108 protein-coding genes, 2 tRNA genes and 1 riboswitch (2 of these 111 running past the window's edge) are annotated in these 111,619 nt (G+C 70.6%); of the genes, 34 read left to right on the forward strand and 76 right to left on the reverse strand.

Translation table 11 applies throughout. From position 1 onward, the window contains the following. Positions 1–1,333 carry the 3' portion of a kelch motif-containing protein gene (locus AB0G20_RS03875; protein WP_361295301.1) on the forward strand. It extends 608 nt beyond the left edge of the window, so the window shows 1,333 of its 1,941 coding nt (coding positions 609–1,941); its start codon lies beyond the left edge, outside the window; the stop codon is at positions 1,331–1,333. Positions 1,334–1,393: 60 nt separating this feature from the next. On the opposite strand, the gene AB0G20_RS03880 is transcribed toward AB0G20_RS03875, so the two are convergent. From AB0G20_RS03880 to AB0G20_RS03905, 6 genes are all read right to left on the reverse strand, one after another. Continuing rightward, positions 1,394–2,428, reverse strand: a complete 1,035-nt coding sequence (locus AB0G20_RS03880) for a glycoside hydrolase family 6 protein (protein WP_361295304.1) — start codon at positions 2,426–2,428, stop codon at positions 1,394–1,396. A 248-nt stretch (positions 2,429–2,676) separates the two neighbouring features. Then, the gene (locus tag AB0G20_RS03885) at positions 2,677–3,354 is read right to left on the reverse strand and encodes a class F sortase (protein ID WP_361295307.1); all 678 of its coding nucleotides are present in this window, start codon (positions 3,352–3,354) and stop codon (positions 2,677–2,679) included. Between the two features lie 2 nt (positions 3,355–3,356). After that, positions 3,357–4,043, reverse strand: a complete 687-nt coding sequence (locus AB0G20_RS03890; RefSeq protein ID WP_361295310.1) for a hypothetical protein — start codon at positions 4,041–4,043, stop codon at positions 3,357–3,359. Positions 4,044–4,163: 120 nt separating this feature from the next. After that, entirely contained in the window at positions 4,164–4,943 is a 780-nt protein-coding gene (locus AB0G20_RS03895; RefSeq protein ID WP_107455180.1) for an HAD-IIA family hydrolase, read from the reverse strand. 109 nt (positions 4,944–5,052) lie between these two features. Continuing rightward, a complete protein-coding gene (locus AB0G20_RS03900) occupies positions 5,053–5,847 on the reverse strand; it encodes an LPXTG cell wall anchor domain-containing protein (protein ID WP_361295313.1) in 795 nt (264 codons plus the stop codon). Between the two features lie 118 nt (positions 5,848–5,965). After that, complete coding sequence (locus AB0G20_RS03905) at positions 5,966–6,181, reverse strand: hypothetical protein (protein WP_361295316.1); 216 nt, start codon at positions 6,179–6,181, stop codon at positions 5,966–5,968. 120 nt (positions 6,182–6,301) lie between these two features. Between AB0G20_RS03905 and AB0G20_RS03910 the strand changes: the two genes are divergently transcribed. Beyond that, positions 6,302–7,144, forward strand: a complete 843-nt coding sequence (locus AB0G20_RS03910; protein ID WP_361295319.1) for a TetR/AcrR family transcriptional regulator — start codon at positions 6,302–6,304, stop codon at positions 7,142–7,144. 35 nt (positions 7,145–7,179) lie between these two features. Here AB0G20_RS03910 and AB0G20_RS03915 read toward each other — a convergent pair whose 3' ends face one another. Further along, positions 7,180–8,367, reverse strand: a complete 1,188-nt coding sequence (locus AB0G20_RS03915) for an ROK family transcriptional regulator (RefSeq protein WP_361295821.1) — start codon at positions 8,365–8,367, stop codon at positions 7,180–7,182. Between the two features lie 96 nt (positions 8,368–8,463). On the opposite strand from AB0G20_RS03915, the gene AB0G20_RS03920 reads away from it, so the two are divergent. The 3 genes from AB0G20_RS03920 (at position 8,464) to AB0G20_RS03930 (ending at position 11,042) form a co-directional block, all read left to right on the forward strand. Continuing rightward, positions 8,464–9,555: a Gfo/Idh/MocA family oxidoreductase gene (locus tag AB0G20_RS03920; RefSeq protein ID WP_361295321.1), complete on the forward strand. Its 1,092-nt coding sequence runs from the start codon at positions 8,464–8,466 to the stop codon at positions 9,553–9,555. Then, positions 9,552–10,073, forward strand: a complete 522-nt coding sequence (locus tag AB0G20_RS03925; RefSeq protein WP_361295324.1) for a heme-degrading domain-containing protein — start codon at positions 9,552–9,554, stop codon at positions 10,071–10,073. The genes AB0G20_RS03920 and AB0G20_RS03925 overlap by 4 nt, the downstream gene beginning before the upstream one ends. A gap of 102 nt (positions 10,074–10,175) precedes the next feature. After that, a complete protein-coding gene (locus AB0G20_RS03930; protein ID WP_361295327.1) occupies positions 10,176–11,042 on the forward strand; it encodes an LLM class F420-dependent oxidoreductase in 867 nt (288 codons plus the stop codon). 98 nt (positions 11,043–11,140) lie between these two features. On the opposite strand, the gene AB0G20_RS03935 is transcribed toward AB0G20_RS03930, so the two are convergent. From AB0G20_RS03935 to AB0G20_RS03945, 3 genes are all read right to left on the reverse strand, one after another. Then, positions 11,141–11,998, reverse strand: coding sequence for a fumarylacetoacetate hydrolase family protein (locus AB0G20_RS03935; RefSeq protein WP_361295330.1), 858 nt, complete (start codon positions 11,996–11,998; stop codon positions 11,141–11,143). Positions 11,999–12,141: 143 nt separating this feature from the next. Next, a complete protein-coding gene (locus AB0G20_RS03940) occupies positions 12,142–12,852 on the reverse strand; it encodes a YidC/Oxa1 family membrane protein insertase (RefSeq protein WP_361295333.1) in 711 nt (236 codons plus the stop codon). Between the two features lie 88 nt (positions 12,853–12,940). After that, positions 12,941–13,252 (reverse strand): DUF6412 domain-containing protein, encoded by a 312-nt coding sequence (locus AB0G20_RS03945; protein ID WP_361295336.1) that lies wholly within the window; start codon positions 13,250–13,252, stop codon positions 12,941–12,943. 223 nt (positions 13,253–13,475) lie between these two features. On the opposite strand from AB0G20_RS03945, the gene AB0G20_RS03950 reads away from it, so the two are divergent. Beyond that, entirely contained in the window at positions 13,476–14,951 is a 1,476-nt protein-coding gene (locus AB0G20_RS03950; protein WP_361295338.1) for a beta-1,6-galactanase, read from the forward strand. Between the two features lie 124 nt (positions 14,952–15,075). After that, positions 15,076–16,092 carry an SEC-C metal-binding domain-containing protein gene (locus AB0G20_RS03955; protein WP_361295341.1) on the forward strand — a complete coding sequence of 339 codons (1,017 nt, stop codon included), beginning with the start codon at positions 15,076–15,078 and terminating at the stop codon, positions 16,090–16,092. 326 nt (positions 16,093–16,418) lie between these two features. On the opposite strand, the gene AB0G20_RS03960 is transcribed toward AB0G20_RS03955, so the two are convergent. After that, the gene (locus AB0G20_RS03960) at positions 16,419–17,531 is read right to left on the reverse strand and encodes a DUF3578 domain-containing protein (protein WP_361295344.1); all 1,113 of its coding nucleotides are present in this window, start codon (positions 17,529–17,531) and stop codon (positions 16,419–16,421) included. Positions 17,532–17,708: 177 nt separating this feature from the next. On the opposite strand from AB0G20_RS03960, the gene AB0G20_RS03965 reads away from it, so the two are divergent. Beyond that, the gene (locus AB0G20_RS03965; protein ID WP_361295347.1) at positions 17,709–20,873 is read left to right on the forward strand and encodes a DUF3427 domain-containing protein; all 3,165 of its coding nucleotides are present in this window, start codon (positions 17,709–17,711) and stop codon (positions 20,871–20,873) included. Between the two features lie 4 nt (positions 20,874–20,877). Here AB0G20_RS03965 and AB0G20_RS03970 read toward each other — a convergent pair whose 3' ends face one another. Continuing rightward, on the reverse strand, positions 20,878–21,525 hold the full coding sequence (locus AB0G20_RS03970; protein ID WP_361295350.1) for an ATP-binding protein: 648 nt from the start codon (positions 21,523–21,525) through the stop codon (positions 20,878–20,880). A 216-nt stretch (positions 21,526–21,741) separates the two neighbouring features. Here AB0G20_RS03970 and AB0G20_RS03975 point away from each other — a divergent pair, with 216 nt between their 5' ends. Further along, on the forward strand, positions 21,742–22,587 hold the full coding sequence (locus AB0G20_RS03975; protein WP_361295353.1) for a helix-turn-helix transcriptional regulator: 846 nt from the start codon (positions 21,742–21,744) through the stop codon (positions 22,585–22,587). Positions 22,588–22,622: 35 nt separating this feature from the next. Then, positions 22,623–22,802 (forward strand): DUF397 domain-containing protein, encoded by a 180-nt coding sequence (locus AB0G20_RS03980; RefSeq protein ID WP_361295824.1) that lies wholly within the window; start codon positions 22,623–22,625, stop codon positions 22,800–22,802. An 11-nt stretch (positions 22,803–22,813) separates the two neighbouring features. Here the strand turns inward: AB0G20_RS03980 and AB0G20_RS03985 are convergent, their stop codons facing one another. The 5 genes from AB0G20_RS03985 to AB0G20_RS04005 all read right to left on the reverse strand — a co-directional run bounded on the left by AB0G20_RS03985 (position 22,814) and on the right by AB0G20_RS04005 (position 25,238). Then, positions 22,814–23,164 (reverse strand): hypothetical protein, encoded by a 351-nt coding sequence (locus tag AB0G20_RS03985; RefSeq protein ID WP_361295356.1) that lies wholly within the window; start codon positions 23,162–23,164, stop codon positions 22,814–22,816. 14 nt (positions 23,165–23,178) lie between these two features. Next, a complete protein-coding gene (locus tag AB0G20_RS03990) occupies positions 23,179–23,583 on the reverse strand; it encodes a VOC family protein (protein ID WP_361295359.1) in 405 nt (134 codons plus the stop codon). A 72-nt stretch (positions 23,584–23,655) separates the two neighbouring features. Continuing rightward, positions 23,656–24,141 (reverse strand): MarR family transcriptional regulator, encoded by a 486-nt coding sequence (locus AB0G20_RS03995; RefSeq protein ID WP_361295362.1) that lies wholly within the window; start codon positions 24,139–24,141, stop codon positions 23,656–23,658. Positions 24,142–24,236: 95 nt separating this feature from the next. Beyond that, positions 24,237–24,695 (reverse strand): DUF2267 domain-containing protein, encoded by a 459-nt coding sequence (locus AB0G20_RS04000; protein ID WP_361295365.1) that lies wholly within the window; start codon positions 24,693–24,695, stop codon positions 24,237–24,239. A gap of 117 nt (positions 24,696–24,812) precedes the next feature. Further along, positions 24,813–25,238 carry an Hsp20/alpha crystallin family protein gene (locus tag AB0G20_RS04005; RefSeq protein WP_361295368.1) on the reverse strand — a complete coding sequence of 142 codons (426 nt, stop codon included), beginning with the start codon at positions 25,236–25,238 and terminating at the stop codon, positions 24,813–24,815. A 169-nt stretch (positions 25,239–25,407) separates the two neighbouring features. Between AB0G20_RS04005 and AB0G20_RS04010 the strand changes: the two genes are divergently transcribed. Together AB0G20_RS04010 and AB0G20_RS04015 are read left to right on the forward strand one after the other, a co-directional pair. Beyond that, positions 25,408–25,710, forward strand: coding sequence for a hypothetical protein (locus tag AB0G20_RS04010; RefSeq protein WP_104779710.1), 303 nt, complete (start codon positions 25,408–25,410; stop codon positions 25,708–25,710). 328 nt (positions 25,711–26,038) lie between these two features. Then, positions 26,039–27,475 (forward strand): alginate lyase family protein, encoded by a 1,437-nt coding sequence (locus AB0G20_RS04015; RefSeq protein ID WP_361295827.1) that lies wholly within the window; start codon positions 26,039–26,041, stop codon positions 27,473–27,475. Positions 27,476–28,133: 658 nt separating this feature from the next. On the opposite strand, the gene AB0G20_RS04020 is transcribed toward AB0G20_RS04015, so the two are convergent. Both AB0G20_RS04020 and AB0G20_RS04025 read right to left on the reverse strand, forming a co-directional pair. Beyond that, a complete protein-coding gene (locus tag AB0G20_RS04020) occupies positions 28,134–29,654 on the reverse strand; it encodes an MFS transporter (protein WP_361295371.1) in 1,521 nt (506 codons plus the stop codon). A 73-nt stretch (positions 29,655–29,727) separates the two neighbouring features. Continuing rightward, positions 29,728–31,101 (reverse strand): DUF445 domain-containing protein, encoded by a 1,374-nt coding sequence (locus AB0G20_RS04025; RefSeq protein ID WP_361295374.1) that lies wholly within the window; start codon positions 31,099–31,101, stop codon positions 29,728–29,730. A gap of 164 nt (positions 31,102–31,265) precedes the next feature. Between AB0G20_RS04025 and AB0G20_RS04030 the strand changes: the two genes are divergently transcribed. Further along, complete coding sequence (locus tag AB0G20_RS04030; protein WP_361295377.1) at positions 31,266–32,600, forward strand: SGNH/GDSL hydrolase family protein; 1,335 nt, start codon at positions 31,266–31,268, stop codon at positions 32,598–32,600. Between the two features lie 85 nt (positions 32,601–32,685). Here the strand turns inward: AB0G20_RS04030 and AB0G20_RS04035 are convergent, their stop codons facing one another. From AB0G20_RS04035 to AB0G20_RS04050, 4 genes are read right to left on the reverse strand one after another with little or no spacing between them, the layout of a single operon-like run. After that, positions 32,686–33,411: a DUF1707 domain-containing protein gene (locus AB0G20_RS04035; RefSeq protein WP_361295379.1), complete on the reverse strand. Its 726-nt coding sequence runs from the start codon at positions 33,409–33,411 to the stop codon at positions 32,686–32,688. 33 nt (positions 33,412–33,444) lie between these two features. After that, positions 33,445–34,431: an ATP-binding cassette domain-containing protein gene (locus AB0G20_RS04040; RefSeq protein WP_361295382.1), complete on the reverse strand. Its 987-nt coding sequence runs from the start codon at positions 34,429–34,431 to the stop codon at positions 33,445–33,447. Position 34,432: 1 nt separating this feature from the next. After that, positions 34,433–35,254: an ABC transporter permease gene (locus AB0G20_RS04045; RefSeq protein ID WP_361295385.1), complete on the reverse strand. Its 822-nt coding sequence runs from the start codon at positions 35,252–35,254 to the stop codon at positions 34,433–34,435. After that, positions 35,247–36,047, reverse strand: a complete 801-nt coding sequence (locus AB0G20_RS04050) for an ABC-2 family transporter protein (protein WP_361295388.1) — start codon at positions 36,045–36,047, stop codon at positions 35,247–35,249. Before AB0G20_RS04050 ends, AB0G20_RS04045 begins: the two co-directional genes overlap by 8 nt. Positions 36,048–36,530: 483 nt before the next feature. Between AB0G20_RS04050 and AB0G20_RS04055 the strand changes: the two genes are divergently transcribed. Next, entirely contained in the window at positions 36,531–38,945 is a 2,415-nt protein-coding gene (locus AB0G20_RS04055; protein ID WP_361295391.1) for a transglycosylase domain-containing protein, read from the forward strand. A gap of 1 nt (position 38,946) precedes the next feature. On the opposite strand, the gene AB0G20_RS04060 is transcribed toward AB0G20_RS04055, so the two are convergent. The 3 genes from AB0G20_RS04060 to AB0G20_RS04070 all read right to left on the reverse strand — a co-directional run bounded on the left by AB0G20_RS04060 (position 38,947) and on the right by AB0G20_RS04070 (position 40,156). Continuing rightward, the gene (locus AB0G20_RS04060) at positions 38,947–39,267 is read right to left on the reverse strand and encodes a multidrug efflux SMR transporter (protein ID WP_361295394.1); all 321 of its coding nucleotides are present in this window, start codon (positions 39,265–39,267) and stop codon (positions 38,947–38,949) included. Positions 39,268–39,301: 34 nt separating this feature from the next. Further along, a riboswitch (guanidine-III (ykkC-III) riboswitch) is annotated at positions 39,302–39,369 on the reverse strand. A gap of 56 nt (positions 39,370–39,425) precedes the next feature. Continuing rightward, complete coding sequence (locus AB0G20_RS04065) at positions 39,426–39,782, reverse strand: co-chaperone GroES (RefSeq protein ID WP_030837851.1); 357 nt, start codon at positions 39,780–39,782, stop codon at positions 39,426–39,428. Positions 39,783–39,826: 44 nt separating this feature from the next. Then, positions 39,827–40,156: a DUF3618 domain-containing protein gene (locus AB0G20_RS04070; RefSeq protein WP_306925833.1), complete on the reverse strand. Its 330-nt coding sequence runs from the start codon at positions 40,154–40,156 to the stop codon at positions 39,827–39,829. A gap of 96 nt (positions 40,157–40,252) precedes the next feature. On the opposite strand from AB0G20_RS04070, the gene bcp reads away from it, so the two are divergent. Beyond that, the gene (bcp, locus tag AB0G20_RS04075) at positions 40,253–40,720 is read left to right on the forward strand and encodes a thioredoxin-dependent thiol peroxidase (RefSeq protein WP_361295399.1); all 468 of its coding nucleotides are present in this window, start codon (positions 40,253–40,255) and stop codon (positions 40,718–40,720) included. Between the two features lie 68 nt (positions 40,721–40,788). Here bcp and AB0G20_RS04080 read toward each other — a convergent pair whose 3' ends face one another. The 4 genes from AB0G20_RS04080 to AB0G20_RS04095 form a co-directional block, all read right to left on the reverse strand. Next, positions 40,789–41,520: an ATP-binding cassette domain-containing protein gene (locus tag AB0G20_RS04080; protein WP_361295402.1), complete on the reverse strand. Its 732-nt coding sequence runs from the start codon at positions 41,518–41,520 to the stop codon at positions 40,789–40,791. Next, a complete protein-coding gene (locus tag AB0G20_RS04085; RefSeq protein WP_361295405.1) occupies positions 41,517–42,059 on the reverse strand; it encodes a hypothetical protein in 543 nt (180 codons plus the stop codon). The genes AB0G20_RS04080 and AB0G20_RS04085 overlap by 4 nt, the downstream gene beginning before the upstream one ends. A 53-nt stretch (positions 42,060–42,112) precedes the next feature. Further along, positions 42,113–43,396 carry a hypothetical protein gene (locus AB0G20_RS04090; protein ID WP_361295408.1) on the reverse strand — a complete coding sequence of 428 codons (1,284 nt, stop codon included), beginning with the start codon at positions 43,394–43,396 and terminating at the stop codon, positions 42,113–42,115. Between the two features lie 78 nt (positions 43,397–43,474). Further along, on the reverse strand, positions 43,475–43,924 hold the full coding sequence (locus tag AB0G20_RS04095) for a hypothetical protein (RefSeq protein ID WP_361295411.1): 450 nt from the start codon (positions 43,922–43,924) through the stop codon (positions 43,475–43,477). A gap of 632 nt (positions 43,925–44,556) precedes the next feature. Here AB0G20_RS04095 and AB0G20_RS04100 point away from each other — a divergent pair. Beyond that, a tRNA-Leu gene (locus AB0G20_RS04100) sits at positions 44,557–44,631 on the forward strand. Between the two features lie 44 nt (positions 44,632–44,675). On the opposite strand, the gene rdgB is transcribed toward AB0G20_RS04100, so the two are convergent. The 4 genes from rdgB to AB0G20_RS04120 all read right to left on the reverse strand — a co-directional run bounded on the left by rdgB (position 44,676) and on the right by AB0G20_RS04120 (position 46,992). Beyond that, entirely contained in the window at positions 44,676–45,278 is a 603-nt protein-coding gene (rdgB, locus tag AB0G20_RS04105; RefSeq protein WP_361295414.1) for an RdgB/HAM1 family non-canonical purine NTP pyrophosphatase, read from the reverse strand. A 90-nt stretch (positions 45,279–45,368) separates the two neighbouring features. Beyond that, positions 45,369–45,767, reverse strand: a complete 399-nt coding sequence (locus AB0G20_RS04110) for a hypothetical protein (protein WP_361295417.1) — start codon at positions 45,765–45,767, stop codon at positions 45,369–45,371. Positions 45,768–45,911: 144 nt separating this feature from the next. Next, positions 45,912–46,649, reverse strand: coding sequence for a ribonuclease PH (gene rph / locus AB0G20_RS04115; RefSeq protein ID WP_361295420.1), 738 nt, complete (start codon positions 46,647–46,649; stop codon positions 45,912–45,914). Between the two features lie 109 nt (positions 46,650–46,758). Continuing rightward, positions 46,759–46,992, reverse strand: a complete 234-nt coding sequence (locus AB0G20_RS04120; RefSeq protein ID WP_361295423.1) for a PTS glucose/sucrose transporter subunit IIB — start codon at positions 46,990–46,992, stop codon at positions 46,759–46,761. Between the two features lie 162 nt (positions 46,993–47,154). On the opposite strand from AB0G20_RS04120, the gene AB0G20_RS04125 reads away from it, so the two are divergent. Together AB0G20_RS04125 and AB0G20_RS04130 are read left to right on the forward strand one after the other, a co-directional pair. Then, the gene (locus AB0G20_RS04125) at positions 47,155–48,468 is read left to right on the forward strand and encodes a PTS transporter subunit EIIC (RefSeq protein WP_361295426.1); all 1,314 of its coding nucleotides are present in this window, start codon (positions 47,155–47,157) and stop codon (positions 48,466–48,468) included. A 177-nt stretch (positions 48,469–48,645) separates the two neighbouring features. Then, the gene (locus AB0G20_RS04130; protein ID WP_361295429.1) at positions 48,646–49,908 is read left to right on the forward strand and encodes a PTS transporter subunit EIIC; all 1,263 of its coding nucleotides are present in this window, start codon (positions 48,646–48,648) and stop codon (positions 49,906–49,908) included. Positions 49,909–49,968: 60 nt separating this feature from the next. On the opposite strand, the gene AB0G20_RS04135 is transcribed toward AB0G20_RS04130, so the two are convergent. Next, a complete protein-coding gene (locus AB0G20_RS04135; RefSeq protein ID WP_361295432.1) occupies positions 49,969–50,721 on the reverse strand; it encodes an MBL fold metallo-hydrolase in 753 nt (250 codons plus the stop codon). A 213-nt stretch (positions 50,722–50,934) separates the two neighbouring features. Between AB0G20_RS04135 and AB0G20_RS04140 the strand changes: the two genes are divergently transcribed. Then, positions 50,935–51,384 (forward strand): type II toxin-antitoxin system PemK/MazF family toxin, encoded by a 450-nt coding sequence (locus tag AB0G20_RS04140; RefSeq protein ID WP_361295435.1) that lies wholly within the window; start codon positions 50,935–50,937, stop codon positions 51,382–51,384. Positions 51,385–51,445: 61 nt separating this feature from the next. Here the strand turns inward: AB0G20_RS04140 and AB0G20_RS04145 are convergent, their stop codons facing one another. The 7 genes from AB0G20_RS04145 to clpS all read right to left on the reverse strand — a co-directional run bounded on the left by AB0G20_RS04145 (position 51,446) and on the right by clpS (position 56,297). Then, a complete protein-coding gene (locus AB0G20_RS04145; RefSeq protein ID WP_361295438.1) occupies positions 51,446–52,396 on the reverse strand; it encodes a cysteine synthase in 951 nt (316 codons plus the stop codon). Between the two features lie 6 nt (positions 52,397–52,402). After that, entirely contained in the window at positions 52,403–52,681 is a 279-nt protein-coding gene (locus tag AB0G20_RS04150) for a MoaD/ThiS family protein (RefSeq protein ID WP_030241696.1), read from the reverse strand. A 116-nt stretch (positions 52,682–52,797) separates the two neighbouring features. After that, entirely contained in the window at positions 52,798–52,893 is a 96-nt protein-coding gene (locus tag AB0G20_RS04155) for a putative leader peptide (RefSeq protein ID WP_020270288.1), read from the reverse strand. Positions 52,894–52,991: 98 nt separating this feature from the next. Next, positions 52,992–53,414, reverse strand: coding sequence for a M67 family metallopeptidase (locus AB0G20_RS04160; protein ID WP_361295442.1), 423 nt, complete (start codon positions 53,412–53,414; stop codon positions 52,992–52,994). Positions 53,415–53,546: 132 nt separating this feature from the next. After that, entirely contained in the window at positions 53,547–54,974 is a 1,428-nt protein-coding gene (locus AB0G20_RS04165) for an amino acid permease (RefSeq protein WP_361295445.1), read from the reverse strand. A gap of 364 nt (positions 54,975–55,338) precedes the next feature. Next, positions 55,339–55,947 (reverse strand): DUF2017 domain-containing protein, encoded by a 609-nt coding sequence (locus AB0G20_RS04170; RefSeq protein ID WP_361295448.1) that lies wholly within the window; start codon positions 55,945–55,947, stop codon positions 55,339–55,341. A gap of 32 nt (positions 55,948–55,979) precedes the next feature. Beyond that, a complete protein-coding gene (clpS, locus tag AB0G20_RS04175; RefSeq protein WP_031102986.1) occupies positions 55,980–56,297 on the reverse strand; it encodes an ATP-dependent Clp protease adapter ClpS in 318 nt (105 codons plus the stop codon). A 107-nt stretch (positions 56,298–56,404) separates the two neighbouring features. Between clpS and AB0G20_RS04180 the strand changes: the two genes are divergently transcribed. Beyond that, the gene (locus AB0G20_RS04180) at positions 56,405–57,751 is read left to right on the forward strand and encodes a nicotinate phosphoribosyltransferase (protein WP_361295451.1); all 1,347 of its coding nucleotides are present in this window, start codon (positions 56,405–56,407) and stop codon (positions 57,749–57,751) included. 272 nt (positions 57,752–58,023) lie between these two features. Continuing rightward, positions 58,024–58,614, forward strand: a complete 591-nt coding sequence (locus AB0G20_RS04185) for an isochorismatase family protein (protein ID WP_361295454.1) — start codon at positions 58,024–58,026, stop codon at positions 58,612–58,614. A gap of 28 nt (positions 58,615–58,642) precedes the next feature. Here the strand turns inward: AB0G20_RS04185 and AB0G20_RS04190 are convergent, their stop codons facing one another. After that, on the reverse strand, positions 58,643–58,987 hold the full coding sequence (locus AB0G20_RS04190) for a hypothetical protein (protein ID WP_361295457.1): 345 nt from the start codon (positions 58,985–58,987) through the stop codon (positions 58,643–58,645). 122 nt (positions 58,988–59,109) lie between these two features. Next, the gene (locus tag AB0G20_RS04195) at positions 59,110–61,458 is read right to left on the reverse strand and encodes an immune inhibitor A domain-containing protein (RefSeq protein WP_361295459.1); all 2,349 of its coding nucleotides are present in this window, start codon (positions 61,456–61,458) and stop codon (positions 59,110–59,112) included. Between the two features lie 422 nt (positions 61,459–61,880). Between AB0G20_RS04195 and AB0G20_RS04200 the strand changes: the two genes are divergently transcribed. Continuing rightward, a complete protein-coding gene (locus AB0G20_RS04200) occupies positions 61,881–62,153 on the forward strand; it encodes a hypothetical protein (RefSeq protein ID WP_361295461.1) in 273 nt (90 codons plus the stop codon). A gap of 47 nt (positions 62,154–62,200) precedes the next feature. On the opposite strand, the gene AB0G20_RS04205 is transcribed toward AB0G20_RS04200, so the two are convergent. Continuing rightward, positions 62,201–62,911 carry an RDD family protein gene (locus AB0G20_RS04205; RefSeq protein ID WP_361295464.1) on the reverse strand — a complete coding sequence of 237 codons (711 nt, stop codon included), beginning with the start codon at positions 62,909–62,911 and terminating at the stop codon, positions 62,201–62,203. 60 nt (positions 62,912–62,971) lie between these two features. Further along, a complete protein-coding gene (locus tag AB0G20_RS04210; protein WP_361295467.1) occupies positions 62,972–64,705 on the reverse strand; it encodes an RDD family protein in 1,734 nt (577 codons plus the stop codon). A 244-nt stretch (positions 64,706–64,949) separates the two neighbouring features. Between AB0G20_RS04210 and AB0G20_RS04215 the strand changes: the two genes are divergently transcribed. Beyond that, positions 64,950–65,360, forward strand: a complete 411-nt coding sequence (locus tag AB0G20_RS04215) for an SsgA family sporulation/cell division regulator (protein ID WP_361295469.1) — start codon at positions 64,950–64,952, stop codon at positions 65,358–65,360. A 28-nt stretch (positions 65,361–65,388) separates the two neighbouring features. Here the strand turns inward: AB0G20_RS04215 and AB0G20_RS04220 are convergent, their stop codons facing one another. Continuing rightward, entirely contained in the window at positions 65,389–66,804 is a 1,416-nt protein-coding gene (locus tag AB0G20_RS04220; RefSeq protein WP_361295472.1) for an FAD-linked oxidase C-terminal domain-containing protein, read from the reverse strand. Between the two features lie 92 nt (positions 66,805–66,896). Here AB0G20_RS04220 and AB0G20_RS04225 point away from each other — a divergent pair, with 92 nt between their 5' ends. Continuing rightward, on the forward strand, positions 66,897–68,333 hold the full coding sequence (locus AB0G20_RS04225) for a tetratricopeptide repeat protein (protein WP_361295475.1): 1,437 nt from the start codon (positions 66,897–66,899) through the stop codon (positions 68,331–68,333). A 611-nt stretch (positions 68,334–68,944) separates the two neighbouring features. Here AB0G20_RS04225 and hppD read toward each other — a convergent pair. Next, positions 68,945–70,090 (reverse strand): 4-hydroxyphenylpyruvate dioxygenase, encoded by a 1,146-nt coding sequence (hppD, locus tag AB0G20_RS04230; RefSeq protein ID WP_361295478.1) that lies wholly within the window; start codon positions 70,088–70,090, stop codon positions 68,945–68,947. 123 nt (positions 70,091–70,213) lie between these two features. On the opposite strand from hppD, the gene AB0G20_RS04235 reads away from it, so the two are divergent. Genes AB0G20_RS04235 through AB0G20_RS04260 form a run of 6 tightly spaced genes read left to right on the forward strand, consistent with a single transcriptional unit; the run spans position 70,214 to position 75,001 of the window. Continuing rightward, complete coding sequence (locus tag AB0G20_RS04235; RefSeq protein ID WP_248507875.1) at positions 70,214–70,684, forward strand: Lrp/AsnC family transcriptional regulator; 471 nt, start codon at positions 70,214–70,216, stop codon at positions 70,682–70,684. Between the two features lie 19 nt (positions 70,685–70,703). Next, positions 70,704–71,351, forward strand: coding sequence for an ABC transporter permease (locus tag AB0G20_RS04240; protein ID WP_361295482.1), 648 nt, complete (start codon positions 70,704–70,706; stop codon positions 71,349–71,351). Beyond that, entirely contained in the window at positions 71,344–72,603 is a 1,260-nt protein-coding gene (locus AB0G20_RS04245; RefSeq protein ID WP_361295485.1) for a betaine/proline/choline family ABC transporter ATP-binding protein, read from the forward strand. The genes AB0G20_RS04240 and AB0G20_RS04245 overlap by 8 nt, the downstream gene beginning before the upstream one ends. Next, positions 72,600–73,406: an ABC transporter permease gene (locus AB0G20_RS04250; RefSeq protein WP_361295488.1), complete on the forward strand. Its 807-nt coding sequence runs from the start codon at positions 72,600–72,602 to the stop codon at positions 73,404–73,406. The genes AB0G20_RS04245 and AB0G20_RS04250 overlap by 4 nt, the downstream gene beginning before the upstream one ends. Continuing rightward, positions 73,403–74,365: a glycine betaine ABC transporter substrate-binding protein gene (locus AB0G20_RS04255; protein WP_361295491.1), complete on the forward strand. Its 963-nt coding sequence runs from the start codon at positions 73,403–73,405 to the stop codon at positions 74,363–74,365. Before AB0G20_RS04250 ends, AB0G20_RS04255 begins: the two co-directional genes overlap by 4 nt. Positions 74,366–74,416: 51 nt before the next feature. Further along, positions 74,417–75,001 (forward strand): helix-turn-helix domain-containing protein, encoded by a 585-nt coding sequence (locus tag AB0G20_RS04260; RefSeq protein ID WP_361295494.1) that lies wholly within the window; start codon positions 74,417–74,419, stop codon positions 74,999–75,001. A gap of 178 nt (positions 75,002–75,179) precedes the next feature. Here AB0G20_RS04260 and AB0G20_RS04265 read toward each other — a convergent pair whose 3' ends face one another. The 6 genes from AB0G20_RS04265 to AB0G20_RS04290 form a co-directional block, all read right to left on the reverse strand. After that, a complete protein-coding gene (locus tag AB0G20_RS04265) occupies positions 75,180–75,971 on the reverse strand; it encodes a S16 family serine protease (RefSeq protein ID WP_361295497.1) in 792 nt (263 codons plus the stop codon). A gap of 90 nt (positions 75,972–76,061) precedes the next feature. After that, complete coding sequence (locus AB0G20_RS04270; protein ID WP_361295500.1) at positions 76,062–76,703, reverse strand: helix-turn-helix domain-containing protein; 642 nt, start codon at positions 76,701–76,703, stop codon at positions 76,062–76,064. A 365-nt stretch (positions 76,704–77,068) separates the two neighbouring features. Then, on the reverse strand, positions 77,069–78,868 hold the full coding sequence (locus tag AB0G20_RS04275; protein WP_361295503.1) for a DEAD/DEAH box helicase: 1,800 nt from the start codon (positions 78,866–78,868) through the stop codon (positions 77,069–77,071). A gap of 138 nt (positions 78,869–79,006) precedes the next feature. After that, a complete protein-coding gene (locus tag AB0G20_RS04280) occupies positions 79,007–79,390 on the reverse strand; it encodes a type II toxin-antitoxin system death-on-curing family toxin (protein ID WP_361295506.1) in 384 nt (127 codons plus the stop codon). Beyond that, a complete protein-coding gene (locus AB0G20_RS04285; RefSeq protein WP_361295509.1) occupies positions 79,387–79,587 on the reverse strand; it encodes a hypothetical protein in 201 nt (66 codons plus the stop codon). The genes AB0G20_RS04280 and AB0G20_RS04285 overlap by 4 nt, the downstream gene beginning before the upstream one ends. A 40-nt stretch (positions 79,588–79,627) precedes the next feature. Beyond that, entirely contained in the window at positions 79,628–81,205 is a 1,578-nt protein-coding gene (locus AB0G20_RS04290; RefSeq protein ID WP_361295512.1) for an MFS transporter, read from the reverse strand. A 193-nt stretch (positions 81,206–81,398) separates the two neighbouring features. Here AB0G20_RS04290 and AB0G20_RS04295 point away from each other — a divergent pair. After that, a tRNA-Cys gene (locus tag AB0G20_RS04295) sits at positions 81,399–81,473 on the forward strand. Positions 81,474–81,492: 19 nt separating this feature from the next. Here the strand turns inward: AB0G20_RS04295 and AB0G20_RS04300 are convergent. Then, complete coding sequence (locus AB0G20_RS04300) at positions 81,493–81,981, reverse strand: DUF6083 domain-containing protein (RefSeq protein WP_361295515.1); 489 nt, start codon at positions 81,979–81,981, stop codon at positions 81,493–81,495. 254 nt (positions 81,982–82,235) lie between these two features. Here AB0G20_RS04300 and AB0G20_RS04305 point away from each other — a divergent pair, with 254 nt between their 5' ends. Further along, complete coding sequence (locus tag AB0G20_RS04305) at positions 82,236–83,456, forward strand: LAETG motif-containing sortase-dependent surface protein (protein WP_361295518.1); 1,221 nt, start codon at positions 82,236–82,238, stop codon at positions 83,454–83,456. Between the two features lie 11 nt (positions 83,457–83,467). On the opposite strand, the gene AB0G20_RS04310 is transcribed toward AB0G20_RS04305, so the two are convergent. The 10 genes from AB0G20_RS04310 to AB0G20_RS04355 form a co-directional block, all read right to left on the reverse strand. After that, positions 83,468–84,634, reverse strand: coding sequence for an SUKH-4 family immunity protein (locus AB0G20_RS04310; protein ID WP_361295521.1), 1,167 nt, complete (start codon positions 84,632–84,634; stop codon positions 83,468–83,470). A 304-nt stretch (positions 84,635–84,938) separates the two neighbouring features. Next, positions 84,939–87,254 (reverse strand): molybdopterin cofactor-binding domain-containing protein, encoded by a 2,316-nt coding sequence (locus AB0G20_RS04315; RefSeq protein ID WP_361295524.1) that lies wholly within the window; start codon positions 87,252–87,254, stop codon positions 84,939–84,941. Beyond that, positions 87,251–89,425: a 2Fe-2S iron-sulfur cluster-binding protein gene (locus AB0G20_RS04320; protein ID WP_361295527.1), complete on the reverse strand. Its 2,175-nt coding sequence runs from the start codon at positions 89,423–89,425 to the stop codon at positions 87,251–87,253. The genes AB0G20_RS04315 and AB0G20_RS04320 overlap by 4 nt, the downstream gene beginning before the upstream one ends. After that, complete coding sequence (locus tag AB0G20_RS04325; protein ID WP_361295530.1) at positions 89,422–90,315, reverse strand: FAD binding domain-containing protein; 894 nt, start codon at positions 90,313–90,315, stop codon at positions 89,422–89,424. The genes AB0G20_RS04320 and AB0G20_RS04325 overlap by 4 nt, the downstream gene beginning before the upstream one ends. A gap of 257 nt (positions 90,316–90,572) precedes the next feature. Further along, the gene (locus AB0G20_RS04330; protein WP_361295533.1) at positions 90,573–92,195 is read right to left on the reverse strand and encodes a beta-N-acetylhexosaminidase; all 1,623 of its coding nucleotides are present in this window, start codon (positions 92,193–92,195) and stop codon (positions 90,573–90,575) included. 1 nt (position 92,196) lies between these two features. After that, complete coding sequence (locus tag AB0G20_RS04335) at positions 92,197–93,042, reverse strand: carbohydrate ABC transporter permease (RefSeq protein WP_361295536.1); 846 nt, start codon at positions 93,040–93,042, stop codon at positions 92,197–92,199. Continuing rightward, entirely contained in the window at positions 93,039–93,890 is an 852-nt protein-coding gene (locus AB0G20_RS04340) for a sugar ABC transporter permease (RefSeq protein WP_361295830.1), read from the reverse strand. The genes AB0G20_RS04335 and AB0G20_RS04340 overlap by 4 nt, the downstream gene beginning before the upstream one ends. A 278-nt stretch (positions 93,891–94,168) precedes the next feature. Next, entirely contained in the window at positions 94,169–95,467 is a 1,299-nt protein-coding gene (locus AB0G20_RS04345) for an extracellular solute-binding protein (protein WP_361295539.1), read from the reverse strand. Positions 95,468–95,678: 211 nt separating this feature from the next. Then, entirely contained in the window at positions 95,679–95,960 is a 282-nt protein-coding gene (locus tag AB0G20_RS04350) for a DUF3039 domain-containing protein (RefSeq protein WP_104788937.1), read from the reverse strand. 29 nt (positions 95,961–95,989) lie between these two features. Then, entirely contained in the window at positions 95,990–96,562 is a 573-nt protein-coding gene (locus tag AB0G20_RS04355) for a YqgE/AlgH family protein (RefSeq protein WP_361295833.1), read from the reverse strand. 308 nt (positions 96,563–96,870) lie between these two features. On the opposite strand from AB0G20_RS04355, the gene murA reads away from it, so the two are divergent. Continuing rightward, the gene (gene murA, locus AB0G20_RS04360; protein WP_361295543.1) at positions 96,871–98,211 is read left to right on the forward strand and encodes a UDP-N-acetylglucosamine 1-carboxyvinyltransferase; all 1,341 of its coding nucleotides are present in this window, start codon (positions 96,871–96,873) and stop codon (positions 98,209–98,211) included. A gap of 104 nt (positions 98,212–98,315) precedes the next feature. On the opposite strand, the gene AB0G20_RS04365 is transcribed toward murA, so the two are convergent. From AB0G20_RS04365 to AB0G20_RS04405, 9 genes are all read right to left on the reverse strand, one after another. Next, complete coding sequence (locus AB0G20_RS04365; protein WP_003990598.1) at positions 98,316–98,597, reverse strand: HU family DNA-binding protein; 282 nt, start codon at positions 98,595–98,597, stop codon at positions 98,316–98,318. 340 nt (positions 98,598–98,937) lie between these two features. Further along, entirely contained in the window at positions 98,938–100,371 is a 1,434-nt protein-coding gene (locus tag AB0G20_RS04370; RefSeq protein WP_361295546.1) for an NAD-dependent malic enzyme, read from the reverse strand. A gap of 333 nt (positions 100,372–100,704) precedes the next feature. Further along, entirely contained in the window at positions 100,705–103,002 is a 2,298-nt protein-coding gene (locus AB0G20_RS04375; RefSeq protein WP_361295549.1) for a UvrD-helicase domain-containing protein, read from the reverse strand. 126 nt (positions 103,003–103,128) lie between these two features. Continuing rightward, entirely contained in the window at positions 103,129–103,959 is an 831-nt protein-coding gene (locus AB0G20_RS04380; RefSeq protein ID WP_361295552.1) for a zf-HC2 domain-containing protein, read from the reverse strand. Then, positions 103,959–104,480, reverse strand: a complete 522-nt coding sequence (locus AB0G20_RS04385; protein WP_010039908.1) for a sigma-70 family RNA polymerase sigma factor — start codon at positions 104,478–104,480, stop codon at positions 103,959–103,961. Before AB0G20_RS04385 ends, AB0G20_RS04380 begins: the two co-directional genes overlap by 1 nt. 352 nt (positions 104,481–104,832) lie before the next feature. Next, positions 104,833–105,426: an ABATE domain-containing protein gene (locus AB0G20_RS04390; protein WP_361295555.1), complete on the reverse strand. Its 594-nt coding sequence runs from the start codon at positions 105,424–105,426 to the stop codon at positions 104,833–104,835. Positions 105,427–105,663: 237 nt separating this feature from the next. Beyond that, positions 105,664–106,815: a uroporphyrinogen-III synthase gene (locus tag AB0G20_RS04395; protein WP_361295558.1), complete on the reverse strand. Its 1,152-nt coding sequence runs from the start codon at positions 106,813–106,815 to the stop codon at positions 105,664–105,666. Between the two features lie 117 nt (positions 106,816–106,932). Beyond that, positions 106,933–108,318 carry a nitrate/nitrite transporter gene (locus AB0G20_RS04400; protein ID WP_361295561.1) on the reverse strand — a complete coding sequence of 462 codons (1,386 nt, stop codon included), beginning with the start codon at positions 108,316–108,318 and terminating at the stop codon, positions 106,933–106,935. Positions 108,319–108,476: 158 nt separating this feature from the next. Continuing rightward, a complete protein-coding gene (locus tag AB0G20_RS04405; protein ID WP_361295564.1) occupies positions 108,477–109,472 on the reverse strand; it encodes a hypothetical protein in 996 nt (331 codons plus the stop codon). A 124-nt stretch (positions 109,473–109,596) separates the two neighbouring features. Here AB0G20_RS04405 and AB0G20_RS04410 point away from each other — a divergent pair, with 124 nt between their 5' ends. Then, a complete protein-coding gene (locus tag AB0G20_RS04410; protein WP_361295567.1) occupies positions 109,597–110,139 on the forward strand; it encodes a hypothetical protein in 543 nt (180 codons plus the stop codon). Here AB0G20_RS04410 and AB0G20_RS04415 read toward each other — a convergent pair. Further along, complete coding sequence (locus AB0G20_RS04415) at positions 110,122–110,712, reverse strand: hypothetical protein (RefSeq protein WP_361295570.1); 591 nt, start codon at positions 110,710–110,712, stop codon at positions 110,122–110,124. The genes AB0G20_RS04410 and AB0G20_RS04415 overlap by 18 nt on opposite strands. Positions 110,713–110,720: 8 nt before the next feature. Then, positions 110,721–111,619: the 3' portion of a hypothetical protein gene (locus AB0G20_RS04420; RefSeq protein WP_361295573.1), read on the reverse strand. It continues 493 nt past the right edge of the window; 899 of the gene's 1,392 nt are visible here — the last part of the coding sequence; the start codon falls outside the window, past its right edge — the gene reads right to left on this strand; it ends in the stop codon at positions 110,721–110,723.

Below are 111,619 nucleotides of genomic sequence, written 5' to 3' on the forward strand. Positions count from 1 at the left end.
CAAGTTCCTGCGCAACGACCCCGGCCTCGGCCGGATCTACGTCGAGGCGCAGCAGCGGGGCAAGAAGTACGAGACGGGCACGCAGGACAACTACCGCGTGCACGGCCTGAAGGGCGCCGACGCCAAGAACACCTACGGCATCGCGCAGAAGCTCGCGCTCGACAAGAAGGACTTCCAGGGGATCCGGGACGCCTTCGAGTTCGACCCCGTGGCCGAGAAGTACATCAAGGTCGACCCGATGAAGGAGGCCCGCTGGTACCCGACGCTCACCACCCTGAGCGACGGGAAGATCCTCAGCGTCTCCGGCCTCGACGACATAGGCCAGCTGGTCCCGGGCAAGAACGAGATCTTCGACCCGAAGACCAAGAAGTGGACCTACACGGACAAGGTCCGGCAGTTCCCGACCTACCCGGCGCTGTTCCTCATGCAGAACGGCAAGGTCTTCTACTCGGGTTCCAACGCGGGCTACGGGCCGGACAACGTGGGCCGTGAGCCGGGCGTGTGGGACGTGGACACCAACAAGTTCTCGAAGGTCCCGGGCCTGAGCGACCCCACGCTGATGGAGACGTCCGGCACGGTGCTGCTGCCTCCGGCGCAGGACGAGAAGTACATGGTGGTCGGCGGTGGCGGCGTCGGCGAGTCCGAGAAGTCCAGCGAGAAGACCCGGATCGTCGACCTGAAGAAGGCGAACCCGAGGTTCGTGGACGGCCCGTCCCTGGACAAGGGCACGCGTTACCCGAACGCCTCGATCCTTCCCGACGACAGTGTGCTGATCTCGGGCGGCTCGGAGGACTACCGGGGCCGCGGCGACTCCAACATCTTCGAGGCGCGGCTCTACGACACGGAGAAGAACGAGCTCAAGCGCGTCGCCGATCCGCTCGTGGGCCGCAACTACCACTCCGGGTCGATCCTGCTGCCCGACGGACGTTTGATGTTCTTCGGCTCCGACTCGCTCTACGCCGACGCGGCCAACACCAAGCCGGGCGAGTTCGAGCAGCGCATCGAGATCTACACGCCGCCCTACCTGTACGGCGACGGGGACCGGCCCTCGCTCTCGGGCGGCCCGCAGACCATCGAACGCGGCGGCACGGGGACGTTCACCTCGTCGGACGCGGCGAAGGTCAAGAAGGTCCGGCTGATCCGGCCGAGCGCCGCCACACACGTCACCGACGTCGACCAGCGGTCGATCGCCCTGGACTTCAAGGCGTCCGGCGACCAGCTGACGGTGACCGTGCCGGAGAACCGGAACCTGGTCCAGGCGGGCTGGTACATGATGTTCGTGACCGACGCCCAGGGCACGCCGAGCAAGGCGCAGTGGGTCAAGGTGCCGTAGGAATCGGCTTGCAGGGGCGCTCTCCCGCGGGGAGGGCGCCCCTTTCGTTTGGCCGGTGCGTCAGCCGGTGGCCTTCGCCAGCTTCAGGGCGTAGTCCGCCCACCACTGGCCCGCCTTCGGCCCGCCCTTGCACTCGCCGTCCGACTCGCCCGGCCGCTTCACCCACAGGTAGGCGTCGACCAGCGGGTCCGCCGTCTTCGTCGTCGGGGTCTCGCCCAGGGAGCGGCCCGGCGGGTTGCACCAGCGCTCGTCGGGGTTGCCGGCGCCGTAGGGGCCCTTGCCGTTGCGGCTGGTGTCGATGACGAAGTGCTTGCCTCCGACCTTGGCGGAGAGCTGCTTGCCGTAGGCGATGGAGTCCTCGGTGGAGTAGAAGTTGGAGACGTTGACCGAGAAGCCGTCGGCCTGTGCGATGCCCGCGCGGTTCAGGGACTCGAAGATCTGGTCGGGGTTCTGCCAGCCGGCGTTGCCCGCGTCCAGGTAGACCTTCGTGTTCTTCAGGGACTTCAGCTTGGTGATCGCGCCCTTGAGGAGGTCGTAGCGCTCCTCGTGGAACTGCTCCGGGGTGCAGCCGTCGACCAGGTGCAGCAGGGCGTCCGGTTCCAGGACGACCGTGGCGGGCCGGTCGCCGATGCCCGCGGCGACGCCGTCGAGCCAGTCCCGGTAGGCGTTGCCGTCGGCGGCGCCGCCCTGCGAGTACTGGCCGCAGTCGCGGTGCGGGATGTTGTAGAGGACGAGCAGGGCCGTACGGCCGGCCTTGTCGGCGGCCTCGGTGAAGCCCTTGGTCTGCTCCTGCGGATCGTCCGGGCCGACCCACTCGGCGACCGGTTGCTCGGCGATCTTGCGGATCTGCTCGGCGTCCTGCTTCTTGCCGGCCTTCTCCAGGGCGGCGACCTCCCGGGCCGCGGTCCCGTCCGGATTGACCCAGAAAGGGGCCTTTTCCTTGGGCTGTTGGGTGATTCCGGCGCCCGCGTCGGGCTCGTCCGATCCGTCTCCTCCATCGGAGGAGGAACACCCCGTGATCAGCAGTGCCGCCCCCAGCACCACTGCGGACATCCGCCTTCCGGCGGACGCCCCTGCCCCCCTACTGCCGTACATCCAACTCCCCCTTGATGCACCGTTCCAAGTCTCAATCCTGACATACGTCCCGCGACACCCACGAGGCGAACCCCACCTGCGTGGATGACGCTGCGCCACCGTGTCGGGACTTGGCGTTATCCAACCTCTAGGCCAGGGCGGCCCTTTGGTTCTGGAGTCTTCCCCAGCGGTGCCCGGCCTTCGGCCAAAGATTCACCCGCCGTGTCGTCGGGTGGCCGCACCGGGCCGCACCTCACCGCGCCGGACCTCTAGAGCCCGGTTCCCGTCAGGTACGCCGAGACGACCACGTTCGCCGTGTAGCTGCGGGTCGTACGGTCGAAGCTGCCGCCGCAGGTGACCAGCCGCAGTTCGGCCCGCCCCGACTCGCGGGGTCCGTAGGCCTGGTGGGCGTCGAAGCGGTCTCGGGTGAGGACCTGGACGGACTCGACGGTGAACTCGGCGACCTTGGCGTCGGCCCGGATCACCCGGATCGTCTGACCCGGCCGCATGGCACTGACCTTGTAGAAGACGGCGGGCCGGGTGTCGGTGTCGACATGACCGACCATCAGCGCGGTGCCCGGCGCCCCGGGCGCGACCCCGCCGGCGTACCAGCCGACCACACCCGGCTGGTCGTACGGCGGCGGATCGAGCGCCCCGCGGGCGTCGAGGCCGCGCGCCACCACCGGGGCCTGGACGTCGAGCCCGGGGATGTCGAGGCGCTGCGGCAGAGCGTCGCCCAGCGGGCGGTGCTCGGGCGGCAGCTTGATGTCCGGGGGGCGTCCGGCCGCCGCCATGTCGCCCGTGGTGGGGGCGGATATGCCGTGCCGCATCTCGGTGACCTCGCGGCCCCACAGCCACAGTCCGAGCAGCAGCACGACCCAGGCCATGCCGGTCAGCAGGCGGCCGGTGCCCGAGAAGCGTCCCTGAACGTGATCGCGATCCTGCATGGTCAGTCCGTTCCGCGGCCCCGGCGGACACCGCGCACCGCGACGACCACCGCGGCCACTCCCGCGAGCACCAGGCCGGTCACGCCCTGCGCCGTACCGGGAGCGGCGCCGCGCTCCTCGGCGGCGACGAGATCGGCGGCACCGCCACCGCCCGCCTGGACGGGGGCGACGGGTGAGGCGGGTGCGCTGGGCAGGTGCGCTTCCCCGTCGACGCCGGGAGCGGACGGCTGTCCGCCCTTTTCGGGGGCGGGCGGCCGGCCACCGGCCCCGGGCACGGGAACGGGCGCGGCCCCGGGCACGGGATCGGACGCGGCCTCGGGCACGGGATCGGACGCGGCCCCGGACCGCCCCGCCGCGCCGTCCCGGACGGTGAGCGTGCCGGTCCGTAGCGTGGCACCGCAGGTGACCCGCACGGCGTACGAACCCGCCTCGAGTGTGGAGCGGACGCGGCTCTCGCCGGAGAGCTCGCGTGCGCCGGTGACGGTGAGCCGTGCGTCCGCGACGAACGCCGCCGAGGCGGCGAGTGCCGTTCGCTGCGCGCAGCCGGTCACGCGGAGCGTGACGTCACTGCCGGGGGCGGGGGTCGCCGGGGTCACCGAGACGCTCCCCGCGTCCGCCGCGTACGCCGCCGGGGCGAGGGCGGCGACGGCCAGGGCGCTCGTACAGACAGTGACTCTCAGGGAACCCATCGTGAACCTCCAGATGCCTGGAGCCTCCCCCGCACAGCGGGCCGCCGCATCCTCGGGGACACGGCGGCTGCTCCGTACGGGTGACGACGGGTTTGAGCCCCGTCTTCCGCCGCCCGGGGGTCAGACCCGGTCGACGAGGTCCGCGATCGAGTCCACGACCTGCGACGGCCGGTACGGGAAGTCCTCGACCTGTTCGGGCCGGGTCAGGCCGGTGAGCACCAGGAACGTCTGCATCCCGGCCTCCATGCCGGCCAGCACGTCGGTGTCCATCCGGTCGCCGATCATCGCGCTGCTCTCGGAGTGCGCCCCGATGGCGTTCAGCCCGGTCCGCATCATCAGCGGGTTCGGCTTGCCCGCGAAGTACGGCTTCTTGCCGGTCGCCTGGGTGATCAGCGCGGCCACCGCGCCGGTCGCCGGCAGCGGGCCCTCGGTGGAGGGGCCCGTCTCGTCGGGGTTGGTGCAGATGAACCGAGCGCCGCCGAGGATCAGCCGCACCGCCTTCGTCATGGCCTCGAAGGAGTACGTGCGGGTCTCGCCGAGGACGACGTAGTCCGGCTCGTGGTCGGTCAGGATGTAGCCGATGTCGTGCAGCGCGGTGGTCAGCCCGGCCTCGCCGATGACGTACGCCGAGCCGCCCGGCCGCTGGTCGTCCAGGAACTGGGCGGTGGCCAGGGCCGAGGTCCAGATGGACTCGATCGGCACCTCCAGGCCCATGCGGCGCAGCCGGGCGTGCAGGTCGCGCGGGGTGTACATCGAGTTGTTGGTGAGGACCAGGAAGGGCTTCCCGGACTCGCGCAGCTTCTTCAGGAAGGCGTCGGCGCCGGGGATCGGCACGCCCTCGTGGATGAGCACACCGTCCATGTCGGTGAGCCACGACTCGATGGGCTTGCGGTCTGCCATGTGCGGGATCTCCTGCCGTACGCGGTCCAGCGTGCGACCCAGCCTAGACAGTGGCGGGATCTTTGCGGAATGGCCCGTGTGCGGCGTCCCGACTGGCGGGACGGCCTGCTCAGCGGCGGCGGCGTGCGACGAGCAGCGCCCCACCGCCGGCGAGCAGCAGGACCGCGGCGGCCGCGGCGACCTGAGTGCCGGTACCGGTGCGGGCCAGTTCCTCCGCGAAGGGGAACCGGTCCTCGCGGGGCGGCACGGAGGCGTCGGAGTCGGGGCGGGGTTCCGTGCCCGTGTCGGGGTCGGCGTCGGTGCCGGTGCCGGAGTCGGTGTCGGTCCCCGCCCCGCCGTCGATGCCGAACCGGTAGTCGTTGGACTGCCCGACCCAGTCGCCGTCGTCGTCGTGCCGCTGCACCACGGCGGCGTTGACCGTGACGTCGTTGGGCACGGCGTCCGAGGTGAGCGTGAGCCGCACCTTCACGGTGACGGTCCTGCCCGGCCCGACGGTGAACCCGGCGAACCGGTCCTCCTCGTCGGTGAACGCCCCGACGAGTTCGTCCTCGCCGGTCTTCTCGAACCGCACGGGGTGGGCCTGTGCCCCCTCGAAGAACTCGAGGTGCGGCTGGGACGGCTCCAGGGCCCGCTTGTCGTCGACGAGCACGACGACGGGGTGGATCCCGGTGCAGGTCCGGTCGGTCGTGTTGGTCAGGTCGACGTACCAGGTCCCGAACCCGCCCCCGGCCGTGTAGGAGTCCGGCCCGCCGTGGATGCGGGTGGTGAGCGGGAAGGTGTGGTCGTCGGGCGCGGCACAGGCGGGCGCCGGGGCGTCCGCGTACGCCGGATGAGCGCCGGGAAGCAGGACGGCAGCCGCCGCTGCCGCCGCCAGGCAGAGATGAGCGGGCGTACAAGGTCGCATGATGATGTGACATTCCGAGCGGCGAGGAGCGCGAGACGTCGGCGAGGCGAGTCGGCCCCGAACGGCGGCGCGGATCCGCCCGGTCGGCGGACAGACCCCAGGGTCTGCCGGACAGGCCCTAGCGGCGCCCCAGGGCCTTCGCGCGCGTGTGGGCCCAGGCCGCCAAGGGGACGCCGACCGCGGTGAGAACCGCGTAGGTCAGCAGCAGCGGGACGAAGCCGCCGGGCAGTCCGCCCAGCAGACCCCGCTCGCCGTCGACGAGCAGCCGGACGAGCCCCTGGATGCACACCGCCAGCAGCAGCATGGCGAGAACCTGCAGGACGTCGTACTTCATGGTCTTCCTTTCCGCGAAGAGTGACGTTACGAACGTATCAATCAGTGGAAGCGTGTCGGCCGTACAGCGGAAGGAATTTCCGACTTACGTCACACTTTCTCAACGCGCTATCGTGAAGAGATGCGTGACGAAAAGATGCGGGCGTGCCCGGTGTGCGGCAGGTCCCTGGCCCGTCCGAGCCGTGGCCGTCCGCCCGTCTACTGCTCCCGGAGCTGTCAGGGCCGGGCCTACCGCCGGCGTCGGCAGCCGCTGCCCGGGCCGGGCACGCCGCCCGCGTCCCGGCCGACGGACGTCCGGGCGCGGCAGCGGCGCCGGATCGCCGAGGCGGTGTGGCGGATCGCGGCCGGGCAGGGCCTGGACGCCGCGAGCATGCGCAGGATCGCGGCGGAGGCCGGGGTGTCACTGCGGGTCGTGCAGTACCACTTCGATTCCAAGCACGCCCTCCTGGTCGACGCGCTGCGCCTGCTGCACGAGGAGAACGAGCGGCTGGCCCGGGCGCGCATCCCGTACGACATGACGGACCCGTGCGCGCTGCTGCGGGCGGTGCTGGACGAGTTCCTGCCGCTGGACGAGCAACGCGCCTTCGCGCTGCGCGTGTTCACGGCGTACTACGCGCGCAGCCTGACCGATCCCGTGCTCGCGGCGGTCTTCCTGACGGCCGAGCAGCCGCTGGAGGGGCTCGTCGCGGACATCATCGGGGCCGGCGAGGCGGCAGGGAGCACGGCTGCGGGCATCGACCGGGCGCACGAGGCCGACCTGCTGGTGTCGGGGGCCTTCGGGCTGGGCCTGGACGTCCTGCACGAACGCCGTTCCCTCGCGGGAGTACGGGCGGTGCTGGACTACCACCTGGCCAGGATCTTCCCCGCCGCGACCGCCGAGACCACCAAGGCTTCCAGGGCCGCCAGGGCCACTGCGCCCGGACCTCGACCCTCGCCGTCCGAGCACCCGCCGAGCGGCGACTGAGCCGCCCCCGCCCCCCCGACACCAGCAGGTCGGCCTCATCCACCCCCGCGCCCGAACACCGGCCCCAGCACCAGCTGCGCCGCCCCCACCGCCACGGCCCCGTCTCCCCCGGCCGCGACGCGCACCGGTACGGCGTCCTGGCCCGTTCGCCGGGCCCGGGCCTTCAGCACCGCGCCGACCCCGCCCGTGAAGGCCTCCGGCGCCGCCGCCACCGTGCGGCCGCCCAGCAGGACGATGTCGATGTCGAGCAGCCCCACGAGGTTCGCCGCCCCGGCCCCGAGCACCCGCGCCGCCTCCTCCAGATCGCCGCGCGCCACCGCTTCGAGGCACAGGGCCTCGATACAGCCGCGGTTCCCGCAGGTGCAGGGCGGGCCGTCGAGCTGGATCACCTGGTGGCCGAACTCCCCGGCCCCGGTCCTGGCCCCCCGGTGCACGCTGCCGCCGATGACCAGCCCGGCCCCGAGCCCCGTGCCGAGGTGCAGGTAGGCGAAGGAGCCGCCCTCACCCCCGGCGGCGAGGCCCAGCGCCGCCGCGTTGGTGTCCTTGTCGACCACGACCGCAACCCCGAGCCGCTCCGCCAGCGCCTCCCGCAGCGGGAAGCCGTCCCACTCGGGGAATCCGGTCACCCGGTGCAGCACACCCCGGGCATGATCGAGCGGCCCGGGCAGCGCGACGCCCGCCCCCAGCAGGGCCGGGCTCGCGGCCGGTCCCTGCCGGGAGGCCCGGTCCAGCCCGGCCGGTCCCTGCCGGGAGGCCCCCTCCAGCCCGGCCGGCAGTACCCCGGCCACGGCCTCCCGTACCGCTCCCAGGACGGCCTCCGCCCCGGCCCCGAGGTCCAGCGCGGCCCGCCGCTCCCCCACCACGGTTCCCCGCAGATCCACGAGCACGACCCGCACCTCGTCCCGGTCCAGATGGACCCCGACCGCGTGCCCGGCCTCCGGCACCAGCCGCAGCACCGTGCGCGGTTTGCCCCCGGTCGACGCCCGGCGTCCCGCCTCCGCCGCGAGCCCGTCCTCCCGCAGCCGGGCCGTGATCTTGCTGACGGCCTGCGGGGTGAGCCCGGTCCGCTCGGCGAGTTCGAGCCGGCTGATGCCCTCGTCCCCGGCCGTCCGCAGCAGGTCGAGGACCAGCGCGGCGTTGTGGCTGCGCAGGGCGAGCAGATTCGCCCCGCCGCCCCCTGCCCCGGCTGCCCCGGCTGTCCCCGCGCCGCCCGCCCCGCGCATGCCGCCCACTCCGCCCGTACGGTCGTCCGCCCTGTTCACGTCACCCATTGTCCCCGGCGCTTGCACTTTGGCAACAGCGTTGCGAAAGTGGGTGGCATGACTGGCACACCCCTCGGCACAGCCCCCGGCTCGCCCCTCCGCGTCGGCCTCGTCGGCTACGGCCTCGCCGGCTCCGTCTTCCACGCCCCGCTGATCGCCGCCACGGAGGGCCTCGCCCTCGACACGGTGGTCACCTCGAACCCGGAACGGCAGCAGCAGGCCCGTGCCGAGTTCCCGGACGTACGCCTCGCCGCCACGCCGGACGAGCTGTTCGAGCGGGCCGCCGAGCTGGACCTGATCGTCGTGGCGTCCCCGAACAAGACGCACGTGCCGCTCGCGACGGCCGCGCTGCGGGCCGGCCTGCCGGTCGTGGTCGACAAGCCCGTCGCGGGCACGGCCGCCGAGGCCCGCGAGCTGGCCGCCCTCGCCGAGGAGCGCGAACTGCTCCTCTCCGTCTTCCAGAACCGCCGCTGGGACAACGACTTCCTCACCCTGCGCAAGCTGCTGAACGAGGGCGAGTTGGGCGACGTGTGGCGGTTCGAGTCCCGCTTCGAGCGGTGGCGCCCGAAGCCGAAGGGCGGCTGGCGGGAGTCCGGCGACCCCGCAGAGATCGGAGGTCTGCTCTACGACCTCGGCAGTCATGTCGTGGACCAGGCCCTGGTCCTGTTCGGCCCGGCGGCCTCCGTGTACGCGGAGACGGACATCCGCCGCCCGGGCGCCGAGACGGACGACGACACGTTCATCGCCATCACGCACACCAACGGCGTCCGCTCCCACCTCTACGTCTCGGCGACCACCGCCCAACTCGGCCCCCGCTTCCGCGTCCTGGGCTCCACCGCCGGCTACGTCAAGTACGGCCTCGACCCGCAGGAGGCGGCGCTCCGGGAGGGCCTGCGCCCCGGCCCCGACTGGGGTGCGGAGCCCGAGTCGCTGTGGGGCCGTGTCGGCTCCGGCGAGTCCCCGGTGACCGGCGGCGGCCGACCCGAACCCACCCTCCCGGGCGACTACCCCGCTTACTATGCGGCCGTGGCGAAGGCGCTGCTGGAGGGCGCCCCGAACCCGGTGACCGCGCGGGAGGCGGCCGCCGCCCTGGACGTACTGGAGGCCGCTCGTCGTTCGGCCCTCGAGAAGGTGACGGTGACCCTGTGACCCACAAGAGCAACCCCTCGCACAGCCAGGGGCTCACCCCGAAGTTCCACCCGGAGCTCACCCCGAGCCTGGAGGAGCTGGAGAAGCAGGAACGCCAGCTGGTGTTCCGCCAGTTCACGTACGACGACGCCTGGGCGCTCGGCTCGCTCCTCGTCGAGCTGGCCCGGGAGCGGCAGGCCCCGGTCGCCATCGACATCCACCGCGCCGGCCAGCAGCTCTTCCACGCGGCGCTGCCCGGCTCCACCCCGGACAACGACGCCTGGATCGCCCGCAAGCGCCGAGTGGTCGAGCGCTACGGCTCCGCCTCCTACCTGGTCGGCGCCCGCTTCCGCGCCAAGGGCAGCACCTTCGAGGAGTCCTCGCGCCTCGACCCCGACACCTACGCGGCCCACGGCGGCTCCTTCCCGATCACCGTCGAGGGCGTGGGCGTGGTCGGCGCGGTGACTGTGTCCGGACTGCCGCAACTCCAGGACCACCGGCTCGTGGTCGAGGCGCTGGAGCGGTTCCTGGAGCGCTAGGTCCAGTGCCGGTCCGCGCCCGGAATTAGCGGGGACTCCCTCCGGTTGGCACCTGCGTACGCGTGATCAAGCACGGCGCCCCAACCGGAGGGAACCCCACCGATGAGCACCCCCCTGAAGGAGACCGTCGGCCGGTACGGCATCTGGAGCGTAGGTCTGCGCTCGGAGGACCGGGACCGGCGCGGCGAACTCGCCGAGGCCGCCGCCGAACTGGAGGAACTCGGCTTCGGCGCCGTCTGGCTGGGCGGCAACAGCTCCGCCGCCAACGCCGCCCCGCTGATCGAGGCGACCTCGGAGCTCACGGTCGGCACCAGCATCCAGAGCATCTGGCAGCACGAGCCGGACGCCGCCGCCACTGCGTTCGCGGAACTGGAGTCGGCCCATCCCGGGCGGTTCCTGCTGGGCCTCGGGGTGAGCCACGCCAAGCGGGTGGAGCAGTACGCCCGCCCGTACTCGGCCCTGGTCGAGCATCTCGACGGCTTGGACGCCGCCGGAGTGCCGTCGGACCGGCGCCTCCTGGCCGCCCTGGGGCCGAAGTCGCTGCGGCTGGCCCGCGACCGGGCGGCGGGCTCGATCCCGTACCTGGTCACCCCGGAGCACACGGCGCACGCCCGCGAGATCCTGGGCGAGGCCCCGCTGCTGGCCCCGGAGTTGGGCGTCGTCCCGGAGACGGACCCGGCCCGCGCCCGCGCCCTGGCCCGCGAGTTCCTGGAGATCTACCTCCCCCTGCCGAACTACACCAACAACTTCCTCCGGCACGGCTTCACCGAGGACGACCTGTTGGACGGCGGCAGCGACCGCCTGGTCGACGCCCTGTTCGCCTGGGGCGACGACACGGCGATCCGCACCAAGATCGACGCCTTCTTCGAGGCGGGCGCGGACCACGTCGCCCTCCAGGTCCTGACCGGCGAGCCCCGCGACGCCCTCCCGAGGAAGGCGTGGCGCGACCTGGCTTCCGCACTGGCGTGAGGTGAGCGCCCCAAGGGGCGCGGGGAACTGCGCGACCGGCCACGGACTGCCCGCAGCCGCAAACGGACCGCAGTTCCCCGGCCCTCCCAGCGGAGCGCCTACGCGTCCTTGAACTCCTGCCGCTGCCGTCCGAGCCCCTCGATCTCGAGCTCCACGACATCACCGGCCCGCAGGAACGGCTTCGGCTCGGGAGCTCCCAGGGCAACCCCCGCCGGTGTCCCCGTGTTGATGACGTCGCCGGGGTACAGCGTCATGAACTGACTGAGGTACCGCACGACCTCCCCCACCGGGAAGATCTGCTCGGCCGTGGTCCCGTCCTGTTTCATTTCCCCGTTGACCCAGAGCTTCAGGGACAGGGCCTGCGGATCGGGCACCTCGTCCGCCGTCACGAGCCACGGCCCCAGCGGGTTGAACGTCTCGCAGTTCTTCCCCTTGTCCCAGGTCCCGCCCCGCTCGATCTGGAACTCCCGCTCGGACACGTCATGCGCCACGGCGTACCCGGCGACATGCGCGAGCCCTTCCTCCGCGGACTCCAGATACCTGGCCGTACGCCCGATGACGACGGCCAGCTCGACCTCCCAGTCGGTCTTGAGGGACCGCCGCGGCACGAGGACCGTGTCGTCCGGCCCGACCACCGTGTCCGGCGCCTTCATGAAGACGACCGGCTCGGCGGGCGGCTCGGCGCCGGTCTCGCGCGCGTGGTCGTGGTAGTTCAGCCCGATGCAGACGATCTTGCCGATCCGCCCCAGCGGCGGGCCGACCCGCAGCCCGGTGGCGTCCAGTACGGGCAGATCACCGGCGTCGGCGGCGGCCCGGACCCGGCCGAGCGCCTCCTCGTCGGCGAGCAGCGCGCCGTCGATGTCAGCGACGACGCCCGACAGGTCCCGCAGGGTCCCTTCGGCGTCGAGCAGCGCGGGCCGCTCCGCCCCCGCCGTACCGACTCGCAGCAGCTTCATGATCAATCTCCCTCGATCGCGGGCGCCCGGCCGATGAGCGCGACCCGGATGCGGCGGGGCAGCCATCGGAGGACTGGTCGATCCTCCAAGCTGGGAGTGCACACCGCAATACCCCGTTCACGTACTGGACCCCGCCCGCCTGGTCACCGGTACAGCACGGCCCGCTCGACGGCACTCCACGTCGTACTGGTCACGACGTACAGCGCGGCGGCCAGCGGCACCACGGCCACGGTGACGAGCGTGAAGAACGACATGAACGGCATCACCTTGGTGACCGCCCCCAGCCCGGGCACCTGCTCCCCGGCACCGGCCAGGGCGGCCGGGTTCGCGGCCATCATGCGCTTGCTGAGCCGGTAGCTGAACGCGGCGACGCAGGCCACGACGACGAACAGCCCGGCGTACACGAGCCCCGCGCCACCGAGGAGACCGCCGTCGAGCGCGTCCGTCCACCGCTCCCCCAGCGGCGCCGCGAACAACTGGTGGCCGAGCAGCACGTTGGCCTCTCCGCCGATCGTGTCGCTGGAGAACAGGTGGTAGAGCAGGAAGAACGCGGGAATCTGCAGCATCCCCGGCAGGCAGCCGGCCAGCGGCGACACCTTCTCCTCGGCGTGCAGCTCCAGCACGGCCTTCTGGAGCTTCTCGGGGTTCTTCCCGTGCTTCTTCCGCAGCTCGGCGATCTTCGGCTGGAGCGCGGTCCGGGCCTTCTGTCCGCGCGCGGCGGCCCGGGACAAGGGGTGGACGAGGAGTCGTACGAGCGCGGTGAACAGGACGATCGCCGCGGCGGCCGCCGAGGCGCCGAACAACGGCTGGAGCAGGTCGGCAAGGTGCTCGACCAGGCTGGCGAAGACGGACATGGGTGAGCCCTCCGGGGGTCTCGTCGTGCCGGAACAGGTCATGGCGGCATGACGACCCGCGCGGGGTCACCTCTGTGTGGATGTGCCCCTACGCGACGGTCGCCCGGAGGGCGTGACCGGGTGCCCGGGGCCGGGTACGGCCCCGGGCGTCGGGGTCGCGTTGCGGCAGGAAGGCCGTACGGAGATCACGGTCGCGGATGGCCGTACGCACCCGCGTACGCGGCACGGCGGGCGCGCAGCGCGAGGCGACGAGGGCGCACAGCGCGAGGGCGGACGAGGCGGCGGCGGTCGCGGCGAGCGCGACGGTGGCGGAGAGGCTGCCGGTGTCGAGCAGCGCCACCTCGACGAGCAGGAAGAGCAGCGCGAGGGCGGGACGCAGAGTCGCCCACTTCCGGTTCATCGGCTGCCCCTCCTCTCGTACGTGTGTATGTCCTGTTGTTCGTTATACAGGATCACCCCCGCGAGCGTGTCCGCGACTTCGTACACGGGTTTGAGGAAGGTTCGTCAGAACTCTCGACAACCCACCCGCCACACCCGATGCTTCTCGTCACCGACAACGGGACACCCCCTGCGACGCCGGGCCGGGGACCGGCGTCTGCCCTCAACTCCCTTACGGAGGAGCCGTGATCCGACGCAGAAGCCTGCTGGCCGCAGCAGGCGGTACGTTCCTCGGCAGCGCCCTGGCGACGGGCACCGCGCACGCGGACGCCACGATCGCCGTCAACCCGTCGACGACGTACGGCACCTGGGAGGGCTGGGGCACCTCCCTCGCCTGGTGGGCCAACGTCTTCGGCGCCCGGGACGACTTCGCCGACCTGTTCTTCACCACCAAGTCCGTGACGTACAACGGCCGCTCCCTTCCCGGCCTGGGCCTCAACATCGCCCGCTACAACCTCGGCGCGTGCAGCTGGAACAGCGTCGGCGGCGAGACGATGGTCAAGTCGCCCAACATCCCCGCCTTCAAGCAGATCGAGGGCTTCTGGCAGGACTGGAACAACGAGGACCCCACCTCCTCGGCATGGAAGTGGTCGGCGGACGCCAACCAGCGCGCGATGCTGGTGAAGGCGACGCAGCGGGGCGCGATCACCGAGTTGTTCGCCAACTCCCCGATGTGGTGGATGTGCGCCAACCACAACCCCTCCGGCGCGGCGGGCGGCGGCAACAACCTGCAGACCTGGAACTACCGCCAGCACGCCTCCCACCTGGCGGCGACGGCCCTGTACGCGAAGAACAACTGGGGCGTGAACTTCGCGACGGTCGACCCCTTCAACGAGCCGGCCTCCACCTGGTGGACCGCGACCGGCACCCAGGAGGGCTGCCACATGGACCCGGCGGTCCAGGCGGCCGTACTCCCCTACATGCGCAGCGAGTTGGACAAACGCGGCCTCACGGGCCTGCGCATCGCCGCCTCGGACGAGACGAACTACGACACCGCCCGCTCGACGTGGGCGTCCTTCAACTCCTCCACCAAGGCCCTGGTCTCCCAGGTCAACGTGCACGGCTACCAGGGCTCGGGCGGCCGCCGCGACCTCCTCTACACGGACGTGGTGACCACCTCCCGCAAGAAGCTGTGGAACTCCGAGACGGGCGACAGTGACGGCACGGGCCTGACCATGGCGTCGAACCTCTGCTACGACTTCCGCTGGCTGCACCCCACGGCCTGGTGCTACTGGCAGGTCATGGACCCGTCGACGGGCTGGGCGATGATCGCCTACGACGCGAACACCCTCCAGCCGACCACCGTCCAGACCAAGCACTACGTGATGGCCCAGTTCAGCCGCCACATCCGCCCCGGCATGACGATCATGGACACGGGCGTGAGCTACGCGGTGGCGGCGTACGACGCGACGAACCGCCGCCTGGTGATCGTCGCCGTGAACACCGCCACCTCCGCCCAGACCCTGACCTTCGACCTCTCCCGCTTCTCGACGGTGACGGGCGGCTCCGGCGGCCTGGTCCCCCGCTGGAACACGGTCACGACGGGCGGCAGCGACCTCTATACGGCACGCTCCGACATCCGCCTGTCCGGCAAGTCGGTAAGCATCCCATTCGCGGCGAAGTCGGTCCAAACCCTGCACATCGACGGCGTGACGCTGTAGGTCTGCGGCGGCGGTTCGGGGCGAACCGTGAAATCTGGGTGGCGAGCATGGGAAGTCGGGAGGCCGGGTGGTCTGGCCTGCGCATCTCTCACGCTCGTCACCTGCCGGCAGTACGGTGTCCCCCATGCGCCCCGACACGCCTGCCGAAAACGTCGACCACACCGCCGAGGCGGCACGCCTGGAGCGGACCGCCGGCCTGTATCCCGAGGACGCCGAGGCCCTGCTGCTGCGGGCAGCGGCCCACCTGGAGCTCTCCGGCGACCGCCCCACCGCCTCGACTCTCTACGACCGCCTCCTCGCCTCCCCCGACGGCCTGGAGAACCCCCACCTGGTACGGGCGCTCAAGGCCTCGAACCTCTGGGAGTACGGCCACGAGGCCGAGGCCCGCGCGATCATCGAGGGCGTCCGGGTGGCGTCCCCCAAGGACCCGGCCCCCTGGGTGATCGTCGCGGAGTCCCTGGAAGCCCACGACGAACTGGAAGCGGCCCACGAGACGTTCACGGAGGCCGTGCACCGCCTCCTGACGGACGTCGCGGAGCCCCCCTACGCCACCCACCCCCTCCTCTTCGGCCGCCACCGCGTACGGCGCATGCTGGGCAGGTCCCACGACGAGTGGGACGCCCTGGCGGACACCGTCCACTCCCTCCCGATCACCCTGGACGAACTCCACGACCCCAAGCGCGTGTGGTCCCTGGGCTCGGAGAACCCTGCGGAACTGGAGGCGGAGATCCTCCGCCTCCGAGCAGAACTGGGCGCGTACCGGGAGGCCCTGTCCCGCCCGTTCCCGGTGGCGATCCTGCACTGGCCGGCGGGCGAGCTCACGGAACTCCTGGAGGCGTATCCGTCGCTGTCGACGGAGTACCCGACCCACGAGGAACACCTCGCGACCATAGAGACGGCCCTCCGCGAACTGTCCTCCTCCGGCACCCCGAACCTGGGCATCGTCACGGGCACGGTCCCGTCCTACGAGGCCTTCGCCGCCTCGGAACTCTCCTCCCCGGGCGACGCGACGCTCCTCCCTCAGTACGCGACGACACTTGCGGCACGAGGGCGGGCGGTGGCGTGGCCGCCGCAGCAGGGGGCGGCTTGCTGGTGCGGCTCGGGCGCGACGTACGGCCAGTGCCATGGCAGCGCTGCCTGATTTCCGACTCCACGTCCCCCTGCGGGTCGCCGCTGAGCCAACCCGGCGTGCGCGGAACCGCTGACGCGCCCGTCACGCCGGGCACCTGCACACCGCACTGGAGCGCCACCGACCCTGGACCCCGCTTCCCCGGGCCGCCCGCTCGCTTCTCTCCCGTGCTGGAGCGGCCCGGGTCAAGGGTGGCCCGCAGGGCCATCGGCGCAGCCGACGCGGAACGCAGCGCAGCGGAGTGAAGCGCCCTTGGGGCGGGGCGCGGAGGGACGACACTGGCCGAGAAGCGGGTGGCCACTACGGCAACTGAATGTCGCCGGGGTTCGTACGCCTGGTCAGGCTCCTACGGCCAGATCCCATGAGACGGCCGTGGGAGAACCCACCCAAGCCCCGCCTTCAGCGCGCCAGATGGACGCGATGCCGTGTTCCTCTAGGTACTCGGCATAGTGCCCTATTCCTTCCGTGAAGAGGGCCACAAGGTGCGGCTTCGGCTCGCCGCGCTTCTGGTGCCAGTAGAAGCTGTACTCATAAAGCTGCCCCACGGCCTCACGAACGGCCTGGGTCGCGTTGCCCCGCTTTATGGCCTTGCCCTCCACAAGCCAGGAGCGTTGCTGATCCACGATGGGGCGACGCAGGACCAGGTCCCGCGGATACATACCCTGTGTGATCGGTTGATACCCACGCGTGACGACGTGAAGGCCGAAGTCCTTGATGAGCTCTTCGTGGTGACGTTCCCTGCGTCGACGGCCGCCCTTGATGTGGACGTAGTAGTCGCTGCTGTCATTCGGACGGAAACCGTCGAGGGGGTCATCGCCTAAGCGGTGACTTTCACCCTCGTAGACGATGGGCTCGTTCTCCCTCGGCTGTTGGAGCCAGACCCGATGGCTCGCGGCAGCGTCGCGGAGAAGCAGAGATGCCATATGGAGCTCCTCTGCGAGGACTTCCTCCGCTGGCATGCTCGCAATCTCGTACCGGCGGGCTGCCACGCTCGCTGCCTCGTACGCCCGGGGGCGTTCGAGCTTGGAGCGGAAGGCCGGCGTGTGGGCCCAATGCATGGCCAGCTCGGGTTCTATACCTGCCCTGAGGTGCCTTGCTCGCCGCCGCAGTTCCCTGAGCCGGTCGCCCAGCTTGGGGTACTCATCCGAGAGCTTCGTTACGCCCTGCTGCAACGTGAGAGTCACGGAGGCCAGAGTCGAGTCGAAGATGTAGGCGAGGTACAGACCCTCTTGGGCCTGCATATTGATCGACTTGCCAAACACGCCGATCCACGGAGTGCTGCTCGCAGATCCCTTCCCTCCGTACCCCGAGGCGACGAAGCCATGGGGCAACGGCAAATCGGACATCCCCTCGACCTCCCGAAGGAGGTCTTGGGCTGACACGCCGTTAGCCGAACCAGCCTTCGGGTCGTAGGTCTCCGCTATGCGTATGAGCAGGTCACGTAAGTGCACACCCAAAACGTAACTCGAAACGATCAGTTATGTCGCTAAAAAGATCTACGTCGCGCATCCTGACGACCGACCCTGCCCAGCCCTGGACACTGTTTGCCCACCCCGGGGCCCCTTGTCAGTGCCTCTTGGTAGAACAGCCTCATTGTCGATCGTCGCGATCAATCGGGGGAGCCTGCTGTGTCTGAGAGCCGCACCGACATCTCTGCCCCAGCGGATGGACTGTACGAGCAGCTGATCACGCTCCGCTTTGAGCAGCAGTTGAAAGAGCTGGTCAGTCTCGGATGGCATCCGGTCAGCGAGGCCGTAGGGCCCGAGTCTGTGCCACACGTCCTAGCGCGGCACGTTGGGGGGACGGTTCGGCGTGTGTTGCAGAACCTTCCGGCAGAGGAGCGGGTCCACGCGGCGAACCACATCTTGGAGTCCCTCAGCACACTGCACGGCGCCAAGGAGTGGGTGGACCTGATCGCAGACGGACCACGCCAACTCCTCGCGATCACCCGGCAAGAGGCACCCGGCGTCTTTGCCGTACGCCCAGGTATCCCGCTCTCCGATGCTGCTCTGATCACCAACTCGCCGGAAGACCCGAGCCTCGGCTTCGAACTGCGCGCGGAACTCACCACCGCTGACCGGGTGGACCTGCTGTGTGCCTTCGTGAAGTGGCATGGACTGCGGATCCTTGAGCAGTCGTTGAAGGCAGCCCATGCACGAGGGGTACCGATACGGGTCATCACGACGACCTACATCGGCGCAACCGAGCGGCGTGCGTTGGATCGGCTAGTGGAAGAGTTCAACGCTCAGGTCAAGGTCAACTACGAGACCCGCTCGACGCGGCTGCACGCCAAGGCGTGGCTGTTCCGCCGTGAGAGCGGATACGACACGGCATACGTAGGGAGCTCCAACCTGTCCAAGGCTGCGCTTCTCGATGGTCTGGAGTGGAACGTCCGACTCTCCTCTGTCGCCACACCCGACGTGATGCGCAAGTTCGAGGCCACCTTCGACGCCTACTGGAGCGACCCGTCCTTCGAGACGTACGACCCGAGGGCCGATGGCGAACGCCTACAGGAGGCCCTAGCGATTGCGGACGGTACCTCGGCGACGTCCGTGGCCCAGCGCAGGATCACCTTGTCAGGGCTGGAGGTACGACCGTATCCCCATCAGCGCGACATGCTGGAGCGGCTCGAAGTCGAACGAGAAGTGCACGACAGACACCGGAACCTGCTGGTGGCGGCAACAGGCACAGGCAAGACCGTGATGGCAGCGCTCGATTACAAGCAACTGCGCAAGAAGCACGGCCGTGACCTGCGGATACTCTTCGTCGCCCACCGTAAAGAGATCCTCGATCAGTCAATGAGGACCTACCAAGACGTCTTGGTGGACGCGAACTTCGGCGAATCGCTACACAGCGGTGAAATCCCAGAGCGTTGGTCGCATGTCTTCGCTAGCGTGCAGTCGCTGAGCTCAAAGGGCTTGGATCGCCTCGCCCCGGATCACTTCGACGTGATCGTCATCGACGAGTTCCACCACGGCACGTCACCGACCTACCGTAAGATCCTCGATCACTTCCAGCCGTTGGAGCTCCTAGGGCTCACGGCCACACCTGAGCGTATGGACGGCAAGAACGTTCAGGACGAGTTCTTCGACGGCCGGATCGCAGCCGAAATGCGCCTGTGGGAGGCGCTCGAAAACGATCTACTCAGCCCTTTCCACTACTTCGGAATCAGCGACTCCACAGATCTCAGCACGGTGGAGTGGAAGCGCGGGACGTACGACCCAGCAGCGCTGAGCAATGTGCTGTCGAGCAACGTCAGACGTGCCAGGCTAGTTGTGAAGGCCGTGCGCGAGAAGCTGTCCGATCCCAGCACCATGCGAGCGTTGGGGTTCTGCGTGTCAGTAGCCCATGCTCACTTCATGGCTGAGGTCTTCAGAACGGCCGGCCTCGCGGCCATCGCTCTGTCTGGGGAGACGCCGGCCGAGCAGCGCAAGCAGGCGTTGAAGGACCTGGCATCGGGCACGCTCCAGGTGATCTTCTCGGTCGACCTCTTCAACGAAGGCCTCGACATCCCGGACGTGGACACGCTGCTGCTTCTGCGTCCCACCTCCAGCGCCACGGTGTTCTTGCAGCAGCTAGGGCGCGGACTCCGCCGGTCCGAAGGCAAGGCAGTGCTCACGGTACTGGACTTCATCGGACAGCATCGCAAGGAATTCCGTTTCGAGACCCAGTTTCGCGCCCTCACCAACCTGACTCGTAAACGGCTGCTCGACCACATCGAGCATGACTTCCCCCAGCTCCCCTCCGGCTGCCAGATCATCCTTGAAGAGAAGGCGAAGAAGGCAATCATCGCCAACATCAAGGATCAGATTGGCGTCAACGTCACGGCACTAGCACACGAAGTTGCGGACTATGCCGAACCGAGGCTCAGTCGCTACCTGGAAGAGAGCGGCCGTGAGCTCAAAGAGCTCTACCGAGGGAACGGCAACTCATGGACCGGTTTGTTGCGCCGTGCGGGGCTCCTGCAAATCGAGGCACCCGAAGGTGAAGCAGCACTCCTCAAGCGCGTCCCTGCGTTTCTGCACGTGGACGATCCACTGCGTGTTGCGGCGTACACCCGACTGTTGGAAGATGACGCGCCTGCCTATAGCGAGCTCGATGAGCAAGGACAGGCGTATGCCCGCATGCTCTTCTTCCAGCTCTGGCCCCTCGGCGGTGTGACCCGCAAGGGCTTCGCGAGCTACGACTCTGGTTTCGCTGCACTGCGCAAGCAGCAGGCCGTGCGGAGCGAACTCCGCCAGGTGTTGGCGTATAACCTCGCCCACACAGAGCACATCCCGATTCCGCTCCTCGGAATCGGTGGCGACACGGGAATCCCGCTGACCATCCACGCCTCGTACAGCCGCGAGGAGATCTTGCCTGCTCTGGGCCAGTCGACCATCGGCGGCTTCATGCCTGGCGATTTCCGCGAGGGCGTGAAGTGGTGCGAGTCCATCAAGACCGACGCCCTACTCATCACCCTGGAGAAGGATGAGAAGGACTTCTCCCCACAGACCCGCTACCACGACTATGCCCTCAGCGAGACCCGCTTCCACTGGGAGTCCCAAAACCAGACCTCGGAGACCTCTCCCACGGGCTTGCGGTACCAGCGCCACGCCACAGATGGCAGCCACGTGCTGCTCTTCGTGCGTCGTTACAAAGCCACGGACATCGGCGGCGCCCAGCCGTGGATGTTGCTCGGACCTGCCGACTATGTGGAGCACACGGGCAGCAAGCCGATGGCTATCACCTGGCAGTTGAAGCACCCGATCCCGGCCGACGTCTGGACGTACTCAGCAATCGCTGCCGGGTGAAGCCTCACAACTGCTGACGCGGAGCGGCGTACTCGGCCTCGAAGCGCATCTGTGCTCGGTCGAGCATGTCGTCCGCGTCTCGGCCGTGGGCTCGGAACCAGTGGAGAAAGTCGGTGATCGCCGCGATCACCGTCTCCTCCGCCACGGTCGAGGTCAGTCTGCTCGCACCAGCTCTGCGCCGTGGCTGCGCAGCGGCGGCGTAGTGGCGCAGAAGGGCCTCGGCCCGAATCACGCTGGAGGCTTCCACGTGGCCGTGGGCCGTGGCTAGTTGCGTCGTCAGCTCGCACCACGTGACCTTGTGATCGGGGCGTAGCAGCACGCCCCAGCGGTCGGCGACGGCGTCCACGAGAGCCAACCCTCGCCCCGCCTCGGAGTCCGTGCTCGCGTCGCGGAGGGTGGGCAGCGCACGCGTGTCAGGGTCGCGCACCTCGATGCGCAGGTGCGTGCCCGTCATGAAGACGGCCAGGGTCGCGGGGGTACCGGGCCCGACATGCGTGATGACGTTGGACACCAGCTCGCTGACGCACAGTTGGGCTTCGTCGACGAGGTCGTGCAATCCCCACACGCCCAAGCGCAGCCGCATGATCCGGCGCAGGGCCGCCACTTCCGCGGGTTCGGCCGTGAAGGCGATGTCCCATGGCTTGCGTGGCATGCAGGCTTCCTGACTCACGCGGACCCCTTTCGTCGCGGTTGGCACCGCATCGGCAGCGCAACGTCACGGATGCTCACGGTGAGTTGCGTCGGTGACCAGAGTGCTGGGAACGCATCCCGTTCTGCAATGTGCAGGAAGGGATTCCCACTTCTGAGTGATTGGCAAGCACATCCCTTGGCGCGAGACTGAACGCTCGCTATTGGAAAGAGGGTTGAGATGGCCGGATCACCCACGGCACGCCGTCGGCGCCTCTCGATCGAGCTGAAGAAGCTCCGCGAGAAGAGCGCCCTCACCTGCGCCCAGGTCGGCGAAGCCCTGGATTGGAGCGGCTCCAAGGTCAACCGGATGGAGACGGGCAGCGGACGCGTCCAGCCCTCGGACATCGATGCCCTGTGCCGCTTCTACGGCACGAGCGACGAACTGCGCGAGTTCCTCAAGTCACTGGCCCGGCAGGCGAAAGTACGCGGTTGGTGGCAGGTCCACGGCGCCGGCGTGCCCGAGTGGTTCAACATCTACATCGGCCTTGAGCAGGACGCCTCAACCTTCCGCCAGTACCAGTGCGAGGTGGTACCCGGCCTGATGCAGACCGAGGTGTACGCGTCCGAGCTGCACAAGGCCGGGGCACATATGTCCGTGGAGGACATCGCGAAGGCGGTACGGGTGCGCATGGAACGCCAAGCCATGCTGCGGCAGGCGGATGCTCCGGATGCCTGGTTCATCGTGAACGAGGGCGCGCTGCGCCACGTCATCGGTGATCGCGCCTTGATGCGGGAGCAGTTGGAACGAGTCCTTGAGACGGCCGAGCTGCCGACGGTGACCTTGCAGGTCCTCCCGTTCGACTCAGGGACCTGTCCCACCACTGGTTCGTTCACCCTGCTGGGTTTCCCCGCCCCGGAGGATCCGGACATCGTGTATCGGGACGGCATTACTGATGCCGTGTATCTGGAGGGCGAGCATCATGTACGTGAGTACACGAGGGCGTTCGACGGCCTGCGAGCGGCGGCCCTGAGTCCTCAGCGCTCGGCCCTGTTGATTGAGTCGATCTTGAAGGATTACGCGTAGTGATATTGCCCGAGTCCGGCGGCGGCAGCCGTCTGGTGTGGTTCACGTCGTCGTACAGCAACGGCGCCGGAGGCGAGTGCGTCGAGTGTGCGCTCACCGGTGATGGCGCTCTTGTTCGCGACTCGAAGAGGGCAGAGGCGCACGTGATCGCGGTGAGCAGCGATGCGTGGCGTTCTTTCATCCAGACCGTGAGGCGCGTCAGTACGAGGCCCTGACCCGGCGAGACCTAGCTCAGCCCCTTCTCGAACCGGTACTGCGCGACCAGTTCCTCCCACTCTTCTTCGTCGCCCTCGCTCACAGTGATGGTCCGCGGCTCTCCCACGAGGGCGCGTACCCGGTCTGCCACCTGTGTGGCCTGGCCGCTGGACGTATACACGCCCAGGACGAGAGTGGTGGAGTCGTCGGCGTCCTCGCCGGCGAGGGTGAAGCTCCAGGGGACCTCGCACGGCGGTGCATGGTCGGGGTCCGGGCAGAGGAGGCCTTCGATCGGGTCTTGGAGAGCGAGGGCCTCCTCCGAGCTCGGGCATCCGTGGATCCTGATCTCGTACACCCGTGGTTGGGCTTCGGCCGGTGACACGCGCTCCTCCTGGTTCAGCTCAGCGGGTTCTCATCCGTATGGGTCGCATCCAGTTCTCCCCGTTCGATGCAGAACTCGTTGCCCTCCGGGTCCGCCATCACGACCCAGCCTCGGCCGTTCGGGAGGGTGCGGTCCGTCAGGATGTGGGCGCCCAGGGATACGGCGCGTTCGACCTCCTCGGAGCGGGTGCGGCCGGTGGGGCCCATGTCGAAGTGGATCCGGTTCTTCGTCGTCTTGGCTTCGTCGACTCTGACGAAGAGGAGGCCGGGCGCGCCGTCCGGAAGTTCGACCAGGACCTCGTCATCCCCCGGCTTGTCGATGTCGGAGATGGGGTGGCCCAGGAACTCGGACCAGAAGCCGGCCAGTTCGTAGGGCTCGCCCGTGCAGTCGAAGGTGATGTGGCGGATGGTGGGGTTCAACGGCTTTCTCCCTCAGGGGTGTTCTGCGAGGTGCGTCTCGCAGGATGCGTGGGGAGGCCGGGGCCTGTCGAACTATTTGGGGTTCTCGGGGAGGTTTCCGTTGCCGCCCAGGTTGGCGACCATGCGGCGCAGGACGTTGATCGTCGTGATGAAGTCGGCCTGGGTGATGCCGTCGTGGGTCCGGTGGTGGACGCGGAGGTTTCGTTCCCGGGCGCGGAGGCGGCCGGCCTCGCCCTCCTCGGTGAGGGTCATGGCGCCCGTCGCGTCCTGGGTGAGCCAGCCCCGGGCGATGAGGTCGTCGTAGACCGCGTCGAAGTCGGTGTTCTGGTCGTCGTAGGGGGTCAGGCGGTCGGTGAGGGTCGCGCGGGTCCAGTGGCCGGGTGCGCCGGAGGCGTGGTTGAGGGTCCACCAGTGGGGCTGGGTGAGGTTCTCCACGGCCAGTTGGCCGCGGATGGCCCCCACCACCCTGCGGTAGGCCTCGCCGGTCCAGGCGCCGATCGGCTGGGCGGCCAGCTCCTCCGGGGAGTACTCCTTGAGGTTCTCGGTCTGTGCGCTCATGCGGTCAACGTAGGACCTCAAGCAAACTTGAGGTCAAGGAACGGCCACCCCTTCGCCTCAAGGGGTGGCCGTCTTGCGCACTGCGCTGCGCGAGCCTACGACGCCGGGGTCAGGTCCGCCCGGCCGAACAGGAGGGCGTAGCCGGGCGGGAGTTGGGCCAGGATGCGGGTCACCAGGGCGTCGCCGATGAGGGGCGGCAGCGCGCTGAGGACCGAGCTGACGTCCCAGCGGGCTGTGGCGGGGGTGGCTCCCGGGGATCGGGAGGCGACCGAGTCGACGAACTGCGCGGCCGTCAGCCGGTGCGTGGCCGGGATCTGGGCGGCGATCAGCCGGGCGGCCTCTTCGGGCAGGGCGCGGGCGAGGTCGACCCGTTCGTCGCCGGTGACGTGGGTGCCGAGGGCGGCCAGGACGGTGCGGGTGACCTGCTCCGCCTTCGTCCGGGTGGGGTAGAGGCCCGTTTCGCGGACCGCTTCGATCAGCTGGGGCCAGCCGTTGTCGTCGTCGGTGTGGGGGACGCGGCCGGTCGTCACACGGGGCACCGTCGTCGTGCTCATGTGTGGGGTTTTCCTCCGAGTGTGTGCGTGGGTGCGGGCGTGGGTGTCGCGCCGCCGGGGGGGGATCGTGCCGGCGGCGCGACCTGTGTACGGGCGGTTGCCGCGGTGCCGCGGGGGTCAGCTGCCGATCTGCCTGCGCGCGTCGCCGCCCGTGATCTGGATGCGGCGGGGCTTGGCCTGCTCGGCCACCGGGATGCGCAGGGTCAGGACGCCGGCCTCGTAGGAGGCGTCAATGCGCTCCGTGTCGAGCGTGTCGCCGAGGAAGAGCTGGCGCGTGAAGGTGCCGGTGGGGCGCTCGGCGACGAGCGGTTCCGCGCCTTCGGGGGCGGCGGACCTGCGCTCGGCTCGTACGTTCAGGACGTTGCGCTCGACGTCCAGCTCGATCGTCTCGGGGTCGATGCCGGGGAGATCGAAGTGGACGAAGAAGTCGTCCCCGGAGCGGTAGGCGTCCATCGCCATCGCCGACGGGCGGCTCGTGGCGGGGCCGAAGACCTGCTGGGTGAGTCGGTCGAGTTCACGGAAGGGGTCCGTGCGCATGAGCATCACTGGTCACTCCTCTCTTCAGGTGCAGTGGGTGCGATGCCCTACGGTCTGCGTCTTCTTATATAGCTCGGAGGAGGAAACTTGACAAGCCTGGGCTCAGGTTCGGGTTTCCGAAGCCTGCGGGCTAGCCTCAAGATCCCGACCGGGGCGTAGGACGCAGGAGGCAGGTATGGCGAAGGTTCCCAGTGCGGTGGTCGCCGCGAGCGGGCTCGTGGGCGGGTACGGCGTGGCCCGCTGGACCAGGCAGCGGCCGCTCGGCGGGGTCGTGCTCGCCGTGGCCGGGGTGGCGGCCGCGCGGCAGTGGCGGCAGCAGGCCGGTGGGGTGGCCGCGGGGGCGTTGTCGGCCGCGTATGTCGCCGCCTTCGCCGGGTCTCATCCGCTGGCGAAGAAGGTGGGTGCCTGGCCTGCCGTGTTCGGGGTGGCGGGGGCCGTGGGGCTGGCGTCGTGGGCGGTCGCGGACCGGCGCGGGTGACCGGCTGATCTCGGTGAGCCGGCGCAGCCGGCCGGCTCATCTCGGCGGACACAGCAAAGAACCCGGCCCTGAATCCCAGGGCCGGGTTCTTGTCGGAGCGCCGGGCAGGCCTTGCACCTGCATTTCCCCACAGGAAGTGGGGCGTCTTTCCTTGGACCACCAACGCACTGTCCGCCGACCGGAGTTCCGGCGACTGGACGCAGATCAACTATAGCGCAGTTTCTGTTATCGCCCACGCCGTCCGGCCGTCTCCTCACCGTCCCCCACAGGTACGCGACTTACGAGGCTGAGGTACGACGAAGTGACACGACAGATCAGCCGCCGGAGCATGCTGAAGGCAACGGGCATCGGCATCGGTACCGGTATCGGTGCGACTGCGCTCGCCACCCCGGCCGGCGCTGCCGACGCCCCTCTCGCTCACCCCGGGCTGCTGCACACCCGTGCCGATCTGGACCGTATGGCGGCCAAGGTGAAGGCGGGTGCCAGACCGTACGCCGCCGGGTTCGCCAAGCTCACCGCCAACCGGCATGCGCAGAGCGGGTGGCGGCCGAATCCGCAGGCCGTCGTGTACCGGGGGTCGGGTACGCCCCAGAACTACGCGATCCTCTACAACGACATCCACGCCGCGTACCAGAACGCCCTGCGCTATCACGTCAGCGGCGAGGAGGCGCACGCCGACACCGCCGTGGCGATCCTCAACGCCTGGTCGGGGAAGCTGACCCGGCTGGAGGGCAGTGCCGATCGGTTCCTGGCGGCGGGGCTGTACGGGTATCAGTTCGCCAATGCCGCGGAACTGGTGCGTGGGCACGGGGACTTCGATCTCGGGCGAGCGCGGGAACTGATGCGGAGCGTCTTCCACCCGCTGAGCGACGACTTCCTGACCCGGCACAACGGCGCCGTCGTCACCAACTACTGGCCCAACTGGGACCTGACGGCCATCGCGTGCGTGCTGGCGACCGGGATCTTCTGCGACGACCGGGCCGTGGTCGAGCGGGCCGTGGAGTACTTCAAGCACGGGGACGGCATGGGGTCGGTCAGACACGCCATTCCCGTCGTCCACGAGGACGGGCTCGGCGAGTGGGTCGAGGCCGGGCGGGATCAAGGGCATGCGCTGCTCGGGGTCGGGCTGATGGGCACGGTGTGCGAGATGGCGTGGAACCAGGGGATCGATCTGTACGGGTACGACGACAGCCGGTTCCTCAAGGGCGCGCAGTACGTGGCCAAGTGGAGCCTGGGCGGGGATGTGCCGTACACGGCCAACACGCGGCGGAAGGGGGCGATCGGGGGATGGTCGGGGAGCGAGACCGCGTCCGGTGTCGCGGGCGTGGATCCGGGGATGACCCGGCCCATCTGGGCGATGATCGCCAACCACTACACCAAGCGGCGGGGGTTGGCGGCGTCGTACCTCACGCGGGCGGCTGCCAAGGCCGCGCCTGAAGGCGGGGGTGGGGATTACGGGCCCAACAGTGGGGGGTTCGACCAGCTGGGGTTCGGGACGCTCGCGTTCACCCGGGACCGGATGGAGGAGGCGGTCGGGGGCCCCTCGCCGAGTCCGAGTCCGACTCCGAGTCCGTCCGGTGGGTCACGGCGGGCCGAGGGTGTCCGGCCGCAGGCGTCGGCGTCTCCGGTCGCCGGGGACGACCTTGCCGCGACCGGTTCCGGGGATGTTGCGGGCTGGGCCGCGGCGGCGGGGATCGGCGCTGTGGCCGGCGGGTTGCTGTTGCTGCGGAGGCGTGACCAGGTGCGGCGGAGTCCGGGCGAGTAGCGGCTGGGGCGTTGCGGGGGCCGCGGGGACCCCGAGGAGGCGGGGCGGCGGCTGTTGGGTCGCTCCCCCGTGGGCACAGCGTGCCGACAGTCGACTCGCCTGCCCGTGGTCGCTCACTCGTAGCCGCAGGCGTCGACAGCCGGCTCGCTCGATCTCCCGCGGCCGCGAGGCGACGGCAGTCGGTCACCCACCCGCACCCCCAGGCGAGACGCTTGGGGCACCCGCCCGCGCCCGCGAGGCGACGCCAGTCGGTCACCCACCCGCGGTCGCGCGGCGACGCCGGTTGGGCCCACCCGCGGCGAGGGCGCTGCTCCTTGGGTCGGATTGGCCCTGCGGCCCGACTGGCCGCGGCCAGGGCCGGTACGCCGCCCCGCGATACCTGCCCAGGCCGACCAGCGCGTACCGGCAGAAACGGCCGCCCGCGACCCAGCAGCCGCAGGCAGACAGCACCGTGCGAGCGCGGCAACTGCTCCGCGCTCGCACGTGCCGTCCGCCGGGTGGACCGTGGCCGCACTCCGACCGTCGGACCCGGGTGCCGGACCCGACCACCGGCCCCGACCGCAGGGCCCAGCCGCAGGAACCGACCGCAGGACCCGACCACCGGCCCCACCCGCCGGACCCGACCACCGGCCCCAGCCGCCGGCCCCAGCTGTCGGCCCTACGCCGTCGCCGCCCGAGTCCCCTCCGCATCGGGCCCGCCCTCGGAACCGTCGGCCCTCCCGCCGCCGTCCGCCGCCGTCAGCGGCTTGGCGATGTCCTCCAGGGAGCGGCGTTCCGCGCGCACCGCGAGGAGGGCCGCCACCAGACCCGCCAGGCACATCAGCGTCGCGCCGATCGAGAAGGCGAGGACCGTGTCGCCGACGACACCGGATTCCGTGAGCTTGGCGAACAGGAGCGGGCCGCTGATGCCGCCGGCGGCCGTGCCGATGGCGTAGAAGAACGCGATCGACATGGCGCGGGTCTCCATCGGGAAGACCTCGGAGACCGTCAGGTAGGCGCTGGAGGCGCCGGCCGAGGCGAAGAACAGGACCGCGCACCAGCAGGCCGTCATCGTGTTCGCACTCAGGGAGCCCTGGTCGAAGAGCCAGGCCGTGCCGAACAGGAGCAGGCCCGAGACCAGGTAGGTGCCGGAGATCATGATGCGGCGGCCGACCGTGTCGAAGAGCTTGCCGAGGAGCAGCGGGCCGAAGAAGTTGCCGATGGCGATGACGGCGAAGTAGTAGCCGGTGTTGCCGCTCGGGACGTCGAAGAACGTCGTCAGGATCGCTCCGAAGCCGAAGGTGATCGCGTTGTAGAGGAACGCCTGGCCGATGAAGAGGGAGAAGCCGAGGATCGCGCGCCTGCGGTAGTCGGAGAAGACCGTGCGGCCGATCTCCAGGAAGGAGACGCTGCGGCGCTGGTGGATGGTGATGTCGCCCTCGGGGCGCGGCAGCGGATCGTCCCGCTCCTCCTCGATCTTGCGTTCGATGGTGGAGACGATGCGTTCCGCTTCGCCGTCGCGGCCGTGGATCAGGAGCCAGCGCGGGCTCTCGGGGACGTGCCGGCGGACGAGGAGGATGACCAGGGCGAGGACCGAGCCGAGCGCGAAGGTGAGGCGCCAGCCGACGTTCGCCGCGAAGATGTCGGTGTCCAGCGCGACGATCGACAGCAGCGAGCCGAAGACCGCGCCCAGCCAGAAGCTGCCGTTGATCATCAGGTCGACGCGGCCGCGGTACTCCTTGGGGATCAGCTCGTCGATCGCGGAGTTGATGGCCGCGTACTCGCCGCCGATGCCGAAGCCGGTGAGGAAGCGGAAGAGGAAGAACCACCAGGTGTCGAAGGAGATCGCGGTGAGGGCTGTGGCCGCCAGATACACCGCGAGGGTGATCATGAAGAGTTTTTTGCGCCCCCATTTGTCGGTCAGGCGGCCCCAGAAGAGGGCGCCCAGGCAGGCGCCCGCCACGTAGAGGGCTGCCGCCATGCCGGTGACTTCGCCGGAGGTGATGGGCAGGCCGCTGCCGGGTTCCGACAGGCGGCTGGCGATGTTGCCGACGACGGTGACTTCGAGACCGTCGAGGATCCACACGGTGCCGAGGCCGATGACGATCGTCCAGTGCCAGCGCGACAACGGGAGGCGGTCGAGGCGGGCGGGGATGTCGGTGGTGATGGTTCGGCCGGTCCCGGCCTGCGCGGTTCTCATGGGCTCCCTCCACGTCGAGCGAACCCGGATCGAGTGCCCTGAGCGATTTCCCTTACGCCCTGAGCTACTTTCCTCACGCCCCCAGCGCGTGCGACACCGTGTAGATCAGCAGGCCGGCCAGTGAGCCGACCACCGTGCCGTTGATGCGGATGAACTGCAGGTCGCGGCCGATGTTGGCCTCGATCTTCCGCGTGGTGTGCTCGGCGTCCCAGCTCGCCACCGTGTCCGTGATCAGGGAGGTGATCTCCTTGCGGTAGGTGGTGACGACGTAGACGGCCGCGTCCTCCACCCACTGGTCGACCTTGTCCTGCACCTTGCGCTCGGCCGCCATCCGGGAGCCCAGCGACAGCAGGGACGCCCGTACGCGCAGCCGCAGTTCGCTGCGCTCGTCCTCCGCCGCCGCGACGATCATGGATCGTACGGCCGTCCAGGCGCTGGCGATGAGGTCCTGGACCTCGCCGCGGCCCAGCACCTCGCCCTTGAGCCGCTCGATCCGGGCACGGGTGTCGGTGTCGGACTGCAGGTCGGAGGCGAAGTCGGTGAGGAAGCGGTCGAGGGCGCCGCGCGCGGGGTGGCCCGGCATGTCGCGCATCTCGGTGGCGAAGCGCAGCAGCTCCCGGTAGACGCGCTCGCCGACCTTCCGGTCGACGAACTTCGGCGTCCAGCCGGGGGCGCCGCCCTCCACGGCGTCCATCACCTCGTCGCGGTGCAGCACCAGCCAGTCGTGCGCACGGTTGACGACGAGGTCGACGACGCGTTTGTGGCCGCCGTCGGCGACGACCTTCTCCAGCATCTTGCCGATGCCGGGCCCGATCTCCTGGGCGTTGGCGCGGCGGGTGATGGCCTCGCCGACCACGGCCTGGACGTCGGAGTCGCGCAGGACCGTCAGGGCGCCGCGCAGGGCGGTGGACAGCTCGGCGGTGACCCGGTCGGCGTGTTCGGGGACGGCGAGCCAGGCACCGAGGCGGCTGCCGATGCCGACGGCGCGCAGCCGCTGCCGTACGACGTCCTCGGAGAGGAAGTTCTCGCCGACGAACTCGCCCAGGGAGACGCCGAGCTGGTCCTTCTTGGTGGGGATGATCGCGGTGTGCGGGATGGGGATGCCGAGGGGGTGCCGGAAGAGGGCGGTGACGGCGAACCAGTCGGCGAGTGCGCCCACCATGCCCGCCTCGGCGGCCGCGGCGACATAACCCGTCCAGGGGCCGGCGCCGGAGTTCTGCGCCCACTTGGCGAGGACGTAGACCAGGGCGACGAACAACAGCAGACCGGTGGCGGTGAGCTTCATCTGCCGCACGCCACGCTGTTTCTCCTCGTCCGCCGGGCTGAAGGTCGTCATCGCACGGTTCACGGCGACGCCGGGGCGGGCATGCTGCCCTCCGGTATCGGTGCCCTTTTGTGCTGCTTTCGTCCGTTCCATCCGCTCCACCCGCTCGGTGATCCCGCACACATTGTCCCTTCCTGACCGACTCCTGGAACGGATCAGGAGTTCCCGGCGTCTGTCGGGAGGGGGTAATGCCATGGGGTCCTGTGAGCTCCCCCCGGCCCATGCCGCATCATGGGCACATCAGATCGGAGCCTTGGGCTCCCATCGCCCGAGGAGAACTGAACAGCATGACCCGAGGACGTGGCTACGCCCTCCTGGCCCTGGTCGTCGCAGCGATCGTGGCCCTTTCCACCGCCATATACGTCGGCGTGGGGTCCGACGACGGCCTGCGCAACCGGAACGCCCTCGGCGACGGCCGCGCCCCTCACAACTCCGCCGCTCCCGCCTCCACCGGCACCTGGGTCGGCACCTGGTCCACATCTCCCTCCGCCGCCGAACCCGGCACCGAGACCACGGGCATGGCGGACCGTTCGGTACGCAATGTCGTCCACACCAGCGTCGGCGGTACGAGTGCCCGCGTGACGCTGTCCAATCTCTACGGCCAGTCGCCGCTGAGCATCACGCGGGCGACGATCGCCGTCTCCGCGGGCAGCGGTACGGCGGCGGCACTCGCGGACACCATGCGGCAGCTGACCTTCAGCGGCGGCCCCACGGTCGTCATCCCGCCCGGCCGGCAGGTGATGAGCGACGCGGTCCGGGTCGTCGTCCCGCACGACTCCGACGTCCTGATCACCACCTACACGCCGACCAGCTCCGGCCCGGTCACCTACCACCGCCACGCCCGGCAGACCTCCTACGTCGCCCAGGGCGACGTCACGCAGGACGCGACGGGCACGCCGTACACCGAGCGAACCGGTTCCTGGCGGTACCTGACCGCGCTGGACGTGCTGAGCAACGAGTCCGACGGCACGATCGTCGCCCTCGGCGACTCCCTGACCGACGGCATCACCTCCACGCCGGACACCAACAGCCGGTGGACCGACGTCCTCTCCGACCGGCTACGCGCGGAGATCGCGGCCGGCCGGGACCTGCCCCGCTACAGCGTCGTCAACCAGGGCATCAGCGGCAACCAGGTCCTCACCGACGGGCTGGGCCGCCCCGCGGACAACCCCAGCGGCCTGAACCGCTTCGGACGGGACGTGCTGGAGCGGACGAACGTCAAGGTCGTCGTCATCGACCTCGGCGTGAACGACATCCTGCGCAACCCGCGGCTCGCCGACCCGAACGCGATCCTCGCCGGGCTGCGCACGATCGTCGGGCAGGCCCACGCGCGCGGCGTGAAGGTGGTCGGGGCGACCCTGATGCCGTTCTACGGGCACCGCGGATACACGGAGGCGCATGAGGCGGTACGCCAGACGATCAACGCGCAGATCCGTGCCGGGCGGGTGTTCGACGCCGTGGCCGACTTTGACCAGGCGCTGCGTGATCCGTACGACCCGCGGCGGCTGCGGTCCGACTACGACTCGGGGGACCACCTGCACCCCAGCGACAAGGGGTACGCGCGGATGGCGGAGTCCTTCGACCTGGAGACGCTGAAGGGGTCGGCACCGGCGGAGCTGTAGTCCCGTCCCGCGCCCCGTCTCTCCCGTGCCCGTCGCCTGCCCGCAGGCGGCGGGCACACCGCTGCGGGCACACCGCTGCCGGGGCTCAGTGCTCCCCGTGCGAATTCCGCCGGCGCGGCTCGTCCAGCTCCCGCCGCCCCTCCCGCCGCTCCAGCTTCTCCTGGCGCCGCTCCTCGCGGATCCGCAGCTTCTCCGCCCGGGTCAGCTTCCGCTGGACCCCGACGCCGCCCCAGAACGCGAAGCCCGTGACGACGACACGCGGGGCGCCCGGCTCACCCGGCACGCCCTCCTCGCGGTGGTCGAAGCCGCCCATGATGCCGATGCCGCGGACGACGACCTCTACCCCGGGCGGCACGATCACATCCACCCCGCCCATGATCGCGATGGCGTTGATCTCGACCTCGCGGTCCGCGAAGTCCGCCTCGCGCAGGTCGATCTCCCCGCCGCCCCAGAAGGCGAAGCAGGTGAACCGCCGGGGCATCGTCCAGCGCCCCTTGCGCTGGAAGCCGGACATCACGGCGACGGCCCACGTGGAGGACCCCTCGCCGCCCACGATCCGCCCGGACCAGTCCGGGCCGGCGGCGGGATCCTTCGTCAGGGACACCGGGGGCCCGGTGACGCCCGGGGCCGGCAGGTCCCGGGTGATCGGCGCCAGTTCCCCGTAGGTGCGCGCCTTGTACGTCGCGTCGAGCCGCTCCTCGAACTCCTCCATGTCGAGGCGCCCCTCCGCGAGGGCGTCCCGCAGGATGCCGGCGACCTGTTCACGGTCGGCGTCGGAGGCGCGGAGGTCCGGGACGGCGTCGTCGGTCATACACAGCAGATTACGAGTTCACCCCGCCGGGGGCTACGAGATCGCCCGCTCGGCCTGATCCGCGTACATCTTCGCGATCACCGCCTCGATGTCCGGCTCCCGCACCGACAGGTCCACCAGCGGGTACTCGGCCGCGATCCGCGCCACGAGCGGCGCCGCCGACTCCCCCGCCGGGAACGCCAGCCACTGGCGCGGGCCCTCCACCCGGACGACCCGCGCGGGCGCCGGTGCCTCGATCGGCGGCAGCTCCCGCTCCAGGTCCACGACCAGGGTCCGCTCGCTCTCCCCCACCCCGTGCAGCCCGGCGAGCGGGCCGTCGTACATCAGGCGCCCGTGGTCGATGACCATCACCCGCTTGCACAACTGCTCGATGTCCTGCAGGTCGTGCGTGGTCAGCAGCACCGTCGTGCCGCGCTCGGCGTTCAACTCCCGCAGGAACTCCCGCACCTTGGACTTGGAGACGACGTCCAGCCCGATGGTCGGCTCGTCGAGGTACAGCACCTCCGGGTCGTGCAGCAGCGCCGCCACGATGTCGCCGCGCATCCGCTGGCCGAGGGAGAGTTGCCGTACGGGCACGTCCAGCAGGTCGCCGAGGTCGAGGAGTTCGACCAGACGGTCGAGATTCTCCCGGTAACGGGCGTCCGGGATGCGGTACATGCGGTGCATCAACCGGTAGGAGTCCAGCAGCGGCAGGTCCCACCACAGCGTCGTGCGCTGCCCGAACACCACGCCGATGCGGTGCGCGAGCCGCGTCCGCTCCTGGGAGGGGTCGATGCCGGCCACCCGCAGCCGGCCCGCACTGGGTGTGAGGATGCCGGTCAGCATCTTGATCGTGGTGGACTTGCCGGCGCCGTTCGGCCCGATGTAGCCGACCATCTCGCCGCGTTCCACCCGGAAGGAGATCGAGTCGACGGCCCGCACCTGCCGCCGCTCCCGCTTCATGAAGCCGGTCTTCCTGCGCACCTCGAAGACCTTCTCCACACCCTCGAGTTCGATGAACCCGCTTTCCGAACCGGTCAACTCAACTCCCCGTACTCCGGTAGGAACGAAGCCCCGTCCGCCACGCCATCCCGGCCAGCGCACAGCAGGCCACCGCCACCAGCGGCGAGGCGAAGGCCGTCCAGCCGGGCAGCCCGATCGGGTACGGCCGCCCCAGCACATGGGCGGCGGGCACCCAGTTGACGAAGGCCAGCGGCAGCATGAAGGTCACGCCCCGCACCAGGTCCTTGCCGAAAACCGTCGGCGGATACTGCAACAGCGTCGTCCCGCCGTAGGTGAAGGCGTTCTGCACCTCGGCGGCGTCCTGCGCGTAGATCTGGAAGGCCGCGCCCGCCACGAACACCGCCGAGAAGATCGCCGCCCCGCTGATCACCATCACCGGCACCAGCAGCACCTTCGGCGCGCTCCAGTCGACGTCCACCGACACCAGCGCCCAGCCCAGCACCACCGCGCCCTGGGTGATCCGGCCCAGCCGGCGCAGCGCGAACCGGTCGGCCCCGACCTGGGCGAGCACCGGTGCCGGACGCACCAGCAGCGTGTCGAACGAGCCGTCGCGCATCCGGGCGCCCAGGCCCTCCATCGACCCGAGCGCCAGATCGGTGATCCCGAACGACGTCACGGACAGCCCGTACAGGAAGGCGACCTCGGGCAGCGACCAGCCGCCCAGCGAGTCGACCTGCGAGAACATCAGCAGGATCCCGACGAAGTCCAGGCAGGTCACCGTCAGGTTCCCGAACACCGTGACGACGAAGGAGGTGCGGTAGGTCATGCTCGACCGGATCCACATCCCGGCGATCAGCCGGTAGGCCCGCAGCCCCTCGGCCACGGCACTGCGCTCACCCACCCTGCACCACCACCCTGCGCGTCGCGGCCGACTGCAACAGCCGCCCCGCCGCCAGCAGCGCCACCGCCCACGCCGCCTGGAAGGCGAACGCCCCGAGCGGGTCGGTCTCCCCCATCAGCACGTCCGCCGGCATCTGGATCTGCGCCGCCCACGGCAGCACCCGCACCACCTCGCCCAGCACACCCGGGAAGGCGTTGAGCGGCAGCACCATGCCCGAGAAGAAGACCCCCGTGACCATCAGAACCTGGTTGACGCCCATGCCGTCCATCAGCCAGAACACGCTCAGGGCCGCCAGATAGCGGATCGCGAAGCTCACCACCGTCGCCAGCAGCAGCGTGACCACGAAAGCCGCCCATGGGACGACGTCCGTCGGCAGCGCCATGGGGAAGAAGACCGCGCCGAACACGAACGGGATCACCCCCCGCCCCAGCATCTGGAACAACGCCCGCCCCACATCGCTCGCCAGCCACCACAACTGCAGATCGGCCGGCCGGTACAGGTCGACGGCGATCTCACCGGTGCGGATGCGCTCCATCAGGTCCTTCTCGGCACCCCCGCCCTGGATGGCGAGCGTCGCGTAGAGACACTGCCCCAGCCACACATAGGTCACGGCCTGCGCCTGGTCGTACCCCCCGAGATGCGGCTTCTCGTCCCACAGCGCCAGATACGTGTAGACGAGGATGACGCCGAAGACCGTGTTGGTGAACACCCCGGCCACGGTCGCCGCCCGATACGTCGCGTACCGCCTGAAACCCCCCGCCGCGACGGCCGCGTACAAGCGTCCCGCGCCCACATCCACAGCCCTTCTCACCGCCCGGCACCGAAGCGCAGGAGCCTAGTGGTCCGGCGCGCGGGCGTGCCACGCATTTTCGGGCAGCGGTGGGGGCGTCGTGGGGCGAGTGCGCAACGGCCCAGACGGTACGATCCGTTGCGTCCGCGTCCGCGTGGGCCGAGGCGCCCGTGGCCAGGGCGAGCAGCGTGGCGGCGGTACCGGCCGGGCGGAGCGCACGAGCCGTCGCGATCCACCCGTGTCCCCCTTCGGGCGAATGTCGCGCAGGCGAGATCACGATTCGGGCAGGCGTGCGCAACAGCGCGTTTGACCCCGTGCCCGCCCGCGCACCCGCCCGCACGCGGCCCGTCTCACCGCACGGCGCACGACACGGCCCTCGATCAGGGAACTGATCAACGGATGGGACAGTCTTCATCACAGGGGCGCAAGAGCGAGCAGAGACGTACGGGAACGACGTACGACGCGAAACAGGAGTCCGTGCACGACATGAGTGACGAGCCTCAGCCGCAGCAGCCGAATCCGGGCTGGGCAGCGAGCCAGCCGCAGGCGCACGCCGACGGCGACCCGGGCACGCCCGCGGCCACGGCGGCCGGGAAACCGAAGCGGACCGGCTGGCGCCGGGCGATCCCGACCTGGCGCATGACGCTCGGCGGTTTCATCATCGTCGTCCTGCTGCTGGTGGGCGGGTTCTTCCTGGGCTACTCCCTCGTGAAGATCCCCCCGGCCAACGCGCTCGCCACCAAGCAGGCCAACGTCTACCTCTACGCCGACGGCTCCGTGATCGCCCGCGACGGCGAGGTCAACCGGGAGAACGTCACCCTCCCGCAGATCTCCAAGGACGCCCAGCACGCGATCCTGGCCGCCGAGGACCGCGACTTCTACACCGAGTCCGCCGTCGACCCCAAGGCCATGGTCCGCGCCGCCTGGAACACCGCCCTCGGCAAGGGCAAGCAGTCCGGCTCCACGATCACCCAGCAGTACGTGAAGAACTACTACCTGCGCCAGGACCAGACCGTCACGCGCAAGGCCAAGGAGTTCTTCATCGCGATCAAGCTGGACCGCGAGGTCAGCAAGGACCACATCCTCGAGGGCTACCTCAACACCAGCTACTTCGGCCGCAACGCCTACGGCATCCAGGCAGCCGCCCAGGCGTACTACGGCATGGACGCCAAGGACCTCGACCCGGCCCGCTCCGCCTACCTCGCCGCGCTCGTCAACGCCCCCAGCCAGTACGACGTCGTCGCCCACCCGGAGAACCGCAAGGCCGCCGAGTCCCGCTGGAACTACGTCCTGGACGGCATGGTCAAGAAGGGCTGGCTCAGCGAGTCGGAGCGGGCCGGCATGAAGTTCCCCATGCCGAAGGAGTCCACCCTCTCCACCGGCATGTCCGGACAGCGCGGCTACATCGTCCGGATCGTCAAGGACTACCTCACCGAGAACAAGATCATCGACGAGGGCAAGCTCGACGCCGGCGGCTACCGCATCACGACCACCCTGCAGAAGGGCAAGCAGGACGCGTTCGTGAAGGCCGTCAACGACAAGCTGATGTCCAAGCTCGACAAGAAGAACAACAAGGTCGACGCCTACGTCCGCGCGGGCGGCGCCTCCGTCGACCCCAAGACCGGCAAGGTCGTGGCGATGTACAACGGCATCGACTACGTCAAGCAGTACACCCCCAACGCCACCCGCAGGGACTTCCAGGTCGGCTCCACCTTCAAGCCCTTCGTGTTCACCTCGGCCGTCGAGAACCACTCGGAGACCCAGGACGGCCGCGTCATCACCCCGAACACCATCTACGACGGCACCAACAAGCGTCCCGTCCAGGGCTGGACCGGCGACCCCTACGCCCCCGAGAACGAGGACCAGCACTCCTACGGCGACATCACCGTCACCGAGGCCACCGACAGCTCCGTGAACTCGGTGTACGCGCAGATGGCCGCCGACGTCGGCCCCGCGAAGGTCAAGCAGACCGCGATCGACCTCGGCGTCCCCGAGACCACCCCCGACCTCGCCGACGGCCCCGCCATCGCGCTCGGCACCGCCACCGCCAGCGTCCTCGACATGGCGGAGGCCTACGCCACCCTCGCCAACCACGGCCGGCACGGCACCTACACGATCGTCGAGAAGGTCACCAAGGAGGGCACGCCCATCGAGCTGCCCGAGCGGCGCACCCGGCAGGCCGTGAGCCGCGAGGCCGCCGACACCACCACCTCGATGCTGCAGAGCGTCGTCCAGAACGGCACGGCCTCCGCCGCGCAGGCCGCCGGCCGCCCCGTCGCCGGCAAGACCGGCACCGCCGAGGAGGACACCGCGGCCTGGTTCGCGGGCTACACCCCCGACCTCGCCACCGTCGTCTCCGTCATGGGCCAGGACCCCGTCACCGCCGCCCACAAGTCGCTGTACGGCGCCATGGGCCTGCAACGCATCAACGGCGGCGGCGCTCCCGCCGAGATCTGGACGCAGTTCACCCAGGACGCCCTCAAGGGCAAGCCCGCCAAGGAGTTCGACCTCAGGCTCCAGCCCGGCTCCGACGTCTCGCAGGCTCCCAGCAGCGACGCCCCGGCCGACCCGACCACCGGCGGCACCACCGACGGCGGCACCACCACCGGCGGCGAGGACCCCGGCACCGAGACACCCGGCCAGAGCCCCAGCGCCCCTGAGGGGCAGACCGAGGGGCAGACCGACGGCGGCACCACCGACGGCGGCACCGGCGGCGAGTCCCCCACCGGCGGCGGCACCGCGGACGGCGGCACGACCGACGGCGGCACCACGGACGGCGGCACCACCGACGGCGGCACCACGGAGGGCGGTGGCGGCGGCGACACGAGCGACGGCGGCCAGACGGGCGGCCCGACCGGCCCCGGCTGGGGCGTGGTCCCGCAGGGCGCCCGCCGCGAATAGCTCAGTGCCCGCCGGTCGCCTTCAGCCCCACCACGGCGACCAGCAACAGGCACACGAAGAAGATCCGGGCGGCGGTCGCAGGCTCACCCAGCACCGCCATGCCGAACACCGCCGCCCCGGCCGCGCCGATCCCCACCCACACGCCGTAGGCGGTACCGATCGGCAGGGTCCTGGCGGCCTGCGACAGCAGCAGCATGCTGGCGACGATGCCGGCGCCCGTGAGCACACTGGGCAGCGGACGCGTGAACCCATCGGTGTACTTCATGCCGACGGACCACCCCACCTCGAGCAGACCGGCTACGACGAGCAGAACCCAGGCCATGACGGGCACCTCCGGGAAACAGGCTGACGATGTCGGTGCGTCGTCTTTGCCTTGATCCCGGTACGGCGCGTCTCGTCGGGGGTCCCTCCAACGTAGCAAAACCCATGACGAGGGGCCGGCGACACCCGTCACCGGCCCCTCGCACACTGCTGTCGGCCCTACAGGTAGAGGCCCGTCGAGTCCTCGGCCCCCTCGAAGCGGTCCGCGGCCACGGCGTGCAGATCACGCTCGCGCATGAGCACGTACGCGATCCCCCGCACCTCGACCTCGGCGCGGTCCTCCGGGTCGTACAGCACCCGGTCGCCCGTCTCCACGGTCCGCACGTTCTGGCCCACCGCGACGACCTCGGCCCACGCCAGCCGCCGGCCGACCGCGGCCGTGGCGGGGATCAGGATGCCGCCGCCGGAACGCCGCTCGCCCTCGCTGGTGTCCTGCCGCACGAGTACGCGGTCGTGCAGCATCCGGATGGGCAGCTTGTCCGGATGGGTACTGTGCTCGTTTCTCTTGGCGCTCACGCCCTGAAACCTACCTGTCTTCCCCGCAAACGCAGACCGTCGGGTCAGCCCTTGCGCCGCCGCGTGCTGACCGCGAGCAGCCCGACCACTCCCACCACGACGAGCGCGACCGGCACGACCCGCTCCAGCCGCGGCGCGCCGTCCTCGTCCACGAACCGGGCCCGCACGTCCGTGACGGCCCGGTTGACCTCCACGTAGGCCCGCCCGAGGGTGTGGTCGATGTTGGAAGCGACCTTGGCCTTGGCATCCCCGACGATCGTCTTCGGGTGCACCCGCACCCCGATCTCGTCGAGGGTCTCGGCCAGGGTCGCGCGGCGGCGCCTGATGTCCGCCTCGATCTGCGCCGGGGTCCTGGTGTCCGCCGTGTCCGCCACCGTGTCGCCTTTCGAAGTCGGTGTGAAGCCTGTGCCGGACAGTCTGTCAGCTCCACGGCTCATCGCACTGCCTCGACCCCCGGTTAGGCTGGTCCGATGAGCGAGCGACTCCAGCCGGGGGACGTGGCCCCCGCCTTCACCCTGCCCGACGCCGACGGCACCGAGGTGTCCCTGTCGGACCACAAGGGCCGCAAGGTCATCGTGTACTTCTACCCGGCCGCCCTCACCCCCGGCTGCACCAAGCAGGCCTGCGACTTCACGGACAACCTGGAGCTGCTGACGGGCGCGGGCTACGACGTCATCGGCATCTCCCCCGACAAGCCGGAGAAGCTGGCCAAGTTCCGCGACAAGGAGTCCCTGAAGGTCACCCTGCTGGCCGACCCGGACAAGCAGGTCCTGGAGTCCTACGGCGCCTTCGGCGAGAAGAAGAACTACGGCAAGACCTACATGGGCGTCATCCGCTCCACGATCGTCGTGGACGAGGACGGCAAGGTCGAGCGCGCGCTGTACAACGTCCGGGCGACGGGCCACGTAGCCAAGATCATCAAGGACCTGGGGGTCTGATCCGGTCGAGCGGGGCTCGGAGCCGATGCGGGCCGAGATGATCTCGGCCCGCATCGGAGACCGACGGGTCAGGCCGACTCGAGCAGGGTCGTATAAGCCCCTTCGGCAGCCCGGCCCTGCGCCGTACCGGGCGGGGTGTGGGCGAGGAATTCTCTGGTCGAACCGTTCTGCACGAGACGTCCGCCCACCAGAACGGACACGTGATCGGCCTCTTCGGCAAGGTCGGTCACGTCGTGCGTGGACAGCAGGATGCGGACCTCGTCCTTGACCGAGGCCAGGAGATCTCGGAAAACCCGTCGCTGACGTGGGTCCATGCCGGCCGTGGGTTCGTCCAGGAGCAGCACTCGTGCATCGTGGACCAGGGCACAGGCCACACCCACCCGCCTCAGCTGGCCGCCCGAGAGCTGGCCGGTGCGCGTGTCGGCGCGCTCCGACATCTCGACGCGGGACAGCGCTCGAGGAGCGTTGGCCCAGGCATCGCCCCTGCTCATCCCCTTCAGCCAGCCCACATAGGCGACGTACTCGCGTGCTGTGAGTGAGGGCAGGGGGGTGATGTTCTGCGGCATCCAGGCCACCGTCCGCCGGTAGTCCTTGCTCCTCGCGTCAAGTCCGTCCCACGTCACCCTTCCGCGCTGGGGCGCGGTGACGGCAGCGGCCAGCTGCAACATCGTGGACTTTCCGGCCCCGTTCGGTCCGAGGAGGATGGTCAGTCCGTCCGGAAGGCGGTAGTTGAAGTCCTTCAGCACGGCAGCCCGCCGTCGGCCGTAGGCGAAGGTGCAGGAATCGAGAACAAGCGTCATGCGGCTCTCCGTGCGATGCGGTTCGGTGAAAGGAGGTGGGCACCCACGCCGACGGTGAGCATCAAGAGGGCTCCCGTGGTGGCGTACCAGGTGCCAGGCGGTTCGAGGAGTACGGTCCACGGGTAGGCGTCGCCGGGCGCTCGCATGCCGAAAAGCACGCCGATCAGCGGCCACAGCGCCGGAACGAGGACCGCGGATCTCCCGAAGAGAGCCCCGCACAACAGGGTGAGGCCGGCGAGGAAGGCCGTGTTGCGGCCCAGTGTCTCGGCCGATGCGGCCCCGGTGACCATGGCGATCACCTCACCCACGGCACATGCGCCTGCCACCGTGCCGAGCGAGAGCAGGACGTCGAAGAACCTGACGGGTCGGATTCCGGTGTTCTCGGCGGCGCCCAGCCGGGTGTGCAGACAGTCGAAGAGGACCGAGGTCAGCACGAGCGGGACAAGTGTGACGGCCTGCACGAGCTCGGAGCCGCCGGACCAGATGGACGGCAGGAAGAGGGGGGTGTCCTGAACGATCGCCGCCAGAAGCGCGAACATGAGGAAACCCAGGGGCAGCCGAGTGTGGGCGCGGCGGGCACGCAGCCACCACATCACGTTGCATTCCCGTCGTCCTCGCAGGCCTCCGCCACGGTCGTCTCGTACCAGTCCACCTGCTGTGCCCTGCTCAACCGCAGGACCTTCCCCACTCCGTCCTGGATACGGCTGCGTTCCTGGGGGGTGAAATCGGGTTCGGAGCTGAGCCGTCTCAAGTAGGTGTCCGCCTGCCCGACTTTGGAGGACACCCAGTAGTACACCAGGCGGGCGGGGCCGGTGGCGGGAGGTGCGCAGTCGAATCGCACCACTTCGCGGGCGATCTGGTAGCGAACGGTGCCGGTCGCCTCGCCGACCCCGAGTGGGACGGTCCAGTCATCCTCCGTGGACGGTTCGGGATACCGGAGGTTGAGAGAAGTGTCTGCGATGGAAGCCGGCTCGGCGGGCAGACCGGCTCGGCGCAGGAGTTCCAGCGTCGCATCCGCTTCCTCGCTGAGAGCGGAGATGTGCTCGGCGCGCGCCTCGGGCAGACAGATGCGGGGGGACTGCCCGGCACAGGCGATCGTGCCATGACCGGTGCTCCGTGGGCCTATGTAGCTCCAGTTGCTGACCAAAGAGAAGGATCCGAACGCGCAGGCGAAGACGAGTGCTCCCGCGACGGCTCCTCGTAGCCAGCGGGAAACAGGTGCCCAGAGCAGAGCCATGGCGCAGGCGGAGCCGACGGCGAGCAGGAGGGGAGCCGCGAGGGCGGCGGGGGTGGGCAGTTCGCCGAACATCATCTTTCCGGCGAAGAGGCCGGTGAGGTGCCGGGGCCACGGTGTCTCCAGTCCCGTGGACCAGCCGACGGCCAGGAAGTCGGTGACCGCGATGATCGGCACTACGGCGATGTGCCGGATGGTGGCTCCGACGGCGAATCCGACGATGCCGTGGGCGACGCAGAGCACCAGCCCGAAGGCCAGCAGCGTGAGGCCGGGCAGGTCGGGTGCGACCTGCTCCTGAGCAAGGGCGCACAGCGTGGGAAGGACGAGGAGCAACCAGGCCAGTGCGACGACGGGAGACAGATGCAGCGCGGCGATGGTGTAGCGGGAGCGCACCGCCCCCAGCCGCCAGATGCCGGAGGCTCCCAGCTTCCGCGCCTCCCACGCGGCGAGACCCGAGACAACCGCGAAGGCGACGGGCAGCAGGTTGCGCAGCACCGCGTCGACCACAGTGGCGGAGTAGCCCAGCGGATCGAAGCGGAGGTCGTCACCGAGATCGGTGGCGTAGTAGGCGAACACGAGAAGCAGGGCGACAGGCGCGACCCGCAGCGCGCTGCTGGACCTGATGAGTGTGAGGGGTTTCACTTCTTGGCTTCCTGAAGCGGTCCGAAAAGGGGGCGTGGTGCCTCGCCGTCAGCGAGGCACCACGCTGCAGATCACTGATCAGGAATCGGCGAGACTGGTGTCGACTCCCGCGTAGGTCGCCCACAGGAGGCAGCACGCGTTGCTTCCGCCGCCGACGTTGTCGAGCTGGAAGAAGTAGTCCGACTCCTGAGGCAGGCCGTTGTACTCGCCCCGGCTCGCGTAGGTCGTGCCGTTGAAGCAGTTGGTGAAGGTCTTCTCACCGTAGAAGTCGTTGGCCGACAGCGCGTCGTAGTCCCACAGCTCGACCCCGGTGGTCTTGCTGCCGCCCTGCACGGTGCAGCCCTTGAAGATGATCTCCGAGTAGCTCTCGTCCGCCCAGTAGCGGGACTGCCCGTTGCTCCCGCCGCCGTCCGTCCACGAGTTGATGCTGCTCGACCAGTTGGCCCAGGCACCAGAGGACAACGCGAGGACGAATGCTGACGCCATGGCGATCACGGCGGATGCGCGCTTGGAGGATCTGCCCGACATGCGGGAACTCCGAATCTCCCCCCTGATGCGGCCCCCCATGAGGCCTGTCCACATCAGGCGAGGCGTGGAAGCTACCGAACAGATGATCTTTCAGTCAACGTGACGTGAACATTCCGTGCCTCGTACCGCCGGTCTGAGCTGACTGGATGGAGAGTGTGGACGGCCTGCACGAAGGCGGTGATCCACGTGGTCGAGCACTGTGGTTCACGAAGGAACCGCCGGGTTCCGCGGGTCGCATCGGCCTGCACGACAGGCGCGCGAATCTTCGCGTGAGAGCCGTTCAGCCCCTTCTGGCCTGCGAAAAGAAGCTCTCAGCGACCCTCGCACGGGACGCGGACCGTGCCGTCGGCGCCTCGCATCCCGTGTCGCTCCAGCACCGCACTCGCCTCGGCCGGCCACACGGTGATCGGGCTCGGACAGTGACGGTGCGACAGGTGCTCCAGACCTCCTGCCGCCCCGGCTCCGGCGACACCGACCGCAGCATTTCGGCCTCTCATCGCTGAAAGCACTTTCGGATGCTGGTATGCGGATCCGGCCTCCGAGCGCTCGTGATACCGGGCGCGATCACTACGACGTGGTGCCGAGGAGGCCGCCGAGCGGTCCACCACGCCCAGTAGAGTAGGCAGCGCTGTGGGCCCGTACCCCAGCTGGCAAGAGGGCGCCGGTTTAGGTCCGGTGTGTCGTGGGTTCGAGTCCCACCGGGCTCACCCACGAAGGGCGCACCACTCAGTGGGCGCCCTTCTCCATGCCGTCAGCCGAGCAGCTCCCGCACCACCGGCACCAACGCCCGAAACGCCTTCCCTCGATGGCTGATCGCGTTCTTCTCCTGGGGAGTCAACTCCGCGCAGGTCCGCGTATCGCCCTCCGGCTGGAGGATCGGGTCGTAGCCGAAGCCGCCCGTGCCGGACGGCTCGTGGCGCAGCACTCCCCGCAACTGGCCCTCCACCACCCTTTCCGTGCCGTCGGGCAGGGCCAGGGCCGCCGCGCAGGCGAAGTGGGCGCCGCGGTGTTCCTCGGCGATGTCCGAGAGCTGGGCGAGGAGGAGGTCGAGGTTGGCCTTGTCGTCGCCGTGGCGGCCGGACCAGCGGGCGGAGAAGATGCCGGGGGCTCCGTTGAGGACGTCGACGCAGAGGCCGGAGTCGTCGGCGACGGCCGGAAGGCCCGTCGCCCGGGCCAGGGCGTGGGCCTTGAGGAGTGCGTTCTCGGCGAACGTCACTCCCGTTTCCTTGACGTCGGGGATGTCCGGGTAGGCGTCGGCACCGACGAGCTCGTGGGGCAGCCCGGCTTCGGCGAGGATGGCACGAAGCTCGGTGATCTTTCCGGCGTTACGGGTGGCGAGGATCAGGCGACTCATAGGCCCAACAGTATTCCGCGCCCCGTCAGGGGCGCGGGGGGCTGCGCGAGTGACCACGACGCACCCGCGGTCGGCCACCGGCCGTCGTCGTTACGGCGTGCAGACCTTGGTCAGTTCGCCCGCCGCGTCCGTGACCGGGCTGATGTCGGGCGTCTCGTCGCCGTTCTTGATCGACGTGCGGACGTTGTCGACGGCCTTGTTCAGGTCGTCGACGGCCTTGCCGACATCCGCGTTGTCGGTCTTGTCGCCGATCTCGCCGAGGTTCTTGTCGATGGAGTCGAGGGACTCGTCGATCTGCGTCGGGTCGTTCGCCGCGCTGTCGATCGCCTGCTGGAGTTCCGTGACGCTGTCGGCGATGGCGTCGGCGGTCTGGACGCAGTCCAGCGCCTTGTCGACGGCGGCGCAGCCGGTGGTGAGTCCGGCGGTCAGCGCGACGGCCGCCAGGGTGGCGGCGACTGCTGCGGTGCGGCGTCGGCGGCTCGCGGCCATGGAGCGGTCCCTCTCGTTCGGTCGGGCCGGTCGGGCCCGCGCGGCTGGCCGGGCGCACAGGGATGAGCCGTGCGCCCGTACTCCTTCAGACGCGAGTGTGCTCGGCGCGGTTGCCCGTGCCGAGCACCCGTCTTGGTGTGCCCTTTACTTTCCGAGGACGGTAGCAAGCGCGGCGCGCTGGTGGGCGGCGAGTTCGTCGCAGCCGGCGACGGCGAGGTCGAGGAGGGCGTTGAGTTCGTCGCGGGCGAAGGGCTCGGCTTCGGCGGTGCCCTGGACCTCGACGAAGCGGCCGTCGCCGGTGCAGACGACGTTCATGTCGGTGTCGGCCTTGACGTCCTCTTCGTAGCAGAGGTCGAGGAGGGGGACGCCGCCGACGATGCCGACGGAGACGGCGGAGACGGTGCCGGTGAGGGGCTTGCGGCCGGCCTTGATGAGCTTCTTGCCCTGGGCCCAGGCGACGGCGTCGGCCAGTGCGACGTAGGCGCCGGTGATGGCTGCCGTGCGGGTGCCGCCGTCGGCCTGGAGGACGTCGCAGTCGAGGACGATGGTGTTCTCGCCGAGGGCCTTGTAGTCGATGACGGCGCGCAGGGAACGGCCGATGAGGCGGCTGATCTCGTGGGTGCGGCCGCCGATGCGGCCCTTGACGGACTCGCGGTCGCCTCGGGTGTTGGTGGAGCGGGGCAGCATGGAGTATTCGGCGGTGACCCAGCCTTCGCCGCTGCCCTTGCGCCAGCGGGGGACGCCTTCGGTGACGGAGGCGGTGCAGAAGACCTTGGTGTCGCCGAAGGAGACGAGGACGGAGCCTTCGGCGTGCTTGCTCCAGCCGCGCTCGATGGTGATGGGGCGGAGCTGCTGGGGGGTGCGGCCGTCGATTCGAGACATGCGGCTGAGCCTATCCGTACGTGCGGAAGGGGCCCCTCCCGCGGTGGGAGGGGCCCCGGTGGTGCGCTGGGGGGTGTCAGGGGGTGAAGCCCGGGACGATCCCCGTTCTTCACATCATGTCTTCGATTTCCGCTGCGATGGGGTCGGCGTCGGTGCCGATGACGACCTGGATCGCGGTGCCCATCTTGACGACGCCGTGGGCGCCGGCGGCCTTCAGGGCGGTCTCGTCGACCTTGGCGGGGTCCACGACCTCGGTCCGCAGGCGGGTGATGCAGCCTTCGACCTCTTCGATGTTGTCGATGCCGCCGAGCCCGGCAACGATCTTCTCAGCCTTGCTGGCCATCTTCGTTCTCCCTGATCCGAACCGCTTTGTCGCAGTAACCCACAGTTGGCCCATCTTCGCGAGCGGTCATGTCGCGTGTGCCGAATGATGGCGTCACGTTCGCGCGACCGTCCGAACGACTGGTCTACACCACAAGCCCGCCTCCCGACAAAGGGGACCGGAATGAGTGCGGACAGCCCCGCCGGCGCCGAGGCCGCCGCTCGTCCTGGACATGCCCACTGGAACCGGCTGTTCCAAGGGTTGCAGAAGATGGGCCGCAGTCTGCAGTTGCCGATCGCGGTGCTGCCGGCGGCGGGGATCCTCAACCGGCTGGGGCAGCCGGATGTGTTCGGGGACGACGGCCTGGGGTGGACGAACGTCTCGAAGGTGATGGTGGGGGCGGGCGGTGCGCTGCTGGACAGTTCGCTGGGGTTGCCGCTGCTGTTCTGTGTGGGCGTTGCGATCGGGATGGCGAAGAAGGCGGACGGTTCGACGGCGCTGGCGGCGGTGGTCGGGTTCCTCGTGTACTGGGCGGTGTTGCGGCAGTTTCCGGAGGATTGCCCGGAGGGCTCGGTGGCGGTGCCGAACGTCGGGTGCCAGGTGACCGACGGGGACCGGACGGTGACGGCGTTCGCGTTCCAGAATCCGGGGGTGTTCGGCGGGATCGTGATGGGGTTGCTGGCGGCGTTCTTCTGGGCGCGTTTCCATCGCACGCGGCTGGTGGACTGGCTGGGGTTCTTCAACGGGCGGCGGCTGGTGCCCATCATCATGGCGTTCGTGGCGATCGCGTTCGCGGCGCTGTGTCTGTGGGTGTGGCCGCCGATCGGTGACGCGCTGGAGAGTTTCAGCGACTGGATGGACGGTCTGGACGCGTGGGGCGCGGGTGTGTTCGGGGTGGCGAACCGGGCGTTGCTGGTGGTGGGGCTGCATCAGTTCCTGAACGTGCCCATCTGGTTCCAGTTCGGCTCGTTCACGAAGCCGGACGGGACGGTGGTGCACGGTGACATCAACATGTTCCTGGCGGGGGATCCGGACGCCGGTCAGTTCACCTCGGGGTTCTTCCCGATCATGATGTTCGCGTTGCCGGCGGCGGCGCTGGCGATCACGCACTGTGCGCGGCCGGAGCGGCGCAAGGAGGTCGGCGGCTTGATGCTGTCGGTGGCGCTGACGTCGTTCGTCACGGGCATCACCGAGCCGATCGAGTATTCGTTCCTGTTCGTCGCGCCGGCGCTGTACGTGGTGCACGCGCTGCTGACGGGGGTGTCGATGGCGGTGACGTGGGGGCTGGGGGTGCATGACGGGTTCAGCTTCTCGGCGGGGCTGATCGACTACGTCATCAACTGGAATCTGGCGACGAGGCCGTGGCTGATCGTCCCGATCGGTCTGGGCTTCGCGCTCGTCTATTACGTGATCTTCCGGTTCGCGATCACGAGGTTCGACCTGAGGACTCCGGGTCGGGAGCCTGCGGAGGACGTGGAGGACAGCGCCAAGGCGTGATCGTCTCAGAGCGCGGAAATTGGCGGGTTCCACTCGTTCGGCCTACCGTGCTACAACTGGTCTACACCACTCACTGGTGGAGGTCGCGCGGTGATGACCGCGTTCCCCTTTCTTTGAGACGCCGCCGTCCCCCGCTGAATTCTCCCTGGGCGGCGCCGTGCCCCCTGGAGGAAGTTCATGTCCACAGCCACAGCCGCGCCCGCGAGCCCGAAGAAGGGGTCGGCGGTGATGGCCGTCATGCAGCGCATCGGCCGGAGCCTGATGCTGCCCGTCGCCGTCCTGCCCGCCGCCGCCCTGCTGGTCCGACTCGGCAACACCGACATGCTCGGGCGCGAGTCGTTCCCCGCGTTCATCACCAAGATCGCGGGCTTCATGGCGGCCGGCGGCAACGCGATCCTCGACAACATGGCGCTGCTGTTCGCCGTGGGCATCGCGATCGGCTTCGCCAAGAAGTCCGACGGCTCCACCGCCCTGGCGGCCGTGGTCGGCTACCTGGTCTTCAAGAACGTGCTGGCCACGTTCACCGACAAGAACCTGCCCCAGGTGGCGAAGGTCGTCGACGGCAAGATAGTCATGACGGACGCGCCGGTGGACGCCAAGGTGCTCGGCGGTGTGGTGATGGGCCTCGTCGTCGCCCTGCTCTACCAGCGGTTCTACCGCACCAAGCTGCCGGACTGGGCGGGCTTCTTCGGCGGCCGCCGCCTGGTGCCGATCCTGTCGGCCTTCGCGGGTCTGGTCATCGGCATCGTCTTCGGTTACATCTGGCCGGTCCTCGGCACCGCTCTGCACAACTTCGGTGAGTGGCTGGTCGGTTCCGGGGCGGTCGGCGCGGGCATCTTCGGTGTCGCCAACCGTGCGCTGATCCCGATCGGCATGCACCACCTGCTGAACTCCTTCCCCTGGTTCCAGGCCGGCACCTACGAGGGCAAGAGCGGCGACATCGCCCGGTTCCTGGCGGGTGACCCGAGCGCCGGGCAGTTCATGACCGGCTTCTTCCCGATCATGATGTTCGCCCTGCCGGCCGCCTGCCTGGCGATCGTGCACTGCGCCCGGCCCGAGCGCCGCAAGATAGTCGGCGGCATGATGCTGTCGCTCGCGCTGACCTCGTTCGTCACGGGCGTCACCGAGCCGATCGAGTTCACCTTCATGTTCATCGCCCCGGTGCTGTACGCGATCCACGCCGTGCTCACCGGCGTCTCGATGGCGCTGACCTGGGCCCTGGGGATGAAGGACGGCTTCGGCTTCTCGGCCGGCGCGGTGGACTTCTTCCTCAACCTGGGCATCGCGAGCAACCCGTGGGGCCTGGCCCTGGTCGGACTGTGCTTCGCGGCGGTCTACTACGTGGTCTTCCGCTTCGCGATCACCAAGTTCAACCTGCCGACGCCGGGCCGCGAGTCCGACGAGGAACTCGCCGAGCTGCAGAAGGCGGAGGCGAAGTAGCCCTGTCCACGCCGAAGGCCCCGGAACCGCTCTGGTTCCGGGGCCTTCGTGCGTCGAGCGCTAGATCTCGTACGTCTGGCGCGGCGCGGCCAGGTCCACTCGGCCGTCGTAGACCTCGCGGGCGTCGGCGAGGTTGACCTGGGGGTCCGTCCACGGCGGGATGTGGGTGAGGACCAGGCGGCGGGCACCGGCCCGGGCCGCCGTCTCACCCGCCTCGCGGCCGTTGAGGTGCAGGTCGGGGATGTTCTCCTTGCCGTGCGTGAACGCGGCCTCGCACAGGAACAGGTCGGCGTCCCGGGCGAGTTCGTCCAGCGCGGGGCTCACGCCGGTGTCGCCGGAGTAGGCCAGCGTCCGGCCGTCGTGCTCGATCCGGATGCCGTACGCCTCCACGGGGTGGGCCACCCGCTCGGTGTGCACCGTGAACGGGCCTAGCTCGAAGGTGGACGGCTTGACCGTGTGGAAGTCGAAGACCTCGCTCATGGAGGAGGCGGAGGGGGTGTCCGCGTAGGCGGTGGTCAGCCGGTGTTCCGTGCCTTCGGGGCCGAAGACGGGGAGTGGAGCGCAGCGGCCGCCGTCGTGGCGGTAGTAGCGCGCGACGAAGTACGCGCACATGTCGATGCAGTGGTCGGCGTGCAGATGGCTGAGGAAGATCGCGTCAAGGTCGTAGAGACCGCAGTGGCGCTGCAACTCGCCCAGGGCACCGTTGCCCAGGTCGAGAAGCAGCCGGAAGCCGTCGGCCTCGACGAGGTAGCTCGAGCAGGCCGATTCCGCGGACGGGAACGACCCCGAGCAGCCGACGACGGTGAGCTTCATGAAGCAGAAACCTCCGCTGGCGGGATAAGTCTGAGAGGGGCGTCGGGGGTCGTGCGGTCCGTCGAGCGTAAGGCGCAAAACCTCCGGTAGCTCCTCCACCAAGGCCTGTTGTGGGCGAACTCACCTGTGGTGTCACCGGTTCGGCTGGCAGGGCCGGGGGGTGATCCGCGTGAGGGGGGCGCGCGGCGGGGGCGGCGCCGGTAACGTCTCAGTATGGACACGTCCTGGTGGCTGGCGCTCGCCGCGGTGGTGCTGCTCGCGCTCATCGCCACGCTCGTCGACGGCTGGGGCCGGGGCCGGCGGCCGTCGGCCCGGCGGGTCCGGACGGCCGCACCGGTCGCCACGAAGGAGGGCCGGCCGCAGCCGGCGGAGATCTGGTGGGCGGACGTGCCCTACGAGGACGAGGCCCGCACGAAGGACCGGCCCTGTCTGGTGCTGGCGGTGCGCGGGGAGCGGGCGACGGTCGCGAAGATCACCACCCGGTTCCGCGACGAGCGCACCGGGGTGATCCCGCTGCCCCCGGGCTCGGTCGGCGACACCCAGGGCCGCGCGAGTTTCCTGGAGACGGACGAGCTGCGGGAGGTCCCGGTGTGGGGCTTCCGGCGGCGGGTCGGCGTGGTGGATCCGGCGCTGTGGGACCAGGTCCGGTACCTGGCGGGCTGAGCAGCACGAAGGGCCGGAGTCGTGACTCCAGCCCTTCGTCCGTGTCGGTGCCCGGCGTCGGCTACGCCCAGAGCTGGCCCTGGAGCGTGTCGATGGCCTCCTCCGTCGTGGCCGCCGTGTAGACGCCCGTCGACAGGTACTTCCAGCCGCCGTCGGCGACGACGAAGACGATGTCGGCCGGCTCTCCGGCCTTGACGGCCTTCTTGCCGACGCCGATCGCGGCGTGCAGCGCGGCTCCCGTCGAGACGCCGGCGAAGATGCCCTCCTGCTGGAGCAGCTCGCGGGTGCGGGTGACCGCGTCGGCCGAGCCGACCGAGAAGCGGCTGGTGAGGACGGACGCGTCGTACAGCTCGGGGACGAAGCCCTCGTCCAGGTTGCGCAGGCCGTAGACCAGGTCGTCGTAGCGCGGTTCGGCCGCGACGATCTGGACGTCGGGCTTGTGCTCGCGCAGGAAGCGGCCCACGCCCATGAGCGTGCCGGTCGTGCCGAGGCCGGCCACGAAGTGGGTGACGGACGGCAGGTCCGCGAGGATCTCGGGGCCGGTCGTGGCGTAGTGGGCGCCCGCGTTGTCCGGGTTGCCGTACTGGTAGAGCATCACCCAGTCCGGGTGCTCGGCCGAGAGCTCCTTGGCGACGCGCACGGCGGTGTTGGAGCCGCCCGCCGCCGGGGAGGAGACGATCTCCGCGCCCCACATGCCCAGCAGGTCCCGGCGTTCCTGCGAGGTGTTCTCCGGCATCACGCACACGATGCGGTAGCCCTTGAGCTTCGCCGCCATCGCCAGGGAGATGCCGGTGTTGCCCGACGTCGGCTCGAGGATGGTGCAGCCCGGGGTGAGGCGGCCGTCCTTCTCCGCCTGCTCGATCATGTGCAGGGCCGGACGGTCCTTGACCGATCCCGTCGGGTTGCGGTCCTCCAGCTTCGCCCAGATACGGACGTCGGCGGACGGCGACAGCCGCGGCAGGCGCACCAGGGGGGTGTTGCCGACCGCGGCCAGGGGGGAGTCGTAGCGCATCGGTGATCAGACCATGCCGCCGGCCACGGCCGGCAGGATCGTGACGTTGTCGCCGTCCGACAGCTTGGTGTTGATGCCGTCGAGGAAGCGGACGTCCTCGTCGTTCAGGTACACGTTGACGAAGCGGCGCAGCTGGTCGCCGTCGACGATGCGGGCCTGGATGCCCGGGTGCCGGGTCTCGAGGTCGTTGAAGAGCTCGGCGAGGGTGTCTCCCTTGCCCTCCACCGCCTTCTGACCGTCGGTGTAGGTGCGGAGGATGGTCGGGATGCGGACCTCGATGGCCATGGCTTCAGGGCTCCTGTCGGGAGTAGTCAGTCGGGGCGCGCGGCAGCGCAGGAACAGCGGGGTGGTGCGTGTGTGCAGCGCCGCGGCTCACGGCCGTACGGCGGCAGGGACCGGCGTCAACAGATGGCGCTGGCGAGCCTGCACAGGTCGACGTGCAGCCGCGCCACGAGCAGCATGCCCGGCGTCTTGTCGCTCACGTCGTGGAAAACCATGGGCTCATCGTATCGATTCCCGGTCCGGGTCCTGGAATGTGATCCCACATCGCGGACGTTTTCAGGCCGGTGAGTGAGACCGTGCTGTTCAGGGGTCCTCAGTACGCCTCGACGACCTGGACTTCCTCCTCCGTGACCCTGCCCTCGACGATCCGGAAGGAGCGGAACTGGAACTCGCCGGCGCCGTCGGTGTCGGCGGTGGAGACGAGGACGTAGTGGGCGCCGGGCTCGTTGGCGTAGGAGATGTCGGTGCGCGAGGGGTAGGCCTCGGTCGCGGTGTGGGAGTGGTAGATGACCACCGGCTCCTCGTCGCGGTCGTCCATCTCGCGGTAGAGCTTGAGCAGGTCGCCCGAGTCGAACTCGTAGAACGTGGGCGACATGGCCGCGTTCAGCATGGGGATGAAGCGCTCGGGGCGGTTTGACCCCGCCGGGCCGGCGACGACGCCGCACGCCTCGTCGGGGTGGTCCTTGCGCGCGTGGGCGACGATCTGGTCGACGAGCGCCTGGGTGATGGTCAGCATGCCGGAAAGGATAAGCAGAAGGGCCGTTCCGTACCGAGGGTTGGTACGGAACGGCCCACATGCCGGACGCCCTGAGCGGCAGCCGCAGGGAGTGCCACGAGTACTCCCTGCGACTGGGCGTCCTGAGGGTGGTCAGCCGACCTTCTCGAACTCCGCGTCGCCGCGGCGCTCGGTGATCTGCGGGTTGCGGCTCTTGAGGATCGCCCAGCCGATGCCCAGGGCGGCGGCCCAGCCGGCCGCGACGTACAGGCAGACCCGCGCGTCCTTGTCGTACGCGATCATGCACGTCACGCCGATGAGGAAGAGCAGCGCGACCCAGCTGAAGAGCGCCCCGCCGGGAGCGGGGAAGGACGAGGCGCGCAGCCGGCCCGCGTCGACCGCGGCGCGGTAGCGGATGTGGCTGACGAGGATCATCATCCAGGTCCAGATGCCGGCCGCGGTGGCGACGGAGGTGACGTAGAGGAACGCCTTCTCCGGGACGACGTAGTTCAGCACGACGCCGATGCCCATGAGCGCCACGGAGACGGTGATGCCGACGGCGGGCGTCTTGCGGGCGTTGAGCTTGCCGAACGCCTGCGGCGCCTCGCTGTTGGAGGCCAGGTCGCGCAGCATCCGGCCGGTCGAGTACATGCCCGAGTTGCAGGACGACAGGGCCGCGGTGAGCACCACGAAGTTGACGATGCCCGCGGCGAGCGGGATGCCGATCTTGCCGAAGGCGTGGACGAACGGGCTCTCGCCTGCGGAGAACTCGGTCCACTTGACGACGGAGAGGATCACCAGCAGCGCGCCGACGTAGAAGACGATGATGCGCCAGGGCAGGGTGTTGATGGCCTTGGGCAGGGTCTTCTCGGGGTTCTCGGACTCGCCCGCGGTGACGCCGACGAGCTCGACGGCGAGGTAGGCGAACATGACGCCCTGGAGCGTCATCAGGCTGGAGCCGATGCCGTTCGGGAAGAAGCCGTCGTGCGACCAGAGGTTCGAGACGGTGGCGGTGTCACCGGCGTCGGAGAAGCCGAGGGTGAGCACGCCGAGGCCGATGACGATCATGCCGATGATGGCCGTGACCTTGATCATCGAGAACCAGAACTCGACCTCGCCGAAGATCTTGACGGAGATCAGGTTCACGCCGAAGAGCACCACCAGGAACACCAGGGCGCTGACCCACTGCGGGATCTCGGGGAACCAGAAGTGGATGTAGATCGCGGCGGCCGTGAGTTCGGCCATGCCGGTGACCACCCACATGAGCCAGTACGTCCAGCCCGTGACGAACCCGAAGAACGGGCCGAGGAACTCGCGGGCGTACTCGGCGAACGAGCCGGAGACGGGCCGGTAGAGGAGCAGTTCGCCCAGGGCCCGCATGATGAAGAAGATCACGACGCCCGCGAGGGCGTACATGAGGATGATGCTGGGGCCGGCCTTGGCGATGTTCGCTCCGGCACCCATGAACAGGCCGACGCCGATGGCGCCGCCGATGGCGATCATCTGAACCTGACGGCTGCCGAGTCCGCGCTCGTAGCCCTCTTCAGGTGCTTTCTCCGTGTCGACCTGCGCAGAGGTCATGTGTGGTGCGCCTTTCTCCATGCCGACCCGGGCCTCTCGTCGGCCTCGGATCGGGTTTCGATCCCCCCGGAATGATGGAGCTGAGCGAGCCCGGAAGCCCGCTCGTGCCTGGCCGGCGGTTGCCGGCTCGGTGGCGCACCCGGCCGAACATTCGGGTGGTGTTCTGCCGGGCGGTCGTGAAGATTTATCACGGCCGCAACACTGATCACACGGGCGGGATGTGGCGCACCGCACAGGGAAAAGCGGACAAAGCGCTCTCGAAGAGGCATAGAAGGCGGGTGCGGTGACGCGATCGTTATCCGGATTTGAGTGTCCTCTGAGCGAACACCGATCGGTCACCCGCCGGTCACAAAACCTGCACTGATCAGGCCATAAGGGTTCCGACCAGCGTCTCCTGGAGGCCGCCCAGCCACAGGTAGGCCATCACCATCGGCTTGCGCGGGTCGTCGTCCGGGAGGCGGTAGAGGAGGTCGGTGTCCTCGTCGTCGGTGATCTCCAGCCGCGAGCCGATCGCGAGCCGCAGGTCGTTCAGCGCGCCGAGCCACTGCTGGGACTCCGCCGGCGACAGCTTCAGCACCGCACCGCCCTCGCCGGCCGAGGACGAGGAGAGCGCGTCGAGGGAGCGGATCACCGCGAGGGCGCTGTCCCGCTTGCCGGCCCGCAGGTCGTTCTCGGTGTAGCGCCGGAACTCCGCGGAGTACGCCTTCTGCTCCTCGGCGTCCCGCGGCGAGGCGGGCTGCTCGGGGTCGCTGTAGGCGTCCGGGAAGAGCCGCCTCAGCACCGGGTCGGCGGGCGGCTCGCTCGGGCCCTCCGCGAACAGCTCGGCGAGCGGGTCGCCGGAGGCGTCCTCGGCGGGGCCGGGGCCGATGAGCTCCAGGAGCTGGACGGCCAGCGACCGGATGATGGAGATCTCGACGTCGTCGAGGGCGACGGCCGCGCCGCCGCCGGGGAGCGGTTCGAAGGTTCCGGGCATGAACGCCTTTTCGCTGCTGGGCGGGGAGCTGGCTACTTGCGGTCCTGCTGGAGGGTCGCCCACAGGCCGTAGCCGTGCATGGCCTGCACGTCGCGTTCCATCTCCTCGCGGCTGCCGCTGGAGACGACCGCCCGGCCCTTGTGGTGGACGTCGAGCATGAGCTTGGTGGCCTTGTCCTTGGAGTAGCCGAAGTACGACTGGAAGACGTACGTCACGTAGCTCATGAGGTTGACCGGGTCGTTGTGGACGATGGTGACCCACGGGACGTCCGGCTCGGGTACGGCGAAGACCTCCTCCGCCGACTCGGTGCGTTCGATCTCCAGGGGCGCGGGTGACGTCACACTGCCCATGCTGCCACCCGAGGGGGGTAGACGCACAAACGGGCCTGGCCGTAAGGCGATCGCGTCCTCCGGGACCGCAATCGTCAGATTGACGAAATGGGGGTACGCTCCTCAGCATGAACACAGCGGACCTTGGGCTGCCGGTGGACGTTCCCTCGACGGCGCTCTTCACGGACCAGTACGAGCTGACGATGCTGCGGGCCGCCCTCACGTCGGGCACGGCCGAGCGGCGGAGCGTGTTCGAGGTCTTCACCCGACGGCTGCCGGACGGGCGCCGCTACGGCGTCGTGGGCGGCACCGGCCGGGTGCTGGACGCGGTGGAGAACTTCCGCTTCGACACGGCCGTGCTGAACTTCCTGCGCGAGCGGGAGATCGTCGGCGAGGAGACCCTGGAGTGGCTCGCCGGCTACCGCTTCAGCGGGGACATCTGGGGCTACCCGGAGGGCGAGGTGTACTTCCCGGGCTCGCCGATCATGCGGGTCGAGGGCACCTTCGCCGAGTGCGTGCTGCTGGAGACCGTGATCCTGTCGATCCTCAACCACGACTCGGCGATCGCCGCGGCCGCCTCGCGCATGTCGGCGGCGGCGGGTGACCGGCCGCTGATCGAGATGGGCGCCCGGCGCACCCACGAGCTGGCGGCGGTGGCGGCCTCCCGGGCCGCCTACGTCGGCGGCTTCGCGACCACCTCCGATCTGGCGGCCGGCTTCCGCTACGGCATTCCCACCGTCGGCACCTCCGCGCACGCCTTCACGCTGCTGCACGACAGCGAGCGGGACGCCTTCCAGGCCCAGGTGAACACACTGGGCCGGGGCACCACCCTGCTGGTCGACACCTACGACGTCGCCGAGGCCGTCCGCACGGCCGTCGAGGTCGCCGGGACCGAGCTGGGCGCGGTGCGGATCGACTCCGGCGACCTGCTGCTGGTGGCGCACCGGGTACGGCAGCAGCTGGACGAGCTGGGCGCGACCGACACGAAGATCGTCGTGACCTCGGACCTGGACGAGTACGCGATCGCCTCGCTGGCCGCGGCGCCGGTGGACGCCTACGGCGTCGGAACGCAGCTGGTGACCGGCTCCGGCCACCCCACCTCCTCGATGGTCTACAAGCTGGTCGCGCGGGCCGAGTCCGCGGACCCGAACGCGCCGCTGGTGCCGGTGGCGAAGAAGTCCAGCGGCGGCAAGACGTCGGTCGGCGGACGCAAGTGGGCCGCGCGGCGGCTGGACTCCCACGGGGTCGCCGAGGCCGAGGTGATCGGCACCGGGCCGGTGCCGGCCGGGCTCGCGGACCGGCAGCTGCTGGTGGAACTGGTCAAGGGCGGCGAGGTCGTGGCACGCGAGCCGCTGGACGCGGCGCGGGAGCGGCACACGAGGGCGCGCGCGGGTCTGCCGATGTCGGCCACGCAGCTCTCACGCGGGGAGCCCGTCCTTCCCACGGAGTACCTGCACGAGAGCTCGGGTAGCTAGGGGGTGTTCTGAATGTCCAGTGCGGTGCCCGCGGTGTTCGGTGCGTGCCCTCGGCGTGCCGGACGAAGGACCTCGTAGCGGAGCTACTTGGGTCTTCGGCCGGTGCGGCGAGGGTGCGTGCCGGGCGCCGTGGGTGCTGTGCGGGACATTCAGAACACCCCCGGTGTGCCGTGACGCGCCGACCCGTACCCCTCCCGTCCGCTCCCCTCTGTCAATAGGCTCGGTGGTTCACCGGCCGGGCTTGCCGACCTCATAGCCGAAGGACACCGACCATGCGCCGCGCCTTGATCGTCGTCGATGTGCAGAACGACTTCTGCGAGGGGGGCAGCCTCGCGGTGGCCGGCGGTGCCGATGTGGCCGCCGCCGTCACCGAGCTGATCGGGCAGGCGGCCGGGTCCGGCTACCAGCACGTCGTGGCCACCCGCGACCACCACATCGCGCCCGGCGGCCACTTCTCCGCGAACCCGGACTACGCCGGCTCCTGGCCCGCGCACTGCGTCGCCGGCACCGAGGGCGTCGGCTTCCATCCGAACTTCGCGCCCGCCGTCGCCTCCGGCTCGATCGACGCCGTGTTCGACAAGGGGGCGTACTCGGCGGCGTACAGCGGATTCGAGGGCGCCGACGAGAACGGCACGCCCCTGGCGGACTGGCTGCGCTCCCGCGACGTCACCGAGGTCGACGTGGTCGGCATCGCCACGGACCACTGCGTACGCGCCACGGCCCTGGACGCCGCCCGGGAGGGCTTCCGTACGCAGGTCCTGCTGGACCTGACGGCCGGGGTGGCCCCGGAGAGCACCGAGCGGGCCCTGGAGGAGCTGCGCGGGGCGGGCGTGGAGCTGTCGGGCAAGCCGGTCGTGCAGTAGCCCCGCGGCCCCGGCGGGCTCCCGCGGGTCAGGTCTGGGCCGTGGGGCGCCGCAGGAGCGCCCGGATCGGGCGCCACAGCTCCTGGACCAGGTCCGGGCTCGACACGACACCGTTGTCGGGGGCCGTGCGCCATATGAGGCCGTCGGGGTGGTGGAGGACCGCGGTGATCTCGTCGGGGGTCGGCGGGGCGGCGTTGCCGCGCAGGTAGACCGACCGCAGACCGAGGTTGCGGAGCCTGGTCAGGGCCCGGGCGCGGTTCACGGAGTGGACGAGGACGCGGACGGCGCCGGGGCCGTCGGCGGCGGGGCTGGGCAGATTCAGTGCCACCACCACCGTGCCGTTCGGCAACTTGCAGAAGCCTCCTGCAGCCATGCGCTCATCCCCCCGTGTCGGTCGGTGTCAATAAGAGAGCCACAGGACGCACCTAAACACGGATCGGCGGTGACCCGCCAGTGGGTCACCGCCGATCATGTTCTGACCTGCAAGGATGCGGATTACCTACCCGCGGCGCCGACCTCCAGCTCGATCGTCGAGCCGTCCTTGGCTTCCTTGAGGATCTTGATCTTCGTGTTGGTGTCAGTGATCTTGACACCCGCGGCGGGGTTCGACTCGTCGTAGTAGTCGCTCTTCCGGTCGTTGAAGACCGAGACGCCCTTCGACCCCGGGATGTACTTCGCCACGTCCGCCTTGTGCAGCGTCATGCCGTCGGTGCGGTAGAGGCTGAACGGCGAGTCGTAGGACTGGATGCGGTTGCGCATCAGCGTGCCGTCGGCCCACTTGAGCGCGTCCGGGTGCGAGTCGATCGGCAGGACCAGACCGGTGCCCTTGTGCTGGCTGGTGTTGTTGTCCGCCTGGGAGGTGTCCCACTTCCAGATCAACAGGCCGTTCTGGTACGCGTAGTGCTCCACCCAGTCCGGGCGCGCCGTGAAGCCGAAGTTGTACGGGCCGGACTTCAGCGTCTTGTCGTACGACACGTACTGCCGGTTCTCGGCGATGTAGTACTGCGCGTAGTCCTCGGTGAAGGACGCGCCGATGCGGGAGAAGCCGGTGGCCTTCCACGCCTCGTCCGCGCTCTCGGCGTTGTCGGTGAAGACGGGCGCACCGTCGGCCGTCACCGTGATCGCGTCGGCCGCGAAGCCCTTCTGGGCCACGCCGCCGTCGGTCTGGTAGCGGAAGCGGAGGTCGATCTTCTTGCCGGCGTAGGCGTCGAGCGGGAAGGCGAGCTTCTTGTAACCGTCGACCGTGCCGGTCAGGACCGGCTTGTCGCTGGCGTCACGCTGGATCGGCTGGCCGTCCACCGTGCCGTCGACAGCGGTCCAGTTGGCGCCGCCGTCGGTCGAGACCTCGGTGTAGAGGAAGTCGTAGTTGGCCTCGATGTCGTACCAGCCGTCGAGGGTCAGCTGCGCCTTCGACTTGCCGGTCAGGTCGACGACACGCGTCAGGGTGTTCTTGAGGTTGTCACCGCTGCCGCTCCACCACTGGGTCTTGCCCTCGGCGGGGGTGACGATCTCGGTGGTGACGGCCTTCTTGGGGAGGTCGACGACCAGGGCCTGCTTGTGCTTGGTGTTGTACTCCGCCACGCCCAGCTTGTGCCAGGAGTTGACGCCGGCCTTGGCCTTGTCGAAGTTCAGCCAGCCGAGCTGCAGCTTGTCCCAGGCGGTCATGTCGCCGGGCAGGTCACCGATCTCGTTCTTGCCGGTGCCGAGCCAGGAACCGGACGACATCAGCGTCCAGAAGCCCGTGGAGTTCTCGCCGCCCGCGGTGTCGTAGTGGTCCGGCAGACCGAGGTCGTGGCCGTACTCGTGGGCGTAGACGCCGAGTCCGCCGTTCTCCGGCTGGACGGTGTAGTCGCCGACCCAGATGCCGGTGTCGCCGATCTTCGCGCCGCCGAGCTTGTTGTTCTCGGGGCCGGTGGCGCCGGCGTCGGTGCCGAAGGCGTACCAGCGGTGGGCCCAGATAGCGTCGGTGCCCTGGGCGCCGCCGCCCGCGGACTCGTCCTCGCCGGCGTGCACGATCTGGAAGTGGTCGATGTAGCCGTCGGGCTCGTTGAAGTCGCCGTCGCCGTCGAAGTCGTAGCGGTCCCACTCGTCGAAGCGCGCGACGTCCGCCTTGATCTGCGCGTCGGTCCTCCCCGCTGCCTTCTGCTGGGAGACCCAGGCGTTCAGACCGTCGCTGACGACGTTCCACACACTGGAGCAGTTGGTGTCACCGCAGGCGTTGTTGCCGTAACGGGCCTCGTTGTAGGGGACCTTGACCCAGTCGGAGACCTCGCCGTCGACCGAGTAGCGGCCCGAGGACTGCTTCTCGTAGTAGGTCTTGACGGAGTCGACGCCCTTGCCGGAACCGAAGTACAGGTCCTGGAAGTAGTCCCGGTCGTAGTCCGCCCGCCAGGCCGTGGAGTTGTCCTTCTTGCGGTCGGGCTTGGGTATCGCGTTGTGCAGCGGGCCCGGGGTGCCGCCGTAGCGGCTGTCGACCTGGTCGCCGAACTCGACCAGGATCGTGAAGATCTTGTCGGTCTTCTCGCGGCCGAGCTCGACGTACTTGGCGTCGCCCTTCTTGCTCTTGAGCTGGACGACCTTCGAGCCCTCGCGGTCCTTGACCTTGCTCTTGCCCGACAGGACCTGGTTCAGGGCCTCCTGGCGCTGGGCGTCCTGCGTCTTGCTCAGCGGTCCTTCGAGGTCGTGCTCGTCGTGGTGACGTTCCGCCGGGTCGTGCCGGTCCACGGTGGTGGGCCGGGGAGCCGGGGCGTCGTCGGCCACCGCGTAGGTCGAGGCGGTGGCGGTGGCCGCCGCGAGCGCCACGCTTATGGCGGCCGCTCTGAACGTCCAGGGTCTACTGGTCACTTGAGATCCTCCCCCGCGTTCGGGCGCGCGGCAGGCAGGGTCCCGGTCATGGAAATCCGCGCGCGCGTGATCAACGCGTGTAGTCAAGTGACGACATTTGACTAGAGGTTTAGAAGAAAAGACAGACCTTGACTTGGACAAGTCAAGTGCACTATGCGGAGGCGACGTTCGTTTTACGGACAACCAAACGGTTGTCCCGCGGCCCTCCCCACCGGCCGTGCGGGCGCGTGCATATGTCCACTAGGTGGACGTCATGACTCCGTGCGCCCCCTGTGCACCGCCCTTGTTGATTAGGTCACGCTTACCGCTGGTTCCGGTCGGGCACCCTGCCGGTGAGAATGTCGGATGGCGGAACGCCCGGAAGCCGGCGTAATGCCAGGCCGACACCGCCGTGGACCCCCACCTTCGAGGACATGATGGCCATGCCCCGTCCGACTGCCGCACAGCTCGCCTACGGTTCGTGCACCGTGATCTTCTCGACCCTCGCCATGCTGCTGCTGTCTCAGACGAGTTCGGGTGCGGGGATCGCGATCATCGCCGTCGCGGCGCTCGCCCTCGGACTGCTGGTCGCCATGACGGTGCCACTGCCCGGGAAGCGCCCGGCCGCGGTGGAACAGCCCGCGCCCCAGGAACCACTACGGGCCGCGGTCCCGGCGCCGGCCCCGGAGCCGGTGCGCCAGCGGGCGGCCTCCTGACCGCCCACTGCCCCTTTACCTACCCCGCCTGCTGTACGCCCCCTGCCTCAATCGGTGCTGACCACGACCGTCTTGGCCGCCTTGTCGTGCAGGCCCTGCTTGTAGGGCCGGTCGAAGAAGCTCCAGCCGCCCGAGATCGCGGTCCAGACGCAGGCGCAGCAGAAGGCGAACGGGATCCACAGCACCGCGGCGCGCATCAGGGCGTTCTGCACGGAGGGCGTGGCGCCGTTGTCCAGGTTGGCCACGCGCATGTGCAGCAGCTTCTTGCCGAGGGTCTGGCCGGTCCGCACGGTCATGAGGGTGTCGTAGGCGATGTAGAGGACGGCGGCGACGGCCGACTGCCCGAACGACTTGCCGACCTCGATGCGGTCGCTGTCCACGTCGTACTCGTTGACGCCGAAGCCCCAGGTGAGCAGCCAGACGACGACACCCACCAGGATCATGTCGATGATGCGCGCGAGCGTGCGCTTGGCGCTGTCGGCGAGCGGGGGCATGCCGGCGAGGGGGTCGGTGGGGTAGGAACCGCCGCCGTACGGATCACCGCCGTAGGGGCCACCGCCGGGAGGACCGTCGGCGCCGGGCGGGCCGCCTGCGAAGCCGCCGCCGGGACCGCCCGGGCCGCCGCCCCCGTACGGCGGGGGTTCGCTGCCGTAGGGCGAGCCCGTGCCCTCGCCGGGCGGCTCGTTCGGGGGGCGCTTCCTGAACGGGTCGTCGTCCGGGGGCGGCTGACCGGAGCCGGGGGGCGGTTCACTGCTCATGGCCCGAGTCGACCGCGAACCGGCGGGCTCCGCATCCGGCAGACGGCCGTCCGAGGGAGGTCAGCCCGCCACGAAGGTGTGCGCGGCCTTGTCGTGCCAGCACTGGCGCCAGGGCCGGTCGAAGAGGCACCAGGCGACACCGACGATCCCGACGACGAGGAGGCCGGGCACGCTGTAGACCAGCCAGCGGCGCAGGGCGGCGCCGAACTCCGGGGAGTCATGGCCCTCGATGTCCCGGACTTCGAGGCCCATCAGCTTCTTGCCGAGGGTGCGGCCCCACTTGGCGGTGGGCAGCACCTCGCACAGGACACCGGCGAGCAGCAGGACGGCCAGGATGATGCCGAGGTAGATCGAGGTGGTGCCGTCGAGCAGCCAGACCGTCACGGTCTCGCCGGAGAGCTTGGCCGCGTCGATCTTCTCGTTGACGTGGTCGATCGCCTTGGTGCCGAGCGGTACGGCGGCCGTCGCGGTGAGGGCGGCGAGGACGACGGTGTCCAGCAGCCGGGCGGCCAGCCGCTTGCCGAGTCCGGCGGGGCGGGCCTCCGACTGGCGCCGGGCGGCCGCCTGGAAGATGTCCTCGACCGGTGGCTTCCAGGGGGCGACGGGCTGCTCGTCACCGCCGCCGGCGAGCCGGTGCACCTGCTGCGCCCAGGACGACTGACCGCCGCCGGGGCCCGCGCTGAGGGGGGTGCCGGAGGAGGAGGCGGCGCCGGGCTGGGCGCTGCCGGGGCCGCCGGACTGCGGAGGGACGGTGGACGCCACCTGAGGACCGGACAGCGCGCTCGGGGCGGCCCCCGAGGCCTGGGCTCCGGCGCTCCCGGCCCCTGCCTGTCCGGCGGAGGCCCGGGCGGCGGCCGCCTTGCCGGCGCCGAAGCCGGGTCCCGCGGAGCCGCTCCCGGAACCGGCCGGCCCGGCCTGCGCGCCGAACGCGGGTCCCGACGGGCTCCCGCCGTAGGCGGAGGCCGCCGCACCACTGCCCGAGCCGGGCGGCCCGAAGCCGGAGCCCGGCGCCGCGGCCTGCCCGCCGAAACCGGAGGCCGCCGAGTCGCCGCCCGAGACCGCCGGTCCGAAGCCGGAGCCCCCCGCCCCGCCCTGCGCACCGAATCCGGCCCCCGCCGGGCCACGGTCCGAACCACCAGGTCCCCCGGCTGGTTGGGTGCCGCCGCCGGCCGGGCCCGTGCGCGGGGCCACCGCGCGGAACGTCATCGTGCCGTCGTCGGGGACATCGGCGGAGGCTCCTCCCCCGGGCTTCCCCGTCGGCCGGCGGAACACGAACGTGCTGCCCCCCGCCGCCGCGTTCGCCTCCTGGTCGGCCGGAGGAGTGTTCGCCGTGCCGTCGCTACGGGCGGACTCGCCCTCGGGCCGCTGGTCGGCGTGCGGCACCCTCGGGTCGCCGCTGCGCGCGCCCTGCTGGGCCGCGCCCTGCGCGCCCTGCGGCGCGCCCCACGAGACGCGGCGGTCCTGGTCGCCGCCGAAGCCGGACTGGCGGGAACGGTCGGCGCCCCAGGCCGAGGCCGGTTCGGGACGGCTGCCGTGCTGGGCGTCGGCGGCGGACGGCTCCTCCACCGGGTCCTCGTCGAAGAAGTGCGGGCCGGTCTCCTCGACCGAGGCGGGCTGTGCCGCTCCCGCTCCGGGCGGCGGTGCGAGCGCCTCGCCGTCCTTGGGCGCCGGACGGCTGGTGCCCGGCACCCAGGAGGCACCGTTCCAGTACCGGACATATCCAGGAATGGACGGGTCCGGGTAATACCCTTCGCGGGGCCTGTCGTCACCGGGGGCCGGGGTTGGGGCGCTCATGTCCGTCGTCCCGTATCTGCTCGGGGGCCAAATGGGGGCCTCCACATCTATCAGACGCGCGCAAGCCCCACCGCCGCTCCCACCGGACCCACCCCTTTCGAGCACCGATGTGCTACGCACCGCGTCGTCTCCGGCGCTCCCTCTGCGAAAAAACTTCCGGCAAGGCGCGTAATGCCGCGGCCGCACCGCGCTCTCTCCTCCTGACCGGCCCTCGCGGGCAGCCGTCAGGAGAAGGGAACACCGCATGCACACCGTGGTGGAGCGGGAACTGGAGCTGAAACTCGTCCTGTCGCCGGAGCGCAGGATCCCGGTGCCGGCCCGGCTCGGGTATCTGACCGACGACCCCTACGCCGTCCACGTCACCTTCCACACCAACACCGAGCACCCGGTGTACTGGACGTTCGCCCGGGACCTGCTGGTGGAGGGCGTGTTCCGGCCGTGCGGGCAGGGGGACGTGCGGGTGTGGCCGACGAAGCACGAGGGGCGCAACGTCGTGCTGATGGCGCTGAGTTCACCCGACGGGGACGCCCTGCTGGAGGCCCCGGCGGCGGCGGTGTCGGCCTGGCTGGAGCGCACGCTGCGGGTGGTCCCGCCGGGGACGGAGGGTGAGCAGCTCGGGCTGGACGACGAGCTGGCCCAGCTGCTCGCCCGGTGAGACCGCGGAAGCCGGTGGGCGGCGTCCGTCAGAAGAGCTTGCCCGGGTTCAGGATGTTCAGCGGGTCGAAGGCCTGCTTCACGGCCCGCTGCATCTCCATGCCCACGGGGCCGATCTCGCGCGCCAGCCATTCCTTCTTCAGGACGCCGACGCCGTGCTCGCCGGTGATGGTGCCGCCGAGTTCCAGGCCGAGGGCCATGATCTCGTCGAAGGACTCGCGGGCGCGCCGGGACTCGTCGGGGTCCGCCGGGTCGAAGCAGACCGTCGGGTGGGTGTTGCCGTCGCCCGCGTGGGCGACGACCCCGATGGTGAGCTGGTACTTCTCGGCGATCCGGTCGACGCCTTCGAGCATCTCGGCGAGCCGGGAGCGCGGCACGCACACGTCGTCGATCATCGTCACGCCCTTGACCGCCTCCAGCGCGGTGAGCGACAACCGCCGCGCCTGGAGGAGCAGTTCGGACTCGGCCGCGTCGTCGGCGGGGACGACCTGGGTGGCGCCGGCCGCCTCGCACAGGGCGCCGACGGCGGCGAGGTCGGCGGCCGGGGCAGTGGTGTCGAACGCGGCCAGGAGCAGCGCCTCGGTGCTCTCGGGGAGCCCCATCTGCGCCATGTCGTTGACGGCCTTGACCGTCGTACGGTCCATGAGTTCGAGGAGTGACGGGACGTGGCCGCCCGCCATGATCCGGCACACGGCGTCGCAGGCCGCGGCGGCCGAGGCGAACTCGGCGGCCAGCACAAGCTGCTCGGGCGGCTTGGGGCGCAGCCCGAGGACGGCCCGGACGACGATGCCGAGCGAGCCCTCGGAGCCGACGAACAGACGGGTCAGGTCGTAGCCGGCGACACCCTTGGCGGTGCGGCGGCCGGTGGACATCAGGCGGCCGTCGGCGAGGACGACGTCGAGACCGAGGACGTACTCGGCGGTCACCCCGTACTTCACGCAGCACAGGCCGCCGGAGGCGGTGCCGATGTTGCCGCCGATGGTGCACATCTCCCAACTGGAGGGGTCCGGCGGGTAGTACAGGCCGTGTTCGCCGACGGCCCGGGACAGGGCGGCGTTGACGACGCCCGGCTCGACGACGGCGATGCGGTCGACCGGGTTGATCTCCAGGATCCGGTCCATCTTCGTCAGGGACAGCACGATGCAGCCCTCGGAGGCGTTGGCGGCGCCGGACAGTCCGGTGCGGGCGCCCTGCGGGACGACGGGGACGCGCAGAGCGGTGGCGGTGCGCATCACGTGCTGGACCTGTTCGGTCGTGCGGGGCAGCACGACCACGGCCGGGGTGCCGGCCGGGCAGAAGCTCGCCATGTCGTTGGCGTAGGACGCGGTGACGTCGGGGTCGGTGAGGACCGCCTCGGCGGGGAGGCCGCCGAGCAGCAGGTCCACGAGGTTGCCGGTCGCTGCGGTGTCCTCGGAGCGGGGCGCTTCGATACGGCTCATGATCACAGGTTCGCACCCGGGGCCATCGGTGTGAACCCCGTCGGCGGCACCCTTCACCTGCCCGGGTGTGGTCGTCGTACTGACGCACAGTGAGCGCCATGGAGAACCAGCAGGAGGGTCCGGTGCGGCAGGAGAGCAGCTCGAAGCGGTGCGGGCGCGCCCGGCCGGTGCTGCTCGCCTCCGTCGCGGGGTGTGCCGTGCTGGGCGGGGTGCTGGTGCTGCTGCCGCGGGAGCGGCCCGCCGAGCCCCCTCCGCCGTCGCCGGGGGCGCTGGCCATGGCGGCGGTCGGCAGCGGGGTGCCGGCCGCGCTGCCCGGCCTGGCGGAGCTGATCGACGAGCGGGAGAAGGCCGTGCGGACGCGGCCCGGGGACGCGACGTCCTGGGCGGTGCTCGGGACGGCCTACGTGGAGCAGGGGCGGCGCCTCGCCGACCCGGCGTACTACCCGCGGGCGGAGCACGCCCTGCGGACGTCGCTGAAGGCCCGGCCGCAGCGCAACACCCGGGCCCTGTCGGGGCTGGCCGCGCTGTCGAACGCCCGCCGGGACTTCCCCGCCGCGCGCCGGTGGGGCGAGGCGGCGCTGAAGCTGGAGCCGCGGCGGTGGACGACGTATCCGCTGCTCATCGACGCGTACACCGGCCTCGGCGAGCACAAGGCGGCCAAGCGGATGCTGGACCGGCTGACCGAGCTGCGCTCCGGCCCGGCCGTGCTGGCGCGGGCCGCGGGCGTGTACCGGGACCGGGGCTGGCGGGAGGACGCGGCGGCCGCGCTGGCGGACGCGGCGGCGGGCGCGCGGGCGCCGGCCGAGCGGGCTGCCTACCTGGAGCGGGCCGGGCAACTGGCCTGGGAACGGGGGGACTTCGACGTCGCGCTGCGGCACTTCCGGGAGGCGGTCCGTCTCGACCCCGACCAGCGGGCCGCGCAGGCGGGGCAGGGCCGGGCCCTGGCGTCCCTCGGCCGGACGACGGAGGCCCTGAACGCCTACCGGGTGGCCCTCGCCAGGCAGCCGTGCCCGCAGTACGCCCTGGAACTGGGCGAGTTGTACGAGTCGCTGGGCATGCCGGAGGCGGCCCGGGTGCAGTACGACCTGCTGCGGGAGCGGGTGCGGGGCGCTGTCGCGGGCGGGGCCGACGAGGATGTGGTGCTGGGGCGGTTCGAGGCGGACCACGGCGATCCGAAGGCGGCGGTACGGCGGTTGCGGGCGGAGTTCGAGCGCCAGCCCGGCACGGAGGTCGCCGACGCGCTGGGGTGGGCGCTGTACCGGGCCGGGAAGCCCGGGGAGGCCTTGCGGTTCGCGCTGGCGGCGACGGACCCCGAGCGCGGGGGCGGGGTGCGCGACGCGCTGTACATGTACCACCGGGGCATGATCGAGCGGAAACTGGAGCGCTACGGCGCGGCCCGCCGGCACCTCGCGGAGGCGCTGCGGATCAACCCGCACTTCTCTCCCCTGCACGCGCGTGCGGCGCGGGCGGCGGCCGAGGCGCTGGGAGAGCCGCCGGACGAAGGGGTGCCGGAGATGGACGACGGGGCGGGGTAGGGGGCACGGCACGGCCGGTGTGCGCCGTGGTGGCCGCGCGCCGTTGCGGCGGGAACGAAGACGCCGCCGCCTGATCTGGCCGCGTCGGCGATCAAGACGACGACGCTGACGGCGCGGCCGGCCGGTGCCGAGGTCGGCAGGGGGCCACGCCCCCACGAACGCAGGCCGGTGCGCGGCGATGCCGAACCCGGCAGGGGCGACGCCGAGCCGGTCGAGCGACACCGCACACTGCACGCCCGACGGGCGCGGGCCGGTGCTCGGCGATACCGACCCTGGCATGGGCATCGCCGAGCCGGTCGAGCGCGAAACCGCACACCGCACGCCCCACGAACGCAAGCCGATGCACGGCGATGCCGAACCCGGCAGGGGCGACGCCGAGCCGGTCGAGCGACACCGCACACTGCACGCCCGACGGGCGCGGGCCGGTGCGCGGCGGGGCCGGACCCGGCAGGGGCGTCGCCGAACCGACCGAGCGACACCGCACACTGCACGCCCGACGGGCGCAAGCCGGTGCGCGGCCGGGCCGGACCCGGCAGGGGGCACGCCCGGCGAGCGCGGGTCGTGCGGGTGCCCCCTGACACCCGCACGACCCGAGGCGTCGGCGACTGTGACTACAGGTTGCCGCGGCGTTCCTGCTCGCGCTCGATCGCCTCGAACAGGGCCTTGAAGTTGCCCTTGCCGAAGCCCATCGAGCCGTGGCGCTCGATGATCTCGAAGAAGACGGTCGGACGGTCCTGGACCGGCTTGGTGAAGATCTGCAGCAGGTAGCCGTCCTCGTCGCGGTCCGCGAGGATCTTCAGTTCGCGCAGGGTGTCGATCGGGACGCGGGTCTCGCCGACCCACTCCCCCAGCGTGTCGTAGTACGAGTCGGGCGTGTTGAGGAACTCGACGCCGGCCGCCCGCATCGTGCGGACCGTCTGGACGATGTCGCCCGTGTTGAGTGCGATGTGCTGCACGCCCGCGCCGCCGTAGAACTCCAGGTACTCGTCGATCTGGGACTTCTTCTTGGCGATGGCCGGCTCGTTGATCGGGAACTTGACCTTGAGCGTGCCGTCGGCGACGACCTTCGACATCAGCGCGCTGTACTCGGTGGCGATGTCGTCGCCCACGAACTCCTTCATGTTCGTGAAGCCCATCACCTTGTTGTAGAAGGCGACCCACTCGTTCATGCGGCCGAGCTCGACATTGCCGACGCAGTGGTCGATCGCCTGGAAGGTGCGCTGGGCGGGCGGCTCGACCATCGGCTTGGCCGCGACGAAGCCGGGCAGGTACGGGCCGTCGTAGCCGGAGCGCTCGACGAGGGTGTGGCGGGTCTCGCCGTAGGTGGCGATGGCGGCCAGGACGACCGTGCCGTGCTCGTCCTTCAGCTCGTACGGCTCGGCGACCGAGCGCGCGCCGTGCTCCAGGGCGTACGCGTAGGCGGCGCGCGCGTCCGGGACCTCGATGGCGAGGTCGACGACACCGTCGCCGTGTTCGGCCACGTGCTGAGCGAGGAAGTGGCCCCAGTCGGTGGTGGGCTTGATGACCGAGGTGAGGACGAAGCGGGCCGAGCCGTTCTCCAGGACGTACGCAGCGGTCTCGCGGCTGCCGTTCTCCGGTCCGGAGTAGGCGACCAGCTTCATGCCGAAGGCGGTGGAGTAGTAGTGCGCCGCCTGCTTGGCGTTGCCCACGGCGAAGACGACCGCGTCCATTCCCTTGACCGGGAAGGGGTCGGCCTGCCGGGCAGTGTCGGGAGTGTGGTGTGTGGTCTGCGTCATAGTCGCAGGGTCTCCCCGCCCGGCAAGGTGCGCAATAGTTTGCGTTTTGACTGGGCAATCTGTTCAGCAATACGGCCGAAGCCTCGGCCCTTCTGTACAGGATGACCATGCCGGGAGGCTGCTGTGGCGATCGATCATCTGGACGGCCGGATCATTCTGCTGCTCGCCCGGGAGCCGCGGATCGGGGTGCTGGAGATGTCCCGGCGACTGGGGGTGGCCCGGGGCACCGCGCAGGCGCGGCTGGACCGGCTTCAGTCGAACGGAGTCATCCGCGGATTCGGTCCTGAGGTGGATCCGGCCGCGCTCGGCTATCCCGTCACGGCGTTCGCCACGCTGCAGATCCGGCAGGGGCAAGGAGCCGACGTACGGGCGCACTTGGCGACCGTGCCGGAGGTGCTGGAGCTGCACACGACCACCGGCACCGGGGACATGCTGTGCCGGCTCGTGGCCCGCTCCAACGCCGATCTCCAGCGTGTGATCGACCGGGTCGTCGGTTTTGATGGCATCGTCCGGGCCTCCACGGCGATCGTCATGGAGAACCCCGTTCCGTTGCGGATCATCCCGCTCGTGGAGCAGGCCGCGGAGGAGACCTGACGTGTAGGGGTGAGCGCGTGTGAACTTCTGGGAGTACCTGGTCAACCGGCACCAGCAGCTGCTCACGGACGCCTACCAGCACGCGAGCGCCGTCTTCCAGTGCATGGTCGTGGCGACCGTGCTCGGGGTGCTGATCGGCGTCGCCACCTACCGCAGCGAGTGGGCCGGGAACCTCGCGACCACGACCACCGCCACCATCCTGACCGTGCCGGCGCTCGCCCTGATCGGTCTGCTCATCCCCATCGTGGGCCTCGGCGTGCCGCCCACGGTGGTCGCGCTGACGCTGTACGGGCTGCTGCCGGTCGTGCGCAACGCGATCGTCGGGCTGCGCGGGGTCGACCCGACGCTGGTGGACGCGGCCACGGGCATCGGGATGTCTCGGCCGGCCCGACTGCTGCGGGTCGAGCTGCCGCTGGCCTGGCCGCCGATCCTGACCGGGATCCGGGTCTCCACCCAGATGCTGATGGGCATCGCGGCCATCGCGGCGTACGCCTCAGGGCCCGGCCTCGGCAACGTCATCTTCCGTGGCCTCGCCTCCCTGGGCAGCGCCAACGCGCTCAACCAGGTCCTCGCGGGCACGCTCGGCATCATCATCCTGGCGCTGCTGTTCGACGCCGCGTACGTCCTGATCGGACGGCTGACCATCCCCAGGGGGATCCGTGCCTGAGACCGGCGACCACGGCGCCTCCATCGAGCTGGAGAGCCTGACCAAGCGCTACCACGGCAGTGCGCAGCCGGCCGTGGACAACGTGAGCATGGAGATCAAGGCGGGCGAGGTCGTCGTCTTCGTCGGCCCGTCCGGCTGCGGGAAGTCGACCACCCTCAAGATGATCAACCGGCTGATCGAGCCGACCGGCGGCCGCATCCGCATCGGCGGCGAGGACGTCACCGACATGGACCCGGTCAAGCTGCGCCGCAAGGTCGGCTACGCCATCCAGTCCGCCGGGCTCTTCCCGCACATGACGGTCGCGCAGAACATCGGGATCGTCCCGAAGATGATCGGCTGGCCGAAGACCCGGATCAAGGAGCGGACGGAAGAGCTGCTCGACCTCGTGGGTCTGGACCCCGGAGAGTTCCACGGCCGGTACCCGCGCCAGCTCTCCGGCGGACAGCAGCAGCGAGTGGGCGTGGCCCGGGCGCTGGCCGCCGACCCCCCGGTGCTGCTGATGGACGAACCGTTCGGAGCCGTGGACCCGATCACCCGGGACCACCTCCAGGACGAGCTGATCCGCCTGCAGCACGAGCTGCACAAGACGATCGTCTTCGTCACCCACGACTTCGACGAGGCGATCAAGATCGGCGACCGGATCGCCGTGCTGCGCGAGCGGTCGCACATCGCGCAGTTCGACACCCCCGAGGCGATCCTGACCAACCCGGCCGACGACTTCGTGTCCGGGTTCGTCGGCGCCGGGGCGGCCCTGAAGCGGCTGAACCTGACCCGCGTACGGGACGTGGAGATCACCGACTATCCGACGGTCACGGTCGACGACCCGTTGCAGCAGATCTTCAACCGGCTGCGGGCCGGCGGCAGCAACGAGGTGCTGCTGCTCGACCGGCGCGGCCGCCCCTACAAGTGGCTGCGGCGCGGCGATCTGATGCGGGCCCGGGGCTCGCTGGCCCGCGCCGGGACCCTGGTGCACGACACGGTCACCCGGGACGCGACCCTGCGGGACGCGCTGGAGGCGGTGCTCACCGACAACGCCGGGCGCGTGGCGGTGACCGGGCGGCGCGGCGAGTACACGGGCGTCGTCGACATGGAGACCCTCATGAACTCCGTGCACGAGATGCTGGAGGCCGACCGGCTCGACGCGATGGAGCACCAGCACGAACTGGAGTCGCTGCGGGCCTCGCAGACGCACGCGGAGCAGGAGGGGGCCGCAGGTCCGGCGGGCGTGAACGTCCCGGGAGGGGAACGGTGACCGCCACGGAGGTCGAGGAGTCCTCCGAGCCTCTCGATGAGCCTGAGGCGCCCCCACCCGAGCGCCGGCCGTCCCGTCTCACCTGGCAGAAGCTGACGTTCCTGCCGGTCGCCCTGATCGCCGTGCTGCTCGCCACCTGGCTCTGGTTCCAGCAGGCCGACCTGGACGCGCTGACCCGCAACGCCCTGTCGGGCGGCCAGGTGACCAAGGCGCTGTGGCAGCACATCGAGCTGACCGTGATCTCCACGTTCTTCGTGCTGATCATCGCGATCCCGCTGGGCATCGTGCTGACCCGCGGGGCGGTGAGCAGGGCCACCCCCGTGGCGATGGCGTTCGCCAACATGGGCCAGGCGACCCCGGCGATCGGTCTGCTGGCCCTCCTGGTGATCTGGCTGGGCATCGGCCGCAGGGCCGCCCTGATCGGCATCATCGTCTACGCCATCCTGCCCGTGCTCTCCAACACGATCACGGGCCTGAAGGCGAACGACCCGACCCTGCTGGAGGCGGCCCGCGGCATCGGCATGTCCCCGATGGGGGTGCTGACCCGGGTGGAACTCCCCCTCGCGGTCCCGCTGATCCTGGCGGGCGTGCGCACGGCCCTCGTCCTGAACGTCGGGACGGCGACCCTGGCGGTCTTCGGCGGGGGCGGCGGCCTCGGCGTGCTGATCACGACCGGCATCACCAACCAGCGGATGCCGGTACTGGTGCTGGGGTCGATCCTCACGGTGGTGCTGGCGCTGCTGGTGGACTGGCTGGCGTCGATCGCCGAACTGATGCTGCGGCCACGGGGGTTGCAGCCATGAGGCGGAGCATGTGCCTGTCGGCGGCGGTCCTGCTGATGGCGGCGGCCGGCTGCGGCCTGACCAGCGGCTCTCCCCTGACCGACGATGTGGAGCCCGGCTCGATCGGCCGGGGTGAGCCGCTGAAGGGCGCGCATCTGACGGTGACGTCGAAGTCGTTCACGGAGCAGCTGATCCTCGGCGCGATCATGGGCATCGCGTTCGAGGCGGCCGGCGCGGACGTGATCGACCGCACCGGCATCCAGGGGTCCGTCGGCAGCCGCGAGGCGGTCCGCAAGGGCGACGCGGACGCCGGGTACGAGTACACGGGCACGGCCTGGATCACGTACCTCGGGCGCAGCAAGCCGATCACCGATCCGCAGCAGCAGTGGGAGGCGGTGAAGAAGGAGGACGCGAAGAACGGGCTGGTCTGGCTGCCGCCGTCGAAACTCGACAACACGTACGCGCTGGCGATGAACCAGGAGAACGCGAAGAAGTACGGCACGAAGACCACGTCGGACGTGGCGAAGCTGGCGAAGTCCGACCCGGGGGCCGTGAAGCTGTGCGTGGAGGTCGAGTTCGCGAACCGGGCGGACGGGTTGCCGGGCATGCAGAAGGCCTACGGCATGAACGTGCCGGCGCGGAACATCACGCAGATGGACACCGGGATCATCTACACGCAGACCGCGAAGGGCAACTGCACGTACGGGGAGGTGTTCACCACCGACGGGCGCATCAAGTCCATGAATCTGGCGGTGATGGACGACGACAGGAAGTTCTTCCCCAACTACAACGCCGCGCCGATGATCAACGCGAAGTCCCTGAAGGAGTGGCCGGCGATCGCGGAGGTCCTGAACCCGGTGACGGCGAAGCTGAACAACTCCGTGGCGCAGGCGCTGAACGCGAAGGTGGATGTGGACGGGGAGGATCCGCACCAGGTGGCGCTGGACTGGTTGGTGGAGGAGGGGTTCGTCAAGGAGTGAGTTACAAAGAGACCGTTGCAAAGGAGGCTTTGCAGCGCTACCTTTGCATGCATGCCCGAGCCCCAGGATCGCCCCGCTCATCAGCTCGACGCCCGCTCCCTGCGCGGCCTCGCCCACCCGCTGCGCATGCGACTGCTGAACGCGCTGCGCCGCGGAGGTCCCGCCACCGCCTCCCAACTCGCTGAAAAACTGGGCGAGTCGAGCGGCGCGACCAGCTATCACCTGCGACAGCTCGCCGAGTACGGCTTCGTCGAGGACGCCCCCGAGCACGGCAAGGGACGGGAACGGTGGTGGCGCGCGATCCACGGGGGCGTGCAGTTCGACGAGGCCCTGCTGCGAGACGCTGACCCGACGGTCCGCGGGGCCGCCTCCGTCTTCCTGCACGAGGTCGCGACCACGCACGCCCAGGAACTCTCGACGTTCCTCGGCACCACCCATGAATGGTCACGGGAGTGGTACCGCTCCTCGGACGCCAGCGACTTCACACTTCGCCTGCCGCCGGCGCTCGCCCTCGAACTCGTCGAACGCATGCATGAACTGGTGAAGAGCTACCGCGCCCGGGCCCACGCCGACGCCACCCCGGACGTCGAGCAGGTGCGCGTCCACACCCACGTCTTCCCCGTCCGCACCGACTGAAGGGATTCGCCATGCACCCGGACATCCACCTCACCCTGCACCACGCCCGCGCCGCGGAACTCCGAGCCGAGACCGGACCATGCCCGACGCGCCGTCCTGCCCTACGTACGCGGCTCGGCTGGACCCTCATAGAGGTCGGGCTGAAGCTCGCCAGCCGGCCCGGGCCGGTGCCCGCGCACTAGCAGCTGGGCACGGAGCCCTTCCCCGTCTCCAGGGCCACCAGGGAGCTCACCGTGCTCTTCAGCGTCGTCACCGGAATCAGCCGCAGGCCCTTCGGCAGCTCGGCCCGCGCGTCCCCGCACTCCGCCTTGGGGACCAGGAACACCGTCGCACCGTCCCGCTTCGCGGCCTGCGTCTTGAGGGAGACACCCCCTACCGCACCGACCCGGCCGGCCGCGTCGATCGTGCCCGTACCGGCGATGACCCGGCCGCCCGTGAGATCCCCGCCCGTGCCGTCGCCGTCGAGCTTGTCGATGATCCCGAGGGAGAAGAGCAGCCCCGCACTGGGCCCGCCCACGTCCGCGAGCTTCAGGCTGACCTTGACGCCCTTGTCGTCGAGGCCGAGATACCCCAGCGCGGCCTGCGTCGCCGCGTCCTGGGACTCCTTCATCTGCTTCTCGTTGTGCCGCTCGATCTCCTTGACGCTGTCCCCGCTCGGGTAGACGGAGTCGCGCGGCATGACCGCCTGGTCCGTGCGGAACCAGCTGTCGATCATGTCGGGGAGCGAGACGCGGGTGTCCGGGGAGGTCGCCTCGATGGTGGTCATCCGCAGCTGCCCCCGGGTGTCCCGGACCGGCGCACCGGAGATGGTGATCACCTCGGTGCCCTTGTTCTCGCCCAGCACGTTCGCCGTCAGGCCCGGCTGCGCCACCGAGAACGGCAGCGGCGCGAACACCGCCGTCGCGAGCAGGGCCACGACGGGCAGGGCGCAGACGGCGATGGCCTGGGGGCGCGTGAGGCGAGAGAACACGGGATCAATCTAACGCGGGAGGGGGATACGGCCGGGACCAGGGCGTCCAGGGCTCTGCCCGGGCACTCGGCGCCCGTCGGCCGCCGGCTGTCAGCGCAGCGCCTCCGCGACCTCCCGGGCCGCTTCGACGACCCGCGGCCCCACCCGTTCCGGCACCGCCTCCGCCAGCATCACCACACCCACGCTGCCCTCGACGCCCGTCACCCGCAGCAGCGGCGCCGCCGCCCCGCAGGCGCCAGCCTCCAGCTCCCCGTGCGTGAGCATGTAGCCGGGGTCGGCCATCGGGTGCTGCCGGGCCGCGAGGATCGCCTTGCCGGCGGCGCCCCGGTCCAGGGGGTGCCGGAATCCGGCGCGGTAGGCGACGTGATAGTCCGTCCAGGTCGGCTCCACCACGGCCACGGCCAGCGCGTCCGCCCCGTCGACCAGGGTCAGATGCGCCGTCGCGCCGATGTCCTCGGCCAGTGACCGCAGCGCCGGCATCGCGGCCTCCCGCACCAGCGGATGAACCTGCCGCCCCAGACGGAGCACCCCGAGCCCGACCCGGGCACGTCCGCCGAGGTCACGGCGTATGAGGGCGTGCTGCTCCAGCGTGGCGAGCAACCGGTACACGACGGTCCGGTTCACGCCCAGCCGGAGGGAGAGTTCGGTCACGGTCAGCCCGTGGTCCGTGTCGGCGAGCAGCTTGAGGACACGCAGTCCTCGATCGAGCGTCTGGGAGGTCTCCGCGGTCACGACGCCCACTCCTTAGTGGTGAGGTCGGCGGCCCCTCGGTCGGCGGATGCGTCACCGAGTCCCGTCGGTAACGCGCTTCAGAGGCCGCCGATCGGCCGGCGGCCCGGCCTGTCCGGACCGCGTCGCTTCACGGCTGCGCTCCGCGGCGGCGCTGCCACGGGGCGTGTGCGTAGCCGGACAGTAGCGAAGCAGGTTCGCTGAGCGGAAGGCTCCGTCCAGAATCCGGGCACCGCTCGGGGTCGACTGGCTCTGTTTGCCCGGATACGTACAACACGGGGCTCGTCGCGCCCCATGGAGCACACACGACACCCACACATGCGGAACGGGCCGGGCAATGGCCCGGCCCGGGTGAAAGACGCCCGGCGTCACTTCATCCGCGTAGCCCACTCCTGCACCTTGGTGATCCGCTGCCGCAACTGCCCCGCCGTCGCCTCAGCAGCCGGAGGCCCCCCGCACACGCGCCGCAGCTCGGTGTGGATCACGCCGTGCGGCTTGCCGCTCTGGTGGACGTACGCGCCGACCATCGTGTTGAGCTGCCGCCGCAGCTCCATCATCTCCTTGTGGGAGACCACCGGCCGCCGCTCTGCGGGCACTTCGAGCAGGTCGGCTTCCTCGTCCGGCTTCTTGCGGCTGTGCGCGATCTGCCGGGCCTGCCGCTTCTGCAGCAGCAGCTGCACCTGGTCGGGCTCGAGCAGTCCCGGGATGCCGAGGTAGTCCTGCTCCTCCTCGCTGCCCGGGTGGGCCTGCATGCCGAACTCGGCGCCGTTGTACATGACCCGGTCGAAGACGGCGTCGGACTCCAGCGCCTCGAAGGGCAGCATGTCCTGCTCGCCGGTGTCCTCGTCCTGCTCCCGGTTCGCCTCGTCCATCTCCTTCTCGGACTCGGCGTACGGGTCCTCCTCGCCCTCCTTCTTGGGCTTGTCGAGGACGTGGTCGCGTTCGCGCTCCATCTCGTTGGCGAAGGAGAGCAGGTCGGGCACGGTCGGCAGGAACACCGACGCGGTCTCGCCGCGCCGCCGGGACCGCACGAAACGCCCGACGGCCTGGGCGAAGAAGAGCGGGGTGGAGATGGTGGTGGCGTACACACCGACCGCGAGCCGCGGCACGTCGACGCCCTCGGACACCATCCGCACCGCGACCATCCACCGGTCGTTGTTCGCGCTGAACTCGTCGATCCGCTCGGAGGCGCCGGAGTCGTCGGACAGCACGAGGGTCGCCTTGCTGCCGGTGATCTCCCGGATGAGCTTGGCGTAGGCACGCGCCGAGTCCTGGTCGGAGGCGATGACGAGGGCACCCGCGTCCGGGATGGCCTTCCGCACCTCGGTCAGCCGCTGGTCCGCGGCGCGCAGCACGGACGGCATCCACTCACCGCGCGGATCCAGCGCGGTCCGCCAGGCCTGGCTGATGGCGTCCTTGGTCATGGGCTCGCCGAGCCGGGCGGCGATCTCGTCACCGGCCTTGGTGCGCCAGCGCATGTTGCCGCTGTAGGAGAGGAAGATGACGGGCCGGACGACGTTGTCGGCGAGGGCGTTGCCGTAGCCGTAGGTGTAGTCGGCGGCGGACCGCCGGATCCCGTCGTTGCCCTCCTCGTACGTCACGAAGGGGATGGGGTTGGTGTCGGACCGGAAGGGCGTACCGGTCAGGGCGAGCCGTCGTGTCGCGGGCTCGAAGGCCTCCAGACAGGCCTCGCCCCAGGACTTGCTGTCACCGGCGTGGTGGATCTCGTCGAGGATGACGAGCGTCTTGCGCTGCTCCACGCGGTTGCGGTGAAGCATGGGCCGGACGCCGACACCGGCGTACGTCACGGCGACCCCGTGGTACTCCCGGCCGAGCGGCCCGGCGCTGTACTCCGGGTCGAGCTTGATCCCTATCCGGGCCGCGGCCTCGGCCCACTGCTTCTTCAGGTGCTCGGTCGGGGCCACCACGGTCACCTGCTGCACGACATGGTGGTGCAGCATCCAGGAGGCCAGCGTCAGCGCGAAGGTCGTCTTGCCGGCGCCGGGGGTGGCGACCGCCAGGAAGTCCCGCGGCTGCTCCTGGATGTACTTGTCCATCGCGCCCTGCTGCCAGGCGCGCAGCTTGCTGGCGGTACCCCAGGGGGCGCGGCCGGGGAACGCCGGGGACAGGTGGTGCGAGGCAGAGCTGGTGCCGGCGGTGGTAGTCACGGTCTCCGTTGGGGGGTCGGGCGGCTCGTTCGAGGGAGCCTGACGGCTCGGCTACGTATGACAACCGGGCCACCCTACCGGCGTCCCGAGCCCGTCAACGCGCGGACCGGGCCGGGGCACCTGCGGGTGGGACCGACGTCACAGCCCCCTCAGCCGGGCCGCGATCCTCCCGACCTCGCCCTCGGCTCCGGAGGCGACGTCGACGACCAGCGCGTACGCCGTGTCCTGGTCCGCCCCGGCCAGGTCGATGCCGTTGAGGGCGAGGAAGGTGGCGGTGGCCAGCCAGGCGGTGCGCTTGTTCCCGTCGACCAGGGGGTGGTTGGCGGCGAGGGCGTGGAGCAGGGCGGCCGCCTGCTCGTACAGGTCCTCGTAGGCGGCCGTGCCGAACATCCGGGCGCGGGGCCGGTGCACGGCGGAGGCGAGCAGACCGGGGGCGCGCGCCTCGGGCGGCCGCCCGCCGAAGGCGACCTCGGCGATGGCGGTGACCTCGTCGACGGTCAGGTACCGGGTGTCCCTTGTCATTCGCCGAGCCTCCTCAGCAGGTCGGCGTGGTGCCGAGCGAGCCCCTCCGCGACGGCACGCACGCGGGCGCCCTCCTGGCGCAGGTGTTCGCGTACGGCGTGCAGCGCCATCTCTTCGGGTGTGCGGCCCTGCGCGTCCGCGAGGTCGTCGAGGGCGGTCCGCAGGGCGGGGTCGAGGGGCAGATCGAGGTGGGACATGCGCAGAGGCTACGGACGGGTCGCGGAGGAGACGACCGCTTTACGGCCGGCGCTCCCGCAGCCGTGTCGACACCCAGGCCCCGGCCAGCGCCACCGCCGCCATCGGCAGGAACACCGCGGTGAAGGCGGCCGGGTGGGAGCCGGAGGTGTGGGTGGCCGAGTGGGTCACGGTGCCGCCGCCCAGCGCGGCGAAGGCGGCGCCGCCGGCGGACAGCAGGACGACGTTGGAGAGACCGTCGGAGATCTGGAGGGCGGCGGAGTTGGTGCCGGCCTCCTCGGGGGCGGAGAGCTTGAGCAGGAGGACGCTCGTGGAGGAGATCACCAGCCCCATCCCGAAGCAGCCGAAAGCCCAGGCGGCGGCGACGGTCCAGACGGGCACGGAGTCGATCAGCACGCTCGGTGCGGTGGCGATGGCCGCGGCCACCAGCAGCATCCCGAGGGTGGTCAGCCGCTCCCGGTACGGCTCCACCCGCGACCGCGACTGCACCCACGAGCCCAGCGCCCACGTCCCGCCGCCCGCGGCGAGCGAGAACCCGGCCAGCGTCGGACTGAGCCCGCGCTGCGTGACCAGCATCAGCGGCACGAACGACTCGGCGGCGATGAAGGACCCGGCGGCGACGCCGCGCAACAACACGACGGACGGCAGTCCGCGGGCGGCCCGGTACGTGCCACGCGGGAGCAGCCCGAGCACGGCCGGCACGAGCAGGGCCACGCCCACGGCACCGGGCAGGAGCGAGAGCGGGCGCAGGTCCTGGGCGGCGTACTGGAGCAGCCCGGCACCGAGGGAGATGGCCAGGGCGAGCCGGATGCGCCGGCGGTCGAAGGAGGCGGGCGGGTCGTCCGGCGGGGCGGGCCGGTCGTCGGTCCGCGCCGGATCAGGAGTGACGGGCCGGTCGGCGAGGGCGGTCCGCTCCGCCGGGACGGGCACGTTCGGGCTCTCCGCCGCGGCGGACTCGGCAGTGGTGTGCCCCGCCGGGCCGGACGCCCGACGCCGTATCTGCGGCAGTGCGAGCGCGAGCGGGAAGACGACGAGCAGGGGTATCCCGACGAACACCCATCGCCACCCCAACTGTTCGGTCACCGTGCCGGCGGCGAGGGGGCCGACGATCGACGGCAGCACCCAGCTCGCGGCGAACGCGGCCATGATGGCCGGCCGCAGCCGCTCCGGATAGGCCCGCCCCACGACGACGTACAGCGCGACGATCACCAGCCCGCCGCCGAACCCCTGCACGGCCCGGCCCAGGATGAAGACCCACATCGACCCGGCGGTGCCGGACAGCAGCAGCCCGGCGCCGAAGGAGGCGATGCCCGTGGTCAACGGCCCGAGGGGGCCACGCCGGTCCGACCACTGCCCGGAGAGCACCATCCCGAACAGACTGGTCGTGAAGTACCCGGAGAACGCGAACGCGTACAGGGACACCCCGTCCAGCTCGCGAGCCGCGACAGGCATCGCCGTCCCCACCGCGGTCGCTTCGAAGGCGATGAGCAGCACGACGGAGACGATCCCGACACTCAACGCCCGGTACGCCGCCCCGAGCACGCCTTCTTCCCGCTCGGCCACGGAGGGCGGACCAACGGCTTCCTCGACATCGGCATCACGCGGTTTCGGGACGGTCATGCCCGCCAGCGTAAGGTCCACGCCCCACTGTGACCCCTGTCCCGAGACGGTCCCCGCCTGAGACCTTGGTCGTACGCCCCTGTTCTCGGCCACCCCCTTCATGAACGGCGTATGGCAGTCGCGTTGCAGCCCCCGCGATGCCCTTGAGCCCCACCCCACCCCGCCCTACGGTCAATTCACCGAGTTCAAACACGGCCGTGTGCCCGAGTGGTTCAGGGGCTCGCCTGCAAAGCGAGTTACGTGGGTTCGAATCCCGCCACGGCCTCCAGCCCCCACGGGGGAGCGTGTCAGCCGGCATCCGGAAGTGCTGCCGGGTCCGTGCCCTCGTCGGCCTTTCGTCGCGCCCTGCGCGCGTTCTCCGCGCGTACGGCGTCCAGCCATCGCCAGAGGCCGGCCTCCTCCAGGCTCAGGCCGGGGCAGGTGATGCGGTGCGGTACGCGGCACACGGCGCCGGGCGCGGGCTCGTCATCGCGGCTGTTCCAGGCCGTCCCGTTGGAGTCGACGTACCAGCGGTGCCAGGCGGGCACCATGTGGGCCGGCACCGGCATGTCCGGTTCGAGGAGAACGTGCCGGCCGTAGTAGGTGACACGCCGATCACCGGCCAGCCCGCAGTCGGGGCACAACGGCGGAGCGGGCGGCTCGGGCCCGGTGGCGCCCTCCCTCAGGGCCTGGACTCGGTCGGTCTTCTCCCAGGGCTGTGGCGCGTCCGGTGGCCGCTGCCGGTGTCCGTCGGGGTCGGGTAACGGGATGATGCTCGACTCGTCTGTGTCCCCCATGGCCCGAGCATGTGCGGGAGTCGGGGCGGGGAGAAGGGCGCGTTCAGGGCGCAACGGGGCAATCCGCCGGATCGAGGTTCGGGCGGACGAGGGGGCCGTCGCACCCACGTCAGTCGGCCGGTTACAGGGCGTCCGTAAAGTCGCACACAACCCCGAGCGCCTCTCAGGTGTCCAGGACATGACCGGTAGCCGTCGCTCCGGTCGTCGTGCCTCCGGGCCGACGAGGAATTCCGACTCCGACGAGGAGAAGAACCGTGCACCTCCGCCCCCCGGCAGCCGTCCTGGCCGCTGCCGTGATCGCCGTCGCCGGTCCCGCTGTCGCCGCGCCCCTGGCGCACGCCGAGGAAGGCGCGCCCGAGCTGGTCGTGTCGGCCCTGCCGTCCGCGGCTCCCAAGCCGGGTGAGGTGTACGACAAGTCCGTCACCCTCACCAACAAGGGCACGGCCGCCGTGGACGGTGTCACCTTCCGGGTGCGTCTGACGCGCGGGCTGGACTTCCCCGAGCAGGTGAAGGGCTGCACCTACTCGACCGTCAAGGAGCAGGTCAGGCAGGCGCTCTGCGAGCTCGACACGGTCATCGAGCCCGGCGCCTCCGTCACCACGCCCGTCCGGTTCAAGGCTCTGGACAACGCCCTGATGGAGGCCGTCGAGTACGGCACGAGCGCGAGCGGTGAGGCGCCGGGCGAGGGGTACGACGACAGCTACCGGCGGCTGACCCTGACCGCGGACAACACCGCCGACCTCGTAGCGGTCGGTGAGTCGACGGAGGCGCTGGCCGGCGAAGAGCAGTCGGTCACGGCGACCCTGCGCAACGACGGCCCCGGCTGGGTGCAGAACCAGGAGAGCGACGACCTTCCGGCCCTGCTGGTGCAGATCCCGCCGGGCACCGTGGCCGTCGGTGTGCCGAAGGAGTGCGCGCCGTTCGGGATCGACGGGCCGAGCGGACCGCAGGGGACCACGGGCAAGCCCAAGTACGTGTGCTGGCCGCAGGACGGGACCCTCGACGTCGGTCAGTCCCTGGACTACACCTTCACGCTGAAGATCAAGGAGTCCGCGCAGGACACCAAGGGTGAGGTCAAGGCGTCGTCCGTCTACGACATCGCCCCGAAGTACGACACGAACCGGGCCAACAACACCGCCGTGATCAGCATCGACCTGCCGAGCGACTACGAGCCGGAGCCGAGCCCCTCGGACGGCGCGAACGGCGGCTCCGGCAACGGCGGGAACGGCAACGACCCGGAGGGCCAGGCCGCCGGTGGCACCGGGGCCACGGCTTCCCCCTCGGCGTCGACCTCGACCGGCACCACGACCGGTGGCTCCACCGGCTCCACGACCGGCAGCACCACCGGCGGCAACCTCGCCTCCACCGGTTCCGACGGCACCCCGCTCCTCGCCGGTGCCGCGGCTGCCGCAGCGGTGATCGGTGGCGGCCTGGTGTTCGCCGTACGCCGCCGCAACGCCGCCAAGTCCGCCTGACGGCAGGGCCGTCAGAGCACCCCGCCCGCCTCGTCCTGGAACGCGTCCGTCCAGTAGTGGCGGACCGACCGGCCCGCGGTCACGCCCGTCGGGTCCACCGTCGACAGCACCTGGAGCATCGTCATGGCCAGCTGGTCGTAGGTGTCGGTCGTCAGCTCGTGGGACGACTGGGCGTCTATCGCGCGCTCGCGGTGCAGCAGCCAGAGCGTGAAGGCGAGGGTCGACACGTCCGTGTTGAGCGGGTACAGCGTCGCGTCGGGTTCGCTCCAGTTCAGGACCGCGCCCGTCGCGCCGTCGACGACCAGGCTGTTGTCCTCGACGAGGTGGCCGAGACGGATCAGGCGCTGGGCCCCGGCGGGAAGTTCCGCCGGGGCGTCGGTGTCGGCGTAGTACTCGGCGAGCGTCGCCAGGGGGACGTCCGTGTCCAGGGAGAAGACGTGGGCGTCCTCCGGCAGGCCCACTTCGCGCAGGAAGCGGCGGGTCGGTTCGTGCGTGAGGGTCGCGGGGAAGTCGACGTCCTCGAAGCGCGCCACCTTGCCGGCGCCGAACTCCTGGTCCAGGAGGCGGTGCGGGAGGTCCAGGGAGAGGCCGGACGCGCCGCCCCGGCCCGCCACCAGGGACAGGGGGCGGATCAGTGCCGCCATCTTCCAGAACGGGGCCGGTTCGCCGTCCGCGCCGTCGCGGAACACCGCCAGCAGGTGCTGGGACGCCTCCGCCACCGCCTTGAGGCCGTAGCGGCCCGCGTAGGAGGCGAACTGGCCGCGCAGGCCCGCCAGTTCGTCCGTGGCCTCCGCGAAGCGGACCAGCGTCCGCAGGGAGGGGGCCAGGGGGCGGCGGTCCATCAGGTCGGGGCGGTCGTGCAGGACGTACGTCGTCGAGATCTCGCCCGTCGCGCCGTCCAGCAGGACCGACTCCGTCTCCAGGCCGGCGGGGCCCAGCAGTCCGCCTATCACCAGCTGCTCGCGCAGCTCCGCCGAGAGGCGGTCGTCCGGGTCGCCCGTCGAGTCGGCGACCGTGCGCAGGCCCTCGCGGCTCAGCTCCGCGAAGCTCAGCACACCGCTGTCGCAGGGCAGTCCGGGGCCGGTCAGCCAGTGCCGCGCGGACGCGTGCGTCACCCACGGGTCCAGATCGGACTCGGTCAGGGTGATCACCGCGGAAACGGCGTCGGTCGTACTCATGGGCTCCCCCGCATGTGCTTGCTCACCGTCCCCTGGCGGAGCACGGCAGACCGCCCGGCCCAGCCCGGCAGCCGTTCCCCACTGCCCAGAACAGTACGCCCCACCACTGACAGCGCCACGGAACACGAACGCGCACCCGAAACGACACGCGTCCACCTCACAGGACGCTCGGACGACCCCCGCGCGTTCCCTCTGCGCCGAAATCGCTTTCCCTCTCCGGCGCACCGTCAGTTTCAGGAGCGTCGAGGGGAGTCCGGTGCGCGGGGTCCGGGTGGACCCGTGGACCCCGCCGGCAGCACGGGCCTCAGGCCCGTTCCGTGACCACCGCGGCCTGGGGGCGGATCGGGAGCCGGTTCACGGGCCGGCCCGTCGCGGCCCGGACGGCGGACGCGATGGCCGCCGGGGACGTCACCACCGGCACCGCGCTGACGGCCTTGGCCCCGAAGGGGGCGACCACGTCCCGCTCCTCGACCAGCCGGACGATGCGGATGTCGGGCGCGTCGAGGGCGGTCGGGAGGGCGTAACCGGTCAGGTCGGGGTGGCGGACGATGCCGCGCGGCGTGCGGAGGTTCTCGGTGAGCGCGATGCCCAGGCCCTGGGTCACACCCGCCTCGATCCGGGCGGTGAGCTGGGCCGGGTTCAGGACGCGGCCCACGTCCTGGGCGACGGCCAGTTCCACGACCCGTACGGAACCGATCTCGATGTCCACGTCCACCACCGCGCGGATCGCGCAGAAGGCCATGCCCACGAAGGCGTCGCCCTGGCCGGTCTCGTTCAGCGGCTCGGTCGGGTGCGGGCGGCACTGGGCGGTGGCCCACAGTTCCTTGCCGTCCAGCGCCTCGGTGACGGTCGTGGAGAGGACCCCGTCGTACGACGTGATCTTTCCGTCGGTGATCTGGAGCAGCTCCGTCGACATGCCGAACTTGTGGGCGAGCGGCTGGAGGAGCTGGGTGCGGACCATCTTGGCCGCGCGCTCCACCGCCCCGCCCGAGACCCAGGTGTGGCGGCCGCGGCAGCCCGCGCCCGCCGGGGGCTGGTCGGTGTCGACGGGCGCCACGTGCACCTCGTCGACGCCGAGCGTCTCCTGGACGATCTGCCGGGCCAGGGTCGTGAAGCCCTGGCCGGTCTCGACGGCCGCGCACAGGACCGTCGCGACGCCGTCGTGGACCTTCACGGTCGCCGTGGAGACCTCGTCCGCGCCCTCCGCGCCGAGCATGTGCACCATGCCCACGCCGTAGCCCACGCCCCGGCGCACCGCGCCCGGTTCGCCCGCGCCCTCGGGTCCGCCGGGCAGCAGCCACTCGTCCTCGGGCGTGTCCTTGGGCAGCGGCGGCAGCGGGAAGTCCCGTACGGCCTGGAGGAGTTCGGCGACCGGGGCCGGGCACGTCACGGTCTGGCCGGTCGGCAGCACGTCACCGGTCGCCAGGGCGTTGCGCAGGCGCACTTCGGCCGGGTCGATGCCGAGCTTCTTCGCGATCTTGTCCATCTGTGCCTCGTAGGCGGCGCAGACCTGCATGGCGCCTTCGCCGCGTACGTGGCCGGACGGGGGGTTGTTGGTGCGTACGGCCCAGCCCTCGATGAAGGCGTTCGGGACGACGTACGGGCCGCAGGCGAAGGCGACGGCGGCGGCCAGGGCCTCGGCGGAGGTGTCGGCGTAGGCGCCCGCGTCGAGCAGGATCTGCGCCTCGACCTTGACGAGTCTGCCCTCGGCGTCGGCGTGGTGGCGGTAGCGCAGCAGGGTGGGGTGCCGGTGGACGTGGCCGAGGAAGGACTCCTCGCGCGTAGCGGTGAGCTTCACCGGGCAGCCGGTGCGCAGCGCCAGCAGGCCGAGCGGGAGCTGGAAGCCCTGGTCCTCGCGGTCGGCCGTGGCGCCGGGGACGCCGGTCACGACGATCTTGACGCGCTCGGGTTCCAGGCCGAACGCGGCGGCGGCCGTGTCGCGGTCGGCGTGCGGGTCGGTGGAGGCGAGGTACAGCTCCACCCCGCCGTCCGGGCGCGGCACGGCCAGGCCCGCCTCGGCGCCGATGGGCGCGGGGTCCTGGCGGCCGATGCGGTACAGGCCCTCGACGACGATCTCGCCGGCCGCCTCCGGGTCGCCGTGGCGCAGCGGGATGTGCCGGATCAGGTTGCCGTCGGGGTGCAGCGGCTCGGCCTCGAATGCCTGCTCCGGGTCGGTCACCGGGTCGAGCACCTCGTACTCGACGATGACGGCGGCCGCCGCCATGCGCGCGGTGTCCGGGTGGTCGGCGGCGACGGCCGCGATGGGCTCGCCGTGGTGGCGCACGACCTCGGAGGCGAAGACCGGGCGGTCGGCCGTACGGCGGCCGTGCAACGGCCTGCCGGGGATGTCCTCGTGGGTGACGACGGCGCGGACGCCGGGCATCTCACGCGCGTGGGTGGTGTCGATGGACACGATGCGCGCGTGCGGGTGCGGTGAGCGCAGCACGGCCGCCCACAGCAGGCCCTCGGCCCACAGGTCGGCGGCGTACGGGAAGGTGCCCTCCGTCTTGGCGCGGGCGTCGGCGGGCGGGAGCGAGGCGCCGATGCCGTGCGGAAGCGGTTCGGGGGCGGGGGCGGGGGCGGCCTCCGCGGTTTGAGCGGTGGCTGCTTCGTTGCTCACGCGGGGCCTCCGTCCCGGCCGTAGGGCTGCTCATGCGGTTCTGGGGAGTGCGGTTCCGGGGTGTGCGGTTCCGGAAGCACTCCGAAGGCCGACGCGTTCACGCCACCGGCGCCCGGGCCGGCCTGGTGCGGGATGCGGGCCTCGTCGGTGTCGCCGTCGGCGGGCGCGGAGTGGGCCTCGCGTTCGGCGACGACCTCCTTGACGGCGTCGACCACGCCCCGGTAGCCGGAGCAGCGGCACAGGTTGCCGCACAGCGCCTGGCGGGTCTCCAGCTCGGTGGGCGCCGGGTTGCCCTCCAGGAGGTCGTGCACGGTCATCGCCATGCCCGGGACGCAGAAGCCGCACTGGACGGCGCCGCAGCGCGCGAGCGCCCGCTGCACGTCCGACGGCTGCCCGTCCTCGGCCAGGCCCTCGACGGTGCGGACCTCGCTGCCGGCGGCGGTCACGGCCGGGACGAGGCAGGACGCCACGAGCCGCCCGTCGACCTGGACGTTGCACGCGCCGCACTCGCCCTGCGAGCAGCCGTCCTTGGCGCCGGCGAGTCCGAGCCGCTCACGGAGCACGTACAGCAGGGACTCGCCGATCCACGCGTCGGTGACGGGGCGGTCGGTGCTGTTGACGCGCAGGACGTAGGAGGCGAGGGGGTGTTCCTCCTGGGGGGCGGCGGGGGGGACGTCGTGCGGGGCGGCGACGGCCGGCGCGTCCGGGCCGCCGGCCGGGTCGGCCGCGGCGGTGGCCGGGTCCTCGTCCGGGGCCGGGTCGTCCTGGGCCTCGCCGTCGGCGGTCTCCGGGCCGGTGTCGGCGTCCCCGAGGGCCGGGACGGGCCCGGAAGCGGGCTCGGAGGCGCTGTCAGCGGCCTCCGGGGCCCCTGGAGCGTCCTCGGAGGGCTCACCGGGTCCGGGAGCGGCCTGTGAGGCTTCCTGCGCGTCCTGCGGGAGCGCGGCGGCTTCCGTGTGCGCCTCGGGCAGGGGCTCCACGGCGTACTCGCCGGGGGCCTCGGGGTACGGCTGCCCGGGCGCGTGAGGGGGCATCGGGTGAGCGGCGGTGCCGGACGCCTCCGGCCCGTGCTCGGGGAACTCGGAGTGCTCCGGCGCGTGGTCGGCGAAACGGGACGGGTCCGCCCCGTGACCGGCCGCCCCGGGCTCCCCGGGCGCGTACGCGGCGTTCCCCGAGGACTCGGGCGCGTGGCCGTCGCCCGGCATCTCCGGCCCGTGGCCGGCGTCTTCCGGCGACTCCGGCGCCTGGCCGAACTCCCCGGGCCGGTGCGCGTGGCCGGTGTCCTCATGGACCCCCGGCGCGTGCGCGTCCCGCGGGTGCCCGGTTCCGGCATCCGGGTCCGTCTCCTGCGGCAGCGGCCCGGCGTCCTGCTGCTCCGGCGCGTATCCGGAGGCCGGTCCGGCGTCGCCGTGCCCGTACTCGTGCTCGTGGGGGTAGCCCGGCCCGGCCTCCTCCTGCGCCGCCGGGTCCTGCGAGTCCTGCCCCCACGGCAGGCCCGCGGCCTGCGTCGCCCAGGGCGCGGGCGCGCCGCCCGGCAGCGTGGCCGGCGGGGTGCCGCCCCACTGCTCGACCAGCGAGGACGTGGTGAACTCGCCCGATTCGTCCGGAAGGTCGCCGTCGGCGACGGGGATGGACCACTGCCCGGTCACGTCATGGCCGGGCGCGGCCTCGGCCGCTGCCGCGGTCTCCTCGAAGTTCCACTGCCCGGTCGCCCCCGGGTTGTACGTGAACCGGTCGTCCCCGCCGTGCTGCCGCGCCGCCGCGTCGGAGCCGTAGGGCGTCCCGGGGTCGTACGGCGTGTCCGTGCCGCCGTACGACTGCTCGGGCACGTCGTGGCCCTGCTGCTGGTGCGCGCCGTGCTCGTGGCCGTGCTGCGGGTACCCGGCGTTCGGGTCGTGCCACTGCGCCCCGTCGACCGGCGCACCCGGCACCGGCCACGCGCCCGTGGCCGCCGGGTCGGTACCGGCCGTCGTGGCGGGGTTGACCGTTATCTGCGGCGGCACGTAGCCGTGGCCGGGCGCGGCCAGGGGGCTGTCGGCGGCCAGCAGGGCGTCGACGCCCCCCTCGGGGAGTTCGACGAAGGCCGTGGCGCCGTCGTCGTACTCGCCCTGGGGCAGCGGGTCCCAGCGGCTGCCGCCCCGGGGCGTGCCCTCTCCGTGCTGGTCGTCGGTCACGACAGCGCCCTCCCCAGTGCTCGTCGGGCCAGCGCGGCGACGGTGCGCCGCAGGTGCAGTACGGCGGGCGGAAGCTGCGCGACCGAGCCGTCCTCGGCCGGCGCCGCGTCGGGGATGCAGGCCGCGGCGACGTACTCCCCGAAGGCGTTCAGGGCCTCCGGGACGAGCGCGCGGTTGTTGTCCCAGTCGATGAGGCTGCCGACCCACTGCTCGGCCTCCAGAGGCCGCAGCGGCATCGGCGCTATGGCACCCACCGCGCAGCGCACGCCCCGGCGTGCGGGGTCCAGGACCAGGGCCACGGACGCCACCGCGCGCCCCGGGCCGGTCCGGCCGGTCGCCTTCAGGAAGACCTGCGGGGCGTGCAGCAGCGGCACGCGCACGTAGCCGATGAGTTCGCCGGCGCGCAGCATGTCCACCCCGGCCAGCAGGTGCGACACGGGGATCTCCCGGCGGGCTCCGCCCGGGCCCGCGATGATCAGAGTCGCCTCCAGTGCGGCCAGCACCGGCAGCGCGTCCCCGGTGGGGGCGGCCGAGGCGATGTTGCCGCCCAGAGTGCCCGCGTTGCGGATGTGCGGCGGGCCCGCGGCGCGCGCGGCGGCGGCGAGCGCCGGGATCAGGGCCGCGAAGTCGGGGCGGCCCATGCGCGCGTGTGTGAGGCCCGCGCCGAGCAGTGCGTGACCGTCCAGGTACTGCCAGCCGCGGATCTCGCTGATCCGGCCGAGTCCCACCAGCGCGGCGGGCCTGAGCTGCCCGGAGTTGACGGCGGCCATCAGGTCGGTGCCACCGGCGACGGGCACGGCGGCGGGCACGGCGGTGAGCGCCGCGACGGCCTCGTCCAGCGTCGTGGGCAGCGTGACGGCCTGCGCCGCCTGCGGTGCGTGCGTGGTCAAACCGGCTGCCCCTTCCCGCTGCCCCACCTGGTCCCACCTGTGCTGCCGTACGGTACGTGCTGACAGGGCGGACGTGGCAACTCTGGCACATCTTGGCGAGAGCCGAAGACACGGGTCCGCTAGGAGGCATTCGCCCACCTCACCGGCGAGATGGTCCGTTTTCGCACAGGTTCACCAGTGCATGCCGATTGGCACTTTCGGTGACCCTTGTGCGCTTTTTCCGTGGCCTGTTCGAGCTGTTCGGTCGCGACGGGCTGCTACCGGTGGGGCGGCGGGCCGTCGATCGGGCGGCCCAGCACCCCGGGGCGCCGCTGCCAGGGCAGCGGGCCCGTGGGGGGCCGGTAGGCGACGCCCAGGGCGTCGAGTCGCCCGTAGTGCGCGGCCATACGGCGCTGGAAACCGGCGAAGTCCCGTTCCGCCGGGGCGGGCAGGGCGCTCCAGGCGACCTCCGAGAAGGCCGCGAGGCGGGGGAAGGCCTGGTAGTCCACGCGCGCCTGGTCCTCCATCACCTCGGTCCACAGGTTGGCCTGCGTGCCCAGCACGTGCCGGGCCTCCTCGGGCGTCAACTCCGGTGGAACGGGCTCGAACCGGTAGACGTCCTCCAGGGTGCGCACCCACCCGATCGGTACCGGCTCCTCGGGCCCCGGGGCCTGACGGTGGTCCAGGTACACCTGCTGCTCGGGGCACATGACGACGTCGTGGCCGGCCCGGGCGGCGGCGATGCCTCCCGCGTAACCGCGCCAGGAGGAGACGGCGGCGCCCTCGGCCAGGCCGCCCTCCAGGATCTCGTCCCAGCCGATCAGCCGGCGGCCGCGCTCGGCGAGCCAGGTGTCGAAGTGCCCGATGAACCAGGACTGGAGCTCGTCCTCGTCCGCGAGCCCGAGTTCCCTGATGCGCGCCTGCGCCGTCTTCGACCGCCGCCACTGGTCCTTGGGGCATTCGTCGCCGCCGATGTGCACGAACTCCGAGGGGAACAGCTCGAGTACTTCCTCGAAGACGCCCTCGTAGAAGCGCAGGGTGTTGTCAGTGGGGGCGAGTACGTTCGGGTTGATTCCCCAGGTGTCCCAGACGGAGAGGGCGGTCGTGTCGATGACGTCGGTGTTGCCGAGTTCCGGGTACGCGGCGATGGCGGCCTGCGAGTGGCCCGGTACGTCGATTTCGGGGACGACGGTGATATGCCGCTCGGCGGCGTAGGCGACGATCTCCCGGATGTCGTCCTGGGTGTAGTGGCCGCCGTGCGGCTTGTCCTCCCACAACGGCGAGGCCCGGTGGCCGGTTTTCGTACGGGCGCGCCAGGAGCCGATCCCGGTCAGCCGCGGATGCCGCTTGATCTCGATGCGCCAGCCCTGGTCGTCCGTCAGATGGAAGTGGAAGACGTTGAGTTTGTGCGCCGCCATCAGATCGAGGTAACGCAGCACGCCTTCCTTGGGCATGAAGTGCCGGGCGACGTCGAGCATCAGGCCGCGCCAGCGGAATCGGGGGGCGTCCTCGATCGTGAGGTACGGCACGGCCCAGGCGCGGTCCCTCCCGAGCGGGGCCCTGCGGTACGCGTCGGGGCCGAGAAGCTGCCGCAGGGTCTGGGCGCCCCAGAAGACACCGGCCGCGCTGCCGCCCTCGATGAGGACGCCGGAGCCGTCGCTGACGAGGCGGTACTCCTCGGGGCCGAGGCCGGGGTCGAGTTGCAGCCCGATGCCGCCCTCGGCGTCGTCGAGCTCCCGCCCCTCGCGCAGCGGCAGGCCGGTGGCCTGCCGGAGGGCGACGCTCAGCCAGTGGCCGACGCCTTCCGTTCCGGTGTCGGCGTAGAGCCGGGAGTGGCGCGTCAGCCGCACCTCGCCGGAACCGGCGACGGCACCGCGGGGCGCCGGAATCAGTTCGGTCACGTCAGTCCTTCACCGCTCCGCCCAGTCCGGAGACCAGGCGCCGCTGTACGAGTACGAAGAAGACAAGGACCGGGATCGTCATGACCGTGGAGGCGGCCATGACTCCGCCCCAGTCGGGGTCGTCGGGCTTGTAGAAGACGAGCAGGGCCATCGGCAGCGTCGACTGCGATGTGTCACTGATGATGAACGACTTGGCGAACAGGAAGTCGTTCCAGGCGGAGATGAACGAAAACACGCTGGTGGCCACGAGACCCGGCAGGACGAGCGGGAAAAGGATCTGCCAGAGGAATCGCGCCCGGGTCGCTCCGTCGATGTACGCGGCCTCCTCCAGCGCCTCCGGAACGGCTTTCACGAACCCCCGCAGCATCCAGATCGCGAAGGGCAGTGAGAAGGCGATGTGGGGCAGGATCAGCGAGCCCAGCGTGTTCAGCTGACCGGCGTCCCGCATGAGGAAGAACAAGGGGATCGTGAGGGCTTCCACGGGCACCATCTGGGCCACCAGAAACATGATCAGAAGGGTGGTCCGGAGGCGGAAGCGGAATCGTGTGACCGCGGTTGCGGCGAGAAACGCGATCAGCCCGGAGGCGATCACGACACAGCCCGCGACGGCGAGGCTGTTGAGGAAGTAGCGGCCGAATTCCTGCTGCCCGAGGACCCGTCGGAAGGAATCCAGCGAGGGCGCGAGCGTCCACGGCCTGGGTTCGCCGGACTCGATCTCCCCGGCCGGTTTGAAGGCGCTGAGCACCATCCAGTAGAGGGGGAAGGCGACGACGACCGTGGTCAGCAGGGCGAAGGCCTCCGCTGCCAGCCGGCCCGGGCGGCGCACACGGGCGCGTACAGGATTCACAGTTCCTCCCCCTGCCGGCGCAGCAGCCTCAGGTACATCAGGGTGACGGCGAGCAGGATCAGCAGCATGACGACGCCGATCGCCGAGCCGAGGCCGTACTGCGAGGACGCGAAGGCCTGCTGGTAGGCGTAGACGTTCAGGACGAGGTTCTGGCCGGCGATGCCGCCGCCGTTCGTCATGACGTAGATCTGCGTGAAGACCTTGAAGTCCCAGATGACCGACTGGATGGTGACGACGACCAGGATCGGCCGGAGCATCGGGGCGAGTACGGAGCGCCAGATGCGCCACTGCGAGGCGCCGTCGAGGGAGGCGGCCTCCAGTACTTCGACTGGTACGGCTCGGATCCCCGCGTACACGGTCACCATCACGAACGGGAAGGAGCACCAGACCACTTCGAGCAGCACGAGGAAGAAGGCGCTGAGACGGCCGTAGGTCCACGAGTGGTCGCCCAGGCCCAGCATTCGGTTCACCGGGCCGAAGTCCGGGTCGAAGAGGAACAGCCACACCGTGGAGCCGGTCACGGCCGGGGTCGCCCACGCGCCCAGGGCGGCCAGCATCAGCGCGAGCCGCGGTACGGCCCGCACGCGCGTGAGGAGTACCGCGAGGGCGCAGCCGACGGCGAGCGTGGAGACGACACAGGCCGTCGCGAACAGCACGGTGGCGAGGAGCACCTGCCAGAACTGCGGGTCCCCGAACAGCTCGGCGTAGTTCCCGAACCCCTCGAAGGTGGCCGGCTCCCCACCGCTGACCTGCGCCTGTGTGTACTGGAAGAAGGAGATCAGCCCGAGCTGCCAGATCGGGTAGACGAGCAGCCCGCCGAGCACGACGAGCGCGGGCGCGAGATACAGCCAGGGCGTCCAGCCGCCGGCGCGCGGGGACCTGCCCGGCCCGGGCCGGCGCGGACCCGCCCGGCCGCTGCGCTTCCCGCGAGCGTCCTCGGCCGAGGGCCCGCCCGGCGAATCGCCGCCCTGCCCGGCGCGGGCCTCGGCCGAGGCCTCCCGAGTCCTCCCGGCCGGGGCCGACCTCGCGGAGGCGGCCTTCTCCACACCGGCTTCAGGCGCGCCCACACCGGTTGCAGGCACCTCCCCGCCCGTTTCAGCCGATTCCGTGCGGTCGTTCACCGGGCTCACCCCGCGGAGCCGAACGCGGTGTTCATCTTCTTCGCGGCGTCCTCGGAGGCCTTCGCGACGTCCTTCTTGCCGCTGATGACCTCCTGGAACATGGTCGGCAGGACGAGGGAGGAGTCGATCTGGGCCCAGGCGGGCGACGCCGGGACGAACTCGGTGCCGGCGGAGAGGGTCTGCACGAAGGGCTTCACGAACGGTTCCTGCCGTGCGACCTGCTGCCGGACGTCCGTGAAGGTCGGCAGGAAGCCCATCGCGTCGAAGAGTTCGCTCTGCGTCTTCTTCGAGGCGAGCTGCTCCATCAGCCGGACGGCGAGCGTGCGGTGGGACGTGCTCTTCAGGACGCCGATGTTGTTGCCGCCCGCGAAGGCCGGAGCGATCGAGCCGGACTTCACTCCCGGCAGCGGGACGACGGCGTACTTGCCCTTGACCTTGCCGGCCTCGACGGCGGTGTGGCTGAAGTCGCCGCCGATCGCCATGCCCGCCTTCCCCGCGGCGAACGCGGAGACCGTGTCGTTGCCGCCCATGCCCGCGCACTTGGCGGCCGGGCAGTTGTCGTCGCCGAAGAGGGAGGTGTACGCCTTGATGCCCTTGCGGGCCTCGGGGCTGTCGATGCCGGAGGCGTAGGAGCCGCCCTTGCCGCTCGCGAGCTCACCGCCGTGGGCCCACACGAACGGCATCGCGCCGTAGGTGTAGGCGCCGCCGACCACCAGCCCGTACAGCTCGGGCTTCGCGGCGCGTATCGCGCGGGCCGTGGAGGCGAGTTCGTCCATCGTCCTCGGGACGGACAGGCCGAGCTCCTCGAAGACGTCCGTGCGGTAGTACAGGGCGCGGACGCCGACGTAGAACGGGGCGCCGTAGAGCTTGCCGTCCACCGTCACCGACTGCTTCGCCGTCGGGTCGGTGTCCTTCGCCTCGCTCCAGTCGCCGAACTCCTCCGTGACGTCGAGGAGTCCGCCGTCCTTCACATAGCCGGCCGTGTCGGTGTTGCCGTACTCCATCACGTCGGGCGCGGAGGCGGGGTCGTTGAAGGCGGCTTTGACGCGCTGGGCGCGGGTCTCGACGGGGATGTACTCGACGTCGACCTCGGTGCCCTCGTGGGCCTTCTCGAAGCCGGCGACGACGGAGTCGACGACCTTCTCCTTGGGGTCGTTGCCGACCTCCTGGAAGAGCCAGACGCGGAGCGTGCCGGTCTTCTCGTCCTTGTCGGAGGAGGAGTTCGAGGAGGTCTGGGGCGCGCAGGCGGTGGCCAGGAGAGCGGTGAGCGCGGTGAGCCCGGCAAGACGGACGGACAGCTTCATGGAGTGTTCCTCCGAGAGAGTGTTGCAACATGCGCAATGAAGGTTTCGCTGTGCACAACACTTCGGAGGCTAGGGACTGCATGAACACGCCCACAAGAGGTCTCAACCACTCTGTGACCGGCGGACGCACCCCTTGCAACGCCCGGACAGCACAAAGGCCCCCAGGGCGCGCAAAACGCACCCTGGGGGCCTCACGCCCCGTGGGCCGGGCCTACTTGTCGCCCTTGCCGTTGTCGTCGTCGCCGGAGCTCATGGACTCGTAGATCTCCTTGCACATGGGACACACGGGGTACTTCTTCGGGTCGCGGCCCGGCACCCAGACCTTGCCGCACAGCGCCACGACGGGGGTGCCGTCGAGGGCGCTCGCCATGATCTTGTCCTTCTGGACGTAATGGGCGAAGCGCTCGTGGTCACCGTCACCATGCGAGGTCTGCGGCGTCGGCTCAACGAGGGTCCCCGTACCAGTCCCGCGCTCGGGCTCGAGAGTGCTCATAGGGCCAAGGGTACTGAAGCTCACAGACATCAGTTGAGCGAAGGGTCGTCCGGGTACGTCGCCACCATCGCCAGCTCGCTGCGCTGGCGGCGCAGCACCTCGCGCCAGAGCCGCTCGGGAGAAGGGGACGACACGTCACCGGGCTCCGATTCGACGACGTACCACGCGCCCTCGACCAGCTCGTCCTCCAGCTGTCCCGGGCCCCAGCCGGCGTACCCGGCGAAGATGCGCAGGGAGCCGAGGGCGGAGGCCAGCAGCTCCGGCGGGGCCTCCAGATCGACCAGACCGATCGCGCCGTGCACCCGGCGCCAGCCCAGCGGGGCGGCCTCGCCGGACGCGCCGCCGGGGACGACCGCGACACCGAGGGCCGAGTCCAGCGACACCGGACCGCCCTGGAACACGACACCCGGTTCCACGGCGAGATCCCCCCAGCCCTCCAGGATGTCGCCCACGCCCACCGGGGTGGGGCGATTGAGGACGACACCGAGGGAGCCCTCCTCGTCGTGGTCGAGGAGCAGCACCACCGCGCGGTCGAAGTTCGGGTCCGCCAGGGAGGGGGTGGCCACGAGCAACCGCCCTGTGAGCGAGGACACCTCGGTCATGGCAGACATGATCCCGCATTCTCCCTTCGCGTGGGGAGGCAATGCGGCACAGGGAGGGCACGCAGCCATGAATCGAAAAGGTGGCCTGGTAAGGCCTCGGTTGAGGGTGGCGGTGGGAGACGGGCGGGCGCACCGGAGCGTCCCATGCGCACAAAAGCGACCGTGACCCCACGTGCCCGGCACGGAACCGTTCGTGTTGTGACAGAGCTATGACGTGGCTGGGTCCGCCTCAGGCTTACAGAAGGGGGGTGGTGGGCGATTACCCTTTCCCTCCTGGCCCCTGCCCGACTCCATGGAACGCGAGATTCATGACCGTCAACGACGATGTCCTGCTTGTCCACGGCGGAACCCCGCTGGAGGGCGAGATCCGTGTCCGCGGTGCGAAGAACCTCGTACCGAAGGCCATGGTCGCAGCGCTGCTGGGCAGCGCTCCGAGCCGGCTGCGCAATGTTCCGGACATCCGCGACGTTCGGGTCGTACGGGGTCTGCTGCAGCTGCACGGTGTGACGGTCCGTCCGGGTGACCAGCCCGGCGAACTGGTGATGGATCCGACGCGCGTGGAGAGCGCGAACGTCGCTGACATCGATGCCCACGCGGGTTCGAGCCGTATCCCGATCCTGTTCTGCGGACCGCTGCTGCACCGCCTCGGCCACGCGTTCATCCCCGGTCTCGGCGGCTGCGACATCGGCGGCCGTCCGATCGACTTCCACTTCGACGTGCTGCGGCAGTTCGGCGCGCGCATCGAGAAGCGGGACGACGGGCAGTACCTGGAGGCGCCGCAGCGGCTGCGCGGCACGAAGATCCGGCTGCCGTACCCGTCCGTCGGCGCGACCGAGCAGGTGCTGCTGACGGCGGTCCTCGCGGAGGGCGTCACGGAGCTGTCCAACGCGGCCGTCGAGCCGGAGATCGAGGACCTCATCTGCGTGCTGCAGAAGATGGGCGCGATCATCGCGATGGACACCGACCGGACCATCCGCATCACCGGTGTGGACAAACTCGGCGGCTACACCCACCACGCCCTGTCGGACCGGCTGGAGGCCGCCTCCTGGGCGTCGGCGGCGCTGGCGACCGAGGGCAACATCTACGTCCGCGGCGCGCAGCAGCGCTCGATGATGACGTTCCTGAACACCTACCGGAAGGTGGGGGGTGCCTTCGAGATCGACGACGAGGGCATCCGCTTCTGGCACCCCGGCGGCCAGCTGAAGTCCATCGCGCTGGAGACGGACGTCCACCCCGGTTTCCAGACCGACTGGCAGCAGCCGCTGGTGGTGGCCCTGACCCAGGCCACGGGCCTGTCCATCGTCCACGAGACGGTCTACGAGTCCCGCCTCGGCTTCACGTCCGCCCTGAACCAGATGGGCGCGCACATCCAGCTCTACCGCGAGTGCCTGGGCGGCTCGGACTGCCGCTTCGGCCAGCGCAACTTCCTCCACTCGGCCGTCGTCTCGGGCCCGACCAGGCTCCAGGGCGCGGACCTGGTCATCCCCGACCTCCGCGGCGGCTTCTCGTACCTGATCGCGGCCCTGGCGGCCCAGGGGACGTCCCGCGTCCACGGCATCGGCCTCATCAACCGCGGCTACGAGAACTTCATGGAGAAGCTCATGGAGCTCGGCGCGAAGGTCGAGCTGCCGGGCAAGGCGCTCGGGTAGCGGCGCGTGCAGTGACGCCAAAGGGGCGGCCACCCGGTTCGGGTGGCCGCCCCTTTGATGTCACTCACTGTGGTTCGTACACCGTCGGCGTACGAACGGCAGGGTTACTTGCCCTTGGCCGCTTCCTTGAGCTTCGAGCCCGCGGAGACCTTCACGCTGTAACCGGCGGGGATCTGGATGGGCTCGCCGGTCTGCGGGTTGCGGGCGGTGCGAGCGGCACGGTGGGTGCGCTCGAAGGTCAGGAAGCCGGGGATGGTGACCTTCTCGTCGCCCTTGGAGACGATGTCGCCGACGACGTCGGCGAACGCGGCCAGCACGGCGTCGGCGTCCTTGCGAGTCACCTCGGCGCGGTCGGCCAGCGCGGCCACCAGCTCACTGCGGTTCATGTTGTTACTCCCGTGTTCATCTTGCCGTTGAGGCGTCAGATCGAAGCCGATGCTGCCAGGGTCCTCGATGAGTCCCCGGACCCGGGTCCGTCGTCAGACCCTCGCGCCCAGGGACGCATCCTGCCCCTACCTGCGGCGGGAAAGCCAATCCGGCACCCGCTGGAGTCGTGAGAACACCCTTGGGGAGTCACACGAAAAGAGGGCCTGAGCCTGGCGCCACGATAGCTCCGCTGCTGACAGGGTTCTTGCGACGCGCCGGGTTCCAGGCCGCCGTGGGGTTACTCACAGTCCGGGGGACGGCGCCCCCCAAACCCCCGCGGGGGCCCGGACGGCTTCGGCCTCAGACGCCGGTCGGGCTGCCCGACCCCGCGCCGACCGCCTTGGCGGCCTCCCGCACGGCACCGGCGACCGCGCCCGCGACCTTGTCGTTGAAGACGCTCGGGATGATGTAGTTCGGGTTCAGCTCGTCCTCGGTCACCACGTCCGCCAGGGCCGTCGCGGCGGCCAGCATCATCTCGGTGTTGACGGTCCGGGACTGCGCGTCCAGCAGACCGCGGAAGACACCCGGGAAGACCAGCACGTTGTTGATCTGGTTCGGGAAGTCCGAGCGGCCGGTGGCGACGACGGCCGCGGTCTGGCGGGCGATTGCCGGGTCGACCTCGGGGTCCGGGTTCGCAAGCGCGAACACGATCGCGCCGTCGGCCATGGCGGCCACGTCGTCGCCGTCGAGGACGTTCGGGGCCGAGACGCCGATGAAGACGTCGGCGCCGCGCACGGCCTCCTTCAGGGTGCCCGTGAGGCCCTCGGGGTTGGTGTTGTCGGCGATCCAGCGCAGCGCCGAGTCCGGGGCGGCGTCCACCAGGTCCTCGCGGCCCGCGTGCACGACACCGTGGATGTCGGCGACGACGGCGTTCTTGACGCCGGCGGCGAGCAGCAGCTTCAGGATGGCCGTACCGGCCGCGCCGGCGCCGGACATGACGACGCGGATGTTCTCGATCGCCTTTCCGGTGACGCGCAGTGCGTTCGTCAGGGCGGCGAGGACGACGATCGCGGTGCCGTGCTGGTCGTCGTGGAAGACGGGGATGTCCAGGGCCTCGCGCAGCCGGGCCTCGATCTCGAAGCAGCGCGGGGCGGAGATGTCCTCGAGGTTGATGCCCGCGAAGCCCGGGGCGATCGCCTTGACGATCTCGACGATCGCGTCGGTGTCCTGGGTGTCGAGGCAGATCGGCCAGGCGTCGATGCCGGCGAACCGCTTGAAGAGGGCCGCCTTGCCCTCCATGACGGGCAGCGCGGCCTTGGGGCCGATGTTGCCCAGGCCCAGCACGGCGGAGCCGTCCGTCACGACCGCAACGGAGTTGCGCTTGATGGTGAGGCGGCGGGCGTCCTCGGGGTTCTCGGCGATCGCCATGCACACGCGGGCCACGCCCGGCGTGTAGACCATGGACAGGTCGTCACGGTTGCGGATGGGGTGCTTGGACGCCATCTCGATCTTGCCGCCGAGGTGCATGAGGAAGGTCCGGTCCGAGACCTTGCCCAGCGTGACGCCCTCGATGCCGCGGAGTTCCTCCACGATCTCGTCCGCGTGCGCGGTCGACGACGCCGCGATGGTGACGTCGATACGGAGCTTCTCGTGACCGGATGCGGTGACGTCGAGGCCGGTCACCGAGCCTCCGGAGGACTCCACGGCGGTGGTGAGCTGCGAAACGGCGGTTCCGCTCGCGGGCACCTCCAGCCGGACCGTCATCGAGTAGGAGACGCTGGGCGCCGTTGCCATGGCCGACTTCCTCTGCTTTCACCTGACGCTGATTTGTGCCGTCCGATCGTCGCACCTACCGCTGAGTAGCAGGTAGCCACCCTCGATTGCGAACGTTTTGTTCGCGGAATGGGCCAGCAAAAAGAGACCCACGTCACGTGGACGTGGGCCTCTTCCTCAAGTGAGGTGGCACCGACCCGCCATGCTCGCCTCGCGGCAAGTGGTCGCTCGTAGCGACGAAGGTTGGGCCCGGGGGCTTGGATCGAGCCGGTGCCACATCCAGGCTAACAAACAGATCCCGTAAGGCCATTCCCGTACCGGTAGTTCATTTCGCCGACAAGTGGGTATCGGGCCTCAGTCCCTGAGCAGGTCCGGAACTCCCGCCGCGTCGGGCTCGTCCCGGTCGGCCGAGACGACCGTGAGCTGCTGGGTGGCCCGGGTCAGTGCGACGTAGAGAACGCGCAGGCCGGCCGGGGACTCGTCGGCGATCTCCGCCGGGGAGACCACGACCGTCGCGTCGTACTCCAGGCCCTTGGCCTCCAGGCTGCCGAGGGCCACGACCCGGTCGTCGAGGCCGGCGAGCCAGCGGCGGGCCTCCTCGCGGCGCTGCATGGCGACGACCACGCCGACCGTGCCGTCGACGCGCTCCAGCAGCCGGGCCGCCTCGTCACGGACGGTCGCGCCCAGCGTGTCCTCCACGACGGTGAAGCGGGGTTCGACGCCGGTGGAGCGGACCGCCCTCGGCGACACGGAGCCGGGCATGGCGAGGGCGAGCACCTTCGAGGCCAGCTCGGCGATCTCGGCCGGGTTGCGGTAGTTCACTGTGAGTTCGAAGCGGCGGCGGGGGCGGGTGCCGAGGGCCTCGTCGCGTGCCTGGGCGGCCTCGTCCGGGTCGGACCAGGAGGACTGGGCCGGGTCGCCGACGACCGTCCAGGTGGCGTGCCGGCCGCGGCGGCCGACCATGCGCCACTGCATCGGGGTGAGGTCCTGGGCCTCGTCGACGATGACGTGGGCGTACTCGACGCGCTCCTGCGCGAGGCGTTCGGCGCGCTCGCGCTGCGACTCCTCGCGCACCGGCATCAGCTCCTCCAGGCCGGTGAGCTGGTCGAGCGGGTCGAGGTCGCGCCTCTTGCGGGGGCGGGCCGGGGCGCCGAGGACGGCCTGGAGCTCGTCGAGCAGGGCGATGTCGTGCACCGAGCGGCCCTCGCGCCTGAGGGAGCGGGCGACCTTGCGGACCTCGCCGGGGTTGAGGATCCGCCGGGCCCAGCGGCCGAGGCGCCGTTCGTCGGCCATGGCGTCCAGGACGGCCGCCGGGGTCAGCTCCGGCCACCAGGCGTCGAGGAACGCGATGAAGTCGTCCTCGGAGGTGATGTCCTCGTCGAAGGAGGAACGCAGCTCGGCCGCGAGCTCGGGGTCGCTGTGCCGGCCGGCCGCGCCGGACTGCTCCCACAGGGCGTCCAGGAGGAGCTTGCGGGCGCGGGGGCGCAGCAGGTTCACGGGGGCGGTGCCGCCGAGGGCCGCGCTGCGGACGCCGTCCAGTTCCCGGGCCTCCAGCTCCAGGCGGCGGCCGAAGGCGACCACGCGCAGCCGGGCCGGTGGATCGTTCAGCTCCAGGGCGCCGCGCGCGGCCTTCCGCAGCACCTTCAGCATGCGGGAGGAGCCCTTGGCGCGGGCCACGGCCGGGGAGTCGTAGAGGGTGGCCTCGCTGCCCTCGACCAGGGAGCCGATGGCGCGGATGGCGACCTGGCCCTCCTCGCCGAGGGAGGGCAGGACGCCCTCGGTGTAGGCGACGAGCAGCGGGGTCGGCGAGACGATCAGGATGCCCCCGGCGTAGCGGCGCCGGTCCTGGTAGAGGAGGTAGGCGGCACGGTGCAGGGCGACGGCGGTCTTGCCGGTGCCGGGGCCGCCCTCGACGTAGGTCACGGAGGCGGCGGGGGCGCGGATGACCAGGTCCTGCTCGGCCTGGATGGAGGCGACGATGTCGCGCATGGTGTGGCTGCGGGCCTGCCCGAGCGCGGCCATCAGGGCGCCGTCGCCGATGACGGGCAGTTCGTCACCGTCGAGGTACGCCGTCAGCTCGGGGCGCATCAGGTCGTCCTCGACGCCGAGCACCTGGCGTCCCTTGGAGCGGATGACGCGGCGGCGGACGACGCGGCCGGGGTCGACCGGGGTGGAGCGGTAGAAGGGGGCGGCCGCCGGGGCCCGCCAGTCGATGACCAGCGGCGCGTAGTCCTGGTCGAGGACGCCGATGCGGCCGATGTGCAGGGTTTCGGCGATGTCGGCGGTGTTGTCGGGGCGTACGGCCCCCTCCGCCGGCTCGATCGCGGTGTACGCCCCGTCGGGGCCCTTCTTGCCGTCCTTGCCGGTCAGCAGGTCGATACGGCCGAAGAGGAAGTCCTCGAACTCGTTGTTCAGCCGGTTGAGGTGGATGCCTGCGCGGAAGACCTGCGCGTCCCGCTCGGCGAGTGCGCCGGGGGTGCCGACCTGGCCGCGCCGGGCCGCGTCCTGCATGAGGTACTCCGCCTCGTGGATCTTCTCCTCGAGGCGCCGGTACACCCGGTCCAGGTGTTCCTGTTCGACGCGGATCTCCCGGTCACGAACCGAGTCGTGCACCGAACCGACCGCGCCTTGTCTGTGAGCCTGAACGGCCACCGGGCCCCCTTCTGACGTGCTGGGCAGCCGTCAACCGTACGCGAAGGGGACCCCCGGAAGCTACGGGCTGGCGGGCAGGCGCGGGACCTGTTGCCCCAATGGCGCCTGCCGGACGACCGGACAGACCTACGCGTCGACCTCGACCAGCCGCTTGCCGTCGAAGGTCACGACCTCGAAGTGGTCGATCTCGTTCGGCTCGAAGGCGGCGCCACCCTGGACGTACAAGGGCTCCTTGGCCTTGTCGGACTTGGCGTCCGGGAGGCCGTAGCCCCACTCCGGGACGGACCAGGAGGACAGGGTCTCGCGCTCGCCGTTCTTGCCGACCGCGACGAGGGCGCACTTGAGCGGGCCCCTGACGTTCTTGAGCTCGGTGACCACGCCCGTCCCCCAGTCCTTCTTCTGGAGGGCGACCGTCGCGGAGACCTTGGTGTTCGGGTCGGTGGCGGTGATCTTGTCGGAGATGCCGTCGAAGGCGGCCTTGGCGGGGCTCGCCGCGAGCGGGCGGTTCTCCGCACCGCCGCCGTCGCCGCCGCCGTTCGTCGCGACCGCCACGAAGGGGCCGCCGATGATCAGCGCACCGGCCGCGGCCACCATGTAGAAGCTGCGGCGGCGCTTCTGGGCGCGTCGGTCGGCGACCTCGTCGACCAGCTTCTCCACCAGGCGGGGCCTGGGCTTCGCGGACAGCGACTCGCCGATCGCGGGTGTGCTGCCCGAGCCGGGCAGATCGGCGAGGGCGGCGAGCATCGGCTCCATGCCGGCCAGTTCGTCGAGCTGCTGGGCGCACCATTCGCAGGTCGCGAGGTGGGCTTCGAAAGCGGTTGCCTCGGCGTCGTCGAGGATGCCGAGGGCGTAGGCGCCGACGGTCTCGTGCTCATTCGGCACCGGGGACTCCTGCATGGGTCCAGACATACCCATGCCTCCCGTACCGAATCCCTGATTACCCCCGTAAACACTCATCACGCCGTCACCCCCCGCTCCTCCAGTGCCAGCTTCATCGAACGCAGGGCGTAGAAGACCCTGGAGCGGACGGTTCCGCTGGGTATGCCCAGGGTCTCGGCCGCCTCATTGACGGTACGCCCCTTGAAATACGTCTCGACGAGCACCTCCCGGTGGGCGGGGGTCAGGTCGTCGAGTGCGTCCGAGAGAGTCATCAGCCACAGCGCCTTGTCGATCTCGTCCTCCGCGGGAATGACCTCCAGCGGCGACGGGTCGACCTCCTGCGGCCGGGCCTGCCGGCTGCGGTGGCCGTCGATGACGATGCGCCGGGCGACCGTCACCAGCCAGGGGCGTACCGATCCGGTCGCTCTGTTGAGCTGACCGGCGTTCTTCCAGGCACGGATGAGCGTCTCCTGGACGACGTCCTCGGCGCGCTGCCGGTCGCCGGCGACCAGGCGCAGGACGTATGCCAGCAGGGGTCCGGCGTGTTCGCGATAGAGCGCACGCATCAGCTCCTCATCGGGTTCCGAGGGCTGGGACATGCGATGTCGGGCCCTCGGTGCACGTTCATTGGCCACGACGGAATCCTTGCGCACGCCCACCTCCGGTGTCCGGGGGTTCCCCCAGTCGGTCGCTCCACATGCCGTACGGACGCGAGCGGTTGGGCGTTCAATCAGACCCGACAGATTTCTTCGAGATGACGTGACGAGCGGGACATGGAGTCACATTCCCACCCCGCGTTCTTTACATTTCCGCCACATCGGCAAGATCAAGCCAGGCCTTCCCTACGGTGGCGTAGGTAAACAACATGTAATCGAAATCACTTCGACAGTGCGGTCGCAGAAGTCGCATTTAGGACAGGGAAATTGAATGCAGCGACCACTCAACTCCGTTTCAGGCACGGGCGAGTGCCGCGCGGCGACGATGCCGGGCGACGCGTTCGCGGTTTCCGCAGACCTCACTGGAGCACCAGCGCCTCCTGCGTCCCCGGGAGGTGTCGAGGTACACGATGGGGCAGTTGTCCCCTTCGCACTGGCGCAGGGCCGCGCGGGCGACGGGGTCGGTCAGCAGGTCCACGGCGTCCCGGGCGACCGCCGCGAGCAGGGCCGCGCAGCCGGGCGGGCCGTCCAACCGCCGCAGAAGCTGGCCGTCTTCGCCGCGGACCGCCCGCGGGGCCGGGGGCGCGGTGCGGGCCAGGTCGTTGACGCGGGCGAGGGCGAGGTCGTACGTCGCGGCTCCGGGTCTCGGCCGGCAGCGCACCAACCGGTCGATCTGGGCGCGCAGTTCACGGAAGGCGAGCAGCCAGCCGGTGTCGGCGTGGGCCAGGGCGGTGTCCGCCGGGACGAGTCCGGAGCCGGTGATCCAGGCGCGCAGCACGTCGACGGAGTCGAGCCGCTCCTCCGGGTGCGTGGTGGAGAGCAGATCCAGGCAGATCCGCCCGGCATCGAACCGCAGCTCGTACGGGGCCGTGGCCGTACCCAGTGCCATGTGCCTGTCACCGCCTAGGGGTTCACCCCGGTCGCGAGGGCTTGGGTGAGACGCCAGTGAGAGGGCCGGTAAACCGCTCCCTCCTACAGTGCCTGCCCGCCACGACGCCGGAAACCCCTCGCACACACCTCGACGCGACGGACACCCGGAGGTGACACGCGTTCAGGCCACGCCGGAGCGGAACGTCCCACAGTTCAGGTCGCAGCCGGCCTGTTCTGGCTCAACCCCCGGGCGGGCTCACGCGTCCCCGTACTTCGTTTCCGCGCTCGGGTCGAGGGCCAGGCGGTAGCCCCGCTTGACCACCGTCTGGATCAGCTTCGGCGTGCCGAGGGCCGTGCGCAGGCGGGCCATGGCGGTCTCCACCGCGTGTTCGTCGCGGCCGGAGCCGGGCAGGGCGCGCAGGAGGTCCGCGCGGGCGACGACCCAGCCGGGGCGCCGGGACAGGGCGCGCAGGAGGGACATGCCGGCGGGCGGGACCGGTTTGAGGTCGCCGTCGACCAGGACGGCGTGGCCGCGGATCTCCACGCGGTGCCCGGCGACGGGAAGGGAACGGGCCCGCCCGGGGAGCTCCTGGCAGAGCAACTGGACCAGGGGGCCGAGCCGGAAGCGTTCGGGCTGGATCGTGTCGATGCCGCGGGACTGCAGGGGCAGTGCGGTGACCGGGCCCACGCAGGCCGACAGGACGTCATGGCTCAGAGCCGCCAGGACCTCGTCGAGCAGTCCGCGCTCCTCCGCCCGGGAGAGGAGGGAGGCCGCGGCCGGGGCACTGGTGAAGGTGACCGCGTCCAGGGCCCGGGAGACCGTCGCGTCCAGCAGACGGTCGACCGGCGTAATGTCCTCCGGCGGCATCCAGCGGTAGACGGGCACCCCGAGCACCTCGGCCCCGCCCGCCCGCAGCGCCTCCACGAACCCGGGCAGCGGCTCACCGTGCAGCTGGATCGCGATCCGCAGCCCGTCGACGCCCTCCTCCAGCAGCCGGTCCAGCACCTCCGCCATGGACTCCGACGACGGCGACCACTCCTCCGTCAGCCCGGCGGCCCGGACCGCGCCCTTGACCTTCGGCCCGCGCGCCATGATCCGTACGGTGCCCAGCCGCGCCAGCAGCTCCTCCCCCAGCCCCCAGCCGTCGGCGGCCTCGACCCAGCCCCGGAAGCCGATCGCGGTCGTGGCCACGACGATGTCCGGCACCTGCTCGATGATCTCCTTCGTCGCGGCCAGCAGCTCGCTGTCGTCGGCGAGCGGCACGATCCGCAGGGCAGGGGCGTGCAGGACGGCGGCACCGCGTCGCTGCAGCAGCACCCCGAGCTCATCGGCCCGGCGCGCGGCCGTCACACCCACGGTGAAACCCGCCAGGGGTCCGTGGTCCGGTCGCTGTTCTTCCTCGTACATGGCTCTCGTCCCGCACTCGAGTCGTCGTACTTCGTGGGTACGGCGTACCTACATGCCGATCGAGCCTGTCAACGGCTCGTGACAGGCTCGGATCAGCGTGATGTCGCTGGTGTTACGTCACACCTTGGCGTAGCTGAGCTGCGGCTTCGCCTCCGAGGTCGCCGTCGTGAGGGGTACCCGGGGAGTCGTACGCCGAAGGTATACGGCCCAAGTGACCGCGAAGCAGACCGCGTAGAAGGCGAGGAAGGCGACGAACGCCCCGGTGCCGGAACCGTAGGAGAGGAAGGACTGGCGGAAGGCGAGGTTGATGCCGACACCGCCGAGCGCGCCCACCGCGCCGATGAGTCCCATGGAGGCGCCGGAGAGCCGGCGTCCGTAGGCCGCGGCCGCCTCGCCCTCCAGCCCCTTGGCGAGGGCCTTGTTCTGGAAGATGCCCGGGATCATCTTGAACGTCGAGCCGTTGCCGAGTCCGCTGAGCACGAACAGCACCACGAACGCCGCGGTGAACAGCGCCAGCGACTTCTCCATCGAGGCACTGATCAGGATCGCCGTCGCGACGCCCATGCCGACGTAGTTCCACAGGCTGATCTTCGCGCCGCCGTACTTGTCGGCCAGCCAGCCGCCCAGGGGCCGGATCAGCGAGCCGAGGAGCGGACCGATGAAGGTGACGTACGCCGCCTCCAGCGGGGTGCGTCCGAACTGGTTCTGCAGGACCTGCCCGAAGGCGAAGCTGTAGCCGATGAACGACCCGAACGTGCCGATGTAGAGGAAGGACATGATCCACGTGTGGGCGTCACGCGCGGCGTCCTTGGCGGCGCCGGTGTCGTTCTTGACGTTCTCCAGGTTGTCCATGAAGAGCGCGGCCATGACGGCGGCCACGAGGATCAGCGGAATGTAGATCCCGAGCAGCACACGCGGCCCGCCGCCCGCGCCGATGATCCCGAGCGCGGCCAGCTGGATCACCGGCACGCCGATGTTGCCGCCGCCCGCGTTCAGGCCGAGGGCCCAGCCCTTCTTCCGCAGCGGGAAGAAGGCGTTGATGTTGGTCATGGAGGAGGCGAAGTTGCCGCCGCCGATGCCCGCGAGCAGGCCGACGAGCAGGAAGGTGGAGAAGGAGGTTCCCGGCTCCATCACGGTGAACGCGGCGACCGTCGGGACCAGCAGGAGGCCGGCGGAGACGATCGTCCAGTTCCGTCCGCCGAAGATCGCCACGGCGAAGGTGTAGGGGACGCGGACGACGGCGCCGACCAGCGTGACCATCGAGGTCAGCATGAACTTGTCGGCGGGGGTCAGTCCGTACTCCGGGCCCATGAACAGCACCAGCACGGACCACAGGGTCCAGATCGAGAAGCCGATGTGCTCGGACAGCACGGAGAAGAAGAGGTTTCGGCGGGCGACCCTCTCCCCCGTCTCCTTCCAGAACGTCTCGTTCTCCGGATCCCAGTGCCGGATCCAGCGTCCGCCCCTGCTCGAGGGTGCGGGTGCCGTGCCAGGGCCTGTCATGACGCCTCCACTGTGCTCCGGTGCTCGGTCGTTCTTCGACTGACTGACCCCGAAGGTAGAGATGACGCGTTTCCTGCCTGTGGCACCCGGTGACCGCGAGGGAACTTTGCTCTCACCCCGGCCCGGGGCGGGATGAGAGGTTCCGGGAGGTTTTCGCGTCAGTGCTGCGGGGGCTGCCAGTGCGGGTTCTGCCCGGGGTGGGGCTGTCCGTGGGGGCCGGGGGGCTGGGCGCCGTAGGGGCCCGGGGCAGGCCGGCCTTGGTACGGCGCCGGGGCGGGCGGGCCCTGGTACGGGCCCGGCGCGGGCTGGCCGCCGTAGGGGCCGGACGCGGGCTGACCGCCGTAGGGAGCCGGGGCGGGCTGACCCGGATACGGTCCCGGGGCGGGCTGACCGGGGTACGGTCCCGGCGCCTGCTGACCGGCGTAGGGCCCGGGCGCCTGCTGACCGGCGTACGGGCCCGGTGCCTGCTGGGCATACGGCCCGGGAGCCTGCTGCGGATACGGCCCGGGGGCCTGCTGCGCGTACGCCCCACCCGCGAACGGATTGCCCTGCCCGGGCGGCTGAGCCCCCGGCGGCAGATACCGCAGCCGTCCGTTCTCGTCGTTCATTGGCATGAAGCCCGCCGCCTGCAGGCGGGCCGCGAACTTGGTGTTGCGCTTGCGCGTCACCACGAGGCCGATGCCGAAGATCGCCATGAACAGCAGCCACAGCACACCGGCCGTGACGAAGTCGGCGGCCTCGCCCCCGAAACGGAAGGCGAGGATCACACAGCCGACGGTGACACCCACAGCGCCGTACCCCATGCGCTTCTCGGCGCTCTTGCCGGTGAGGTCGAAGTTGATACGGGCCTTGAGGAGTTCGAACGCGTCCGGCACGAGCGGCGGCAGGGAGACACCGTCGGCCGCGTTCGGGTACTGCGCCCAGTTCTGCCCGGCCCGGGCCCGGGCCTGCGGGCTGGGGTCGGGCAGGATCAGCATGGTGAGCGCGCCGTTGCGGCCGCTGCTCTGGCGGACGTCGGCGTACTCGTAGCCGAACTGCTGGGCGACGAAGGCCAGCCGGGCGAGCTTCTTCACGGACGCCATCGGGCTGGTGAGTTCGACCGGTTCCCCGCTCGCCATCAGCCGCAGCATCTTCTGTGTCTGCCGCTTACTCATCCGACCGCTCCCCCGCGTCATTCCGTTCACAAGCGCAACTCGGGCAGTTTTCCACACCGGGAAAGCTCGGTGGAACGGGGCCCCGTTATCCTCTAGCGGACCCCACACGGGAAGGGGAGAGTCCATGTCCGCTGAGTCGGGAGCCGGGCAGCCCAAGGCGCAGCGCTCCGCCGCCGGGAACGTCGCCTTCGGAGCGGGCATGCTCCTCGTGCTGGCGACGGCGGTACTCGGCGCGTTCGCAGCCGTGGCCCTGCTGGGCCGGACCGTGGACCCGGGCCCCCTGTCGGACGTGGTGCCCGACGACGGGCACAACGCCCTGGTGGTGGGGGGCATCGCGGTCGGCGGGCTGACCGGGCTGATGCTGCCGGTGATCCTCTTCGGCATGGTGCGGGGGACCGAGGCGAACGGAGGCACGCCCCGAGTCGGTCCCGCGGCCGCCGCCCGCAAGGTGCTTGCGGTACTGGTGTTCGACATCTGGCTGCTGATCGTGGCGCTGCTCGTCGCCCAGCTGGGGTGGTTCCTCCCCGCTCGGCTCACCACGGTCGTCGCGGTCTTCGCCGTCGGGTTCGGCTGGATGCCGCTCGCGATGGTGCCCTGGGAGCGGTTCGGACTGGGCGAGGGGTTCGGGAAGCTCCGCGGGCGGTCCGCCTCACGTCAGGCGAAGTGAGTCCGCCAGCTCGTCGGCGACCTTGACGAGCTCCGCGCCGAGCCCGAGTGACGTCCACAGCAGCCTGCACTCCAGGGTCGTGGGGTGCCGGCGCGGCAGGACGTAGTGGGCGACGCCCTCCACGACCGTTCCGCTGTCCGCCGCCGGGTCCGTCGGCTCCTGGCGGTGCACGCGCAGGGCCGGGCCCAGGGGCAGCTCGACCTCGGTGAGGACCGGGCCGTCGCCGAAGTACGGGCCCTCCGCGCGCTCCAGCTCGGCCCGGAGGGCGGCCACCGTGCGGGACTCCGGCGCGATGCCCAGCTCCCGGACCGTGCAACTCGCCACGACGGGCCCGTCCTGGGGGGCCAGGACCGCCGCGCACAGGGCGCCCTGCCGTACCGCCGCTCCCCAGTACCAGAGCAGGTCCGTCGCGAACGCCTCACGCCACGGCTCGGGCACGTCCTCGCCGAGGTGCTGCCCGGCGAGGGTGCGCGCCCACGCTTCGGGGTCCTCGCTGCGCAGGTCCAGCACCAGCCAGTTGTGGTGGGCGGGCAGCGCGACCCGGCACTCCCGCCACTCCCCCGGGTCCGTCATGGCCGCGCTCACACTCCGGCCAGCGACGCGTCGGACCCGGTGACGTCGATCTCCGGGTCGCCGCCGAACAGGCCCACGAAGCTGTTGGTGTCGGAGGCCGCGCCGGTCCCGGTGCCGCCGAGGCCCACCGCGTTGTACGCCATGGCCTGCTTGAACGCGTCCGGTGTGCCGATGAAGCTCAGGTCCGCCGGGTCGATGTTCTTGATGCGGGAGAGTTCGTCGACCATGCCCGGCCCCGCGTACATGCTGGCCAGACCGCGCGGACCGGCGGCGGTGTAGGCGTCGCGGGCCGCCGAGAGGTTGTCGCCGACCTTGAACAGGTCCCGCCAGTTGCCGCGGATGCTCGCGAGGTCGTCGGCGAAGGAGCTCGGCAGTCCGCGGAAAGCCGCCCTCAGGCCCACGTCGGGCAGGGCCGCACCGGGGCGTGCTCCGGCCCTTGCCCCGACCATGGACTCGACGAGTGCGCGGCGCGCGGCCGAGTTCATGCCCGGGTTCCAGCCGCGCACGTACTGCGTGGCCGCCGCCCAGACGCGGCTGCGGCCGACGGTGGCGGCGGCCTTGGCGCCCGCGGAGAAGACGCGTCCGATGCCGAACGTGGCGAGGCCCAGCACGTCGATCGCCACGTCGCCCCAGGAGCCGTCGCCGTTGATGGCGAGCAGTACGTGGCAGACCAGTGAGATCGCCGTCATCACCAGGGCGATGGTGCCGAGCACACCGGCCAGGGCCTGTCCGATGACGGGGATCCAGCCGACGAGCAGGGACAGCACCCCGCAGACGGCGGCGATGGCTCCCGTGATCTCGCTGACGATCTTCAGGGTGTCGCGCAGGTCGTCCAGCCAGCCGTCGTTGAGGCCGTCGCCCTCGGTGGTGTCGTGGATGCGCTGGGCCGCCTTGTCGCCGGCCTCCT

Origin of the sequence: Streptomyces sp. NPDC024017 (genome assembly GCF_040638895.1) — a bacterium.
Lineage (GTDB): Bacteria > Actinomycetota > Actinomycetes > Streptomycetales > Streptomycetaceae > Streptomyces.

Excerpts from the sequence above, each read along its gene's own strand:
- AB0G20_RS04350 (WP_104788937.1), bottom strand. The coding sequence starts at position 95,960 with ATGAGCACTCTCGAGCCCGAGCGCGGGACTGGTACGGGGACCCTCGTT.
- AB0G20_RS03930 (WP_361295327.1), top strand. The coding sequence starts at position 10,176 with ATGAGCACCCCCCTGAAGGAGACCGTCGGCCGGTACGGCATCTGGAGC.
- AB0G20_RS04170 (WP_361295448.1), bottom strand. The coding sequence starts at position 55,947 with ATGCCCGGAACCTTCGAACCGCTCCCCGGCGGCGGCGCGGCCGTCGCC.
- AB0G20_RS04085 (WP_361295405.1), bottom strand. The coding sequence starts at position 42,059 with ATGTTCGCGCTTCTGGCGGCGATCGTTCAGGACACCCCCCTCTTCCTG.
- AB0G20_RS04415 (WP_361295570.1), bottom strand. The coding sequence starts at position 110,712 with ATGACGGACCCGGGGGAGTGGCGGGAGTGCCGGGTCGCGCTGCCCGCC.
- AB0G20_RS04060 (WP_361295394.1), bottom strand. The coding sequence starts at position 39,267 with ATGGCCTGGGTTCTGCTCGTCGTAGCCGGTCTGCTCGAGGTGGGGTGG.
- AB0G20_RS04255 (WP_361295491.1), top strand. The coding sequence starts at position 73,403 with ATGAGGCGGAGCATGTGCCTGTCGGCGGCGGTCCTGCTGATGGCGGCG.
- rdgB (WP_361295414.1), bottom strand. The coding sequence starts at position 45,278 with ATGAGTCGCCTGATCCTCGCCACCCGTAACGCCGGAAAGATCACCGAG.
- AB0G20_RS03920 (WP_361295321.1), top strand. The coding sequence starts at position 8,464 with ATGACTGGCACACCCCTCGGCACAGCCCCCGGCTCGCCCCTCCGCGTC.
- AB0G20_RS03905 (WP_361295316.1), bottom strand. The coding sequence starts at position 6,181 with ATGAAGTACGACGTCCTGCAGGTTCTCGCCATGCTGCTGCTGGCGGTG.
- AB0G20_RS04395 (WP_361295558.1), bottom strand. The coding sequence starts at position 106,815 with ATGTACGAGGAAGAACAGCGACCGGACCACGGACCCCTGGCGGGTTTC.
- AB0G20_RS04260 (WP_361295494.1), top strand. The coding sequence starts at position 74,417 with ATGCCCGAGCCCCAGGATCGCCCCGCTCATCAGCTCGACGCCCGCTCC.
- AB0G20_RS04290 (WP_361295512.1), bottom strand. The coding sequence starts at position 81,205 with ATGACCGTCCCGAAACCGCGTGATGCCGATGTCGAGGAAGCCGTTGGT.
- AB0G20_RS04140 (WP_361295435.1), top strand. The coding sequence starts at position 50,935 with ATGGACACGTCCTGGTGGCTGGCGCTCGCCGCGGTGGTGCTGCTCGCG.
- AB0G20_RS04185 (WP_361295454.1), top strand. The coding sequence starts at position 58,024 with ATGCGCCGCGCCTTGATCGTCGTCGATGTGCAGAACGACTTCTGCGAG.
- AB0G20_RS04150 (WP_030241696.1), bottom strand. The coding sequence starts at position 52,681 with ATGGCCATCGAGGTCCGCATCCCGACCATCCTCCGCACCTACACCGAC.
- AB0G20_RS04145 (WP_361295438.1), bottom strand. The coding sequence starts at position 52,396 with ATGCGCTACGACTCCCCCCTGGCCGCGGTCGGCAACACCCCCCTGGTG.
- AB0G20_RS03910 (WP_361295319.1), top strand. The coding sequence starts at position 6,302 with ATGCGTGACGAAAAGATGCGGGCGTGCCCGGTGTGCGGCAGGTCCCTG.
- AB0G20_RS04355 (WP_361295833.1), bottom strand. The coding sequence starts at position 96,562 with ATGACCGAGGTGTCCTCGCTCACAGGGCGGTTGCTCGTGGCCACCCCC.
- AB0G20_RS04160 (WP_361295442.1), bottom strand. The coding sequence starts at position 53,414 with ATGCTGACCATCACCCAGGCGCTCGTCGACCAGATCGTCGCCCACGCG.
- AB0G20_RS03940 (WP_361295333.1), bottom strand. The coding sequence starts at position 12,852 with ATGTCCGTCTTCGCCAGCCTGGTCGAGCACCTTGCCGACCTGCTCCAG.
- AB0G20_RS04035 (WP_361295379.1), bottom strand. The coding sequence starts at position 33,411 with ATGACCGACGACGCCGTCCCGGACCTCCGCGCCTCCGACGCCGACCGT.
- hppD (WP_361295478.1), bottom strand. The coding sequence starts at position 70,090 with ATGACGCAGACCACACACCACACTCCCGACACTGCCCGGCAGGCCGAC.
- AB0G20_RS04390 (WP_361295555.1), bottom strand. The coding sequence starts at position 105,426 with ATGGCACTGGGTACGGCCACGGCCCCGTACGAGCTGCGGTTCGATGCC.
- rph (WP_361295420.1), bottom strand. The coding sequence starts at position 46,649 with ATGTCTCGAATCGACGGCCGCACCCCCCAGCAGCTCCGCCCCATCACC.
- AB0G20_RS04215 (WP_361295469.1), top strand. The coding sequence starts at position 64,950 with ATGCACACCGTGGTGGAGCGGGAACTGGAGCTGAAACTCGTCCTGTCG.
- bcp (WP_361295399.1), top strand. The coding sequence starts at position 40,253 with ATGAGCGAGCGACTCCAGCCGGGGGACGTGGCCCCCGCCTTCACCCTG.
- AB0G20_RS04135 (WP_361295432.1), bottom strand. The coding sequence starts at position 50,721 with ATGAAGCTCACCGTCGTCGGCTGCTCGGGGTCGTTCCCGTCCGCGGAA.
- AB0G20_RS04020 (WP_361295371.1), bottom strand. The coding sequence starts at position 29,654 with ATGAGAACCGCGCAGGCCGGGACCGGCCGAACCATCACCACCGACATC.
- AB0G20_RS04200 (WP_361295461.1), top strand. The coding sequence starts at position 61,881 with ATGCCCCGTCCGACTGCCGCACAGCTCGCCTACGGTTCGTGCACCGTG.
- AB0G20_RS04300 (WP_361295515.1), bottom strand. The coding sequence starts at position 81,981 with ATGGGGGACACAGACGAGTCGAGCATCATCCCGTTACCCGACCCCGAC.
- AB0G20_RS04345 (WP_361295539.1), bottom strand. The coding sequence starts at position 95,467 with ATGAAGCTGTCCGTCCGTCTTGCCGGGCTCACCGCGCTCACCGCTCTC.
- AB0G20_RS04370 (WP_361295546.1), bottom strand. The coding sequence starts at position 100,371 with ATGGCAACGGCGCCCAGCGTCTCCTACTCGATGACGGTCCGGCTGGAG.
- AB0G20_RS04210 (WP_361295467.1), bottom strand. The coding sequence starts at position 64,705 with ATGAGCGCCCCAACCCCGGCCCCCGGTGACGACAGGCCCCGCGAAGGG.
- AB0G20_RS03890 (WP_361295310.1), bottom strand. The coding sequence starts at position 4,043 with ATGGGTTCCCTGAGAGTCACTGTCTGTACGAGCGCCCTGGCCGTCGCC.
- AB0G20_RS03995 (WP_361295362.1), bottom strand. The coding sequence starts at position 24,141 with ATGAGCGCACAGACCGAGAACCTCAAGGAGTACTCCCCGGAGGAGCTG.
- AB0G20_RS04405 (WP_361295564.1), bottom strand. The coding sequence starts at position 109,472 with ATGAGTAAGCGGCAGACACAGAAGATGCTGCGGCTGATGGCGAGCGGG.
- AB0G20_RS04180 (WP_361295451.1), top strand. The coding sequence starts at position 56,405 with ATGAACACAGCGGACCTTGGGCTGCCGGTGGACGTTCCCTCGACGGCG.
- AB0G20_RS04110 (WP_361295417.1), bottom strand. The coding sequence starts at position 45,767 with ATGGCCGCGAGCCGCCGACGCCGCACCGCAGCAGTCGCCGCCACCCTG.
- AB0G20_RS03970 (WP_361295350.1), bottom strand. The coding sequence starts at position 21,525 with ATGCCACGCAAGCCATGGGACATCGCCTTCACGGCCGAACCCGCGGAA.
- AB0G20_RS04080 (WP_361295402.1), bottom strand. The coding sequence starts at position 41,520 with ATGACGCTTGTTCTCGATTCCTGCACCTTCGCCTACGGCCGACGGCGG.
- murA (WP_361295543.1), top strand. The coding sequence starts at position 96,871 with ATGACCGTCAACGACGATGTCCTGCTTGTCCACGGCGGAACCCCGCTG.
- AB0G20_RS04095 (WP_361295411.1), bottom strand. The coding sequence starts at position 43,924 with ATGTCGGGCAGATCCTCCAAGCGCGCATCCGCCGTGATCGCCATGGCG.
- AB0G20_RS03895 (WP_107455180.1), bottom strand. The coding sequence starts at position 4,943 with ATGGCAGACCGCAAGCCCATCGAGTCGTGGCTCACCGACATGGACGGT.
- AB0G20_RS03935 (WP_361295330.1), bottom strand. The coding sequence starts at position 11,998 with ATGAAGCTGCTGCGAGTCGGTACGGCGGGGGCGGAGCGGCCCGCGCTG.
- AB0G20_RS04055 (WP_361295391.1), top strand. The coding sequence starts at position 36,531 with ATGAGTGACGAGCCTCAGCCGCAGCAGCCGAATCCGGGCTGGGCAGCG.
- AB0G20_RS04205 (WP_361295464.1), bottom strand. The coding sequence starts at position 62,911 with ATGAGCAGTGAACCGCCCCCCGGCTCCGGTCAGCCGCCCCCGGACGAC.
- AB0G20_RS03880 (WP_361295304.1), bottom strand. The coding sequence starts at position 2,428 with ATGTACGGCAGTAGGGGGGCAGGGGCGTCCGCCGGAAGGCGGATGTCC.
- AB0G20_RS04005 (WP_361295368.1), bottom strand. The coding sequence starts at position 25,238 with ATGCTCATGCGCACGGACCCCTTCCGTGAACTCGACCGACTCACCCAG.
- AB0G20_RS03885 (WP_361295307.1), bottom strand. The coding sequence starts at position 3,354 with ATGCAGGATCGCGATCACGTTCAGGGACGCTTCTCGGGCACCGGCCGC.
- AB0G20_RS03945 (WP_361295336.1), bottom strand. The coding sequence starts at position 13,252 with ATGAACCGGAAGTGGGCGACTCTGCGTCCCGCCCTCGCGCTGCTCTTC.
- AB0G20_RS04000 (WP_361295365.1), bottom strand. The coding sequence starts at position 24,695 with ATGAGCACGACGACGGTGCCCCGTGTGACGACCGGCCGCGTCCCCCAC.
- AB0G20_RS04400 (WP_361295561.1), bottom strand. The coding sequence starts at position 108,318 with ATGACAGGCCCTGGCACGGCACCCGCACCCTCGAGCAGGGGCGGACGC.
- AB0G20_RS04225 (WP_361295475.1), top strand. The coding sequence starts at position 66,897 with ATGGAGAACCAGCAGGAGGGTCCGGTGCGGCAGGAGAGCAGCTCGAAG.
- AB0G20_RS03955 (WP_361295341.1), top strand. The coding sequence starts at position 15,076 with ATGCGCCCCGACACGCCTGCCGAAAACGTCGACCACACCGCCGAGGCG.
- AB0G20_RS04165 (WP_361295445.1), bottom strand. The coding sequence starts at position 54,974 with ATGACCTCTGCGCAGGTCGACACGGAGAAAGCACCTGAAGAGGGCTAC.
- AB0G20_RS04155 (WP_020270288.1), bottom strand. The coding sequence starts at position 52,893 with ATGGTTTTCCACGACGTGAGCGACAAGACGCCGGGCATGCTGCTCGTG.
- AB0G20_RS03975 (WP_361295353.1), top strand. The coding sequence starts at position 21,742 with ATGGCCGGATCACCCACGGCACGCCGTCGGCGCCTCTCGATCGAGCTG.
- AB0G20_RS04015 (WP_361295827.1), top strand. The coding sequence starts at position 26,039 with ATGCTGAAGGCAACGGGCATCGGCATCGGTACCGGTATCGGTGCGACT.
- AB0G20_RS04365 (WP_003990598.1), bottom strand. The coding sequence starts at position 98,597 with ATGAACCGCAGTGAGCTGGTGGCCGCGCTGGCCGACCGCGCCGAGGTG.
- AB0G20_RS04410 (WP_361295567.1), top strand. The coding sequence starts at position 109,597 with ATGTCCGCTGAGTCGGGAGCCGGGCAGCCCAAGGCGCAGCGCTCCGCC.
- AB0G20_RS04130 (WP_361295429.1), top strand. The coding sequence starts at position 48,646 with ATGTCCACAGCCACAGCCGCGCCCGCGAGCCCGAAGAAGGGGTCGGCG.
- AB0G20_RS04125 (WP_361295426.1), top strand. The coding sequence starts at position 47,155 with ATGAGTGCGGACAGCCCCGCCGGCGCCGAGGCCGCCGCTCGTCCTGGA.
- AB0G20_RS04285 (WP_361295509.1), bottom strand. The coding sequence starts at position 79,587 with ATGTCCCACCTCGATCTGCCCCTCGACCCCGCCCTGCGGACCGCCCTC.
- AB0G20_RS04385 (WP_010039908.1), bottom strand. The coding sequence starts at position 104,480 with ATGTCCCAGCCCTCGGAACCCGATGAGGAGCTGATGCGTGCGCTCTAT.
- AB0G20_RS04380 (WP_361295552.1), bottom strand. The coding sequence starts at position 103,959 with ATGAGTGTTTACGGGGGTAATCAGGGATTCGGTACGGGAGGCATGGGT.
- clpS (WP_031102986.1), bottom strand. The coding sequence starts at position 56,297 with ATGGGCAGTGTGACGTCACCCGCGCCCCTGGAGATCGAACGCACCGAG.
- AB0G20_RS04280 (WP_361295506.1), bottom strand. The coding sequence starts at position 79,390 with ATGACAAGGGACACCCGGTACCTGACCGTCGACGAGGTCACCGCCATC.
- AB0G20_RS04310 (WP_361295521.1), bottom strand. The coding sequence starts at position 84,634 with ATGAGTACGACCGACGCCGTTTCCGCGGTGATCACCCTGACCGAGTCC.
- AB0G20_RS04190 (WP_361295457.1), bottom strand. The coding sequence starts at position 58,987 with ATGGCTGCAGGAGGCTTCTGCAAGTTGCCGAACGGCACGGTGGTGGTG.
- AB0G20_RS03900 (WP_361295313.1), bottom strand. The coding sequence starts at position 5,847 with ATGCGACCTTGTACGCCCGCTCATCTCTGCCTGGCGGCGGCAGCGGCG.
- AB0G20_RS04030 (WP_361295377.1), top strand. The coding sequence starts at position 31,266 with ATGACCCGAGGACGTGGCTACGCCCTCCTGGCCCTGGTCGTCGCAGCG.
- AB0G20_RS04120 (WP_361295423.1), bottom strand. The coding sequence starts at position 46,992 with ATGGCCAGCAAGGCTGAGAAGATCGTTGCCGGGCTCGGCGGCATCGAC.
- AB0G20_RS04010 (WP_104779710.1), top strand. The coding sequence starts at position 25,408 with ATGGCGAAGGTTCCCAGTGCGGTGGTCGCCGCGAGCGGGCTCGTGGGC.
- AB0G20_RS03915 (WP_361295821.1), bottom strand. The coding sequence starts at position 8,367 with ATGCGCGGGGCGGGCGGCGCGGGGACAGCCGGGGCAGCCGGGGCAGGG.